General features: G+C 49.5%; 94 protein-coding genes, 2 tRNA genes, 1 other RNA gene, 1 pseudogene and 1 CRISPR repeat array (1 of these 99 running past the window's edge). Of the genes and pseudogenes, 48 read left to right on the forward strand and 50 right to left on the reverse strand.

Annotation, left to right across the window (positions count from 1 at the left end; translation table 11 throughout):
- Nucleotides 1-41: 41 nt before the first annotated feature.
- From E5354_RS14220 to E5354_RS10655, 5 genes are read right to left on the reverse strand one after another with little or no spacing between them, the layout of a single operon-like run.
- Nucleotides 42-212, reverse strand: a complete 171-nt coding sequence (locus E5354_RS14220; protein WP_168353886.1) for a hypothetical protein — start codon at nucleotides 210-212, stop codon at nucleotides 42-44.
- Nucleotides 206-1630, reverse strand: coding sequence for a DUF935 family protein (locus E5354_RS10640; protein WP_016273834.1), 1425 nt, complete (start codon nucleotides 1628-1630; stop codon nucleotides 206-208). The genes E5354_RS14220 and E5354_RS10640 overlap by 7 nt, the downstream gene beginning before the upstream one ends.
- A gap of 11 nt (nucleotides 1631-1641) precedes the next feature.
- Nucleotides 1642-2067 carry a phage protein Gp36 family protein gene (locus E5354_RS10645; RefSeq protein ID WP_016273833.1) on the reverse strand — a complete coding sequence of 142 codons (426 nt, stop codon included), beginning with the start codon at nucleotides 2065-2067 and terminating at the stop codon, nucleotides 1642-1644.
- A 16-nt stretch (nucleotides 2068-2083) separates the two neighbouring features.
- Nucleotides 2084-3616 (reverse strand): hypothetical protein, encoded by a 1533-nt coding sequence (locus E5354_RS10650; RefSeq protein ID WP_016273832.1) that lies wholly within the window; start codon nucleotides 3614-3616, stop codon nucleotides 2084-2086.
- Nucleotides 3613-4056, reverse strand: a complete 444-nt coding sequence (locus tag E5354_RS10655) for a helix-turn-helix domain-containing protein (protein WP_016273831.1) — start codon at nucleotides 4054-4056, stop codon at nucleotides 3613-3615. Before E5354_RS10655 ends, E5354_RS10650 begins: the two co-directional genes overlap by 4 nt.
- 190 nt (nucleotides 4057-4246) lie before the next feature.
- Here E5354_RS10655 and E5354_RS10660 point away from each other — a divergent pair, with 190 nt between their 5' ends.
- The 20 genes from E5354_RS10660 (at nucleotide 4247) to E5354_RS10750 (ending at nucleotide 26151) form a co-directional block, all read left to right on the forward strand.
- Complete coding sequence (locus E5354_RS10660) at nucleotides 4247-5281, forward strand: head maturation protease, ClpP-related (RefSeq protein ID WP_135947467.1); 1035 nt, start codon at nucleotides 4247-4249, stop codon at nucleotides 5279-5281.
- A 23-nt stretch (nucleotides 5282-5304) separates the two neighbouring features.
- Complete coding sequence (locus E5354_RS10665) at nucleotides 5305-6348, forward strand: hypothetical protein (protein WP_016273829.1); 1044 nt, start codon at nucleotides 5305-5307, stop codon at nucleotides 6346-6348.
- A complete protein-coding gene (locus E5354_RS10670; protein WP_016273828.1) occupies nucleotides 6332-6799 on the forward strand; it encodes an N-acetylmuramoyl-L-alanine amidase in 468 nt (155 codons plus the stop codon). The genes E5354_RS10665 and E5354_RS10670 overlap by 17 nt, the downstream gene beginning before the upstream one ends.
- Before the next feature lie 15 nt (nucleotides 6800-6814).
- Nucleotides 6815-7390: a cell division protein ZapB gene (locus E5354_RS10675; RefSeq protein WP_135947468.1), complete on the forward strand. Its 576-nt coding sequence runs from the start codon at nucleotides 6815-6817 to the stop codon at nucleotides 7388-7390.
- The gene (locus tag E5354_RS10680; RefSeq protein ID WP_016273826.1) at nucleotides 7368-7760 is read left to right on the forward strand and encodes a hypothetical protein; all 393 of its coding nucleotides are present in this window, start codon (nucleotides 7368-7370) and stop codon (nucleotides 7758-7760) included. The genes E5354_RS10675 and E5354_RS10680 overlap by 23 nt, the downstream gene beginning before the upstream one ends.
- A 3-nt stretch (nucleotides 7761-7763) precedes the next feature.
- Entirely contained in the window at nucleotides 7764-8492 is a 729-nt protein-coding gene (locus E5354_RS10685) for a BACON domain-containing protein (RefSeq protein WP_016273825.1), read from the forward strand.
- Nucleotides 8493-8495: 3 nt separating this feature from the next.
- Nucleotides 8496-8975: a hypothetical protein gene (locus E5354_RS10690; protein ID WP_016273824.1), complete on the forward strand. Its 480-nt coding sequence runs from the start codon at nucleotides 8496-8498 to the stop codon at nucleotides 8973-8975.
- Between the two features lie 83 nt (nucleotides 8976-9058).
- Nucleotides 9059-9214, forward strand: a complete 156-nt coding sequence (locus E5354_RS14225) for a hypothetical protein (protein WP_168353887.1) — start codon at nucleotides 9059-9061, stop codon at nucleotides 9212-9214.
- A gap of 6 nt (nucleotides 9215-9220) precedes the next feature.
- A complete protein-coding gene (locus E5354_RS10695; protein WP_210433143.1) occupies nucleotides 9221-12946 on the forward strand; it encodes a hypothetical protein in 3726 nt (1241 codons plus the stop codon).
- Entirely contained in the window at nucleotides 12943-13404 is a 462-nt protein-coding gene (locus E5354_RS10700) for a hypothetical protein (RefSeq protein WP_016273822.1), read from the forward strand. Before E5354_RS10695 ends, E5354_RS10700 begins: the two co-directional genes overlap by 4 nt.
- A 21-nt stretch (nucleotides 13405-13425) precedes the next feature.
- Nucleotides 13426-18237 (forward strand): hypothetical protein, encoded by a 4812-nt coding sequence (locus E5354_RS14295; RefSeq protein WP_210433144.1) that lies wholly within the window; start codon nucleotides 13426-13428, stop codon nucleotides 18235-18237.
- A 36-nt stretch (nucleotides 18238-18273) separates the two neighbouring features.
- On the forward strand, nucleotides 18274-18585 hold the full coding sequence (locus tag E5354_RS10710) for a hypothetical protein (protein WP_016273820.1): 312 nt from the start codon (nucleotides 18274-18276) through the stop codon (nucleotides 18583-18585).
- 20 nt (nucleotides 18586-18605) lie between these two features.
- A complete protein-coding gene (locus E5354_RS10715) occupies nucleotides 18606-18881 on the forward strand; it encodes a hypothetical protein (protein WP_016273819.1) in 276 nt (91 codons plus the stop codon).
- Between the two features lie 11 nt (nucleotides 18882-18892).
- Nucleotides 18893-19978, forward strand: coding sequence for a hypothetical protein (locus E5354_RS10720; protein WP_016273818.1), 1086 nt, complete (start codon nucleotides 18893-18895; stop codon nucleotides 19976-19978).
- 34 nt (nucleotides 19979-20012) lie between these two features.
- On the forward strand, nucleotides 20013-21488 hold the full coding sequence (locus E5354_RS10725) for a hypothetical protein (RefSeq protein ID WP_135947469.1): 1476 nt from the start codon (nucleotides 20013-20015) through the stop codon (nucleotides 21486-21488).
- Nucleotides 21489-22026: 538 nt separating this feature from the next.
- Nucleotides 22027-23667 carry a hypothetical protein gene (locus E5354_RS10730; protein WP_016273816.1) on the forward strand — a complete coding sequence of 547 codons (1641 nt, stop codon included), beginning with the start codon at nucleotides 22027-22029 and terminating at the stop codon, nucleotides 23665-23667.
- A gap of 2 nt (nucleotides 23668-23669) precedes the next feature.
- Entirely contained in the window at nucleotides 23670-24065 is a 396-nt protein-coding gene (locus E5354_RS10735; RefSeq protein WP_016273815.1) for a hypothetical protein, read from the forward strand.
- A 185-nt stretch (nucleotides 24066-24250) separates the two neighbouring features.
- Nucleotides 24251-24493 (forward strand): hypothetical protein, encoded by a 243-nt coding sequence (locus E5354_RS10740; RefSeq protein WP_016273814.1) that lies wholly within the window; start codon nucleotides 24251-24253, stop codon nucleotides 24491-24493.
- A 72-nt stretch (nucleotides 24494-24565) separates the two neighbouring features.
- Entirely contained in the window at nucleotides 24566-25204 is a 639-nt protein-coding gene (locus E5354_RS10745) for a thymidylate synthase (protein WP_016273813.1), read from the forward strand.
- Between the two features lie 116 nt (nucleotides 25205-25320).
- Nucleotides 25321-26151, forward strand: coding sequence for a DNA adenine methylase (locus E5354_RS10750; protein WP_016273812.1), 831 nt, complete (start codon nucleotides 25321-25323; stop codon nucleotides 26149-26151).
- A gap of 170 nt (nucleotides 26152-26321) precedes the next feature.
- Here E5354_RS10750 and E5354_RS10755 read toward each other — a convergent pair whose 3' ends face one another.
- From E5354_RS10755 to E5354_RS10800, 10 genes are all read right to left on the reverse strand, one after another.
- Nucleotides 26322-26759: an RNA-binding S4 domain-containing protein gene (locus tag E5354_RS10755; RefSeq protein ID WP_135947470.1), complete on the reverse strand. Its 438-nt coding sequence runs from the start codon at nucleotides 26757-26759 to the stop codon at nucleotides 26322-26324.
- A 5-nt stretch (nucleotides 26760-26764) separates the two neighbouring features.
- Nucleotides 26765-27328 (reverse strand): aminoacyl-tRNA hydrolase, encoded by a 564-nt coding sequence (gene pth, locus E5354_RS10760; protein ID WP_123396923.1) that lies wholly within the window; start codon nucleotides 27326-27328, stop codon nucleotides 26765-26767.
- Between the two features lie 24 nt (nucleotides 27329-27352).
- A complete protein-coding gene (locus E5354_RS10765; protein ID WP_135947471.1) occupies nucleotides 27353-27997 on the reverse strand; it encodes a 50S ribosomal protein L25/general stress protein Ctc in 645 nt (214 codons plus the stop codon).
- A 185-nt stretch (nucleotides 27998-28182) separates the two neighbouring features.
- Complete coding sequence (gene hutH / locus E5354_RS10770) at nucleotides 28183-29682, reverse strand: histidine ammonia-lyase (RefSeq protein WP_135947472.1); 1500 nt, start codon at nucleotides 29680-29682, stop codon at nucleotides 28183-28185.
- An 11-nt stretch (nucleotides 29683-29693) separates the two neighbouring features.
- Complete coding sequence (locus tag E5354_RS10775) at nucleotides 29694-30320, reverse strand: cyclodeaminase/cyclohydrolase family protein (RefSeq protein WP_135947473.1); 627 nt, start codon at nucleotides 30318-30320, stop codon at nucleotides 29694-29696.
- A 12-nt stretch (nucleotides 30321-30332) separates the two neighbouring features.
- Nucleotides 30333-31571 carry an imidazolonepropionase gene (gene hutI / locus E5354_RS10780; protein WP_135947474.1) on the reverse strand — a complete coding sequence of 413 codons (1239 nt, stop codon included), beginning with the start codon at nucleotides 31569-31571 and terminating at the stop codon, nucleotides 30333-30335.
- Between the two features lie 6 nt (nucleotides 31572-31577).
- Nucleotides 31578-32480, reverse strand: coding sequence for a glutamate formimidoyltransferase (gene ftcD / locus E5354_RS10785; RefSeq protein WP_123396928.1), 903 nt, complete (start codon nucleotides 32478-32480; stop codon nucleotides 31578-31580).
- On the reverse strand, nucleotides 32477-34483 hold the full coding sequence (locus E5354_RS10790) for a urocanate hydratase (RefSeq protein ID WP_135947475.1): 2007 nt from the start codon (nucleotides 34481-34483) through the stop codon (nucleotides 32477-32479). Before E5354_RS10790 ends, ftcD begins: the two co-directional genes overlap by 4 nt.
- Before the next feature lie 105 nt (nucleotides 34484-34588).
- Nucleotides 34589-34662 (reverse strand) — tRNA-Arg (locus E5354_RS10795).
- A 205-nt stretch (nucleotides 34663-34867) separates the two neighbouring features.
- Nucleotides 34868-38185 carry a beta-galactosidase gene (locus E5354_RS10800; RefSeq protein WP_135947476.1) on the reverse strand — a complete coding sequence of 1106 codons (3318 nt, stop codon included), beginning with the start codon at nucleotides 38183-38185 and terminating at the stop codon, nucleotides 34868-34870.
- 694 nt (nucleotides 38186-38879) lie between these two features.
- Here E5354_RS10800 and E5354_RS10805 point away from each other — a divergent pair.
- A pseudogene (locus E5354_RS10805) lies at nucleotides 38880-39447 on the forward strand (ORF6N domain-containing protein).
- Between the two features lie 49 nt (nucleotides 39448-39496).
- Here the strand turns inward: E5354_RS10805 and E5354_RS10810 are convergent.
- Nucleotides 39497-39568, reverse strand: a tRNA-Arg gene (locus E5354_RS10810).
- A gap of 77 nt (nucleotides 39569-39645) precedes the next feature.
- Between E5354_RS10810 and ung the strand changes: the two genes are divergently transcribed.
- Genes ung through E5354_RS10830 form a run of 4 tightly spaced genes read left to right on the forward strand, consistent with a single transcriptional unit; the run spans nucleotide 39646 to nucleotide 42609 of the window.
- Nucleotides 39646-40320, forward strand: a complete 675-nt coding sequence (gene ung, locus E5354_RS10815; RefSeq protein ID WP_123396933.1) for a uracil-DNA glycosylase — start codon at nucleotides 39646-39648, stop codon at nucleotides 40318-40320.
- On the forward strand, nucleotides 40317-40730 hold the full coding sequence (locus tag E5354_RS10820; protein WP_123396934.1) for a C-GCAxxG-C-C family protein: 414 nt from the start codon (nucleotides 40317-40319) through the stop codon (nucleotides 40728-40730). Before ung ends, E5354_RS10820 begins: the two co-directional genes overlap by 4 nt.
- Nucleotides 40727-41980, forward strand: a complete 1254-nt coding sequence (locus E5354_RS10825; RefSeq protein ID WP_135947477.1) for a DUF5103 domain-containing protein — start codon at nucleotides 40727-40729, stop codon at nucleotides 41978-41980. Before E5354_RS10820 ends, E5354_RS10825 begins: the two co-directional genes overlap by 4 nt.
- A 32-nt stretch (nucleotides 41981-42012) precedes the next feature.
- Nucleotides 42013-42609 (forward strand): DUF3109 family protein, encoded by a 597-nt coding sequence (locus tag E5354_RS10830; RefSeq protein ID WP_123396936.1) that lies wholly within the window; start codon nucleotides 42013-42015, stop codon nucleotides 42607-42609.
- Here E5354_RS10830 and E5354_RS10835 read toward each other — a convergent pair.
- From E5354_RS10835 to E5354_RS10855, 5 genes are read right to left on the reverse strand one after another with little or no spacing between them, the layout of a single operon-like run.
- Entirely contained in the window at nucleotides 42603-43904 is a 1302-nt protein-coding gene (locus E5354_RS10835) for a TolC family protein (RefSeq protein WP_168353888.1), read from the reverse strand. The two genes, E5354_RS10830 and E5354_RS10835, sit on opposite strands and share 7 nt — an antisense overlap.
- A gap of 22 nt (nucleotides 43905-43926) precedes the next feature.
- On the reverse strand, nucleotides 43927-45024 hold the full coding sequence (locus E5354_RS10840; protein WP_123396938.1) for an efflux RND transporter periplasmic adaptor subunit: 1098 nt from the start codon (nucleotides 45022-45024) through the stop codon (nucleotides 43927-43929).
- 23 nt (nucleotides 45025-45047) lie between these two features.
- A complete protein-coding gene (locus E5354_RS10845) occupies nucleotides 45048-46295 on the reverse strand; it encodes an ABC transporter permease (protein WP_135947479.1) in 1248 nt (415 codons plus the stop codon).
- An 18-nt stretch (nucleotides 46296-46313) separates the two neighbouring features.
- Nucleotides 46314-47531 carry an ABC transporter permease gene (locus E5354_RS10850; protein ID WP_123396940.1) on the reverse strand — a complete coding sequence of 406 codons (1218 nt, stop codon included), beginning with the start codon at nucleotides 47529-47531 and terminating at the stop codon, nucleotides 46314-46316.
- Nucleotides 47532-47546: 15 nt separating this feature from the next.
- On the reverse strand, nucleotides 47547-48206 hold the full coding sequence (locus E5354_RS10855) for an ABC transporter ATP-binding protein (RefSeq protein WP_123396941.1): 660 nt from the start codon (nucleotides 48204-48206) through the stop codon (nucleotides 47547-47549).
- A 451-nt stretch (nucleotides 48207-48657) separates the two neighbouring features.
- On the opposite strand from E5354_RS10855, the gene E5354_RS10860 reads away from it, so the two are divergent.
- Nucleotides 48658-49959 (forward strand): M18 family aminopeptidase, encoded by a 1302-nt coding sequence (locus E5354_RS10860; RefSeq protein ID WP_135947480.1) that lies wholly within the window; start codon nucleotides 48658-48660, stop codon nucleotides 49957-49959.
- 37 nt (nucleotides 49960-49996) lie between these two features.
- Here E5354_RS10860 and E5354_RS10865 read toward each other — a convergent pair whose 3' ends face one another.
- The 8 genes from E5354_RS10865 to E5354_RS10900 form a co-directional block, all read right to left on the reverse strand.
- On the reverse strand, nucleotides 49997-50683 hold the full coding sequence (locus E5354_RS10865) for an RluA family pseudouridine synthase (RefSeq protein ID WP_135947481.1): 687 nt from the start codon (nucleotides 50681-50683) through the stop codon (nucleotides 49997-49999).
- A 71-nt stretch (nucleotides 50684-50754) separates the two neighbouring features.
- Nucleotides 50755-52506, reverse strand: a complete 1752-nt coding sequence (locus E5354_RS10870) for a phospho-sugar mutase (RefSeq protein ID WP_135947482.1) — start codon at nucleotides 52504-52506, stop codon at nucleotides 50755-50757.
- A 113-nt stretch (nucleotides 52507-52619) separates the two neighbouring features.
- Entirely contained in the window at nucleotides 52620-54296 is a 1677-nt protein-coding gene (locus E5354_RS10875; RefSeq protein ID WP_135947483.1) for a M23 family metallopeptidase, read from the reverse strand.
- A gap of 112 nt (nucleotides 54297-54408) precedes the next feature.
- On the reverse strand, nucleotides 54409-54957 hold the full coding sequence (locus E5354_RS10880) for a DUF3332 domain-containing protein (protein ID WP_123396946.1): 549 nt from the start codon (nucleotides 54955-54957) through the stop codon (nucleotides 54409-54411).
- A gap of 54 nt (nucleotides 54958-55011) precedes the next feature.
- Nucleotides 55012-56400: a transglycosylase SLT domain-containing protein gene (locus E5354_RS10885; protein WP_246863796.1), complete on the reverse strand. Its 1389-nt coding sequence runs from the start codon at nucleotides 56398-56400 to the stop codon at nucleotides 55012-55014.
- Between the two features lie 23 nt (nucleotides 56401-56423).
- Complete coding sequence (locus E5354_RS10890) at nucleotides 56424-57590, reverse strand: AIR synthase related protein (RefSeq protein WP_123396948.1); 1167 nt, start codon at nucleotides 57588-57590, stop codon at nucleotides 56424-56426.
- Nucleotides 57591-57613: 23 nt separating this feature from the next.
- Nucleotides 57614-58435 (reverse strand): phosphatidate cytidylyltransferase, encoded by an 822-nt coding sequence (locus E5354_RS10895; protein WP_135947484.1) that lies wholly within the window; start codon nucleotides 58433-58435, stop codon nucleotides 57614-57616.
- Between the two features lie 170 nt (nucleotides 58436-58605).
- Entirely contained in the window at nucleotides 58606-59712 is a 1107-nt protein-coding gene (locus tag E5354_RS10900; RefSeq protein ID WP_135947485.1) for an alpha/beta hydrolase, read from the reverse strand.
- Between the two features lie 279 nt (nucleotides 59713-59991).
- Between E5354_RS10900 and E5354_RS10905 the strand changes: the two genes are divergently transcribed.
- Together E5354_RS10905 and E5354_RS10910 are read left to right on the forward strand one after the other, a co-directional pair.
- Nucleotides 59992-61491, forward strand: a complete 1500-nt coding sequence (locus E5354_RS10905; protein WP_123396951.1) for a sensor histidine kinase — start codon at nucleotides 59992-59994, stop codon at nucleotides 61489-61491.
- A 6-nt stretch (nucleotides 61492-61497) separates the two neighbouring features.
- On the forward strand, nucleotides 61498-62208 hold the full coding sequence (locus tag E5354_RS10910) for a response regulator transcription factor (protein ID WP_123396952.1): 711 nt from the start codon (nucleotides 61498-61500) through the stop codon (nucleotides 62206-62208).
- Between the two features lie 81 nt (nucleotides 62209-62289).
- Here E5354_RS10910 and E5354_RS10915 read toward each other — a convergent pair whose 3' ends face one another.
- The 10 genes from E5354_RS10915 to efp all read right to left on the reverse strand — a co-directional run bounded on the left by E5354_RS10915 (nucleotide 62290) and on the right by efp (nucleotide 73442).
- Nucleotides 62290-62691, reverse strand: coding sequence for a hypothetical protein (locus tag E5354_RS10915; protein ID WP_135947486.1), 402 nt, complete (start codon nucleotides 62689-62691; stop codon nucleotides 62290-62292).
- 107 nt (nucleotides 62692-62798) lie between these two features.
- Nucleotides 62799-64613, reverse strand: a complete 1815-nt coding sequence (locus E5354_RS10920; RefSeq protein WP_168353889.1) for an AAA family ATPase — start codon at nucleotides 64611-64613, stop codon at nucleotides 62799-62801.
- A 562-nt stretch (nucleotides 64614-65175) separates the two neighbouring features.
- Nucleotides 65176-66120, reverse strand: a complete 945-nt coding sequence (gene trxB, locus E5354_RS10925) for a thioredoxin-disulfide reductase (protein WP_135947488.1) — start codon at nucleotides 66118-66120, stop codon at nucleotides 65176-65178.
- A gap of 43 nt (nucleotides 66121-66163) precedes the next feature.
- Nucleotides 66164-66781 (reverse strand): LolA family protein, encoded by a 618-nt coding sequence (locus E5354_RS10930; RefSeq protein WP_135947489.1) that lies wholly within the window; start codon nucleotides 66779-66781, stop codon nucleotides 66164-66166.
- A gap of 14 nt (nucleotides 66782-66795) precedes the next feature.
- Complete coding sequence (locus tag E5354_RS10935) at nucleotides 66796-69366, reverse strand: FtsK/SpoIIIE family DNA translocase (RefSeq protein WP_135947490.1); 2571 nt, start codon at nucleotides 69364-69366, stop codon at nucleotides 66796-66798.
- 148 nt (nucleotides 69367-69514) lie between these two features.
- Entirely contained in the window at nucleotides 69515-70159 is a 645-nt protein-coding gene (rpe, locus tag E5354_RS10940) for a ribulose-phosphate 3-epimerase (RefSeq protein ID WP_123396962.1), read from the reverse strand.
- 19 nt (nucleotides 70160-70178) lie between these two features.
- Nucleotides 70179-70823, reverse strand: coding sequence for a DedA family protein (locus E5354_RS10945; RefSeq protein WP_123397018.1), 645 nt, complete (start codon nucleotides 70821-70823; stop codon nucleotides 70179-70181).
- Between the two features lie 147 nt (nucleotides 70824-70970).
- Nucleotides 70971-71552, reverse strand: coding sequence for a uracil-DNA glycosylase family protein (locus E5354_RS10950; protein ID WP_123397019.1), 582 nt, complete (start codon nucleotides 71550-71552; stop codon nucleotides 70971-70973).
- Nucleotides 71553-71562: 10 nt separating this feature from the next.
- Entirely contained in the window at nucleotides 71563-72756 is a 1194-nt protein-coding gene (locus tag E5354_RS10955; protein ID WP_135947491.1) for an FprA family A-type flavoprotein, read from the reverse strand.
- Between the two features lie 110 nt (nucleotides 72757-72866).
- Complete coding sequence (gene efp, locus E5354_RS10960; RefSeq protein ID WP_123396964.1) at nucleotides 72867-73442, reverse strand: elongation factor P; 576 nt, start codon at nucleotides 73440-73442, stop codon at nucleotides 72867-72869.
- Nucleotides 73443-73716: 274 nt separating this feature from the next.
- Here efp and E5354_RS10965 point away from each other — a divergent pair, with 274 nt between their 5' ends.
- From E5354_RS10965 to E5354_RS11000, 8 genes are all read left to right on the forward strand, one after another.
- The gene (locus tag E5354_RS10965) at nucleotides 73717-75918 is read left to right on the forward strand and encodes a sodium-translocating pyrophosphatase (protein ID WP_135947492.1); all 2202 of its coding nucleotides are present in this window, start codon (nucleotides 73717-73719) and stop codon (nucleotides 75916-75918) included.
- A gap of 155 nt (nucleotides 75919-76073) precedes the next feature.
- The gene (locus E5354_RS10970) at nucleotides 76074-79049 is read left to right on the forward strand and encodes a PEP/pyruvate-binding domain-containing protein (RefSeq protein WP_135947493.1); all 2976 of its coding nucleotides are present in this window, start codon (nucleotides 76074-76076) and stop codon (nucleotides 79047-79049) included.
- A gap of 27 nt (nucleotides 79050-79076) precedes the next feature.
- Nucleotides 79077-80606, forward strand: a complete 1530-nt coding sequence (locus E5354_RS10975) for a hypothetical protein (RefSeq protein ID WP_135947494.1) — start codon at nucleotides 79077-79079, stop codon at nucleotides 80604-80606.
- Nucleotides 80607-80638: 32 nt separating this feature from the next.
- Nucleotides 80639-82816, forward strand: coding sequence for a S9 family peptidase (locus tag E5354_RS10980; protein WP_135947495.1), 2178 nt, complete (start codon nucleotides 80639-80641; stop codon nucleotides 82814-82816).
- Between the two features lie 10 nt (nucleotides 82817-82826).
- Nucleotides 82827-84146 (forward strand): hypothetical protein, encoded by a 1320-nt coding sequence (locus tag E5354_RS10985; RefSeq protein ID WP_135947496.1) that lies wholly within the window; start codon nucleotides 82827-82829, stop codon nucleotides 84144-84146.
- Nucleotides 84124-85059, forward strand: coding sequence for a tRNA (adenosine(37)-N6)-dimethylallyltransferase MiaA (miaA, locus tag E5354_RS10990; RefSeq protein ID WP_123396970.1), 936 nt, complete (start codon nucleotides 84124-84126; stop codon nucleotides 85057-85059). The genes E5354_RS10985 and miaA overlap by 23 nt, the downstream gene beginning before the upstream one ends.
- Entirely contained in the window at nucleotides 85046-85630 is a 585-nt protein-coding gene (locus tag E5354_RS10995) for a sugar O-acetyltransferase (RefSeq protein ID WP_135947497.1), read from the forward strand. Before miaA ends, E5354_RS10995 begins: the two co-directional genes overlap by 14 nt.
- A 57-nt stretch (nucleotides 85631-85687) precedes the next feature.
- Complete coding sequence (locus E5354_RS11000) at nucleotides 85688-86653, forward strand: hypothetical protein (protein ID WP_135947498.1); 966 nt, start codon at nucleotides 85688-85690, stop codon at nucleotides 86651-86653.
- Between the two features lies 1 nt (nucleotide 86654).
- Here E5354_RS11000 and E5354_RS11005 read toward each other — a convergent pair whose 3' ends face one another.
- Together E5354_RS11005 and E5354_RS11010 are read right to left on the reverse strand one after the other, a co-directional pair.
- Entirely contained in the window at nucleotides 86655-87083 is a 429-nt protein-coding gene (locus E5354_RS11005; RefSeq protein ID WP_123396973.1) for a hypothetical protein, read from the reverse strand.
- Between the two features lie 236 nt (nucleotides 87084-87319).
- Nucleotides 87320-88765, reverse strand: coding sequence for a Na+/H+ antiporter NhaC family protein (locus E5354_RS11010; RefSeq protein ID WP_123396974.1), 1446 nt, complete (start codon nucleotides 88763-88765; stop codon nucleotides 87320-87322).
- Nucleotides 88766-88952: 187 nt separating this feature from the next.
- Between E5354_RS11010 and ssrA the strand changes: the two genes are divergently transcribed.
- The 3 genes from ssrA to E5354_RS11025 all read left to right on the forward strand — a co-directional run bounded on the left by ssrA (nucleotide 88953) and on the right by E5354_RS11025 (nucleotide 91184).
- Nucleotides 88953-89351, forward strand: a transfer-messenger RNA (tmRNA) gene (ssrA, locus tag E5354_RS11015).
- A gap of 179 nt (nucleotides 89352-89530) precedes the next feature.
- Nucleotides 89531-90286 carry a type IV toxin-antitoxin system AbiEi family antitoxin gene (locus E5354_RS11020; RefSeq protein WP_135947499.1) on the forward strand — a complete coding sequence of 252 codons (756 nt, stop codon included), beginning with the start codon at nucleotides 89531-89533 and terminating at the stop codon, nucleotides 90284-90286.
- Nucleotides 90279-91184, forward strand: coding sequence for a nucleotidyl transferase AbiEii/AbiGii toxin family protein (locus E5354_RS11025; protein ID WP_135947500.1), 906 nt, complete (start codon nucleotides 90279-90281; stop codon nucleotides 91182-91184). Before E5354_RS11020 ends, E5354_RS11025 begins: the two co-directional genes overlap by 8 nt.
- A gap of 431 nt (nucleotides 91185-91615) precedes the next feature.
- On the opposite strand, the gene E5354_RS11030 is transcribed toward E5354_RS11025, so the two are convergent.
- Nucleotides 91616-92392: a CPBP family intramembrane glutamic endopeptidase gene (locus tag E5354_RS11030; protein WP_135947501.1), complete on the reverse strand. Its 777-nt coding sequence runs from the start codon at nucleotides 92390-92392 to the stop codon at nucleotides 91616-91618.
- Between the two features lie 372 nt (nucleotides 92393-92764).
- On the opposite strand from E5354_RS11030, the gene E5354_RS11035 reads away from it, so the two are divergent.
- On the forward strand, nucleotides 92765-93499 hold the full coding sequence (locus E5354_RS11035) for an HAD family hydrolase (protein WP_135947502.1): 735 nt from the start codon (nucleotides 92765-92767) through the stop codon (nucleotides 93497-93499).
- A 174-nt stretch (nucleotides 93500-93673) separates the two neighbouring features.
- On the forward strand, nucleotides 93674-94129 hold the full coding sequence (locus tag E5354_RS11040) for a GNAT family N-acetyltransferase (RefSeq protein WP_123396979.1): 456 nt from the start codon (nucleotides 93674-93676) through the stop codon (nucleotides 94127-94129).
- A 23-nt stretch (nucleotides 94130-94152) separates the two neighbouring features.
- Here the strand turns inward: E5354_RS11040 and E5354_RS11045 are convergent, their stop codons facing one another.
- The 4 genes from E5354_RS11045 to E5354_RS11060 all read right to left on the reverse strand — a co-directional run bounded on the left by E5354_RS11045 (nucleotide 94153) and on the right by E5354_RS11060 (nucleotide 99133).
- Complete coding sequence (locus E5354_RS11045; RefSeq protein ID WP_135947503.1) at nucleotides 94153-95658, reverse strand: PH domain-containing protein; 1506 nt, start codon at nucleotides 95656-95658, stop codon at nucleotides 94153-94155.
- Nucleotides 95651-96160, reverse strand: a complete 510-nt coding sequence (locus E5354_RS11050) for a PH domain-containing protein (RefSeq protein ID WP_168353890.1) — start codon at nucleotides 96158-96160, stop codon at nucleotides 95651-95653. Before E5354_RS11050 ends, E5354_RS11045 begins: the two co-directional genes overlap by 8 nt.
- A gap of 120 nt (nucleotides 96161-96280) precedes the next feature.
- Nucleotides 96281-97909 (reverse strand): TlpA family protein disulfide reductase, encoded by a 1629-nt coding sequence (locus E5354_RS11055; protein ID WP_135947505.1) that lies wholly within the window; start codon nucleotides 97907-97909, stop codon nucleotides 96281-96283.
- 324 nt (nucleotides 97910-98233) lie between these two features.
- Nucleotides 98234-99133: a helix-turn-helix domain-containing protein gene (locus E5354_RS11060; protein ID WP_135947506.1), complete on the reverse strand. Its 900-nt coding sequence runs from the start codon at nucleotides 99131-99133 to the stop codon at nucleotides 98234-98236.
- Between the two features lie 327 nt (nucleotides 99134-99460).
- Here E5354_RS11060 and E5354_RS11065 point away from each other — a divergent pair, with 327 nt between their 5' ends.
- Nucleotides 99461-99889, forward strand: a complete 429-nt coding sequence (locus E5354_RS11065; RefSeq protein WP_123396984.1) for a GNAT family N-acetyltransferase — start codon at nucleotides 99461-99463, stop codon at nucleotides 99887-99889.
- Nucleotides 99890-99948: 59 nt separating this feature from the next.
- On the opposite strand, the gene E5354_RS11070 is transcribed toward E5354_RS11065, so the two are convergent.
- Nucleotides 99949-100488: a DUF6291 domain-containing protein gene (locus E5354_RS11070; RefSeq protein WP_135947507.1), complete on the reverse strand. Its 540-nt coding sequence runs from the start codon at nucleotides 100486-100488 to the stop codon at nucleotides 99949-99951.
- A 282-nt stretch (nucleotides 100489-100770) separates the two neighbouring features.
- Between E5354_RS11070 and cas9 the strand changes: the two genes are divergently transcribed.
- From cas9 to cas2, 3 genes are read left to right on the forward strand one after another with little or no spacing between them, the layout of a single operon-like run.
- A complete protein-coding gene (gene cas9, locus E5354_RS11075; RefSeq protein WP_135947508.1) occupies nucleotides 100771-104943 on the forward strand; it encodes a type II CRISPR RNA-guided endonuclease Cas9 in 4173 nt (1390 codons plus the stop codon).
- 19 nt (nucleotides 104944-104962) lie between these two features.
- Complete coding sequence (gene cas1 / locus E5354_RS11080; RefSeq protein WP_123396987.1) at nucleotides 104963-105880, forward strand: type II CRISPR-associated endonuclease Cas1; 918 nt, start codon at nucleotides 104963-104965, stop codon at nucleotides 105878-105880.
- An 8-nt stretch (nucleotides 105881-105888) separates the two neighbouring features.
- On the forward strand, nucleotides 105889-106224 hold the full coding sequence (gene cas2, locus E5354_RS11085) for a CRISPR-associated endonuclease Cas2 (RefSeq protein ID WP_238337357.1): 336 nt from the start codon (nucleotides 105889-105891) through the stop codon (nucleotides 106222-106224).
- Between the two features lie 114 nt (nucleotides 106225-106338).
- Nucleotides 106339-107386: a CRISPR direct-repeat array (repeat unit 47 nt; unit sequence GCTGTGAACTATACACAAAGATACAAAAAATGAAAGCAATTCACAAC).
- A gap of 980 nt (nucleotides 107387-108366) precedes the next feature.
- On the opposite strand, the gene E5354_RS11090 is transcribed toward cas2, so the two are convergent.
- Both E5354_RS11090 and E5354_RS11095 read right to left on the reverse strand, forming a co-directional pair.
- Nucleotides 108367-109044: a response regulator transcription factor gene (locus E5354_RS11090; protein WP_123396989.1), complete on the reverse strand. Its 678-nt coding sequence runs from the start codon at nucleotides 109042-109044 to the stop codon at nucleotides 108367-108369.
- The gene (locus E5354_RS11095; RefSeq protein WP_135947509.1) at nucleotides 109037-110449 is read right to left on the reverse strand and encodes a sensor histidine kinase; all 1413 of its coding nucleotides are present in this window, start codon (nucleotides 110447-110449) and stop codon (nucleotides 109037-109039) included. The genes E5354_RS11090 and E5354_RS11095 overlap by 8 nt, the downstream gene beginning before the upstream one ends.
- A gap of 185 nt (nucleotides 110450-110634) precedes the next feature.
- Between E5354_RS11095 and E5354_RS11100 the strand changes: the two genes are divergently transcribed.
- Entirely contained in the window at nucleotides 110635-111942 is a 1308-nt protein-coding gene (locus E5354_RS11100) for a hypothetical protein (RefSeq protein WP_123396991.1), read from the forward strand.
- 3 nt (nucleotides 111943-111945) lie between these two features.
- On the opposite strand, the gene E5354_RS11105 is transcribed toward E5354_RS11100, so the two are convergent.
- Nucleotides 111946-112167 carry a hypothetical protein gene (locus tag E5354_RS11105; protein ID WP_123396992.1) on the reverse strand — a complete coding sequence of 74 codons (222 nt, stop codon included), beginning with the start codon at nucleotides 112165-112167 and terminating at the stop codon, nucleotides 111946-111948.
- Nucleotides 112168-112293: 126 nt separating this feature from the next.
- Between E5354_RS11105 and E5354_RS11110 the strand changes: the two genes are divergently transcribed.
- Together E5354_RS11110 and E5354_RS11115 are read left to right on the forward strand one after the other, a co-directional pair.
- A complete protein-coding gene (locus E5354_RS11110; RefSeq protein WP_135947511.1) occupies nucleotides 112294-113304 on the forward strand; it encodes a hypothetical protein in 1011 nt (336 codons plus the stop codon).
- A gap of 120 nt (nucleotides 113305-113424) precedes the next feature.
- On the forward strand, nucleotides 113425-115343 hold the 5' portion of the coding sequence (locus E5354_RS11115) for a TonB-dependent receptor domain-containing protein (protein WP_168353891.1). Its footprint extends 160 nt past the window's final position; 1919 of the gene's 2079 nt are visible here — the first part of the coding sequence; the start codon lies at nucleotides 113425-113427; its stop codon lies off the right edge, out of view.

Below are 115343 nucleotides of genomic sequence, written 5' to 3' on the forward strand. Positions count from 1 at the left end.
CCTTAGTAACTACTTCCTATTTTTATTTTTGCCCAAAACGTTTAGGACAATATTGCCCATACCTCATTAAAAAGAGTGGTCTCGATGTCGGATGCCGGATGGAAGTCCTTTGAATAAATATTCAGCAGGGCACGGCGCAGCGCCTCGTCGGAAAAATCGAACGAGGATGACACATCGGAGCCCTTGCCGTAATACAGGCTGTCAACTACCATTCTAAAGCCGCCCCGGTGTTCCACGGGGCTTTGGCGAAAAAACTTTTCAGCCAGTTCTTGAAAGTCTTTTTTTGTTTTTCGTCAGGTTCCGGCAGGTCCTTGCCGTCACCCGGCTGTTCCTCTTCCGGATCGGTGGGTTTTTCCGGATCATCGTCTGTGCCACCGTCTTTCTGAGGTATTTGTTCTGCAGCCCGCTTTGCCTCCTCCGCTTCCCGGGCGCGTCGTTCCTCCTCGTCGCGTTTTATCTGCTCGTAGTCGGCCGGCTTGCTGATACCGAACTCCTCATACAGGTAATCATCATCAACGGGCAGGTTGAAGCCTGTGCGGAGCTGTGTGAGTATGTTGATTTTGGATGTCGGGTCGAGATCCTTTTTCTCCGGGAAACAGAACTCACCCCCTGCAGTATCGATCCCCATCCGGGCCAATATCTCTGCGGCCTCATAGTTCAGCACGTCGAGGACATACAGGCGGTCGGACTGGGTTATCTTGTCCTCGCCTTTCTTATGCACGGTTCCGAGCGCCTGAGTGCCGGTATCGGACGACTCGGTGGTAAGCGTGTTGCCGAGGAACAGCTTTGAGATCTCGTTGTTGCATCTCTCGCACAACCGCTCGTACACATCGGCGGAGCCGGTCTTGTTGCCCGCCTCTATGAGGTTGAGCGAGGTGTCCTTGCCGTGTACGAACGTGGCGAGGCTTCCCACGTTTGCGGCGTCGGATATGGCGCGCTCCCGGCTCCCTTCGTCGTCCGTGTCGTATGTGTACTCCTGAATGGGCATGCCGAATATCTCCGAGAACTGTGACCAGTCCCCGGTGGTGTTGCGCTTGTATATCACCCACGGGGCGGCTTTGGCAAGCAGCCCGAGGTCGTCGGGGCGCCCGACGAAAAGCAGGTCGGGATATTCGTCCCACGCGATGCCGGTGATGTCGGTCTGGTGGCGCAGTATGATGCGGCGCACCGGGTCCGCATGTTTGCGCGGGATCAGGTTATAGTCGATCCATTCGCCGTCCTTGAAGAACTGGCAGAGCGTGAAGCCCCAGAACCGGGAGTCGATAATGTCGCTCACGAGCCTTGAGAACCAAGGTGAGCGTATCTGCTCGTTAACCTTGTCGTCCGGCTTGCCGTCCCGCCGGAACTCGATGTCGGAGCACAGCACGGCATTGCGCCGTTTCTCTATGACACAGGACAGGTGCGAGTCCATGAGTATGTCGGCGTACATGTCATACAGTTTGTAACGGCGTGGGAAGTCCACATTCTCGGCAGTCCTGATTGCCGCCGTGTAGTCCGCTATGTCTATGCCGAACCGTCTCGGCTGGGTAAGCATGATGACGTTCGGGCGTGACTGTCCCGGACGCGGGATATTGCCTCCGGAGGTGATTATTCCCGGGCGGTTTCCCGGGTTCTTTTTTCGTTTGCTCATAATGGTGGTGGTTACATGTGACTGACTCGTTTAGGGTTGCTTCGTATGCGGAATGACGCGCCGGAGCTCCGTTCCTCCTCGGGCAGGAGGGGCGCTCCCTCTATCGAGATGTCCTCGCGCGCCACCGCCTTCATCCATTCCACCGCACGCTCGTAGCGGTCTTTTCGTATCTGCGACAGCTTCTGCGGGTTGTGTATGCAGAATATATGGTACACGGCAATATCAAGTACCATCATCAGTACCAGCTGGTGGCGGCCGTCGCCGGTGGCGGAGAAGATGCGGTCGCAGTCATAGCGTTTCGACAGGTAGCAGCGCATCTCGGCTATCGCCCTGTCCTCGCATATCTCCACCACCGTATCATCGTCACGCGTCAGCGCGTCGAGTATCTCACGGTGTATGGATGCGTCATAATCTGAAAGTTGAACAAATTGGCTCATATATGGAATTTATATGTTATAATCTTCGTTTGTTGCGCCGGCTTATTTCCGACCGGGAGCGGGTGACGGGCGTTTCCACCTTGCGCATGGTCTCGTCCAGTATGCGGTTGCCGCCCTCCACGGCATCGGGCCCGTCGGCGGGATAGCGCAATGTCAGGGTGAAAAGCCGGAACTGGTCCTCGAGCTCCTTCATGTGCGGGTTGTCGCGTTCGGCCTCGTTCAGTATCAGGTTCCCTTCCCGGTTCATCGGCTCAAGGTTCGCCTCGATACGGGTGGCCTTGTCCGTCTTTTTGCGTTCGTCAGGCCGGATATACAGTTGTATCCCCCTCTCTTTGCGGACCTTGGCTACAAGGGGCCGGAACACCTGCTGGAAAAACGGGTCCTGCAGCTTGTTGTTCTCCATGTAGCAATAGACCGGGGCGTCATCGCCGACATGCTCGAGGAGCTGCACGTACCAGTCTATGAACTCGGCATTGAGTGATTTTGCGAGGCGCGACTTTATCACATACAGTCTGCCGTCGAGTTTCCCGAGCAGCATCACCGCCTTGAATGACTTGCCCTTCTTCGCCTTGCTTTCGCCGGGGGACGGGTCCCCGTATGCAACAAGGAACTTGAATTTTTTAAGGGACGGCACCTTGCCATAAGTGACCGTCTCGAACACTTCCCCGGCAGATATCGGATTATTGAAATACTCCCCTTGGGCTGCTCTGGTGGTTATTTTAGAGAGGGTTCGGTCGATAGACTCTTCCGAGTTTTTCTCCGGCCAAGTGGAGTTTCCATCCTTGTCGCGTATGTTCACGATGTCCCAGTGGTCGGCCATGGCACCGGCGCGTACCACACAGCAGTCCTTTGCGATAATATTTCCACAGAAGACAATCAATGTGGGCGTGGAAATGGATCGGGTAGGGTAGAGGGCCTTTTCCCACCATTCCCACCGTTTCTGTATGATGTCCGGGTTCTTGCAGTCCTCGTCGGTGTCGAAATCATCCACGAGCAGCACATCCGGCCTTATCGCCTCATTTCGGGAGCCACGTGGCGACTGCCCGGCTCCAAGGGCGCGGAAGGCCACGCCCCTTTTGGTCAGGAACTCGTCCTCCGTCCATGCCCCCGGAGTCATTTGCGCGCCGTAATACGCGATAATGCGTCCGTTGGCCTCGAGCATGGCCCGGTATGGCGCGAGCAGCCTTGCGGCGTTATCCTTGGAGTTGGAAGTCAGGATGACGTTATGCTTGCGCCCGGTCAGTACCAGATACAGAATAATGCACATGGTGATGGTTGACTTCGCGAGCTCACGGCTCCATGACAGCACCTCGAACCACTCGTCGTTGGCTATGATGCGCCTGATGGCCCGTTTATGGAACCCGGCGAACTCGCTTTTCACATAGGGGGCGCAGAAGAACTTTATCCATTCAATGGGGTGGGCCTCGAGGTATATGCGGTGTTTCTCCCGTTCGGCATGTGTCATGCTCTTGTCAACCGGAGTCGAGCGCGCTATGTCCTCCTTGAATTTCTCCCAGTCCTGAAGGGCTATTTTGTCAACCTGTCTCATAGCTTGTCCTTTATGTAAGCGTCCGCAAACCGTGTGATCTCCTTCGCCTTCTCGAGGTCAAGCGGGCGCAGCCATTCGATAAATGATGTCAGCACGCTTATGGTGTCGGCTATGCCTATCTCCTGTTCCATTTTCGAGATGGCCGCCGCCAGTTTGCCGAGGATGTCGGCCTCCTTCGATGTCGCGAACCGCTCACCCTCGGGACGGTCGGCGATGGAGCGGTTTATTTCCGCCACCTGTCGGTAGAGGTTTCCTACCTGTTCCTGCCTTGTCAAGGTGATACCCACCTTCTGTTCCTCCCATTTGCCGGTTCGTACCCAGTTTGACACAGTGACGCGGGAGCATCCTACACGGTCGGCAATCTCCTGTTGGGTGAGGTTCTCACGGAGGTATAATGTTTTTGCCCATTCCTTTTTCTGGGCGTTCGTTAAATCTGCCATAATCCTGATTTTTATGATGCAAAATTGCTATAAAAAAGGGAGTTGGCGAAAGAGGCTCCGCATGATACAACTTTACGGCGTTATCATGCGGCCATAAAGCTGTATGATAAAACCACTGTTTTCATACCCCGTTGTTTTATAGCAATTTTGCACCATAAACCGCGGGAGGACCGCATCAAATCCAGTGATAATGAACAAATATTTAAATATACATACAGCCCCTGACGGCACCGTGACGATTTTTCTCTACGGGGAAATCGGGGATTACGGCGATGTCAAAAGCGGCAATGTCGTGTCGGAGCTGAAAGCCGCCGAGAATTCCGGTGCCCGGATTGATGTGCGCATCAACTCCATAGGGGGTGACGTCTACAGCGGAATAGCCTTGTACAATGCCTTGAAAGGGAGCCGGGCCGACATACATATATATATAGACGGCGTGGCGGCAAGCATGGCTGCTGTGCTTGCCTTGTGCGGGAAGCCTGTCACCATGAGCAAATATGCCCGGTTGATGCTCCACAGCGTCAGTGGCGGATGCTATGGCAACAAGACCGAGCTGCGCCGGTGCATAGATGAGATACAGGCACTCGAGGACAGTCTTGCCGATATGCTCGCCTCAAAGCTGAAAACGGACAAGGCGCAAATAAAATCCTCCTATTTTGATGACAACGACTATTGGCTGACCGCCGGGGAGGCATTATCGCTCGGACTTGTGGACGGTATCTATGATGCCGACCCGGTACCGGACGACAGCACCCCGGAGCAGATATACAGCATATTCAATAACCGGCTTGACAAGCCATCAAACGACAACCAGATGAATTTAGAAGAATTAAAAAAGCATCCGCGCTTCAAGGATTGCGCGGATGACGCCGCGGTTCTCAGGGAGATTGACTCCCTTGAGAAGGCGGCAGGCAAGGTTCCCGGACTGGAAAACGAGAACAGGGAACTCAAGGAGAAGGTCAAAGGCTTTGAGGACAAGGCGGCCGAGGCAGAGGAAACGGAGCGTGCTTCCCTTCTCGACGCGGCCGAGCAGGACGGCCGTATCAACGCCCGGACGCGCCCCACATTCGAGAACATATTGAAGCGTGATATGGAGGAAGGCAAGGCTGCTCTTGCGGCTCTCACCCCCAAGCGCAAGGTCATGGAGGACATAAACCGTCCGACCGACAGCGATGGGCCGTTCGCACGCCGCATGAAAGAGATAAAAGACCGGCTTAAGAAGTAAAACCAACCATAATAAAGGACACTATGGCAATAGTAGTAAAAAACACCAATTACAACGGTGAGGTACTGGAAACCATCCTTACCACCGCCTCCACCGGCAATGAGCTTGTGAGCAAGGGACTCATCATGGTCATTCCCGGAGTGGAGAAGAAAATCAGCATCCCCCGTCTAAAGACGGGCAAGATGCTCCAGAAGCAAAAAGTCAATCCTACCGTAGAGGACAGCAAGGGGAACTTCGATTACAGCGAGCACTCCCTTGACCCCAAGGATTTCATGGCGTTCACCACCTTCAATCCCCGCGCGTTCGAGCATATATGGCGCAAATGGCAGCCGAAAGGGAACCTCGTGTTCTCGCAGCTTCCCCCCGAAGCCCAGAACGCTCTCCTTGACGCCCTTTCAAAGCAGGTGCAGTTCGAACTCGGCTGGCACTATATCAACGGGGAATACGGCGATACCGACGAGGAGCTGATGGACGGCATCCTGACACAGGCCGCCAAGGACCCGGACTGCATCGTCGTCAATTCGGAAGGCACCACCATGCTTGGGGTACTGAAAGATATCCGTGCCTCCATCCCCAAGGCGATGCGCGCCAACCCGAACCTGCGCATCCTCATGAGCATCGACGATTTCGACCGCTACGATGACGAGCTTACCCAGCGCGAGCACAAGAACTCCGATGAAACCGAGATGAACCGTATGCGCTACAAGGGCATCACCATCGAAACGGTGGCCGCATGGCCCGACGGTGTCATTGTCGCGACCCTCTGCTCCCCGGATGCCGACGGCAATCTGTTTGTAGCGGTCAACCTTCAGGATGACGAGAGTGTGATCCAGATTGACAAGTACAGCAACGCCGGCGAACTCTACTTCTTCAAGCTGCTTATGAAGGCCGACACCAATATCGGTTTCGGAGAGGAGTTTGTGGTGTTTGACGGCCGCGAGAACCCGGCATTCAAAAATCCGGCCGGTGTGCCGGAGGGCGCTTCGGAAAAAGGAGTGTTCGGGTTGGAGAATGTGACGGACTTGTCGGATGACGAAATTCCGGAGGGCGATGGCGGGCAGGCTTAAATACCTCGTACTCCATTGCACCGCGACCCCGGAAGGGCGCGAGGTGACAGGTGCCGACATAAGGCGCATGCACCTCGGCCCGGTGTCGCAGGGCGGCAGGGGATGGAAACAGGTCGGCTATACCGACATTATCCACCTTGACGGCACGGTTGAGCGTCTGGTCGACAACAACGAGGATGCGAACGTGGACCCGTGGGAGATCACCAATGGAGCCAAGGGCTATAATTCGGTAAGCCGCCATGTAGTCTATGCCGGCGGCATGACAAAAGACATGTCCAAACCGAAGGACACCCGCACTCCGGCACAACTCAGGGCGATGGAAAACTATGTCAAGGATTTCCACAAGCGTTTTCCCTCGGTGCGCATCATAGGGCATAACGAGGTCGCAGCCAAGGCCTGTCCGAGTTTTGACGTGCGGAAGTGGCTGAAATCAATAGGTATCAATCAATAATCAATCAACGAAGCAATGGATATCCTGCTAAACTTTCTGATGTATTCCCTCCCGGGCGGTTTTCTCGGCAGCGTGTTCACATGGCTTGTCGGCCGCAGGGAGCATAACAACGACATGCTCTCCAAGTTGCAGGCTTCCATCAACATGCTGTCCGAGGAGAACCGCAAGATCCTTGCCGAGAACGTGCAGCTCAGGAAAGAGAATGCCGGTCTGCAAGCCAATCAGGAGGAGATACTGCAGAAGCAGCGCGCCCTTCTGAGGGAGGTGGATCTCCTTCGCGGCGAAATAATAAAACTGACAAAGAAAAACAATGAAACATCCAATCAGAGGGGCGACCCTGACAATAATGGCGGCCGTGGCGCTTATCACCGCGGGGTGCGGAACCACGAGGCGCGTGGAGAGAAGCGTGTCACGGGAGGCGTCAACGACAACCGGCTACGAATACCGCGACACGCTGGAGAGCGGCCGGTCGGGGATTGCGACAACGACGACCACGGACATGACGGAACACCGGACGACCCATGTCGTCACGGCGGAGGGGATAGCGGCGGAGTCGGCGAGTCTGGATGTGCCGATACAGAACCTCCGTGACCTTCCCGACGGTGCCGGGTATACCGCCAAGGAGGGACGCGCCGGAGTCGAGATCCGCAAGAGGGGCGACCGTATCGAAGTCACCGGACGCTGTGACTCCATCAACAGGCTCTATCAGTATTACCGTGACATGAGCATGGAGCAGCGCCGGGAGGTCGACAGCCTGCAGTGGGAGCTGTCATGGCTCAAGAACCGGCACAGCGCGCAGGCTTCCGAACTGGAGTCGCTGCGCGAGGAGTCGACAAAAGCGCGTGAGAAGCCTCCCGAAACCCGCCACTGGTGGGCGCTTGTGGGATTTGCGGCCGGGCTGTTGTGCACTTCGCCGGCAAGAAAACTTAAAAACGTAATAACAACATTTCTAAAAATATAAGTTATGGTATATGCAAACGACGGTTACATCATGCTGCTTGACGCGCTGGTGTTCAACAACAAGAAAATCGGTGTCATTTCGGATGACGGCATAGACTGGGGAGGCGACTCCGCGGAATATATCAAGCTGTGGGGCGCTCAGGTGCGCACCGCCCCGGTAAAGAAGATCAAGAAGAAGGACGGCACCAATATCCTTAAATTCACCCTTATCGAGCTTCTGCCCCAGAACTGCAAGGATGTCATGGGCGGCACTGTGACCGGTGAACGCTGGGATGCCCCGGCTGATACAGTGAGTCTTTCGGGCCCGTTAAAGATCATTGCCGGCACCGGGCAGACCATCGAGATAAAGAACATGACCCTCGACGGGCTTGTGCGCGGCAAGATCGGTGGCGACAGCGCCCTCGGCATAGAGTGCGAGCTGGAGATGGTCAAGCCGGCGGACGGCGGCTCTCCCTTCGCCATGTACCCGACAGTACCATTCATCACCGCCGTTCCGACACAGCTTTCTTTCAGCAAGGCCGGCGAGAGCAAGGTGGTCGAGATAGACGCTTCCGGCCCATTCACCGCCGGAGTGCTTCCGGCAGGCTTTTCCATGGAGATAGTCAACGGACGTATCACAGTGACAGCCTCGGCCAACACCGGAGCGGCCCGTAACGGCAGTGTGGAATTCACCCTCGCCTCCGATCCGGCAAAAAAGGTCACGGTCACCCTGTCCCAAGCCGGCAACGCCTAAGCCATGCGGAAGGAGATTGAAATAGAGGCGGCCGACGCCCTGCTTGATGTCGGGGTGTCGCTGCCACTGCTCCGGGTAAAGATACCGTTCCGGCGCAACCCCTTTCAAATCCGGCTCACCATGAAACGGCCGTGCCTCGGCAACCAGATACGCATCGCCAGACTTTATCTTGAAACAGGTGTCACCCATGAGGAGATGGCGCGTTTCAACAAGCATGAGGAGCTTGCCTACATGGCGCTTCACGGGGGCCGGGTCAGCAAGATGGTGGCGCTTACGATATGCAGGGGGAAACTGTCAGGATGGCTTCTCACCCCTGTTGTGGCATGGATGCTGCGGTGGCTGGTGGATGACCTTTGGGTGCAGGGCGCGAACATGCGCTTCATCACGCTGCTTGGCACCAAGTCTTTTATGGACATTATCGGATCGGTCGAGCGGGTGAACCCTCTGGCACCGAGGACGAGCCAAAAAAGGAAGGGGAGTTAACCACCGAGTATGTCGGGAGCCATAGCCCCTTCGGTATTGTCTGGCAGATAGCCGCCGCCACCGGCTGGAGCCGTGACCACATCATGTGGAAAGTGAATTACCAGACCCTGCGCATGATGCTTGCCGACGCCCCTCATTATGAGAGCCGGCGCAAAGGCAAAAGCGGTGGGCAGGGCAAGGGCGGGAAGCCTAAAAGCACCGCCGGATTTTTTCAAACAAGATTACAACAGAACCAGTAAGGACAGATGAAACCAGTCGAGATAGAATTCCTCATGCGTGACAAGCTGACTCCCGGACTTGACAAGGCCGGGCAGTCGGCCGAGTCCTTGGGCGACAAGGCAGAAAAGGTTGCCGAGGGCATCACCGAGCGCATCGCCGCCCAGAAGGAGCAGATCCGGTATGTGGAAAACTGTCTCAAGGAGCTTAAGAAACAGTATGACCGGCTGGGCCCCGGCAAGGCCCAGATGGAGATGCGCGCCGAGATAGAGGCCTGCACGAAGGCCCTTGCCGAGGACAAGCTTATCCTTGCCTCATTGGAAGAGGAACATCAAAAGACGGCCGCCTCCACCAAGCGCCTTTCCATGGAACTTCGCGAGCTTCTGGACGCCATGGCACGGATGCGTCTCGAGGGCAAGCAGAACACCCGTGAGTATCAGGAGATGGCTTCCGAGGCGGCCACCTTGTCTGACACAATCGGGGACCTCCGTACACAGACCAATATCCTTGCGCATGACGATGCCGGGCTGCAAGGCGTGATGAGCGGTGCCGACGGCCTTTCCGGGCTGCTTACCGTAGCCACCGGCATAATGGGGACCTTCGCCTCCGAGAACGAGGACCTGATAAAGATACAGACGCGGGTGCAGAGCGTCATGGCAATCACCATGGGGCTACAGCAGGTGTTCAACACGCTCAACAAGGACTCCGCTTTCCGGCTTGTCACAGTACGGAAAGCCAAGGATCTTTTGACCGCGGCCAATACAAGGCTCGCGGTGTCCCTCGGCATATCGAATGCGGCAGCCACCGCGCTTATGGCAACGCTTACATTGGGCTTGTCGCTTGTCGTGACCGGTCTTGTCGTAGCGTGGAACAAATACTCCGACGCGCAGGAGAAAGCGGCGGAGAAGGCCCGTGAACTTGTGGAGATAGAAAGTTCCGGCCGTGCCCGGATGGTCAAGACCCGGTTTGAGATTGACAGTACCGCCCGGACACTGAAGGAATTTACCGGCACCAAGGAGCAGGAGCGTGTGAAGGTAGAAGAGCTTAACCGCAAATACGGCGAGAGTTTCGGTTATTACAACACCATCGCTGAATGGTACGATGTCCTGATCCGGAAAGGGGAGGACTATGTGCAGATGCTTTTCCTGCAGGCCAAGGCGCAGGCGTTGGTCGACAAGGCTGTGAAAGCCGATGAGGAGGTAGCCGGCATAGAGGCTAACGGAGTGGAACATTACCGCCCTTTCTGGGGCGTGGGCGGCAAGGCCTATATGTTTTTCGGAGGCGGTAAAAAAGGGCATTACGGCAGCGACCCGGCAGAACTGGCATATAACAAGGCCCTAAAGGAAGCCACGGACAAACGGCGCGCGAGCCTTGCCGAGGCAGAGGAACTGCAGCGTCAGATGGAAGAATTACGTAAAAAATCGCATATCGGCGGGTTCGTGGCCCCCGAGGGACCCGGCGGTTCCACGGAAAACGCCAAGCCAAAGAACACCCTTGCCGAAATGGAGTTCGAGGCAGCCCGTAGGATTGAGGACCGCCGCATAGACATTATACGGGAAGGCTACGAGAAAGAACGCGCCGAGGCTCTTTTGAATTTCGAGCGGGAAAAAGAACGTATCACCACCGAGGAGCAGCAAAGGGTGGAACTATACCGGAAACTCAAGGAAGCCGGCGAGAAGGTGACACCCGAGCAGCTTGCCAATATCCATGCGCAGGCCGCCACCCAACGCACTCTTGCGGCGCAGATATATGACGCCACTACGGCAGAAATTACAGCCCGGGAAAACAAGGATGCTGCCGACAGACAGAAGAAGCGCGAGGATGAGCTGCAGGCACTGTTAGGCAAATATCAGGACTACGAGGCGCAACGCTCGGCTATCAAGCGTCAGGGCGATGCCGACATAGCGGCTCTTGAGGCGGCACGTACCGCAGAGAACGGCGATGAGATAGATCGGGCAATAGATGTCGCCCGGGAAAAAGTGCGTCAGGGCATTCAGGCGATAAATGACGAGGAAGCCCGGAGTATGGCGCAGGACAATGATTTTTTGCGCAATCTCTTCGGTGATTACTCAAGCATGAGCCTTGACGCCTTGCAGGGGCTTATCGCGCAGGCCCGGAAGCTCCGGGACTACCTGAACGGGAAAGGCACAGCGGATGGGCTTACCTTCATTAGCGATGAGCAGCTCAAGAATATTGAAGCAAGCCCGGCAGAACTTGACAAACTTAAAAAGGCGCTTGACAAACTGCTCGGAGGTGGCAAGGGCGCCACCAACAAATGGGAGCGGATATTCCAGACATTCAAAACCGGTATATCCGGATTGCGTGGAGCCGGAGGAGCCAAAGAGATAGCCGGGTCGATCGGTACCATAGCCAGTGCGGCGCAGGAAGCCGGAGCGGAACTGGGCGCCATGCTCGAGCAACTCGGCGAAAGTGAGATTTCCGATGCCGTGAATGGCGTTCAGCAGGTGATGGGTGCCGTATCAAACATAGGGCAGGGATTTGCGCAGGGTGGCATTGTCGGAGGCATAGGCGCAGCCGTAGGGGAGGGGATTAAGTTCCTGACCTCGGCGTTTGCTGCGGAAGCCCGCCACAGAGAAGCCCTGAAAGAGATAGAGCGTGCCAAGCTCGATTTCCAACGCCAGTATAATCTCCTGCTTCTGCAGCAGAACCTGTTGATGAAGGATGCCGAGAGTATTTTCGGTGAGAAGCAGGCGGCCAAGGCGGCCAATGCCATAGAGGTTTACCGTCAGGCATTGGCACAGTTCAAGGAGGAACTGCAGGGTGATGCTCCGAAGCAGAACTTCTGGGAGCGCCTGACAAATGATGCCGGGGGTACATTCCGCAAGCGTCTTGACGCATACAACGCGGGGTTCGGAGCCCTTTACAACGCCCAGATTGTCACCGGGCATAAAAAGACCGGCCTGTTCGGGTGGGGTAAAGGCAAGGACCTGTACAGTTCCATACTGAGCGTATACCCCGAACTTATCAAGGCCAACGGCGAGCTTGACACCGAGATGCTTCGCGTGATACTCGACACCCGGAAAATGAGCGATGAGACCCGCAGTTACCTTGAGAACCTCATAGAGCTTAAAGACGCGATGGACGAGGCCGAGGAGTCGCTTGAAAACTACCTGACCGAAACGTTCGGCAGTCTGGGCTCCGGGATCATGGACGCTGTCACCTCGGCGTTGCAAGGTAGCGGCACGGCTCTGGAAAACTTTGCGGCCAATGCCGCCGGAGTCCTCGAGAACCTCGGGGAGCAGATAGCCTATTCGCTGTTCTTTGCCGACAAGTTCGCGGATCTTCAGGAAAAACTGAAAAGCGTCTACGGTAGCGGCAAAAGCGAGGAGGCCATAGCCAACGATGCCATGGGCGTAATCGACAGCTTCTATGACAATATCGGCAAGAACGTGGATGCCGCACAGGCATGGATGGAGGCATGGAAGGAGAAAGCGGCCGCCATGGGCTTTGACCTATGGAAAAACGACGGTGACACCGCGGGAGGCTCCCAGAGCGCCCGGGCCGGCGTATATACCGCGATGAGTCAGGAGCAGGGCACCAAGCTTGAGGGCCTGTTCACGAGCGTCCAGATGCACGCAGCTTCCATCGATGAGACCCTTGACGGTTTCATGGACACGTTCGGGCAGTTGTGCGACACCATAGGCAAAATTCTGGAAAATGTCGAGTCGTTGCCGGAGATGGCCGAAGATATACATGAACTGCGTACGAACGGAATAAAACTGAGATCACTATGACCGATATAATGAACGGGCTGCTTTATATAAACGGGCGCGATGTCTGGAGTGACTTCGGCGCATGGCTCACGGAGGAGAAGGAGGGCGACACCAAGAATTACTCCGCCCTCCAGAAACCGCCGGCGACGAAAAGCCATGTCGCGGTCAGCTTCCGGGAGCAGGACGGCGAGAAGCTGACCGAAAAGCTCGTGCAGAAATGGGAACCCCGCGACATAGCGTTGAAGTTTGCGGTCGCGGCTGCCGACAAGGCGTCCTTCATCGCAAGGCGGGACGCATTCGTGTCATTCCTGAAAGAAGGCACCGACGGCTGGCTTGACATGAGAGTCCCGGAACTTGGCCGTACCTACCGTGTCTATTACAAGGACTGCTCGGACTACGAGCATCTGGAAGATATAGGCGGCGGCATGGTGGCGGCGCGTTTCACGGTCAAATTCCGTGAGCCGAACCCCGAATTCTGACTGCATTAAAACGATATTCTAATGGAACTTAAAATATATTCAAGCGACGGCAGGCTGAAGCTCACGGTGGAACCGAGGGACAACAGCACACAGGCGGAGGAGATACAGGCGGGCAATGTTCTGAATGTTTCCTTCATCCTTCCGGAACGTGTGTCGCTTGGCGTGAACGATTATGCTGACTTCATGTGGCGGCGCTACTGGCTGACCGAGAAATACCGTCCGGTACAGAAATCCACAGTCGAGTGGGAGTACTCGTTGAAGCTCTACGGGCTGGAGAACCTGATCTCCCGGTTCCTTGTCCTCAACACCACAGACGGGGGCAATGAGCCGGTGTTCACGCTGACAGCCCCGCCCCGGGAGCATGTGGCGCTCATCGTGAAATCCATCAATGCCGGTTTCGGGACCAATGACTGGAAGGTCGGTACCGTTGAAGCCGGCGACAATATCGTTGTGGACTACCACGGCAAATATTGCGACGAGGGGCTCAAGGCGGTGGCTGATGCAGCCGGCACTGAATACTGGATAGAGGGCACCACCGTCAACCTGTGCCGTTGTGAACATGGGGAACGCGTCACTCTCGGCTACCGGAACGGTCTGACGAAGATACAGCCCGATGTGGCAGACAACGCAAAGGTCTATACGCGCCTGTTCCCCACAGGATCGTCGAAAAACATAGATCCGGCGAAATACGGTCACAGTCGGCTGCAGTTGCCCGGAGGAGCGCAGTATGTGGATGTCAACACCGACAAGTATGGCATTATCCATCATTACGAGGAGAACGCCTTTGCAGGCATATTCCCGCGCTATACCGGAACGGTAAGCAGCGTACGCAGCGAAGAACGCACCAATGATGACGGCGACAAATTCACGGTATATTATTTCATAGACAATAATCTGCCTTTCGATCCCAATAATTATGACCTCGGCACATTGGTAAAACGTGTGACATTCCAAGAGGGTAGTGAGCTTGCCGGACTGGGAAGCGATGACAACGGCACCCACTATTTTGAAATCAATTTTGACAGTGATACCCGGGAGTTCGAGATAATCACCCAGTTTACCGGCTCCGGACAGTTGCCGGGCGGTGTGCTTGTTCCCAAGCCGGGAGACCGTTACATACCATGGAACATGCGTATGCCGGATGAGTATTACGCGCTTGCCGAGGCCGAATACCTTGATGCCGTGCATGAGTACAATCGCCGGCACTGTGTCGATGTGTCCTGTTTCAAGGCCCCGACGGACTATATAGAGATTGAGCGGCGCAAGCTCGAGCTTCATGTGGGGCAGCGTGTCCGGCTTGAGAGTTCCGATTATTTCCCGGAGACCGGTTACAAGGACAGCCGCATAACGAAGATAACCCGCAAGATCAACCTTCCGTCGCAGATGGACCTCGAGATCAGCGACGCGCTTTCCACCGGTGCTCTTGACAAGATAAAGGGCAATATCGACGAGGTGAAGGCCTACGTGCAACTGTCACGGGGCAATTTGCCGGATATAGTCAAAACCGGGGACGGCACGCCTTTGACCGATAACAACCTCATGAGCGCTTTGCGCACGATAAAGGAGATAGCCAAGCGGGCACTGTCACGGCTTCACGACGACGAGGCGGCGGGTCTGATCAAGTTCCTTGCCGGACTCGAAGTAGGCACCTACAAGGAGGGATTGAGCGGCGCGAAAGTCGATGCCGACGGCAACGCTGTGTTCGGTGAGCTGCTCACCCGGCTCAAGGCCACCCTTGCGCAGTTGCAGGTCAACGGTGCGTCTGAATTCCGGGGGCAGCTGTCAAGCGAGGACTTCATCTCCGGCTTCATAGGAGGCAAGGGGTGGGCGATATTCAAGCGCGAAGTCCTGAACGTCCTCGGCGTGCCCGAAACGAAATATACCGGCGAGTTCGATGACATAGTGATACGCGGCACCCTCCGTGTTTTTACCATGGTGATATCACAGCTGTTGGGAGAGAACGACAACCGTATCTTTACCGGCATGATGGAGGTGGACCATTACGACCCGGCTACCGGGCGCGTCTATCTCAATACCCGTGACGGCAAGTTTTACAACCCTTTCCGTGCGGACGACTATATCATGGTGCAACAATACAATGGCATGCCCTCGCAAGAGAACGGCCATTATATCACCAAGCATTACGAGCTGATCATAACCGATGCCGGCTGCGGAAGCCGGTCGGACGGAGAGAACCGCCTTGACTGGGTGGAGTTCAAAAACTTTGTATCGGCAGACGGCAGACCGGCAGTCGATGTCATATCCAAAGGCGACACATTCACCCGTGTTGACAATGCCACCGATGCGGACAGAAAGGGACTGATCCAGATTATCACGGTAGGCACCGCCACCCCGTACATGGATATCGTGTACGGCATGAAAACCGACCCCGACAACTATCTGAAGGGTAGGCTCGGCAACCTGAAAGGTATACACCATCACCTTTTCGGATGGCTTGACGGTTTCGGCGAACTGTTGACCAACCTGTATGCCGTGGGCGACTTCCGGTTGCGCCGTACTGGGGAGAGCATCGACGCGAAGATAGAGATGCTCAAGGCGATGTTCGCAACGCGATACAGCAACCTGCGTTATGAACTTACCGAGGATGACAACTACCTGCGTAACGCCACATTTGACGAAACCATGGACGGCTGGACCGTGCAGGATGACGGCAAGGTCATAACCTCCAACGGCGAGGCGTTGCTTATGAACGGCAACACCTATATAGCCGACGGAAGGATCGCCGGCATAGAGCATCTGGACGGTCGCAATGTATTGCATCTGAAAAAGAGCTCAATCCGTCAGGCGAACGCATTGATCCGCAAGCCCGGCACCCACAAGGAGTATGTACCGCCCACGCACAACGACATGACCGACCAATGGGTCGATGTCAAGGACACCCTGTATATGGGCATCCGTTTCCTTGCCCGAACCGATGGTACCCTGACCGTCGGCATGAGCGGCGCGACCTCGGAACCCGGTTCCCTCCCGGTTCCGGCGGCAGTGCCCGTTACCGCATCGATGGAATGGCAGGATCTTCAATGGCAGGGCACATGGGACGGTAAGGGTGACTTTGTGCTACAGTACACCGGCGATATGTACGTGTCGATATTATCCGTGACCGACAAGCCCCTTGATGACTTCAAAAAAGAGGTATCAACGCAGATAATCCAAACCGCCGGCAATATCCGTCTGCTCGGCACCAACATCAACAACCTAAAGGGCACAGTGACGCAGCTCGGTATTGACCTTGACGCAGCCGAGGAGCAGATAAGGATATATGCCGACAAATACGACAAGCTCAACGGCACGGTCACCAACCTCGGCATAAGGCTTGATGCCGCCGAGGGCAGCATCACCAACTACGCCACCCGGATAAGTGCCAATGAGAGTGCCATATCGGCATTGCGCATCAAGACGGACTCCATCAGTTCGGTAGTCGCCGGAGTGCAGGGCGACCTCGACACCGCCAAAGCGAGGATAGAGGCGGTTGCCGCCATAGCCAACAGTGCGGGTGACGCCAAGGTGTACAATCAGGCGAATAATCCTTGGAATTCGTGGCCATCCGGTCAGGAGCATAAGAATGTGGGTGCCACATGGCACAACACCTCCGATGGCCATACCTACCGTTATATCGGATATGACAACATTAACAAGTGGGAGGACATAACCGACCAGCAGGACGCCGCAAGCTACATACTGCAGAACAAGGACAAGATCAGCACGGTGGTGGGAAGCTTTGACTCTTCCGGCAGGCTTACCAATACGAGCGGGCTTGTGACGACAGCCTATGCCAGTCAGATATACGCCACCAAAACGACCGTGGACGCCCTTACCGGACGTGTCAACACGGCAGAGGCGAGCATCAACGTGCACTCCACCCAGATAGCCATGCGTGTTGAAAAGGACGGGGTCATTTCGGCGATCAACCAAAGCGCCGAGTCTGTCACTATCAGCGCCTCGAAAATTAACTTCAACGGCATGGTGACGATGAACAACTCCTTCCGTGTGGAGGTCAACGGCACCACGCACATTGGAGGTTTTGTCGTAGGCGGCAACGGTCTGACCAACCGCAATGATGACGGTACATTCACGAATGATGCTTATATCATCTTCCGCAACAACCCCCACAAGTGTTTTGCCGGGATAGGTGGCAACATCCTCCCGGGTTCTTCCGGCGCGCGGGGCGTGGCTCGTTTTGAGAACTATGACGAGTCGGACTGGTGGGGTCTCGGCCATAATTATGCGCTTCTTGTCGGTGCCCGCGGAGCCGCCGACAACAGCGCCATCGCCATAAGCGGCGGATATGTTTCCGGTCTCGCCTTGAAAACCGAGGTGATAGGACACGACAGTATCACCCAGCCCACCGTCCCCACGGTCATGAGCGTGACTATCGGCCGTGACGTCAACAGCGTATATGTCTCCACGCATTTCAACTGGCGCGCCAAGGCAACGGAAACGAACGGCACCGCAGTCGCCTACCAAAGCAAGACCCGGGAAGTGAAGCTGACACTGCCTGACATGCAGCCCTACGATAACGGTCATGTACTCTTTATCAAGCGCGGTACTAATAACGGCAACTATGTCCGTGTGATACCGGGGGGGAGCTACCGTCGTGAATTTAACTCCTCGACGCTCAAATGGGAGGTCAAATCCGGGCGTAGCTATATCATTTATGACAACGAGAGCTATGCAACGCCCTCCAGCCCTTTGACATTGAACAGCTGCGGCGACGCGATGTGCCTGATATACCACCGTGAGATACGTGTGACAATAAACAACGTGACCTATTACGGTGCATGGGTCCAGCATAAGTTCCCGAGGGAATGGTAATTGAATTAATGAACAACCTAAAAACAATTAAGAATCATGAAAGTGAATTTTGACAAGACCTTCAAGGACTGCTTCGGCAACGAGGTGGTCAACGACAAGACCGGCAAGGCGACCAATATAGCCGAGTCCCTGTGCATGGTGATCTTCAACCTCAACAGCATGGGGGGCGTACCGCTGCCACCCGACAAGAAGTACGCGTTGCACAAAATCTGTCAGAAAATAGCGGGTAGCCCCGGTGAAGTGGAACTGACCACCGAAGAGGGCACGCTTCTGAAAGAGATTGCTGCAGAGTCATACTCGTGCGGTGCCTACGGTCAAGTGGCCGACATAATCGAGAACAACGTCTAACCATTAAAAAATAATGAAACATGGAAAAGAAAGCAGAAAACTCAACCACCAACTACGCGCCTGAAAAAGTGACCGATGGCGTAGAAATCAACTTCACAAAGATTGTGACCGGCGGCAACACCACCATCAGCGGCACGATAAAAAAGGACAGCACCGATGTCGGCAGTGTCAGCTTTGAGACTACCGGCAACTACCTCATCACCTCCATCAAGCCCTATACCGGGCTTACCGACGGGGAAGTGGTGGCAGTGTACAATGCGGTCCCCGGCTGCATCACCGAGATGCTCAACGACTAATACGCGGGGCCATGGGACAGATACAGACCCCGCAGATGGAGCTTGAGGCGTTCTGTGCCCAGCTTGCGCCGGTGTTTTTGGAATACCTGCGCACTCATGGAACGGCGGTGGACCGCATCGAGGTGGCCACGAGCCTTGAAGGCATCACCGCGCTTCCTGCCCGCTATTCCTTGGGCGGAGTAGAAAAGAACGTCCTCGCCCCTTTGAAACTGCTTACAAAGGATGTCGATGTGAAAATTGCCGCTTGCCAGCAGGCCACGGCCAAAGCGAATACAGCCGCCGACAACGCCAATGCCGCCGCCAACCGTGTTACCACCGCCATCACGGACATAAGCGCCGAGAAAGCGGCGGCACAGGCGGCCACGGCCAAAGCCAACGCTGCCGCCACGAATGCCGACAACAAGCGCAAGGAACTTGAGCAGAACGAGGCCGCCCGTCAAGCCAACGAGCAGACCCGTCAAAATCAGGAGTCGGCCCGTCAGACCGCCGAAGCGGCCCGCAAGACTCAGGAGGCCACCCGCCAGAGCAACGAGACGAAGCGTCAGACCGATGTCGCGGCCAAAATTGCCGAGTTGAACACCGCCAAGGGCAATGCCGAGGCGGCCACGCTCGCGGCGAACCGTGCCGCCACCAATGCCAATACGGAGGCGCAGAACCTCTCCACCCTCAAAAGCGAGACCCAGAACGCCGGTGCCTCGGCCAACGCTGCAGCACAGACAGCAGGGGAGAAGATTGTCGAGCTCGAGGCGTTGATGAAAGCCATATCCGGTGAGTCGGCGGCCGCCCCGGCGATACTCAATGTGTCAGCCCCGGCCACGATCTCCACCAAAAACAAAAAGGCGCAGCGCATCGATGCCCGGTTGTTTCCGGGGTATGTCATGCAGAACATCCTTTATCAAAGGGAGGAGGGGAACAGCCTCAAGGTTGACCCGTCCGGCAAGCTGACAGTCACCGGCACCGGCACTACCATGTTCTACGTGATACCGCCGGGTAATACGGACTTATGGAAAGAGGTGAGCGTCACGGTACGACCTCCGAGGATGCGGTTGACAAGTTCCGGGAAGATTCGGCGCTCAATGAGAATGAGAACAGTATAAAACATAATTAGGACACCATTAAAACGGAATTAAAATGGCATTAACAGCACAACAGGAAGCAGACCTTCTGAGTATGCTTGACGCATATAAGAACGGTGAGCAGATAGACGACCTGCCGGCAGCGTCTATGGACGCAACCGACAAGAAGATAGAGGTATTCGACACCAAGAGCGGCGCCAGCCAGTGCATGGACCTGACAGCGGCGGTCGATATGGCCAACGCCCCGTGGTGCGGCCGTGTATGGCGCACGGATCTCGCTACACCCACGGCCGCCACCTATTGCGGCAGCCTTGAGATGCTCAAGAACTTCAAAGACATATTGGAACTTGGCGGCTACCTTGTCAAGAACGACCACAGCCGGCGCAAGCTCGATCCCACGAACCACTACCGCTTCGCCAACGGTGAGACCGCCAAACTTGACGGCTCAATGGGCCATTACCAATGGGGCTGGGGCAAACCCTTCTATTTCGCCCGGTGGACGCAGGGCAACCTCGAATACGAGGCGGTCAGCCTGTACCCGATCAAAGGGCAGTACAACTACCGCATCCCGGTAGGCTCTATATGCGCTACCGGCCTTGCGGCACTTGACCGTACCACTGATACCCTTGTCAGTTATATCAATGATGATGTGCGCTATCGTGGTGGAAATAACAACGCAAACTATGACGGCAAATACAATTCTCTGTTGGGGCATTGCGCCACTAACCGCACTACCGCCCAGTTTGCCGCTGCGGCCCACAAGAACGGCACCGGCTGGCTTGCGGGAACCATGCGTGGCGCGGCAGTGGTGAAGATTTTGATTGAAATCATTATGGGCACTCGCAATGTACAGGCAGCGCTCAACAACAAGGATGCCAACGGACTTTATCAGGGAGGTTTCGGCACCGGTGTGACCAACTGGGATTGGACCAGCTGGAGCAACCACAACGGTAACAATCCTATCCTGCACATGAGCGCAGGTGTCGATATGGCAGACGGTCTCGGGGTGAAAGAGATCCCGGTGGTCAAGGCCGATGGCACGACCGCATTTACCGCCAAAGTCCCGGTCTTTTTCGGGCTTAAAAACTTTTTCGGTTACATTTGGCGCATCAGCGAGGATGAGCTTGCCGAAGCCAACGCCGACAAGACCATGAAGCATTGGGTCACACCGAGCATCTACGGCACCTATACCTACGGTTCCACTGCCGGCATGGTGTTGAAGTCCACCGCCCCGACCTATTCCGGCGGCTGGATCAAGCGCATGAGCTATGACGGTTTAGAGATGTGGCCCACTGAGGTGGGAGGTAGCGAGTCTACTTACCAGTGTGACCATTATTGGAATGGCAGTAATATCGTTTCGGGCTTCCGTGCTGTCTTCCGTGGTGCCGCTGCGTACCATGGTGGCCCTGCGGGCTGTGGTGCGGTCTATGTGCACTACGCTGTCACGGCTGCCTATGCGGACCTCGGCTCTCCCCTCTGCGAATTCGCAGAGGAGTTCCCTTTGGTGCCGGAGTATTACGCGGTGGTCTGAGGTGGTCAGGAGGCCCAAGGGTCCGGAGTTTTCGGCGGGTACGGAGTGATCCCGGCACACGCCGAAGGCAAAGTACCCGGCGACCGTAGGGAGCCCCGTGTCGGACGCAGGCCGACACCCGTAGTCCGGGGCAAAGCGTACTTTGACATATTTCCATGTTATATCGGGTCTTATAAGCAAAAAAATCATTAAATTTGCGGCGATTTATTCAGGGCTGCCAGTCGCTCATGAGCCGTTTCGGGCTTCCGTGCTGTCTTCCGTGGTGCCAATACGAACAATGGTGGCCCTGCGGGCTGTGGTGCGGTCAATGTGAACAACGCTGTCACGAATGCCAATGCGAACATCGGCTCTCCCCTCAACAATGTAAGATGAAGCGGAGCGACGGGGCCTCACCCCACGGTGAAAAACAAACGACAGGCGGGCAGTGCCGGTAGACGGGTTTATCCCGGCCGACAGCAACGAAGCCGGAAGAATTGCAGACCAAGCCCTGCAATACACCAAAGACACAATCAGACACCAATGACACAGGGACACCCACATGAAACGAAGAGGATATATATCTCCTCGGATCGAGACCATCGAGAACTATGAGGCGGCATTCCGGGGATTTGCCGATAACAAGGAACACCGCGATAACGTGCGGCGTTTCGCGGCAGACCTCGAAGCCAACCTCATGGAACTTCTGGCCGAATACCGGGACGGCACCGGGCACACCTCCGACTATCAGGACGAGGTGATATACGAGCCCAAGCGCAGGATAGTTAGCAAACTTCCTGTGAGGGACCATGTCCGGCAGTGGGCACCGTTACTCCAGACCGAGAATCTGTTTACCGATACCTTCATACGCCGTTCATGCTCATGCGTCAAAGGGAGGGGGACGCATGACTTCATCAACCTTTTAAGGAGGGAGCTTTATGCAGACCCTTATGGCACTTGGTATTTCGTTCAGCTTGACGCCCACCACTTTTTCCCGAACATAGCCCATTTTTTGATGAAAGACCGGGTAAGGAGTAAAATCAAAGACCCTAAACTGCTCCGACACTTGGACGAGTTTATCGACAGTTTCCGGCAGGGTCTGCCGCTTGGTCTGAAAATATCCCAGATACTCGCCAACTTCTTTTTAGCCAAGTTCGACCATGATGCGGTCGGGGTGTTCGGCATAGCCGGAGATCCCGAAAAACTCGCCTACTGGCGCGAGCGCTACGTCACCGACAGCCTTATGACATGCCGGACACAGGCGCAGGCAGAGGAGCTGGGCAGGGGAGTGGCTTACATGGCAGGCAAGTTTGACCGCTATGTAAGGGAGCCGGTAAAATACTTTCGTTTTGCTGACAATATTGTGATGTTGCACCGTGACAAGGTGTTCCTTCATCTCGTCACTGAAATGTGCATCATGGTATTAGCCCGGGACTATCTGATACAGGTAAACAAGGGCTGGAATGTTCGCCCTGTATGGAGCGGCGGTATCGACGTGTGCGGCTATGTGTCGTTCCACACGCACCGCGCCCTGCGCAAGCGCAACAAGAAAGCCCTTTGCCGTCAGGTGGCCAAATGCAAGAAGAAGGGGCTGACCCCGGAGGAAACCCGGCTGCAGTGCGCCAGCCGGATAGGGTTCGCCACCCACGCCAATGCGAACAACTTATTAAGAAAACTCGATATAAACATGGAAAAACGACTTGGAAAGGTCATAAAGAACCGTCGTGCCAACATACCGTTCAAAGGTATGAGATACGATCAGAAGCGCCCGTTCGTGGATATTGTCTGTAAAGATCCGGCGCAGGAAGATAACTTCAAGATAATGCTGCTCGACTATGCCATAGAGGACAGCAAGGTGGAAACCGAAGATTACTTTGCCGAAGTCACCGGCAGTGACGGGGTTGTGAGACAAGAGCGCAAAACACGCCCCAAGAAGTGCCTTGTAATCCGTTACAAGCGCATTCTGCAAACCGCCGTTCAAACGGCGGTGGACGGCGAGGAGCAGGAGAGCTACACCTTTGAGAAGGAGAAAGACAAGGACGGCAATCCCACTGGGAAAGATGCCGAATACTACTCCTACACGGGCTCCGCAATCATGATCGACCAAGCCGACAAGGATTTTAGCAAGGAGGATCTGCCATGCCCCACTGTGGTGATGGAGCAGGTCAACAAGATGAACAAGAAATTTTATAAATTCACGTGACAATGAAAAGAGCAATCTATACAGAGCGCAAGACGCTCGTCAAATATGATGACAACCGGTATATGGCTTACCTCAATGAGGAGGTCATAGACGGTTATGTGCCGGAGGTCAGGGACGGGGAGGAAGCTCCGGAACCCGTAACCGGCTACGCCTACACAGGTACCGAACCCGACGGTGGCACATTGATAGCGGCCACCGACATGAGCCGTGACAGCCTTATAAACGGGATAATCCGCAGCCGTTACAGCCAGACGGAGGAGGATGCCATAAAGACCCACCAGATAGAGGTTCTAAGGGATGCGGGAATAACCAAGTCCGCAGACTACGAGGCTGAATGGAAGGCTTTCAGTGCGTTCCGTACCGCTGCAATTGCCACGGTTGACCGCTGGCTGGAGTAGGGGAGTAGTGCCTTTGTTCGGGGGCGGGCATAATAAAAGCCCCCGGCCTGTTAGTAGTCCTCTTACCTACATACTAACAAAATGCGACGTACCGCACAGCCGGGGGCAAGATACCCTCTGCTGCGGTACGTCGTTTTTTTGTTATGTAGGTAAGAGTGCTGCAAAATTACAAATAATTGCGTAAAATGAAGATATTTGAGATATTAAATTTCCATAGAGAGCTGTTAAACCGGCTCTATGCCTCCGGGGTGAGGCTTGAGGATACCCGTTATATCGACTTGTATGCCGATTATTCCCGTATGCTTGCCGATGGCGAGAAGGTGTCTTATATAGTTGTGCTGCTTGCCGAGAAGTATGCCGTAAGCGAGCGCAAGGTCTATTCGTTGATTAAACGCTTCCAGAACGACTGCATACCCCGTGCAGTATAGATGATGCCCGGACCGGTATAATACGCGCTCAGACGTGGTATATTTGCGCCATAACCCATAATGTCACAGGCTATGAACAAATATCATCACATTCTGAACAGGATTCTCACTGACGGCAGACGTCAGGAGAACCGGAAGGGCGGTATCATCTACCTGCTCAACGAGAGGCTTTCGCTTTTGCCGGGTGACCTGCTCGATATATTCGAGGGGCACGGCATAGCCCGTAAGAAACTGAAAACGGAACTGTCGCTCTTCATGAGCGGCGAGCGTTCGGTGGAGCGTTACCGGGAGGCGGGCATAAACTGGTGGGACTATTGCGGCCAGACCCTTGTCAACAGTTACCCCACTTATTTTGAGAAACTGCCCCCGCTTATCGCCAAGATCAACAGGGAGAAGCGCAACAGCAAGAACTATGTGCTGTTCCTCGGTTCCACGGATGCAGAGAGCAATCAGGCTCCGTGCCTCAGTCTGGTGCAGTTCCAGATAGAAGGCGGTGAGCTGGTTATGACAGCGTACCAGCGGAGTTCCGACGCCAATCTGGGTCTCCCTGCCGACCTGTACCACTTATACCTTATGTCACGTCAGATTGACTTGCCCCTGAAGTCTATCACCCTTAATTTGGGTAATGTTCATATATACGAAAACAACGAGGAACGCACCCGCCGTCTGCTTGCCGGTGAAGAGGGTGTAAAGTTCGATTTGAACGTGTGACGAACAGCGTTATAACACTGTTCCAATGCAGCGGATTTGCAGTACCTTGACTGTGGACCCGCTGCTTTGTTATCCTGATTATTGCGATCTTTGCAACCGAAAAAACAAGAAACAAGATGAAAAAGGAATATTTATCTGCGCCCCTGCCGTTCGTCGGCCAAAAGCGCATGTTCGCCAAAGAATATATCAAGGTTCTTGGCGAGGTTAAGGATGCGAAGGTGTTTGTGGACCTGTTCGGCGGTTCCGGGCTGCTGTCCCATATAACCAAACGACAATGCCCGGACGCTACCGTGGTATATAACGATTTTGACAATTACCGACGCCGGATTGAAAACATACCGCGTACCAATGCCCTTCTGGTGGATCTGCGGAATATTGTACGAGGAGTTCCAAAACACGGTTGTATAAAAGGAACAATGCGTGACGAAGTATTCGTCAGGTTAGAACAGGAGGAACGAACACACGGGTACATAGACTTCATTACTATATCTTCGGCGATCATGTTCTCCATGAAATACAAACTTAGTATTCCGGAGATGAAGAAGGAGGCTCTTTATAACAATATCCGACAGTCTGACTATCCTGCTGCTTCAGATTATCTTGAAGGGCTCACGATTGTTTCATGCGATTACAAGGTGCTGTTTGAGAAGTACCGTGACCGGGATGATGTGGTGTTCCTTGTTGACCCGCCGTATCTCAGCACCGATGTCGGAACGTATAACATGTACTGGAAACTGTCTGACTACCTTGATGTGCTCAAGGTTCTTGTCGGTCACAGATATGTATATTTCACCTCCAACAAGTCATCGATCATTGAATTATGCGACTGGCTCGACAAGAATAAAGAAATCGGCAATCCCTTCATCGGAGCCACACGGAAGGAATTCAACGCATCAATGAACTATAATTCCCATTACACGGACATAATGCTTTATAATGTTGCGTGATCTATATGCAAAAAAAGAGCATCGGATTTGCTTGCTTCCGATGCTCTTTTTTATCATTCCGATGTTGCGCGATTTATATTTCAATAACCGCTTGGAATTGTGATTTCTCCGGATTTTTGCCGGATTTTGAACCTTTCGTTTTGGTTTCTCCGGATTTTTGGATTTGCGGATTATACGTCTTCGTCGTCATCATCGAAGTCGAAGTCAAAGTCCCAGCCGTCGTTGAGTGCGTCTTCCTTGAAGCGCGACAGCTCACGGCCCTCTCTCTTGGTGGGACGGCCGAGGCCCTTGCGACGGTCTATGAATCCGCTTATCTTAACTACCTCAAGCAGGTCAAGTTCCGATTGAGGAGTTATGTTCTCAAGATAGTCGGGCACGAGCTTCGCGCCAAGTCGGTTCTCGGTGAGAGCCTTTACAAGGAATGAATAAGTGACCGGAGGTTTCCTCACCTTTATCACATCGCCGGGTTTTATAGTGCGTGACGGTTTTACAGTTGTATCACCTACCATAACTCGTCCTTTCTTGCATGCATCGGTCGATATGGTGCGGGTCTTGAAAATACGTGTGGCCCACATCCACTTGTCAATGCGTTCTTCACTCTTTGCCATCTCGCCTATTTGTTATTGAAGTTACACATTGCGAAATCTATTCCCGAGAGGCAGAAAGCCTTTATGGCCTCGCAAGCCACATCCACTCGGGCCGGAAGCTGCTGGCGCTGGTCGAGGGTGAAGTGTCCGAGTACATAGTCTACCTGACAACCGCGCGGGAAGTCGTTGCCTATGCCGAATCTCAGTCGAGGATAGGCGGGTGTGCCGAGCATCTGGGCTATGTTTTTTAGGCCGTTGTGGCCTGCGTCGCTTCCGTTGGGCTTTATGCGTATGGCTCCGAAAGGCAATGCGATGTCGTCGACAAGAACCAATATGTGGCTTATGTCGATGTTCTCTTTTTCTTTCCAGTAGCGCACGGCGTTTCCGCTGAGGTTCATGTAGGTCGAAGGCTTGAGCAGGGTGAGCTGCTTGTTTTTAAGCCTCATGTGAGCCACATCGCCGTAACGCTCGGTGGAAAAAGAAATATTGGATGCCTCGGCAAAGGCATCCAATATTCTAAAACCTATATTGTGGCGGGTTCCACGGTATTCGTCACCGATGTTTCCCAAGCCAACAATCAAGTACTTCATTCAATCAATTTAATAGGTTGTGGGTTATGCCTTAGCCTGTGCACCACGAGCGGCACGGGTGAGCTGAACGGCACAAACAACGGCGTTCTTTGCATTCATCAGTTCGAGGCCCTCGAAGTGGAGGTCGCCAATCTGAAGAGTCTTGCCAAGACCGAGGTTGTCGATGTTGATTACAACGCGCTCGGGAATTGCAGTGTAGAGAGCCTTAACCTTGATTTTCTTCATAGAGAGGTTGAGCTTACCACCGGCCTTAACACCTTCGGCGTGGCCTTCGAGCTGTACGGGAACTTCAACTACAACGGGCTTCTTGTCGTTAACCTCAAGAAGGTCGATGTGGAGGATTGAATCCTTTACAGGGTGGAACTGGATTTCGCGGAGAACTGCATTGCGCTTTTCGCCGTTGATGTCGAGCTCGATTGCGTAGATGTCGGGAGTGTATATGAGCTTGCGCATATCCTCGTTGCTTACTGTGAGGTCGGTAGTTACAAGGCCTCTGCCGCGACCGATTTCTACAATCTTCTCACCGGGCTTGAGAGCTGCGGTGTAGGGAAGTTCTACGATTTCACCACCGTTAAGAACTACGGGGATTTTGTTTTCGGCACGGAGTGCCTTGGCTGCCTTCTTACCCAAATCGGTACGGGGCTCGGCTGATAACTGATAAGTTTTCATTTCGTTGAAATAGTTTAGTTGTGTTACTCAAAATTAAGTGATACTTGTAATGCTCCTTAATTTCCCATCACACGGGATGCTAAAAAGCGGTGCAAAGGTATTGATTTTTGCGCACATTACAAAGTAAAACTGCAGGAAATGTTAAAAATAACACTCCTGCAGTCATTATTTTGTCAATATTCAGCTTAAAAATCGCATTTCCAGCGTTTAAGGAACGCCTGCGACTTGTGAATCTCCTTGTACATGACGATGTCCTCACGAATGAAGGGCACTTCGTTACGGTAGGCTTTCAGAAACTTTTCGATGTAGGGCGACGACTTGAGCGGACGACGGAATTCGATGCCCTGAGCCGCATTCATCAGCTCTATCGACAATATCAGCTCAAGATTGTCCATGACCTTGTAAAGCTTGGTGGCTGCATTGGCTCCCATGCTCACATGGTCCTCCTGTCCGTTGCTCGACACTATCGAGTCGCTTGATGCAGCGTAGCAGTACATCTTGTTCTGGCTTACCATCGAGGCTGCGGCATATTGCGGAATCATGAATCCGGAGTTGAGTCCCGGTTCGGCTACAAGGAATTCGGGAAGACCTCGGAGCCCCATTATCAATTGAGCCACACGACGCTCCGATATGTTGCCGAGTTCGGCCATGGCTATTGCAAGATAGTCATAGACCAGTGCAAGGGGCTGGCCGTGGAAGTTGCCTCCCGAAATGATGAGGTCTTCGTCGGGGAATATGGTCGGGTTGTCGGTCACTGAGTTGATTTCAGTCAGCAGCACCGATGCGGCGTGCCTTATTGCATCCTTGGTTGCGCCATGTACCTGAGGTATGCAACGGAAGGAGTAGGGGTCCTGTACGTGTTTCTTGGGGCGGTTTATTATTTCGCTTCCTTCAAGGAGATGCCTGAAGTTGTTGCCGGTTTCTATCTGGCCCTTATGGGGACGCATCTGCTGTATGCAGTCCATGAAGGGAGCCAGCAGGCCGTCGTAGGCTTCAAGCGAAATGGCGGCGATGAGGTCGGCTTTCTTGGACAGGCGCATGGCTTTCAGCAGCGCGTAAACGCCGTTTGCGCTCATGAACTGAGTGCCGTTCAGCAAGGCAAGGCCCTCTTTGCTTTTAAGTTTTATGGGCTCCCATCCGAATTCGTCGAGCACGCTTATGGCCTCGCAGCGTTTTCCTTTGTAATATACATCGCCTACGCCGATAAGAGGGAGAAACAGATTGGCGAGAGGGGCGAGGTCGCCCGATGCGCCGAGTGAGCCTCGGTCGTAGACAATGGGCATAACATCGTTGTTGAAGAAGTCGATGATGCGCTGCACTGTTATCAGCTGCACACCGCTATGACCCAATGAAAGCGCATGAGCTTTCAGAAGGAACATGAGCTTCACTATTACATGAGGGATTTCGTTGCCTACACTGCAGGCATGGCTCTTTACGAGGTTTTCCTGGAGAGTGTTGAGCTCGTCAAGGGAGATGTTTTTAGTGCACAGCGACCCGAATCCTGTTGTAATGCCGTAAAGCGGTTCGGTCGATTCTTCGATTTTGCGGTCGAGATAGTTGCGACACTTCTCAATTCTTTCTTTGGCCGCAGGCGAGAGTTCAAGTTTGAGATTCTCGTTGATTATGTGTTCAATGTCCTCAAATGTGAGGTCGCCGTTGCCTATCTGAAATATGTTTTTGCTCATTGGTGATTTGTTTATTGGAGATTTTCATTAAGATAGTCAAGCACTCGCTTCTCGATGGCCACAGCTTGGTCATGTAGTGAGGATGCTTCGAGTGCCATAGTTTTTACGTAATCTTCATCCTTGATCGATGAAAGGTTGATGCGCACGTTCATCAATGCTCCAAGAACGGCTGTGCGTGCGCACATGGTCGCTACGCATGCATCAGTGACAGCGTTCTGGTTGCCGGTGCGTGCTATCACTTCAAGTTTGGGCATGATGGAGATTACGCGGCGGGCAACCTGCATCGGCACTTCGGCGGCATATCTCGTAGCCGATTGTATTGCGGCGCTTCTTGTCGATTTTTCTTCGTCGGTGTCCTTGGGTAGCTTGAATGCGTCAAACACGAGGTTGTAAGCATCACTGTCGCGGTCAATGTCGGTTTCGAGTTCGTTACGCACAGGTTCGATTTCGGCAAGCAATGTTGTCATTTCGGCTTCACGGTAGGCATATTTCTTTCGGCCTATCGTGAGGCGGGTCACCATTTCGCCGAGTGCTGCGGCTATGGCTCCGTTAAGGGCCGAGATGCTGCCTCCGCCGGGTACGGGGTCGTTGCCTGCGGTCTTGTTTAGAAAATCTTTTACTGATAGATCGGTCAACATGGTTTATTCAGGTTAATTGTTGTTATATGAAACAATCCGGCCGCGTTTTACAGTCATGATTACTGAGTTCATGCCGGTGTAATAGGGTAGTGTGTAGTGGGTGTCGGAGTCGAGCATCACGAGGTCGCCGAGTTTGCCCGGTTCAAGTGAGCCTATGTATTCGGCTCGGCCTATTGCCGCAGCTCCGTTGAGAGTCAGTGCGGTTATGGCCTCTTCAACCGAGAAGTTCATGTAGATGCATGCGAGGGCGAATGTCAACGGTATTGAGCCGCTGCAGCAGCTTCCGGGGTTAAGGTCGGTGGCCAATGCCACGGCACATCCGGCGTCGATCATTTCGCGTCCGCGGGCGTAGGGCTCGCGCAGCGTGAATGCCGTCAACGGCAGCAGGGTCGCCACCACATCGCTGTGGGCCATCGCCTTTATTCCTTCATCCGATGCGTGAAGCAGGTGATCGGCCGACAATGCGTTCAGCTTGGCCGACAGTTCGGCACCTCCTGTGGTCACTATCTCGTCGGCATGGATTTTTATGCCGTAGCCCATGTCGGCTGCTGCCTTGAGCAGTCGGCGTGACTGTTCCACGGTGAAGACTCCGCGTTCGCAGAATATGTCGCAATTTTCGGCGAGATTTTGCTTCTTGACTTCGGGCAGCATCTCACGTATTATGAAATCGATATATTCGTCATGTCGACCGGCATACTCGGGCGGCAGGGCATGTGCGCCGAGATAGGTTGTGGCTATGTCGACGTTGCGTTCGGGATCATCGTTGATTTCGGCCATTACGCGCAGCTGTTTCAACTCGGCTTCGCGGTCGAGTCCGTAACCGCTCTTTGCCTCGACTGTCGTGACACCCATGCGGCTCATTATGTCGATGAAGTGACGCGTCTTTTCCACGAGCTGTTCAGTCGATGCCTCGCGGGTTGATTTCATCGTGTTGACTATGCCTCCTCCACGCTCCATTATCGACATGTAACTGTCACCGCGCATTCGCCACATGAACTCTTCAGGACGGAAGCCACCGAACACCAAATGGGTGTGTGAGTCGACAAATCCGGGCAGAACCACTCGACCTTGCGCGTCGATTGCGGTGATGTCGACGTTTTCGCGCACGGGGCCCACATAGTCTATAGTCCCGTCGACTATCGTTATTTCACCGTCGGGTATATGATGGAGCTCGTTCATCGCTTTGCCGTGAAGGGCCTTGCGACCCTTCGGCGTAAGGATGTTGGCGTGGATTATTCGTAATGTCGACATGGGCGTTTATTCCATTATGCGTGCTTCAAGCACCTGTTGCATGGAGAAGTTTTCGAGTCCGAGGTAGTAGGCCGATGTGTCGATGAGTGCAGCCATGGGCACGAGGCCTATTATTTCGCTGCCTACTACGTTTACTCCGTAGCGGCGAGCCTCGAAGCGCACCATCTCCATGGCCTGGTAGAGTGCGGTCTTTGTGTAGTCGGTCATGTTGATCGACACTTGGGTTATGCCGCGCTCCTTAAGTTCCACTCCCATTGCTTTGCAGTAACGCAGACCACCGCCTATGAAGCGTATCTTTTTGGCTATGCCGTGGGCTATCTCAAGGCTCGGAGTATCGAGGTTTATATTGTAGGCTACGAGAGGCATGCGTGCTCCTATGGCTACCGCTCCGGCTGTCGGATGGCGTTCGGCCGGTCCGAAGTCGGGATGCCATTCGGGGAGTTTTATCTTTTCGGCCATGCCTTCAAACTCACCCTTGCGCACTGCCGCAAGATTTTCACGGTGAGGTGCCGAAGCCGATTTCTCATACAGAAATACGGGAAGATTGTAACGCTCGGCAACTGTTGCGCCTACTTCACGTGACAATGCAATTGCATCGTCCATTGTGCAGCCTTTTATGGGAATGAAAGGCACTACATCGGCAGCTCCCATGCGCGGATGCTGGCCTTGGTGATGATTGAGGTCTATAAGCTCGACGGCTATGCCTATGGCTTCGATTACAGCCTCTTTAAGAGCTTCGGGTTGTCCTACTACGGTGACAACGAGTCGGTTGTGGTCAATGTCGTTGCTATAGTCGAGCAGTTTTACCCCTTCTTTGCCACGAAACGGGTTTACAATTTTATCTATCTTTTCAAGGTCGCGTCCTTCGCTGAAGTTGGGCACGCACTCCATTATTTTAGTCCAGCTCATTTTGTGTTTTTGTTTAAATAGTTGTTTACTGTGTTGGTTATCAATTCGTCATCGGCTATGTTCGGGATGGTTATGTGGTAATAGTCGCCGTTTTTGTCGTTGAACTCTTTCGATGTGGCCATGGCGTTGGGGTTTCGTACCCATGAACGGCGGGCAACGCCTCCCATTACATCCCACAGCATTGACGAGCGCAGTATCTCATCGACGCGCTCCGAGCCGTCGCACACCATTCCGAATCCGCCGTTGATGGCTTTGCCTATTCCTACGCCGCCTCCGTTGTGCAGTGCTACAAGACTCATTCCTCGGGCGCAGTTTCCGGCAAAGCACTGTACGGCCATGTCGGCCATTACATTGCTGCCATCCTTGATGTTGGAAGTTTCGCGGAAGGGTGAGTCGGTTCCGCTTACATCGTGGTGGTCGCGTCCAAGCATGATGGGGCCGACTTCGCCGTTGCGTACCATCTCGTTGAATCGAAGCGCTATTTTCATGCGTCCTTCGGCATCCTGGTAAAGGATGCGCGCCTGGGTTCCCACAACAAGCGCATTGCGCTCGGCGTCACGAATCCATATCCAGTTGTCCATGTCCTGTCCGCGGCGATTGGGGTCAATGCACTCCATTGCGGCGTGGTCGGTCTTTATGAGGTCGCTGTGTTTTCCGCTAAGGCATACCCAGCGGAACGGGCCGTAACCGTAGTCAAATAGTTCGGGACCCATTATGTCCTCAACGTAGGAGGGCCATATAAAACCGTCTTTCTCGTCGATGCCGTTACGTGATATTTCCTTTACTCCGGCGTCGTATATGGCTTTCATGAATGAATTGCCGTAATCGAAGAAGTAGGTGCCGTGCTCTACGAGCTGCTTTATGATGTTGAAGTGACGGTGCAATGAGGCGTTGACAAGACGCTCAAATTCATTGCGGTCGTCACGCAGTAAACGTGTACGCTCCTCAAATGTCACACCTGCCGGACAATATCCGCCTTCGTATACGGCGTGACATGATGTCTGGTCGCTCAGAAGCTCGATGTGAATGTTGTTGTCGAGCGCATATTGCAACAGGTCCACTACATTGCCGTGATAGGCGATTGAGCGCGGCTCCTTTGCTTTCATTGATTCATCGGCAAGGCGATAGGCTTCGGCAAGGTCGTCGGTTACATATTGAACCCATCCCTGATCGTGACGGGTCTTGATGCGCGATGCATCGACTTCGGCGATTATAGCGGTGGCTCCGGCAATTTCGGCTGCTTTGGGCTGTGCGCCGCTCATGCCGCCGAGTCCCGATGATACAAACAGATGTCCGCGCAGGTTGCCGTCCTGAGGCACACCGAGTTTCATGCGGCCTGCATTCAGCAGGGTGTTGAATGTCCCGTGTACGATGCCTTGCGGGCCTATGTACATCCATCCGCCGGCAGTCATCTGGCCATAGTTGGCAACTCCCATCTGGGCTGCGACTTCCCAATCCTTTATGTTGTCGAAAAGTCCCACCATCATGGAGTTGGTTATGATTACGCGAGGTGCTTCGGGCTTCGACTTGAAGAGGCCGAGAGGGTGCCCCGACTCGATTACGAGTGTCTGGTCCTGAGTGAGTTCCTCAAGATATTGCTTTATGAGCCGATATTGCATCCAGTTTTGGCACACCTGACCGGTTTCGCCGTAAGTGACGAGCTCGTAAGGATAAAGAGCGATGTCGAAACACAAATTGTTGTCGATCATCACCTGAAATGCCTTGCCTTCGATGCATTTCCCTTTGTACTCATCAATCGGTTTTGCTTTAAGGTCGCCTTGAGGACGGTAACGGTAGCCGTATATCTTGCCTCGGGTAAGAAGCTCTTCCATGAACTCGGGAGCGAGTTGTTGGTGGAGCGATTCAGGAATGTAACGTAACGCGTTCTTTAAGGCTGTTTCGGTTTGCGCTTTTGTAAGTCTGTAGCCTCGGTCGGGTGCTCTTCTTATGCCCGGAACAAATTCGGGATATTCAGGGAGCTGGTCGGATAGTGAAAATTTCATGGGATGATATGGTTAATCTTATAATGCAAACTTACAAATTAATTTTAACACGACCAATAGGGGGATAAAAAAAGAGGTCGTTACGATGTGTAACAACCTCTTGAGTGACTCCTACAGGATTCAAACCTGTAACCTTCTGATCCGTAGTCAGATGCTCTATTCAGTTGAGCTAAGGAGCCTTCCTTGGTTTGCGGTTGCAAAGGTAAGCAACATTTCTGTAATCTCCAAAACTTTTGGGATAAAAATGTGTTGCAGCTTATAAAGTTTTTTGTCCTTACATGGATTCTACCACTACAATGCACTATCAATCAAAACAATGACGGATGACATGGTTTTTAACCGCATCATCCGTCATTGAACTGTAGTTTATGTTAATGCCGTCAGTTAGTATTTAAACGGAGTGTTCTTTACATAGATTTTGAAATCCTTGATTGCCCCGGGAACATCGCTCTCCATTCGCGGGAGATACTGGAATCCTTCGATGCTGTGGGTCGCTCCGAGGTCAATCACTATGGCGTGGGGGAACGGTATTCCGGGAACCGTGCTCCAGTAGGTCGATTCCTGAAGGTCGAATGTCTTGTCGCCCGAGCGGTTCATTCTTGCCACATCCTCGCTGTCGGCATAGTTTACAATCCACGGCTCGCGTGACAGACGCTCGCCTTTGTCGTCCAATACATACATCTCGGCTATGGCGGCGACATCCTTTCCATTGATTGAATTAAGTGCCTCAAGGCAGATGTAGCGACCGGTCACGGGCTTGTCAAATTTCACCTCCTGCCATCCGTTGCCGGGAGCGAAGCTGCCGGTGTAGACCGGAGTTTCCGATGAAAGCACGAGATTCTGTCCCTCTTCGCGGTGGGTGAGAGGTTTCTGGACAAGTAGCTGGTCGAGGAGCGGTTCACGCAATCCTTCCGACTTTGCTTCCTTCGGGCCTATAATGTCGAATACAAGTATTTCATTTTCGCCTTTCTTGAGCCAGCATCCGGGCATATACAAAGTCTGTTGCGGACCTATCTCCCAAATGCGTCCCATGGGATGTCCGTTTACATAGACAAGACCTTTGCCCCATGTTTCAAAATTCAGGAACGTGTCCGACGGTTTCTTGACATTGAATGTTCCGCGATATACACCGCGAGGCAGGCGTCCGTTTTCGTCGGGGGTGAAGGTTTCGATAGGATAGAATTCACCAATCGAGGTATAGGTGTCGTAGGTGTCCTCTATATTATATACCTTCCAGTTCTTGAGGTCGCACACAAATCGGTGTCCTTCATTGTCTACGGTTACGGTGACATTGCCGGTTATACCCTTGAAGTCCTTTATTGCGCGGCCGAAGTTGATGCGGCCCATGGCTTCGATTAGTATGTCGAGAGTCGCACCTTTCTTGCATGCCGGAATTGTGAGGGCTTTCTCGCCGTTGCGACGATCGAGCTTGCCGATGAATTTTCCATCGACAAATACCTGAGCGTAGTCATGAGGATCGTTAACGGTAAGAAGTGCCGGTTGCTTGAGTTCGGGAAGTGTAGTGCGGTAAAGGATGCTGCCGAATCCCTGGTCATACTCTTCCATAGTGCGTATCTCGGCATCGCTCTTGGGTTCGGGCAGATTTGAGAATAGCGGTGCTACTTCGGTGAAAGTGAACGACGGTATGGCGATGGGCTTGATGAGCGAGGGCACATAGGCCTGCTTCTTGCCGTCCATGTATTTGGCAAGTGTCTTGCGGAGTTCCCAATATTTGGGAGTAGTCTGTCCCGACTCGCTGATGGGTGCATCGTAGTCGTAGGATGTGACATCGGGAGCGAATCCGGGAGAGTTAGCTCCGGCCCAGTGTCCCCAATTGGTTCCGCCGTGGGTCATGTAGAGGCTGAAGGATATGCCCTTTGAAAGCATCTCGTCGATGCCGGCTATCATGTCGGCGGCAGGGCGTGTTTCGTGGTTGGCTCCCCACTTGTCAAACCATCCGCTCCAGAACTCGGAACACATCAACGGACTATTAGGGCGTACCTCTTTAAGCTTGGCAAACTGCTGGTCGATGTTGGCTCCGGTGCCGAAGTTCATTGTCCATATAAGGTCGTTAAGTCCGTTGTTCAGGAAGTTGGACGACCAGTCACACTGAAACAGGGTGACTTCATTGCCGAAGTTCTTGCGCAACATGTCACGTATTTCCGAAACATATTGTTTGTCGATGCCGTAGGAACCGTATTCGTTCTCAACCTGAACCATGATTATGGGGCCTCCGTTGGCAATGGTGAGGTCGAATACCTGATCGGCTACGGCCTTCTGGAATTTGTCGACACGTTCAAGGAAATAGGGATCGGATTCGCGAAGGCGTATGTCTTTCTTCTTCAGAAGCCACCAGGGAAGACCGCCCATTTCCCATTCGGCGCATACGTATGGGCCGGGACGCAATATGACCTTCATGTCATTTTGCTCGCAAAGTTTTACGAATTCACGGAGGTCATTTTGTCCGGTAAAGTCAAATTGGTCGGGTTTGGGCTCGTGAGAGTTCCAGAATACATAGAGGCACACTGCATTCATGCCGAGGGCCTTGCACATCTTGATGCGCTGATCCCAGTAGGGCTTTGGTATGCGCGGATAGTGAAGCTCGGCTGCTTTCACTACAAATGGTTCTCCATTGAGCAGGAATGTGCCGTCGCCGGCCTCGAAACGCGGTTGGTCGGCATAGTCGTTCATGCTCCATTGCTCTTTCCATGGAATTGTTATCTTGCCGTTTTCCATCGATAACGGCAGCCACACGTAACGCGAATTTTCAAGGTCGGTCTTGTTCCAACGGTCAAACATGGCTACGTATAAGTCCTTTTTTCCGTAGACGGGCTGAACATAGGTGCTCTGTGAGTAAAATGTCTTGTCGGCGTCGGATCCTGTACATGGATTGCCTAATACTTTCCACTGTCCCATTATGGAGTCGGCAACAGCAAGTTCGGCTTGATTGGGGTCCCATCCGGTGCAGCCCGATGAAAGCATGTAGTATTTTCCGTCGTGCTTGAAAACGGCAGGAGCTTCGCGGCTTGCTCCGATGAAGTTGCGTGTGAATCGTCCCGAGGGGCGTAGATAGTCGTCGGTCAGTTCACTGATGTATAGCGTAGCGTTGTTTTCGGATGAATATAGCTGGTAGGCTCGTCCGTCATCGTCGACAAACAGTGTCTGGTCGCGGCTCATCGCATTGTTGGGGCGGAAACTGCCAAGGTATTTGAATGGGCCGGTAGGGGAATCGCTGACGGCAACACCTGCTGCGGCCTTGCTGTAGTCGGCGCTTTCGACATGAGCCCACATTACGAATTTGCCCGTCTTTGCGTTGTAGATTACCTTGGGACGCTCAAGGACTTTGCTCGGGTGCAGATCGCTGCTTGCATCTTCCTCGGCAGGAAGAACTATCCCCTCAAAGGTCCAGTTTACCATGTCGGGTGACGAATAGCAGCTCACACCTGTCACATCGGTGCGGTAACATTCCCATGTCGCCCAGTCGGGCAATACGGTTTTGCCTTTCTTGTATTCACCATACCAGTAATATTTGCCGTTATGATAAAGAATACCACCGCCATGAGCATTGATTGGATTTCCGTCGGTGTCGTTCCACACTTCACCCGGGACAATGACATTGTTTTCTATCGGCTTGGCTTCAGTGGCTGATGCACCTAACAGCAGGCTTGCTATTATAGCCAAGTTGCAAAAGAACTTTTTCATGCTTAGAGGTTATTTAATGTTTGGTAAATAAATTATCTTGACATCATGTACACAACGTGACAACGATTGCGTTTATGGATTCGCAAAGATAATAATAAATTTGAAAATCACCGAATTGACTTGACTGCAAAATATTGGGAATCCATATAAAAAGGGACTGTCCGACGATTGTCGGACAGTCCTTACAGGCATAATTAACTAATTGGTAATTAGTCCAAAAGATGAGAAACCATTTATCACAAACAATCAATCACCGATTTATCATTTTAAGTAAATCTGCCGTTTGTCGTAAATTATTAGTTGTGTAGTATAAGGATATGTAATATAATTTTGAGGTACTATCTCTTAGCAAGAGATTTTTTCATTACAAAAATAATGCATTTAATCAAGATTAGCAAATTAATATGTAATTATATCGTGGGAAATGTTTACAAATATGAGTGATTGTTTCTCAATTTATAACTTTTTGCCGACTAAACGCACTAAGTACTAATCAATTGTATGATATCAAAATCTCTTGCTAAGAGATGCATATTTTTTATTTGAAAATCACACACTTTACATTTTCCATGATTGCATTCCTTTTTCTGCTGACATAAATATAGAAATAAATTGTAAAGATTTCTAATATATTACTATATTTGCAATTAGTCTTTGTCGACATCAGATTAATAATCAATATAGAATCTAAGCCATGAATGAATTGCAGATTATACAAAGCAAGATTTACGAGATAAGAGGTCAAAAGGTGATGCTCGATTTTGACCTTGCTGCAATATGGTGTTGAAACATCTCAACTTAAAAGGTCGATACGACGAAACATTAGTCGGTTTGAAGGTGGCGACTCTATGTTTGAACTAACCAAAGATGATCTTTCAAGATGCCAAATTGGCACCTTGAAGAGTGGACGTGGTAGCAATTTTAAATATATGCCTTTCGCTTTTACGGAATTAGGAGTGGCAATGCTTTCAAGTGTCTTGCGTAGTGAAACAGCTATCGAAATCAATTGCGGCATTATGCGTGCATTCGTCACTATAAGACAGATGATAGCCGATAACTCGCCGCTTAACCGTCTTTCAACGCTTGAAAAGAACCTCAATGAGCTTAAGCAGGATTTGGAAGAGATTTTTGCCGATTATAACGACATCAATGAAGATACGAGAGCATCGATTGATGCAATAAACACTTCCCTTGCTGAACTGCAATCGAAGTCCGTAAATACGCCGCGTCGTCCGGTAGGTTTTATAAATCCCGATGAATAGCAAAGAAATCGCAACCGTTTTGTGATAAAGCGATTGCGATCGAGCTGCGTATTCCCATGGGGAGTCGAACCCCAATCGACGGAACCGGAATCCGTTATTCTATCCATTGAACTATGGGAACATTTTGAATGGATTTCATGTGCAAAAGTACGAAAGTTTTTGTAGTTTTGCAAATTAGATAAAACACTTATTTCAATCATGAATGTAAGAATCGACCCCTCTTGGAATAAAGAACTTCAGGATGAGTGGGATAAGCCCTATTTTGCGGAATTGACCGATTTTGTGCGTCAGCAATATCAAGATTCCCGACAGATTGTATATCCCCCTGCTTCAAGAATTTTTGCGGCTTTTGATGAATGTCCTTTTGACAAAGTAAAAGTTGTCATTCTCGGTCAGGATCCTTATCACGGTCCAGGACAGGCCAACGGATTGTGTTTCTCGGTGGGTAACGGTGTTGCGCTGCCTCCATCGCTCGTCAATATATTTAAGGAGGTACAGGACGATCTTAAGCTTCCGGTGCCGTCGACCGATGGAGATTTGTCGCGGTGGGCACGACAGGGTGTGCTGTTGCTCAACTCGACTCTTACCGTGGAGGCTCATCGACCTACTTCGCATCAGGGTAAAGGTTGGGAAACATTTACCGATGAAGTGATAATGCGTCTTAACCGCGACCGGGAGCATCTGGTGTTTATTCTGTGGGGCTCCTATGCTATAAAGAAAGGTGCTTTCATTGATCGAAACCGTCATCTTGTGCTGACATCGCCTCATCCGTCGCCGTTGTCGGCTTATCGTGGATTCTTCGGTTCGCATCCTTTCAGTCGTGCAAATCAATATCTTGTCCAACATAACGAAACTCCTATAAACTGGCAATGAATAGTGACATACCTACATTGGATGAGCGCATTGAACGCGCTCGCGCACTACGCGCCGAGGGTTATAATTGCTCTCAATGCGTATTCATGGTATTTGACGACATTCACTCAATGTCGCCCGATGATGCTGCACGCATGACAGCCGGTCTTGGAGGAGGCGTGGGTGGACAGCATCAGGTGTGTGGAACGGTTTCCGCCATGTCGATGCTAATCGGAGCGTCACGTTTCGGTAATCCAAAGGATAAGCTTGCGGTTTACGGAAAAGTGAAGGAGTGCTGCAATAGTTTTAGTGAGCGTAACGGGTCAATAGTGTGTGCCGAGCTGCTTGCCGACCGAGCTAACCGCAAGCCGTGTTCGCAATACATTGAGGATTCGATAACGATTCTTCATGAAAAACTGAGTGAAGCGTGACGCATCGTTTGTTGTTGCTCCTGTCGGTGATTTTGTCGATGTCACACGCTATGGCGGTCGATACCGGCAATATGGTCACGCCTCGATTCCGTTCCCTTCAGGTTACGGTTGACGGCAATGAACTTGCGCCGCCGGTAATAACGCTGAACTCTGACGACAAGCTTACGATAGCCTTTGATGAATTGGCCGAGGATCGCAGTTACCTGCGTTACTCACTGGTGCATTGCGATGCTTCATGGCAGCCGTCGGGACTTGTGGAGAGTGAGTATCTCGACGGGTTCAATCAGGCCGATGTCGAGGATTATTCCTTTTCGAGATCGACGACTGTGCATTATGTGCATTACAGCGTGACGCTTCCCAATCGGCACATGACGATGACGCTTTCGGGCAACTACATGATGCGTGTCTACTCGGAGGATGACCCTGAAGTGAATCTGTTGCAGGCGCGTTTCTCGGTAAGCGAATCCAAAGTGAGGATAAACGGTGAGGCATCGTCACGCACCGATACCGGAAGTGACAACGGAAATCAGCAGCTGAGCTTTACTGTTGATGCCTCAGGTGTCGATGTGAAGAATATGTTGTCAGACTTAAAGGTCGTAGTGTCACGTAACGGTCGCACCGATGATGTCGTCATGCTTGAATCTCCGCAACGCATCAACGGACGAATAGCCTATTACGAGCATTTGCGCAATCTGATTTTCCCCGGAGGCAATGAGTACAGGCGGTTTGAGAACACATCGGTCGATTTCCCGACGATGGGTGTGGAGAGCATCGATTACGAATATCCCTACTATCATGTGACGCTATTTCGCGATGCCCCGAGAGTGGGGGAGCAATACCGTTACGACAGCACGCAGCACGGCCGTTTCAAGGTGCGTGAATATAACTCTGACGACAGCAATGTGGAGGCCGACTATACAATAACGCACTTTACTCTCGACATGCCCGAGCTCTATGATTACGACATATATATAGACGGCGACATGACCTGTCGCAGATTCTCGCCTGAAAGCATGATGCGTTACGATGCTGAATCCAGCTCTTATCGCGGTGCTTTGCTGCTCAAGCAGGGTGCCTATAACTATCAGTATCTTGCTGTGCCGAAGGGTGGAAAGCGTGGCGTGACATCGGTAATTGAAGGCGACTGTCATCCGACGGTTAACGAATATCTTGTAAGCGTGTACTATAGGGAACCCGGTGCGCGATACGATCGGCTTTTGGGTTCCACCGTGATATATTCAGGATATTAAATAATTGATAAATGGAAGAAGAGCAACAAATTATGCTGCAGATTAAAGATACATTGGTAACGCTCGACCTTGCCGAGCAATATTTTTGTTGCGACCTCGACAAGTGTCTTGGCGAGTGCTGCATAGAGGGTGACGCAGGCGCACCCATAACGCAAGAGGAGTATAAGAAGTTGGAGGAGATACTTCCGGTGATACATGACGACCTCACTCCTGCGGCGCAGCGTGAGATAGCCGAGCGTGGGGTGGGCTATGTCGATGAAGAGGGCGACCTTGTCACTACAATTGTCGACGGACGCAACTGCGTGTTTACATGTTACGGCCCCGGTGGGATGTGTCAATGCGCCATTGAAAAGGCTTACCGTGAGGGACGCATAAGCGATTTCCGCAAGCCTGCGTCATGTTATCTTTATCCCGTGAGAATTACCAAATATCCCTCATTTACGGCCGTGAATTATCATCGCTGGAAAATATGCCGTTGCGCCGAAGTGCTTGGCAAGAAGGAGGGAATCAGGCTCTATAAATTTTTAAAAGAGCCGTTGACAAGCTACTTCGGTCGTGAATGGTACGAAGAGCTTGCAACGGCTTGTGAGGCGTATCTTGAGCAATACGGCAGCGGTGACAATCAATAGCGTCCCGTGTCGTAGAAATTCAGGATGCGGGTGCGCAGTATGAGTTCATAATGAGCTTGTATGCGCTCGGCTGTGGTGCGCAGTGCCTTGTTCTTGGCCTGCTCATACTCGCTCGGCGTGGCTCGTCCCAAGTTATACTTTTCGCGCATCGCTTCAAAGGCTTTGTTGGCGGCATCTTCGGCGATGAGGCATGACTTTGAGCGTTCCTGTGCGCTTACTGCCTGATAATAGGCTTGCTGAATGGTCTTGTACAGGCGGTTTTCGGCATCCTGATACTGCAACTTTGAGGCAACGTGCTGTACGCGTGCGCGCTTTACCGAGTTGCGTGTCGAAAGTCCGTCAAATATGGGTATGCTCAACGAGAATCCGAAGTAGGTGTTGAAGTTGTCCTTCATCTGTCGGCTGAACGACGGATGCTCCATTCCCGTTACCGTATAGTAGCTGCTGCCTATTCCGGCGTTGAATGACAGGCGGGGTATGTAGTCGCTTTGAGCAACCGAGATGTTGCGCTCCGCAGCCGCTATTTCACCTCGCGCAGCCTTCAGGGTGTGATTGATGTTCAACGCATTGTTGTAGACCGATTCGGCAGGAAGGATGGGCTGTTCCTCACCATCGAGAGTCGTTATGTCGAAGTTGTCGATGTCGTCGAGTTCAAGCAACTGAGCAAGGTCGACAAGCGCGAGGCGAGTGTCGTTGGCTGTGGTAGTTGCCTGCAGCTTGTCCTGTGCGAGCTGCGACTCGGCTTCAAGCAGGTCGACTTCGGGTATCTTTCCCGCTTCGAGCAGTGCTCTCTGGCGCGTCAGCTCGTAGGTCGACAGTTCAACCTGGTTCAAGGCTACTTCATGAAGCTCCCTGTTGTACAGAACCTGCAGGTAGGCTGTGATTACATTCAGCGTTATGTCGTCCTTTGCGGCGGCATACTGCTCAATCACAGTGGAAAGATTGGCCTTGGCGAGTTGTATCTGACGCACGGTCGACAATCCGTTGAACACCGGGAGGGTGAACGATGCGCCCCACTGTGTATTGGAGGTGTTTCGGTTGGCATAGGTGTTTTCGGCGGTAAGTCCTCGTCCTATGCTCCAGGATTGTCCTGCGCTTGCCGATACGTTGGGAAGCAGTTGCGATTTGGCCGATGTCACGCTCAGTTTCGATGATTCGATGTCGTTTTGACGCGTCTTTACGGTCAGATTGTGCTCAACGGCGTAATTTATGCAGCTGTCGAGGCTCCATGTGTCGGCCCACATCGTGACGGTGGAGGCCGTGGCGATTGTCAACATCGCTATGATACGTTTCATGACTTTCGTTGTTGTGATGGCGTTAATCTTTCTTTTCATTACCACGGAGCTTGACATCCTTGTCGATGCCCGATTTCACCTCGATATTGATGCCGTTGGAAAGTCCGGTGGTTACTGCGCGGCGTTCAAACTGCTGCACGGGTTCTTCGGATGTGAGGCAATACACAAATGTGCTGTCGCCTACCCATTCGATCACTCCTTCAGGCACTGTGAGCACATTGGAAACTCCGCTCAGGTTAATGGTGGCGTTTGCGCTGTAGCCGGCGCGTAGCTGTACTGAATCGGGTACTGTTATGGCCGCCTTGAGCTCAAATGTGTTGGACCCGTTTTCTTCGGTGCTTTTAGGAGCGATGTATTCTATCACGGCATCGGGTGTTACATCGGGAATGGCGCCGATTGAAATCTTTGTGTTCATGCCGGTCTTTATCTGGCCCACTTCGGTTTCGTCGACTTTTCCTATGAAGAGGAGGTCATTCATGTTGGCGATCTTGGCAACCGTGGTACCGTCGTTCATTGTATTGGCCTGGATTACCGATGTACCCACCTTCACGGGCACTTCAAGGATGAGGCCGTCGATTGTTGCACGCACAAGTGTGTTGCTCTGTTGAGCATTGGCTGTCGATATACCGTCACGCACGATCGAGAGTGCGTCGATGGCCGACTCAAGCTCCTGCTGCGACTTGCGGTAGTCGGTCAGGGCCTGCTCATACTCTTCGCGGCTCACAAACTTCTTGTCGTACAATGTCTTTGTGCGTTCATACACCAGTTTTGACTGCTCGAGCGATATCTTAGCCACATCGACGCGGTTTTGGGCCGATGACAGCTGCGACTCTTCGGGGATGACCTTGATTTTAGCGATTATGTCGCCCTCCTTTACAATGTCGCCGGGCTCTACATTTATCTCCGATATTATACCGGAAATCTGCGGCTTGATTTCGATTTCGTCACGCGGCTCTATCTTGCCGGTGAGCACTGTCGTGCGTTCGATATTGCCTATTTCGGGCGTAACAATTTCATAAATCGTATCTTTCTTCTTGGAGTTGTAGAAAAGATAGACAAACGTGCCTACGAATATCACTGCGATAATCGTCCAAAGCAAAATTCGGAAAAACTTTTTCATTTTAAGTTATGATGTTATTTGTTTTATTTATCGTTAAGTGCCTCGATGGGTTTTATGCGCATCGCCTTTATGGCGGGTATTGTTCCGGCTGCCGTTCCGAGCGTCAGGAACACTACCAGGATTATTATAGCCGAATAGAATGTAAGCTGGAAGGGTAGAGGCTCTTCGTTGATGGGCGGTGTTATCATTTCGGCTATTGCGAGTATTCCCGAGGCGAAGCATATCCCGGCTATTCCGGCAATGACGGTCAGCACGATGCTTTCCGACAGAACCTGCATGATTATGTCACGCGGCTTTGCTCCGATTGCTCGGCGTATTCCTATCTCCTGGGTGCGTTCCTTGACGATGATCCACATGATGTTGCCCACGCCTATGATTCCGGCAAGGAGCGATCCGAATCCAACGAACAGCACCAGCACATCGACACCGGTAAACATCTTGTCGATCATGTCAAACTCCTCCGAGATGTCCATATACATGATTGCTCGCTTGTCATCGGGATGTATCGGATGTGACAGTCGTATTATGCGTTCGATTTGTGGTTGCAGTTCGGCAGGAGTGTGACCGCTTTTTACATCTATCAGAGCCATGTCGACACGTGTACCGAGGTTGTAGGCTTTGCGCATCGTCGACAGCGGTATTGTGATCATGTTGTCGACATCACCGTTAATCTGCACTTCCGATTCCTGTCCGACGACTCCCACAACGCGGTAGTAAATGTTGTTTACCTCGATGAATTTGCCGAGGGGATCGGTGCTGCCGAAGAGTTCTCCGGCCACGCGCTTGCCTATGCAGCACACTTTCTTGCTGTCGCGCTCGTCAGCTTCGTTTATGAAGCGTCCGCTATATATTACAGGAGTGAATATTTCAGGGAATGCGCTTTCGACTCCTTGCACCGATGCTTCGTAACTCTTTGTGCCGTAATGCAGCGAGGCCGATCGATTGGACACTGCGCTCATTGCTTTTATATCGCTTACACTGTGGCGTATGTTGTCGATGTCGGTCTGTGTCAGTGACCAGTACATGCCCTTTTTATATCCTTTGTAAGGCATGCTTGTGCGGTTGGATGCAATTATTGCCGAGTTTGTCGCGAAGCCTTCAAATTGTCCGCGTAACATGCGCTGCATTCCTTGGGCTCCTCCCCACAGCATTGCAAGCATTGCAGTGCCCCAGAAGATTCCGAATGCGGTGAGGAATGTGCGTATCTTGTTGCGGGCAAGAGTGGCGGTTATCTCCTTCCAGTTGTCTATGTCGAATATAGGATTTTTCATTGTTGTCGTTTGAATGGTTTATTCAGTTCTCAATGCTTCGACAGGGCGTATCTTCAAGGCTCGCATCGCCGGGAATATTCCTGCAAGAGCTCCCGACACGATGAGCACCACCGTTACTTCAATGGCGAGTGACAGGTCGACCCTCGGGTCCTTTATGAAATCTCCGTCGGCAAATACCTGCGCCATTATTTCATTGCCTATCGTGCCGAGCAGTATTCCTATATAACCGAACAGGGTCGTCATTGCCACGCTTTCGATTATCACCTGAAGCAATATGTTGTGGGGGCGGGCTCCAATGGCGCGTCGTATGCCTATTTCATGAGTGCGTTCGCGAACCGATACAAACATGATGTTGCTGACTCCCACTATGCCGGTTATAAGCGTAAGCAAACCGATCACCCACATGGCTGTGTTGAGAACGCCTGCCGCTTCCTGGCTGTTGAGATAGGATGAAAAGCGATTCCACATCCACACCGCGCTCTCATCATCGGGGTCAAACTGATTGTATTTGGCCAACGTGGATTTGATGTTGCGTTCTACGCGCTCGGCATCTTCCATGTTTTTAACCCCTTTTATGTCGACTTGGATGGAGTAGACTTTGTCGTCAAATCCCGATAACGCGCGAGCGGTCGTATAGGGAATGAAGGTGCCGCTGCGCCATTCATGTTCGTATATTCCTACCAAGGTGAATGCTATTCCGTTGACATCGACAGTCTTGCCTATTGATGAACCGATGTTTTTGAAAAGCGTTTCGGCATCCTTCTTGTTGAGCACGATTACCTTGCGCATGTCATTGAGGTCCTTTTCGTTGATGAAGCGTCCGTATATCATGGGCAGCTGCAACATTTTTTCGGTTCCGGGAAATACACCTGAATAGCTTGTGGTAATGTAGTCGAGCGGAGTCGATATTGTGCCGCTTTGATTCATTTCGGCCGTTGCCGAAGCTACATCGTTGGGATTGTCGTTTTTGATTTCATCCAGATTCCGGTCACGCAGCTGTATGTATCGTCCCTCCTTTAATCCTTTGTAAGGCATTGATGTATTGCCGGGATATACGTTGATCTTGTTGGGATTCTGGGCAAGTGACGATGACTGAAATGAGGTGAGCACCCCTTTGGATATTCCAAGCAATATGATAAGCATGAATATACCCCAGGCAACGGCAAGTCCGGTAAGTGCGGTGCGCAGTTTGTTGGTGCGCATCGTTTGCCATATTTCGTTGATAAGGTCAAACATTTTGTGTTGTCGGGGTTATTGGGTTATTATTCCGTCGGAAATTCGTATGATTCGGTTGGTCTGTGCTCCCACATTGGGGTCGTGGGTTACGATTACGATTGTCATGCCTTCGGAGTTCAGTTGCCGGAACACCTGCATCACATCGACCGAAGTTTTGCTGTCGAGTGCTCCGGTGGGCTCATCGGCAAGAATTATTGCCGGGTTGGTTATAAGTGCACGGGCTATGGCCACGCGCTGTTTCTGTCCGCCCGACAGCTCTCCGGGAAGATGGTGAGCCCAGTCGGCAAGTCCCATGCGGTCGAGCTGCTCAAGTGCGAGTGCGTTGCGCTTGCGGCGTGACACGCCTTGGTAAAACAGCGGCAGGGCTACATTTTCAACCGCATTCTTGTAGTTAATGAGGTTGAATGACTGGAACACAAATCCGATTAGCTTATTGCGAAGCTCGGCGGCCCGGTTTTCACTGAGGTTTTTTATCAGCGTACCGTCGAGGATGTACTCTCCGGTATCGTAGTTGTCGAGAATGCCCAGGATGTTGAGCAGAGTTGACTTTCCGGAACCCGATGCTCCCATGATTGAAACGAGTTCGCCACGTGCGATGTCGAGGTTGATTCCTTTCAGAACATGCAGGGGCACAGCGCCGGGATAAGTTTTATTGATATCTTCTAAATGTATCATTGCACTGTTATGTGGATGAATTTTGCTTTTTAGACGCAACAAGCTGATTAAAGGTTGCAGCAAATTTGAAAAAAATATTGTTTGTGCGACAAAGTTATACAAAAATATCGTTTTATCCCCCCCTATTGTTAAAATAATGTTAAAATATAATAGATTCATTCTAATTATGACCTTATTTTTAACTGTGAATGCCGATAATTAACATATATTGCACAACTTAACGAAACAAACGTAAAGATTTGTACCCCGTTATCGATGCTTAGAGCCGGTACGACAATAAATGTTAACGGCTCTTACGCTCGCCAAAATCAAAATTTATTCGTATCTTTGACTATAGTCTTAGATACTCACGCTTGGCAATGCTCAAATACATTTGGCATTGCACTCGACTTATTCGTATCTTTGATTACAGTATCTTTTTAATTTAAAGTTAACCCTTAAAATAAGTGATATGGAGAAATACAACGCCTCTATCGAGGGGCTTATGGAATTTATGGATGCCGGTGTGTGCAACTTTTTGGCCGTTGACACTCTTGCATCGATGCTTGACTCTCATGGATTCAAGAAGCTTGACCCGCGTGACGCATGGTCGTTGAAGCCGGGTGGGAAATACTATACGATAAAGAATCACTCGGCGCTCTTTGCATTTATTGTGGGTGAATGTGACGCTTCATCGGGATTCAAGATTATATCGGCTCACAGCGACTCTCCCGGATTCCGCATCAAGCCCCGTCCCGAAATGATGAGCGACGGAGGTGTCATGAAACTGAATACCGAGGTCTACGGAGGCCCTATACTATACACGTGGTTTGACCGCCCGCTGTCGATTGCCGGGCGCGTGTTGTTGCGCAGCAACGACCCCTTTAATCCTGAAACACGGCTGTTGCGCGTCAATCGTCCTATCATGACCATACCGCATCTGGCTATTCACTTCAACCGTCAGGTCAACGAAGGCAATCCGCTGTCCAAGCAGAAGGATATGCTCCCGGTTTTGGGCATCATCAAGCAGCAGGCCGAGCGTGACGGTTTCCTTCATCGTTTTGTAGTCGAAGAACTCGGAGTGGCGTCAAATGACATAATCGACTTTGACTTGTCGCTCTATGACACCACTAAGGCTTGCATGGTGGGAGTTAACAATGAGTTCATCACTTCAGGCCGTCTTGACGATTTGTCGATGGTACACGCTGCCGTTTCGGCTCTGCTTGCTTCATCGGAGATGTGCAGGATGACGCGTGTCATGGCTATATTTGACAACGAGGAAACCGGTTCGGGCACGAAGCAGGGTGCAGCGTCACCGGTATTGGAGCATATATGTCGCAGAATAACCATGTCGCTTGGCGGAAACGAGGAGGATTATCTGAGAGCTGTGTCAAATTCATTCATGGTGTCGGCCGACAATGCTCATGCTCTGCATCCCAACTATGCGGAGAAGCATGATCCCACCAATCATCCGGTAGTGGGCGGCGGTCCCGTAATCAAGATAAATGCCAATTGCAAGTATATGACCGATGCCGATTCGGCGGCGGTGTTCAAGACTATATGCGACGAGGCCGGAGTGCCGTGTCAATACTTCGTCAACCACTCCGATGTGGCCGGAGGCTCGACACTCGGCAATATACTCACTTCGCAAATCGACCTCCGGGGCGTCGACATGGGTGCGGCTTTGTGGGCCATGCATTCGGTAAGGGAAACTGCATCGGTCGACGACCACCTCTACACGATAAAGGCGTTTACCAAATTCTATGATCTGTAGATACCCGACAACCGGTTTTAAAATAAAAAAGGAGGATTCAATCCTCCTTTTTTATTGACTCATCAAGCGCTCGCCACAGATTGTCGTCGGGAACGGGTGCCGTTACATCGATTTTGTTGCCGCTGACCGGATGTGTGAACTCAATGCGATGTGACATCAACGATATGCTTCCGTCGGGATTGCTGCGTTTGTCACCGTATTTCAAGTCACCTTTTATGGGACATCCTATGGCCGACAGCTGCACTCTTATCTGATGCTTGCGGCCTGTGAGCAGATTCACTTCAAGCAGATGGTAGCGGTCAGTCGATGCGATGTGACGGTATTTGAGCACCGCTTTCTGCGAGCCTTTCTTCTCGGTCAACGAGGCATAGGACTTGTTGTTTCGCTCGGTGGTGGTTATGTAGTGGGTGAGCGTGTCCTCCTCTTTAGGGGGAAGGTTGCGTGTTATGGCCCAATAGGTTTTGTTTACCTCACCGTTGCGAAACATTTCGTTGAGTCGCGACAGGGCCTTTGATGTCTTGGCGAATATGACAAGGCCGCCCACCGGCCTGTCAAGACGGTGTACGACTCCGCAGAATACGTTGCCTGGTTTGGCATACTTCTCCTTCAACCATAATTTGAGCGTTTCGACAAGCGGTGTGTCGCCGGTCTTGTCGCCTTGCACTATTTCACCGGGAGCCTTGTTGACTACAAGCAGGTGATTGTCCTCGTAAACGACTTCCATAGCTATGATTTAAAAATGCGGGCGCTTGTTGGGGCGCCCGCTTATTTATGATGACGATAATATAGTCTTGATTAATCGATGCCAAGATCTTTCTTGACGGCTTCAATCTTAGCGTCGGCCTTGTTGTTGGCGTCGGCATAGTCGGCGTTGGTCTTCATCGAGCCTTTGACTTCGACATAGAACTTAATCTTGGGCTCGGTACCTGACGGGCGTATGGAAATCTTTGTGCCGTCCTCGGTGAAGTACTGGAGTACATTGCTTGTTGTGGGCATGTCCATCTTGGTGACTTCGCCGGTCTTGAGGTTCTTCATGTTCAGATCGGCATAATCCTTGACGATGACTACATCGCTGCCTGCAATCTGCTTGGGAGGATTGGCGCGGAACTCCTTCATGATGGCGATAATCTCTTCGGCGCCCGATTTGCCCTTGCGCACGAGTGAAACACCTGCTTCGCGAGAGTATCCGTACTTGATGTATATGTCCTGAAGCATCTGGAGGAAGTTCATGCCCTTGGTCTTGGCCCATGCAAGAGCTTCGGCCATGAGTGATATAGCCGATACGGCGTCCTTGTCGCGGCAGAAGTCCTCAGCGAGGAATCCGTAGCTCTCTTCACCGCCGCCGAGGTAGCGTCCTACGCCCTCATTGTCGCGGATTACGGCTGCGATCCATTTGAAGCCGGTGTAGCAGTCATACATCTTGAAGCCGTTCTGGTCGGCGATTGACTTTATTGTTTCGGTTGTCACGATGGTCTTTACGATGTACTCCTTGCCTGTGATGCGGCCGAGCTCCTTATTGCGGGTCATGATGTAGTTGAGAAGTATCATGACAATCTGGTTGCCGTTGATGAGCACATACTCGCCGTTGTCGTCACGAAGCACACAGCCGATACGGTCGGCATCGGGGTCCGATGCGAGGATGAGGTCGGCTTCCACTTCCTTAGCCTTTGCGATGGCCATTGCCATAGCCGAGGGAACTTCGGGGTTGGGCGACTCAACGGTGGGGAAGTCACCGCTGGGCACATCCTGTTCGGGAACGTTGATGATGTTGGTGAATCCGTAGTTGCGCAGTGATGCGGGGATCAGCTTCACGCCTGTTCCGTGGATAGGGGTGTAGACGAGCTTGAGGTCGTGATATTGAGCCACGGCTTCGGGGCTGAGCTGAAGGCCCTTGATTGCGGTGAGGAACTTCTGGTCCATTTCATCGCCGATGATGACGATCTTGGACTTGTCGCCCTCAAACTTGATTTCGCTTACGCTCTTGATTTTGTTTACATTGTCAATGATGTTGACATCATGGGGAGCGATAATCTGAGCGCCGTCTGACCAATAGGCCTTATAGCCGTTATACTCCTTGGGGTTGTGTGAAGCTGTGATGTTGACACCGCTTTGGCAGCCGAGTTCGCGGATTGCGAATGAAAGTTCGGGAGTGGGGCGGAAGCTGTCAAACAGATACACCTTGATGCCGTTGGCCGAGAAGATGTCGGCAACGATTTCAGCATATTCACGGCTGTTGTTGCGCACGTCGTGACCAACTACAACTGCTATTTCGGGCAGTTCGGCAAAAGCCTCCTTAAGATAGTTGGCAAGGCCCTGGGTTGCTGCACCTACGGTGTATTTGTTCATGCGGTTGCTGCCTGCACCCATGATGCCGCGCAATCCACCGGTTCCGAATTCGAGGTCACGATAGAATGAATCAATGAGTTCGGTCTTATCTTCAGCATTTAGCATGCGTCGTACTTCAGCTTTGGTGGCTTCGTCATAGCCGTCACCAAGCCACAGATTGGCTTTTTCGGTTACGACCTTCATAAGTTCGTCATTTTCCATATCGAATTTTTTTGGTATTTAGAAATATATTTATAAGGCAAAGATAGTGTTTTGGGTTATCTAAAGCAAATCTATTGTTAAAATAGTTACTCCAATTTTATTAAATAAAGTTACTACCATCGGAAATTGGATTTATGCTCCGAAGTGTTGCCGCATCGGTCGGTTACTTTAAGCACAACCTGATGGTTGATGTTTCGGTTAAAGCGTGACGGATCCATGGTAAACGAGAGTCGTCCCGTTTTTCCGTCGAGTTCAAACATCGCCCATTTCCCGTCGATTTCACCACGATATTCGGTGATTCCGCTGAGATTGTCCGAGATTATATAACTAACTCGTCCACGCTTTCCCCAGTTGGCCCGCGCTTCGGGCTTTATGACCGGAGGACGCGTGTCGGTAGTTACGGCAAATGACCCTAATCGGTTGGGGGTTCCTTGCATCTTGCCGTCGACATATTTTGCGTCGACAGCTGAGCGGCGCTTCCCGTCGATGCGCACGAGGCAATATTTGTTTTTGTCGGGTACGGTGTCACGGTCAATGTCGATTTCGATTGTGTATTCGCCGCTTATGGGGATTGTGGGGTCGCCTACGGTGAATCGGTCGGTCACGTAGCCGACAATCGGTTCGGAAGTCACTTTCAGGTATATGTCGTCGTAGAATGTACCGGCAGGGAATGACGCTTTTATGCCGTTGCCCGAGTAAACGTTGTGGCCTTTCCACGACAGCATGTCACCTTTATGGACAGCCTCGGGTATGTCGTGACGCACTCCCGTTATGGTGAACGGTACGCGGCGGGTGTTGCCGTGTTCATCCTCAAGAATCCACAAGCACTTGTAGTCACGCTCCTCGTTGATGTCGAGTACGCCGTTGTCGACGGCTTCAATCATGTCGCCGAGCGGACGGGCGGCGGCAACACGCGATGTCATCATCCATGAGTTGTTGCGCACTACGCCGGCATAGTCGACGATTGTGTTGACTCCGCGAGTGTTGTCGAAACTGAATCGGTCGATGACACGCTTGTAGACCGGATTGCCGTCGACGGTGAGTGTGAGATACTTAACGCCGTAGATATTGGAGGTGCCCGACATCTTGTCGTAGGCTTTTATGGCCGGTGTCACTTTGCCCCAAGCCTTGAAAGGTTCCGATGTCTGCTGGGGCGAGTGGGTTACGGGTGATGAGCCGCCGTTGACCACGCCTTCGCCGTTGACAGGGTATAGCGCCAGTGAGCGCAGTTCGGGAGCCACCTTGTCGGTGATGTATTGCTTAAAGTAGGGCATTGGATCGAGGGCCTCCTCGGTCTTGGTGTCACGCACATCCATGTGGAGATGCGGGCCGCCCGACGATCCCGAGTTTCCACTCAAGGCTATCTGCTCGCCGCGTTTTACCGGAATTTCATCGGGCGCAAACTCAAGGTCGACGGCAAATGACTCTTTTTCATATTGGCGCTTTCGCACCGGATTGTCTATTTTAGGTGAGAACGAACTCAGGTGACCGTAGACGGTGGTGAGCCCCGTAGACGGATGGGTGATGTAGATAGCGCGTCCGAATCCCCAAGGTGACACGACTATGCGTGACACATATCCGTCGTCGGCACTGTGTACGGGGATGCCGGTGCGTCCCTGGGTCTTGAAGTCGAGTCCCGAATGGAAGTGGTTGCTGCGTAACTCGCCGAAGTTTCCGCTCAAGTATAGCGGAATGTTAAGAGGCTTGGCGAGTTGAACCTCGGTGCTTTGCGCTGAAGCGGGAAGCGTTATTGCTGCTGCGGTCAATAGTGAAAATATCTTGCAAATCATAGTTGATGTCGTTATTTCTATTCAAAGTTACGACATATAGGCTTAATGTAAAAATAGTGGCCGTGTCACATAACGCGGCACGGCCATTATTTATGTTTTTTTATAAAATCGATTATTTCATTGCGAATGCTGCCTGAGTAGCTGTCTGCTGGTAAGCCCAAACTCCACTCTGTGACAGTTCGACAACCTGCATTGATCCGTCGGGGGTGATCATCTTTACATGAGAGTCGTCGATGAATGTCATGAGCTTGTAGCTTTCGCCCTCGTTAACTCTTACACTCCATGAATCGTCGGCTGCATCGAAGTCAAGGCGTACGACGCTGTTGTCGTTTTCGCTTGTGATGGTGTAACCCTTGCCGTCGCACTCAACGAGGTAGCGGCCGTCCTGTCCGTCTATTACTTTCTTACCGCAAGCCACGGGGTTGTTACCGCTCCAGAACTCGATTGTGTTGAACACGAGTACATCAGCCAGTGCTGAAACTTCGTATACCGGGATAATCCAGAATGCGAAGAATACGAGTTCGTTCACAAACTTGTTGCTGATAGTCTTGTTCCATGCCAATAGTTTGTTGGTAAGAGCAAAGTTACCAATACAGGATGTTGTCAACATCGAACCGGCTAAAGCGATTACGAGAGCAACACTCAGATACTTTTTTTTCATAATAGATAGTTGATTAAATTATAATGTGATTATGCTAATAGTATGAAACATAATTCAAACAGGCACGTTTTTACGAGCCCGGTTGTACATATCAAACACTTTTATCACGTAATTTGTTGTTTCCTTGCCACGAAAATATCCGTATTTACACACAGGGTCGTTGTAATAGTCGGGATTTGCTTTCATCAGCAGTGCTTCGGCCACGTTTCCACTCCACACTTGCGGGTTTTTGCCGTATTTTCGAGCCAACGCTATTGCATCGTATATGTGTGCAATGCCCGAGTTGTAGGCTGCGACTACAAACTTTTTCCGCTCCTCGGGGTCGGGAACGTAACGTGACAGCGACTTGTCGAGGTCGCGTATTATCGCCGTAGCTGTGCTTATGCTCGCTTCGGGATTGGAGATGCGGTTCATCGACAGTCCGTAGGCACGTGCCGTGCGGGGCATGATCTGCATGAGTCCGCGTGCTCCGGCCCATGACACAACCGTGGTGTCAAACCTGCTTTCGGCATATCCTTGTGAGGCAAGCATTCGCCAGTCCCAACCAATATCTTTGGCATATTTCTTGAAAAGGTTGTCGTAGGGCGACATTCGGCCTTTCGACAGGTCGAGCGACAGCGACGGGCTGTTTTTGCTCAGCTCGAAGTAACGCTTCAGCAACTTTTCCTGAGCCTGTCGCGGCTCACTGCTGTCTATCCATGCGTTTATGCTGTCGGCCAGCCATGCTTTGTCAATAGGCACTCCCCATGACGAACGTTGAGGGAAACTCACTTCAAGCGACACATCGAGGGAATTATAGTAGGTTTTATTCAGTCGGGCAATGTCGCTGTCTACAATAGTCAATGGAATTTTGCCTGATGACACCATTTCTATAAGGTCCTCGGTAATCAATGTGTCCTGGTCGACAACGTGCATCATTATGCCTCCACCCAGTTCATCGTTGAGATTGGCAAGGCGATGCTGGTACTTGGAATCCTTCTCTACGTAGACTTCACGCCCTACAAGCTGCGTTACATCGGTGATGAGTGAGTCGGGATTGCCTTTGGGTTGCACGAGCACCTGATGCGTTATGTTTTCAACACCGCAGGGAATCACCCTGTCGCGGTTGGCGGCTATTATTGGGATTTCGTAAGCGGCAAGGTCCACTTTGCCCGAGTCGAGCATTTCAAGCAGCGAGGAGATGCTTGGAGCCACGACAAGGTCGATATAAACTCCTTTGTCGACACCAAACTGCTTTATAAGGTCGTAGTCGTAGCCCATCTGTTCCTCACGGTAGATGAAGTAGGAGAGGGGACTATAGAGAGTTCCCACTCTTAACGTGTCGGGGATGCTGTGTATGGAATCGGCGGCCTCGGCTGATTCGGAGGTTGAGCCGCCTCGGCATGAATATGCCAGGGTGCACACCAGCAACACCGATAGTAACATTGTTGCAAGACTACGCATGATGTCGCGCTTTTAGAAGCCTGTTAATACTTGAATGTGCCCTTATCCGAGATGATGGTGAGCATATTGGTCGGAGCATCTTCCACGCGTCCGATGATGCGGGCCGGGATGCCCATTGATTCGGAAATCTCGATGACGCGGGCAGCATCCTCGGGTGATACGTATATCTCCATGCGGTGACCCATGTTGAACACCTTGTACATCTCTTTCCAGTCGGTTCCCGATTCGCGCTGAATCAGGTCAAACAGAGGAGGAACGGGGAATAGGTTGTCCTTTATCACATGCTTGTCGGTGACAAAGTGCATCACCTTTGTCTGGGCTCCGCCCGAGCAGTGTACCATTCCGTCAATCTTGTCACGCATCTCGTCGAGAAGCTTCTTGATAACGGGGGCGTAGGTGCGGGTGGGCGACAGAACGAGCTTACCGGCGTTGACAGGCGCGTTGTCGACGGCGTCGGTGAGGCCCATCGAACCTGAATATACCAGCTCTACAGGCACTGCTGCATCATAGCTTTCGGGATACTTGACAGCGAGGTCGTGCTTAAACACATCGTGACGCGCCGAAGTCAATCCGTTGGAACCCATTCCGCCGTTATACTCTTTTTCATAAGCGGCCTGGCCGTAGCTGGCAAGTCCCACGATCACATCACCGCCCTTTATGTTGGCGTTGTCGATTACATCGCTGCGACGCATGCGGCATGTTACCGTGCTGTCGACGATTATCGTGCGAACGAGGTCGCCTACATCGGCTGTTTCACCTCCGGTGCTGTATATCGACACTCCCATTCCGCGAAGCTCTTCAAGCAGCTCTTCGGTGCCGTTGATTATGGCGGCTATTACTTCGCCAGGAATCAGCATCTTGTTGCGCCCGATTGTCGAGCTTACGAGTATGTTGTCGGTCGCGCCTACACAGAGCAGGTCGTCGATGTTCATTATAAGGGCATCCTGTGCTATGCCTTTCCACACGCTCAGGTCGCCGGTTTCTTTCCAATATATATAGGCTAATGATGATTTGGTTCCGGCTCCGTCGGCGTGCATTATGTTGCAGTACTCCGAATCATTGCCGAGGTAGTCGGGAATGATTTTACAGAAAGCTTTTGGGTAAAGACCTTTGTCAACATTCTTGATTGCATTGTGGACATCCTCCTTTGAGGCCGATACTCCACGCATGTCATATCGCTGATCGCTCATAGTTTATATTGAAGTTTATGATGTTACAGATACAGAATCAATAGCAGGTAGCACAGCACCGCGGGTGAAACGCACAGCAGCGAGTCGATGCGGTCGAGTATGCCTCCGTGACCGGGCATTATGGTGCCTGAATCCTTTACGTGCAGGGTGCGCTTTATCATCGATTCGACGAGATCGCCCCATGTGGCGAATATCGACACGACAACCGACATGGCCACCATAAGCGATAGCTTCACGGGTGCGAATGTCGCAGGCCACAGGTTCATGATGAGCAGTGCGGTGGCGATGCAGAACACCAATCCGCCCCAGAATCCCTCCCATGACTTCTTGGGTGATATGCGCGGGAACAACGGGTGACGGCCTATAGAGCTGCCTACGATGAAGGCTCCGGTGTCGTTGAGCCATATAAAAATGAACATCGCCAATACGAGGTAGGGCGATATGGCATATATGCACGACATCATCGCCAGGGGGAAGCCGATGTAGAGTTGACCCATCATGGAGTAGGCAAGATTGACCAGCGGAGATTTGTCCTGGACGTACAGCTGCATGATGAAGCGTACAAGGAAATAGCCCAGATAGGCGGCAAACGGTGTGTATATATTGAATGACACGACACACCATGTCGAGGTGATAAGTGCGATTGCTCCCAAAATGTCGACTATGCATGTAGCCGTACTCTTTTTGGCGGTGCTTACATGACTTAATTTGAAAAATTCAATAAGCGCCAATATTGCAAACAACAGACATAACGCGAGGAATGTCCATCGGTTTATGAGTATGGCCGCCACGATTAGAGCCACATATATGGCTCCCGAAAGGCTTCGCAACAATAAATTCTTCATTTACTCGGTCAATAATTTAAATTGAGCTTCAAAAGTACGTAAAAAAAGTGATATTGGGAAATATTAGATAATATATGACTTAAAAAAAGCTTTCGACAATCATTGAGGTGACGGTCGAAAGCTTATTGTGGGTTGGCTCTTATTGTTGTGACGGAGTCAATGAACTCTTATTATTTGAACAACATCGGTGCGAGTTGATAGAGGCTGCGGCGCCAGGTGAGGAATTCATGGGCTGTGCCGGGCGAAACGTAGGACACGGCATTGTAGCCTGCATCCTTCAAGGCTTTGGCGGCGGCTGTAACGCCTTCGGGGTTCTCCTTGCTTCCGCAGCTGATGAAGGCGAGTTTCACACCGCTGTCCTTCAAGTCCTCGGGAGCGTAGGTTCCGCCGCTGAGCAGTCCGTAGTAACCGAATACCTCGGGACGACGGGTGGTGATGAGCTTGGTTTCAACACCTCCCATCGAAAGTCCGGCCATTGCGCGATGATCTTTGTCGGGAATTGTGTTGAAATTGGCGTCGATATAGGGTATGAGCTCGTCGATAAGCAGCTTCTCAAACTCCTTTGCGTCAAACTTGTCGATGGTTCCGAACTTAATGTTGTTGGTCAGTCCGTAGGTCATCACGATGATAAACGGATCGATTTTGCCTTCGGCGATGAGGTTATCCATGATAAGGTTGGCGTGACCTTGGCTTGACCATGCGGTTTCGTTCTCGCCCCATCCGTGCTGAAGATAGAGTACGGGGTATTTTTTGTTGCTCTTTCCATACTCCGGGGGAGTGTAAACGAATGCGCGCTGATGGGTGCCTGTGCTCGGTGAGTTGAACAGTACTTGCTGTACATTGCCGTGGGGAACATCCTTTAGAGCATAGAAGTCACGGTCATGGGCGGGAATCTCGATACCGCTTTCCCAACGACATGAGCCGAAGTAGTTAAGTGTGCCTGGGTCGTTAAACGTTCCGTCGTCGACAATCAGGTGATAGTAGTGGAAACCTTCGTCCATAGGTCCTGCGGTTGTTCCCATCCAGGAGCCGTCGGCCTGCTTTTCGAGTTTTGTGCCTCCGCTGCCACCCAGACCCAATGTCACGGTTACCGATTTTGCTTCGGGAGCGTCAACTTTGAAGCGTGCATAACCTTGAGAGTTTACCATGGGATACTCCTTACCGGGGTGATTCTTGGTTGAAGGAACGAAGTCCTCCTTTACCTGGCCTTGAGCCATGAACGATGTGCTTAGCAACAGAGTCACCGCACAAGCTGAAATTTGTAATAACTGGTTCATGATGTTTTTTGATTATTGGTTATTACAAAATTAGTCACTATTTAATGCCTTGGATGTTACTTATGTTTCAAAAATCTTTGATTATGAAACGTTACATTGGAAAAGTTTTGAAAAAATAGATAAAATATTTTGGTTGGAATATTAATTATGTTAATTTTGCATTTAAGTGTTAATTGTGATGAATATAAGTGCATGTGCTTAAAAACAATTAACGATTAAGATTGTTAACGTTATATAATATAAATGGAAACCTCATGTAGGTTCTACATTAATTAAAATATGAAGAAAGCGACTATCTGGTTTTTGACAATAATAATGGCGCTGACCTTTTGCGGGTTGTTGTACCTTCAGATTATGTATATGAAAAACATAATCAGGATGCGTGACGACCAATTCTCGGAAGGTGTGCGCCGTAGCCTGTATAGCGTTTCCACTACGCTTGAACAGGATGAAACCCGGCATTTCCTTGAGGAGGATGCCGCTGCGATAGAGCAGTCGATATATTCCCAGCTTGACGCATCGTTGCCCGGCAAGGATGCGCTGAAGTATTCATTCCCGAAGGCCGACAACCTTGATGTCAAGCCGTTGACTGAACGAAGCGGCAGTAAGGTCAACAAAGACCGATACCGCAACATGCAGGAGAATATACGTGGACAGTATCTCTATCAGAAAGGATTGCTGAATGAGGTGATACTAAATATCCTGAGTCAGTCGAGCAACCGTCCTATCGTGGAGCGTGCCGACTCGGCCACGGTTGCGGGCTATCTGCACTCCGAGTTTGAGAACAACGGATTGAACCTGCCGTTTGAGTTTGCCGTCGTCAATCGTTCGGGACGCGTCATCTACAGCTCTTCGGGTTATGAGGCCAACCATGCCGGCAAGAACAACATGTTTGTGCAGACTCTGTTCCCCAACGATCCTGTGAGTAAGATGAATTATATAAAGGTGTATTTCCCCACCAAGAAGGACTACATCTTTTCGTCGGTCAAGTTTATGATACCGTCGTTTATCTTCACCTTCATTCTGCTTGTGATATTTCTCTACACCATCATCATAGCGTTTAAGCAGAAACGCCTTACCGAGATGAAGAATGACTTCATCAACAACATGACGCATGAGTTTAAGACACCCATTTCGTCAATATCTCTTGCCGCGCAGATGCTAAACGATGACTCGGTGCGCAAGTCGCCCACCATGATGCAGCACATAGCCACGGTGATAAATGATGAAACGAAGCGACTGCGTTTTCAGGTGGAGAAGGTGTTGCAGATGTCGATGTTTGACCGTCAGAAGGCGACTTTGCGCCTCCAGGAGATAGACGCTAACAAGGCAATCGCCAACATTGTGTCGACATTCAAGCTCAAGGTCGAGAGCTACGGAGGCAAGATTGAAAGCGACCTTGCAGCTTATGACGCTATAGTCGAGGTGGATGAAATGCATTTTACCAATGTCATTTTCAACCTTCTCGACAATGCTGTTAAATATCGTCGTGAGGATGAGCCGCTGATGCTTAAGGTGGCTACAGCCGACATCTCGGGCAACCGCTTTGAGATAAGGATATCCGACAACGGAATAGGCATAAAGCGTGACGATCTCAAAAAGATATTTGAAAAATTCTATCGCGTATCTACGGGCAACCGCCATGATGTGAAGGGTTTCGGTCTTGGACTCGCTTATGTCCACAAGATGGTTACCGAGTTGAAAGGCGACATTCGCGTAGAGAGCGAACTTGGAATAGGAACAACATTTATAATTATATTACCACTTACTAAAAATTAAACTATTATGGAAGAGCGTTTGCGTATATTACTATGCGAGGATGACGAGAATCTTGGCATGTTGCTGCGAGAATATCTTCAGGCAAAGGGATTCAATGCCGACTTGTTTCCTGACGGAGAAGCCGGTTATAAGGCATTCCTTAAGGGAAAATACGATTTATGTGTCCTGGATGTGATGATGCCTAAGAAGGACGGATTTGCATTGGCACAGGAAATTCGCACTGTCAATTCAGAGGTTCCTATCATTTTCCTCACCGCCAAGTCTTTGAAGGAAGATATACTTGAGGGCTTCAAAATCGGAGCCGACGACTATATCACCAAACCTTTCTCAATGGAGGAACTCGTGTTCCGTATCGAAGCCATATTGCGTCGTGTAAAGGGAAAGAAGGGTAAGGAGATTACCATGTACAAGATCGGACGCTTTACTTTTGACACCCAGAAGCAAGTGCTGATGATCGACGACAAGGTGACTAAGCTTACCACCAAGGAGTCGGAGCTGTTGAGCCTTCTCTGTGCCCATGTCAATGAGATTCTTGAACGTAACTTCGCGCTTAAGACCATCTGGATCGACGACAACTACTTCAATGCACGTTCGATGGATGTTTACATCACCAAGCTGCGTAAGCACTTGAAGGATGATCCTTCGATTGAAATCATTAACATCCACGGCAAGGGCTATAAGCTCATCGCCCCCGAAGTTGAATCGAAGACAAAGTAAACACCCTTCATTGAATACACCGAAACATCGCAGGCGACCCTCCCCACCGAGGGCCGCCTGTCATGTTAAGGAGTGGGGGTGTCAGCAGCAGATGTAGTCGTTGGGGCCGTGGGTGCGTTTTATGCGGAAGCGGCAGCCTTCGTCGAGTAGACATTCGGTGATTTCCTTGAAGCAATCCCTCACATTATTGAGGCCGGGATTTATGATATCCCGCCATTCAGACATACATTCGGTAATAAAGCGTGGAAGCTGTGAGTAGGCAATGTTGTGCCTGCGGGCCATTATGCGGGCATCGTCGGTATTGACAATTGCTGCGGTCGAACAGTTGTAGGCCGGCTCTTCGTAGTCGAAGAAGTCGATGACAATGACGAGCTCGTCGGAAAAATTGAAACCGACAAGCAGGTCCATTACTATTGGCTGGTCCTCGTCGGAACTCATTATGTGGCCGACTCGGTATAGTGTATCGCTGATATGTTTGCTCATATAGATTAAATGTTAAAATCCCGGAATCGGTTTGGATTCCGGGATGGTGATTAATAGGGATGGTGATTAATAGGGATGGTGATGAATAGAGTGTGGATGGTTGATGATCAGATTGTGAAGCCGATGCGCTGACGGGATTCGGAGTGTCTGGCAGGTGTTGTGTCGCGACTTGGTATGTCGCAAGGCAGTATCTCGGTTAAAGTTTTACAATCGAAAGTTTCAGCTGAGGTCACTCTCCGGGCCATTGCAGGCAGAATGTCGGTCTGTATCATGTTGATTATGTAACGTGCATTGCCGAAGTTCTTGTCACGATGGAGGTGATCGATGTTGACTCGCTTGGCCAGTGCCGAACGTGCTTCGTCAGACAGGCTGTAATGATTGCTCGTCAAGTAGTTTTCGGCAATCTCCATCAACTCCTGCTCGGTGTAGTCGTCAAATACATAGATGTTGGAGTCGGGGATTCGTGACTTGAATCCCGGGTTCATGTTCAGCATTTTCATCATATTGTCGGGATAACCGGCAAGTATGAGCATCCAGTCACGGTTTGATTCGTCGGCGAGTGCTGTCATCAATGTTTCGATTACAAATTTTCCAGGGTCGCGGGGATCGTCGCCCTGATAGAGCTGATATGCCTCATCGATGAACAGAATGCCGCCTTGGGCCTCTTCGAGGGCTTTAAGTGTCTTTTCCGACTCGGAGTTGTAGTTTTGTCCAAGGAGCGTGGCACGTTCTTTTATCACGACATGTCCCCGGCTTAGCACTCCGGCGCGTCGCAGCATCTTGCCCATCAATTTGGCTACGGTGGTTTTTCCTGTACCGGGTGAGCCTAAAAACATGGCGTGAAGCGGAGCCTTTACATAAGGCAATCCGTTGTCGGCTCGCATCTTGTTAAAGCGGACAACGCGTTCATATAGCGCCAGTTTCTCTTTTACCGATTTTATGCCGGTGAGATGGTCGAGCGATACGAGCGGTTCCGATTTTTCTTCGTTTGTCGTGGTATCTTCGTTGTCATATTCGATGCTTTCTTCTACATCATCGGTTGAATTTTCAAGTTCTGAAGCAATGAATTTGTCGAGAACTTTATCAAAATCATCGTCATCAAATTCCGATTCTGGTTCATTTCGGTGGGGAAGATAATTGTCGATTCGCTTTATGGCAGCTTCGGGCGAATATTCATCCAATGGGATGATATACTCAGGGTCACATTTCCCTTTTATGTCGGTGCCGCTCATAGTGTCAAATACGAAACCGGCAATAGGTAGATTCATACATAAGAGTTCGGCATAGAAAACACCGTTAAAATCACCGAAAGTGGTAAAAGGGAACTCAACGCTCCAAATGTCATTGTTAAAATTCTCAAGTCCAAAGCAGCGCGGCTCCTTGAAGAATGTCTTAACATATTTGCCGTCAGGGTAGTGGAGCCTTAGTTCCAGCTCGGGCATGATTGTCGGGTGTATTGAGGGCGTTTTGGTGGTGAGATTGAATCTCAAATAGTAGTCGTGGTCGTCAATTGTGTTGAGCGACTTGTAGAGGTTGTCCTCCCATGCGGGATGCACGCCGCAGTCACATACATTGTAATACTGTCGTAATGGATAGTCATAAACATGGATGAACTCTTCGGCGAGTGTTTGCGATACATTTTCATCGCTTACCACGAGTTTATATGTGTGGCCTCCCTTTAGACCTGAGGATTCAGCGGGAAAATGAACAAAATCTTCTTTGAAGTCCTCTTTTGCTAAGTTGATTCTCTTCCGTAGGATGGCAGCTTGGCAGCGTGAGGTCATGTCTATCAATCTGAAAGAAACTTCACGGCGAGCACCTTTGTCGTAGCGGATGTTGCTGATTTCCACTTTCACGGCAATGCCTGCAAGGAATTCATGATTGATGAAATCGCGGCGATCGTCGTAATGGAATTTGTCCATGGATGACAAATCATTTACTTGATCCAAATAGTAATCACAAAATTGAATTTTATCTACTGATATAGGGGATTTTTTTGTCATATTTATACAGTTTTATAGGGAGAGCCGTTAAGCCCTCCGGGTTAATATTTCATTTTACTAATCTCAGCCGGAGGCCTTCCTCCGGATTTGTTACCAACATGTCAATGTACTCCCTGCTCCGAGCTGCTGAATAGGGATGCGTAAAGACACACCACAGGCTGTCGGGGCATTTCTGCGGTTGTAAAATGTTGGTGGGAAATAACTATGCACACCTCATCTCACTCCCCGGGGGGAGCGGCACCGCCGAACTTCTTGTTGTTGAGATGTAGATGCTTCATAGTTGAAAATGAAGTTATTAAACTGTAAGAATATGAGCTTATACCACAATGGGCTATTACCCAATTTGCTGCAAAAATAATGACGATTTTCCGATTATGCAACTTTTTAAGCAAAAAATGCAATTGGAGAAATATAAAAAATCCATGACTTCCTGATGGGGAGGTCATGGACTTTGCCGATATTTATTGATTGTTTTAGGTTGCTAAGATTGCGATTCCATTATGAAGCGCTCGGCATCGAGTGCGGCGCGACATCCGGTTCCGGCTGCCGATATTGCCTGCTGATAGTGCGGGTCGGCGACATCGCCGGCTGCAAATACTCCGGGCACGCTCGTTGCTGTTGAGCCGCCTGAGACCACTACATAACCTTGTGCATCGAGGTCGACCTGACCTTTGAATATCTCGGTGTTGGGATTGTGGCCGATTGCAAGGAAGAAACCGTCGATGTTTATGTCAAATTTACGCTCCTTGTCGGTGCCTACATGTTCTACCAGATGCGCTCCTTCGAGGAATTCCGAGCCAAACAGTCCCAATGTGTTGGTGTTAAAGAGAATTGTGATGTTGTCCTTATCCATCACTCGCTTCTGCATAACCTTTGATGCACGCAGATAGTCCTTACGCACAATCAGATATACCTTTTGAGCGAGATTGCTGAGATAGTAGGCTTCCTCACAGGCTGTATCGCCTCCGCCTACAACAGCCACAGTGCGTCCGCGATAGAAGAAGCCGTCGCATGTGGCACAGGCTGAAACGCCAAGACCTGAATAGCGTTGCTCGTCGGGCAGACCAAGATAACGAGCCGACGCTCCGGTTGCGATTATGACCGTGTCGGCAACTATAGTAGTGTTATCATCGGCGACAGCGGTGAATGGACGCTTGCTGAAGTCGACCTTGGTTATTATTCCCGGGCGAATGTCGGCTCCGAATCGTTCGGCTTGCTTGCGCAGGTCGTCCATGAGCTGTGCTCCCATTACACCTTCGGGATAGCCGGGAAAGTTCTCCACTTCCGATGTGGTGGTGAGCTGTCCGCCGGGCATTATTCCTTCATACAATATGGGAGAGATATTAGCTCGCGAGGCATAGATGGCGGCGGTGTATCCTGCCGGCCCCGAACCGATGATGAGGCATTTTGTTGACTCGTTACTCATGATTTAAATTGATTATGCGTTGTTAACTTTAATGTTCTGTGTCCTATCGGAGATCTATAATCTCGGCATCGGGATATTTGCTCTTGTCATACACAAATGTCGATGCCGGATAACTGATACCGGTTTTTACCGTCCCGACCTTTATCGATACCTGCGCTCCATTGTCGAGTGTCAATGCAATGTCGACCGGCATGTGGGTCGAGGCGTTGAACGTTATCGTGGCTTTCAGAATCTGTGTTCCCCGGCTGTTGACAGGCGTGAACTCGATTTTGCACGATGATGAGGTCGACGAAATCATTCTCGCCTTATAGCTGCTGCGGAATGAGTTGATTATTGCAAACGGGTTGATTTGCTGCAGCTCCTCGGCTGTCGGCTCGGTTACGTTTACTTCGCCGGTCGATGAGGAATAGGTCCATTGAGTGCGTCCGTCATACCATATCGACATTCCCGGAGTGGTTATCCTGAATTTGTCGCCGCTTATAACCGCTTCGCCTTTCACCGTATTTCCGTCCATTGTCATGCTGTAGGGTGCGGTTACCGATTTGGCATTCTTAAAGCTTTTAGCCGCCGAGGCTATTACCTCCTCGGGCGATGTTACGGGAACCGCCGCATTCAGTGAAACGGCTAAAATGAGGAGTATTGCAGTTATGAGTCGTGACATTGTAAAATTACGTTTTAAGCAGTTATTTCAAGCATTCTCTCGAGCTGCAATGAATCGACAAGAACCTGACGGGGCTTGGCTCCCGAAGCGGGGCCTACTATGCCGGCGGCCTCGAGCTGATCCATGATTTTGCCTGCTCGATTGTATCCTATAGAATAACGCCTTTGAAGCGAAGATGTTGAGGCGGTGCTTGAAGTAACGATAAATCTTGCCGCCTCTTCAAAAAGCGGATCGCGGTCGTTGACTGCTCCGAGGCTTGCTGAACCGTCGCTTTCAGGAACATAGTCGGGCAGGGGATAGGCGTTGGGATATCCTACCTGTTCGTCTATCGCATCGCATATAGCCTCCACCTCCTCGGTGCTGATGAACGCGCACTGCACACGCTCCATCTCGCCGTTGTGCGAGAATAGCATGTCGCCCTTTCCTATCAGCTGATTAGCTCCCGTGCGGTCGAGAATCGTGCGGCTGTCGACCATCTGCGAAACCCTGAACGCGATTCGTCCCGGGAAGTTGGCCTTGATGATACCAGTGATTACATTGGTCGACGGACGCTGTGTGGCAAGAATCATGTGCATACCCACGGCACGTGCTTTCTGGGCTATACGTGCTATAGGAGTTTCAACTTCCTTTCCTGCCATCATTATCAAGTCGCCAAACTCGTCGACCACGATAACGATGTAGGGGAGGTAGCGGTGTCCCTTCTCGGGGTTAAGGCGACGCTGGATGAACTTGTTGTTATACTCCTTTATTGTGCGCACGTTGGCATCCTTGAGCAATGCGTAACGATTGTCCATCTCCACACACAGGGAGTTGAGCGTGGCTACGACCTTCATCGGGTCGGTAATGATAGCTTCATTCTCGTCGGGGAGCTTGGCAAGATAGTGGCGCTCAAGCTTGCTGTAAAGGCTGAACTCGACCATTTTGGGGTCGACAAGCACAAATTTCAGCTCGGCCGGATGCTTCTTGTAAAGCAGCGATGCTATTATGGTGTTGAGGCCCACCGATTTTCCCTGTCCGGTGGCACCGGCTACAAGTACGTGTGGCATTTTGGTGAGGTCGGCTATGAATACATCCTTGGAGATTGTGGAGCCCATTGCCATTGGCAGCTCATAGTTGCACTCCTGGAACTTGCGTGATGATATTATCGAGCGTATAGGCACCATCTGAGGCTCCTTGTTGGGCACTTCGATACCTATTGTTCCCTTGCCCGGGATAGGTGCGATAATGCGTATTCCCAACGCGGCAAGGCTCAAGGCTATGTCGTCCTCAAGTCGCTTTATCTTGGCAATTCTTACACCCTCGGCAGGTACTATTTCATAAAGTGTAACGGTAGGCCCCACCGTAGCTTCGATATGCGAAATTGGTATGCTGTAGTTGGAAAGCGTTGAAGTGATGCGTTCCTTGTTCTCCTCCATTTCCTGCTGGTCGACACTGTTGGCTTTGACTTGAATGTTGTTGAGCAGCTCTATTGACGGGAAATGGTAGCGCGACAGTTCGGCCGTGGGGTCGTAGGTGTCGGTCGTTATCTCGTCGGCTTCTTCGATTTCGCCCTCATTTATGGTCATGCTCACATCTTCGTTGTTGTCGATAACCTTAGACTCGTCTTGAATGTCGTTTTTAGTTTCGTCGTCCAATGTGTCGTAGATGTCATCGTCGATTTCGGACTCGGTCATGTCGGTGTCGACGTGGTTGTCATCCACATTGTTATCGTTGGCATAATCCTCAAAGTCAAGTGTCTTGTTCTCAAGCTGTACCGATGATTCGCGCTGAGCCTCATTTCGGGAATTGTCGACTATCTCGGCCGACTCTTTCAGCGATTCTTCAACCTTTCGGCGTGATTCTTCAGCGGCGGCGCGTTCGGCTTCTACGCGTTTGCGGTGTTCGTCCACGCGCTTGCGATAGGCAACATAGAGGAGCCTCAGCTCATTAAGGTATATTGATGCGACAAGAGCCACAAGCAGGATGCTTACAAGTATTGCTCCGGTTACGCCTATGTGCGACATCAGGAATGTGTTGACCTCATAGCCGTGTATACCGCCCCAGAACACCCATGAATGCGCTTTATAGGTTACAAGTCCTGTGACGATTGAAACGGTAATCGCAACAATGAGCGATTTCATAGTCAGCGACCAGAATCCCACTTTGCCCTTATGCAGCAATCCCCATCCGAGGGCAAGGAAATAGTATATGATTACAAGTGCGCCTATTCCTATGCCATTGGATATTGCGCTTTGCGACAGGAATGCTCCTATGGGGCCTCCCGCATTGTTGATTTCATCGCCGCGTTGCGCCATTTCCGATATCGACAGATTAATTGTCGCGCTTTGGTCGTCGGCTCCGTGGGTGAAGTAGGAGAGAGTGACGATTATCAGGTAGGCGGCCCAGCATATTAGTGCTATGCCCACAAACAAGCGTGTACGCTTGTCATGGATAAATCGCGATATGGCGCCCGGTTTGGATTCCTTTTTAGCTGCGGCCTGGCGCGTCGTGTTGCGCTTGCGCGGTGCGGGTTGTGACGGCTCCTTGTACTCGCGGTCGAGTACATCGGGGTCGAAGTTGTCGGATAATATATTGTCTGATCTCATAAGTGCTTAATAACTAATAGTGAAGCTCTATAGCAAATAAAATTTTAAGCCGATGTTGTTAGTACAAAGTTACAACAACCTCGGCTCAAAAACAAAAAAACATGGAATGTGTTGCTTGAAAAATTTCAAATCGCAAGCCAGCAATATCTTAGAGGCTTTTCAATGTGTCGATGGCTTTCATCGGGTCGGGAGCCTTGAACACATAGCTGCCGGCGACGAGAATGTCGGCTCCCGCTTTCGACAGAGCGGCTCCTGTCATTTCGTTGACACCTCCGTCGACCTCTATCAGTGCATGCGAGCCGCTTGCCTCGATAAGTCGGCGCAGACGGCCGACCTTGTTCAGCGAGTTTTCGATGAATGCCTGTCCGCCGAATCCCGGATTGACCGACATAATGAGCACGAGGTCGAGTTCCGAAATGATGTCCTCAAGCATGAAAACAGGGGTGGCGGGATTTAATGTCACTCCGGCTTTCATTCCTGCCTCCTTGATTTCGTGCACCACGCGGTTGAGATGGGTGCAGGCCTCAAAGTGTACGTTCATGATTTCGGCTCCGCAGTCACGCACTTGCGATATGTACTTCTGCGGTTCTACGATCATCATGTGCACATCGAGCGGTTTTCGGGCGAGCCGTTGAATGGCTTTTATAACCGGGAAGCCTATAGAGATGTTAGGCACAAATACTCCGTCCATTACATCCACATGCAGATAATCGGCATTGCTTGAGTTAAGCATTTCAAAATCGGCTTGCAGATTGGCGAAATTGGCTGATAATAATGATGGTGCTACGAGCATGGCTTTAGATATTGATTGCTTACAATTGTTGGTCGTTGCTTCGTGGATGAGGCTTGAATGCGTTCCACAGGATGAAGAGCACGCACACAACTCCTATGCCGAGGCCTATGTAGGTGAGGTATTCGTTGTACTCCTCTACTTTGGCATATAGCTGTTCTTGCGGTACTATCTTGCCGAGCCAATAACCGAGCGCGGCAAGGATGCAGTTCCACACAAGGGCTCCGAGTCCGGTGAATATCACGAATTTGCCGATGTTCATTCGGGCAAGTCCGGCCGGAATTGATATCAACTGTCTGACAGCGGGTATCAGTCGGCCTATGAATGTCGACACAGCTCCGTGATTGTCGAAATACTCTTCGGCGTGACGCACTTTCTCCTCGTTGATGAGGCATGCGTGACCAAATCGGCTATTTGCGAATTTGTACACTATCGGGCGTCCTATCCACAATGAAAGATAGTAGTTGATCAACGCTCCCACTATGGCTCCCGCTGTGGCTAGCAGTATCACCGAGATGAGGTTTACATCGCCTTTGGTGCAGGCGAGATATGCTGCCGGCGGAACAATTACTTCCGAGGGGAAGGGAATGAAGGAGCTTTCGATGACCATGAATGCGAACACAAGAAGGTACACAGTCATTGCATCGGCCGTGAGAAATTTCATCATTATCTCGGCCGGGTCAAAAAGCGCAAAAAGTGGAATCAGGTCAAGCATATATATATATATATCAAGTTATACTTTATCAGGTGTATTGAAACAAAGTTCAAAATTAGTAAATAAATCAATTAAACAGCCGGGATTGGCGATAAAACATCACAAAATCCCTATTTCGCGAAACATGTCGGCATAATAGGCCGCTTTCTTCTCGATGGCGAGCGGATAGGCCCTTGATGTCGACGGCATCCTGAATATCTTCACTTCGCGTCCGTCGCCAAGTGTTGCTGTTACATATTCTCCGATTTTCGGCGACACGGTGCCGGTAATCGAAGCAAGAGTTTCGCCTGCTTTCTCGCCTGTGGTGGCGAGGGCATGGCAATGGGGCATACGCGTCAGCAGCTCCATCAGCGGCACCGGCTCCACTATCTCCAGATACTTGTCGGAGGCATTGTCCTTAAGACGGCGCACCTTATGCCCGGTGTCGTTCAGGGCTATGCCCTTTGCGTTGAGGAACTTTTTTATCAGTCCGAGCCTGAAAGTGCGCGCCGCCGCGTCGTAGAAGTATTCCTTGTCGTCATGGAATATTAGTCCCATGATTCGCCAAAAGTCGTTGATGCGGTTAGGGTAGTAGAACTCCATCGACCATCTTTCGCTTTTGGGCGGGAAGGTGCCCATTATCAGCAGGCGTGCGTCATCGGGCACGTAGGGCTCAAACGGATGAATTTCGACCGGTATCATCGTCATTGCGTTACGACAACAGCTGTGATGCCACGCTGTCGGCAAGGGCGGCACAGTCGGCCAATGTTTTGGCGCTCGGAGCTTGCTTGGCTTCTACCGATACCATGTCGGGGGTGAGCATCTTAGCCTCTTCAAGCACGCTGTTTATGCGCTTTACTGCCTGCGGAGCCCATGTGTAGGAGCCGAATGTGGCTACGACGCGGTTCTTTAGTTCGCGTGTCTTGATCGCCTGCATCACGCTTTCTATCGGCGGATAGAGAGTGTTGGAATAGGTGGGTGCTCCTATTATGAGTCCTTTGTAGCGGAATATGTCGCTCAATATGTAGGAGAGGTGGGAGTAGGATGCGTTGTGGACGCGTATGTTCTTGATGCCCTTTTCGGCAAGGCGCGACGCTATCGCTTCGGCCATCTCCTCGGTGTTGCCGTACATTGAGCCGTAAACTATCACTACGCCTGTTTCGGCTTCATATCGGCTCAGCTTATCGTAAATGCCGCCAATTCTCTTCACTTCATCGTGCCACACGGGGCCGTGGGTCGAGCAGATGTAGTCGATTTTCAAGTCCTTGAGCTTGGCAAGTGCTTTTTGCACAAACACTCCGTATTTGCCCACGATGTTGGAGTAATAGCGGTACATTTCAGGGATGTAGTACTCAACATCGGTTTCGCTGTCGATTACACCGCCGTTGATTGCGCCGAAACATCCGAATCCATCGCCTGAAAAGAGCACGTTGCGCTCGTTTACGTAGGTCATCATGGTTTCGGGCCAGTGCACCATGGGGGTGAGTTTGAATGTCAGTGTCAATCCGCCAAGGTCGATTGTGTCATTGTCGGCCACCTTGAGCAGATTGTCCTCGATGCCGTAAAAACCTTTCACCATTTCAAGGGTCTTTGCATTGCCCACTATGGTCATTTCAGGGAAGAAGCTGCGCAGCACTTTTATGGAGCCTGAGTGGTCGGGTTCCATGTGGTTGATCACCAGATAGTCGGGTGTTTCGGTGCCGGCTATCTCCCTGATGTTGGTGAGAAGTTTGTCGCATTCGCTTATCTCCACACCGTCGATGAGGGCCGTTTTTGACGAGCCTTTTACTATGTAAGAGTTATAGCTCACTCCTGCAGGAAGGGGCCAAAGGGCTTCAAATCGGTGGGTGGTTCGGTCGTTTACCCCAACGTATGATATGCCGTCGGTTATGTTTCTGATGTTCATGAATTGTTTTGATGTGTTAAATGTTAATATTAGCAGATATGAGCAAAGCCGCTTTATCCTGTTATTGGATTAGGCGGCTTGAAATGTGATAAGGTTGGTTGGTGATTCGTTTATGATTTTGCGCGTTCTACACGTTCTACGTATGAACCGTCGCGAGTGTCGATGCGCACTTTGTCGCCGGTTTCACAGAACAGGGGCACGCGTACTTCGGCGCCGGTTTCCACTGTTGCGGGCTTAAGCGTGTTGGTTGCTGTGTCACCCTTTATTCCGGGCTCGGTATAGGTGATTTCAAGCACTACGCTGGTGGGCATCTCGCAAGTGAGGATTGTGTCGGAAGCAGCATGAACCATGGCCTCGCATATATCACCTTCTTTAAGGAACTGAACACCGTCGATGCTTTCGCCGGGGATTGCTACTTGTTCAAATGTTTCGGTGTGCATGAAGTTGTAGCCCATGTCATCCTTATATAGATATTGGTAGGGACGACGCTCGATGCGTACTTCATCAACCTTTACGCCCGAGTTCCAAGTCTTGTCAAGGATGCGGCCGGTCTTGACATTCTTGAGCTTGGTGCGCACGAAAGCCGGACCCTTGCCGGGTTTTACATGAAGAAACTCTACGATGAAGAAGTAGTTGCCGTCGATGTCGAGGCACATTCCGTTTTTAAAATCTGCAGTTGTTGCCATAAAGTGATTTATATCGATATTTTTGATTGTTAAAATTTTGCTTGGATTTCAAGCCTTTAGCGAGTCATCCGCGAATTTTGCTGCAAAGATACTAAAAGTAAGGGCATTATACCCAATATTTCTTGAATTTTTTTACGATTGTCGGCTTAAAAATGGAAGAAACGGCGTGTTTTGTGTAGTTTTTTCTCAATATTTTCCGATTCTACATTTAGTTTTGCGTCACATTTATTATTAACTTTGTAACTCACATTTCTTAACCAAAAATTTAGTAACAATGGAACAAGTATTATTTTGGATTGTGCCGATTTCGTCGTTGCTTGCTTTGCTTCTTGCATGGCACTTCTACCGTCAGATGATGGGAGAGAGCGAAGGCACTCCTTTGATGCAGAAAATTGCATCCCATGTGCGTAAGGGTGCGATGTCTTATCTTAAACAACAGTACAAGATTGTGGGCATGGTGTTCCTGTGCCTTGTTATCCTGTTCTCAATTATGGCCTATGGATTCAACTTGCAGAATCAATGGGTGCCGGTGGCATTCCTTACCGGAGGTTTCTTCTCGGGACTTTCGGGATTCCTGGGAATGAAGACGGCTACTCAGGCTTCGGCCCGCACTGCCAATGCCGCTCGCAATTCATTGAACAGCGGATTGCGTGTCGCTTTCCGAAGCGGAGCTGTGATGGGACTTGTTGTCGTGGGTCTTGGATTGCTCGACATTTCGTTCTGGTATCTCGTTCTTGACTATTTCGTGCCTAACGACCCGGCGACTCCTACCGCCAAGCTGTGCATGATTACCACCACGATGCTTACCTTCGGAATGGGTGCCAGCACGCAGGCGCTGTTTGCTCGTGTGGGCGGAGGTATATACACAAAGGCTGCCGATGTCGGTGCCGACCTTGTGGGCAAGGTTGAGGCAGGAATTCCCGAAGACGACCCCCGAAATCCCGCTACTATTGCCGACAATGTGGGTGACAATGTGGGAGATGTGGCCGGTATGGGCGCTGACCTTTATGAGTCATATTGCGGCTCGATTCTTGCAACCGCCGCTCTCGGTGCCGCCGCTTATATGACTTCGGGCGATGTCGACATGCAGTTTAAGGCCGTGGTAGCCCCCATGTTGATTGCCGCAGTGGGCATCATCTTGTCAATCATCGGTATATTCTCGGTTAAGACCAAGGAAAACGCCAAGATGAAGGACTTGCTCAACTCGCTCTCATTCGGAACCAACCTCAGCTCGGTGCTCATTGTCGGCGCTACATTCTTGATTCTGTGGCTTCTCCAGATTGACAACTGGCTTAATATCGCCATTGCTGTTTTGATCGGTCTGCTGGTGGGTATAGTTATTGGCCGTTCCACCGAATACTATACATCGCAGTCCTATGCTCCCACTCGCCGTTTGTCGGAGAGTGGAACTACCGGTCCGGCCACCGTTATTATATCGGGTATCGGTCTTGGTATGGTCTCAACAGCAGTTCCTGTGTTGGCAGTGGTTGTAGGTATTATCCTTTCTTACTGGCTCGCATCGGGATATGACCTGACAAATGTGAGCATGGGCCTTTACGGTATCGGCATCGCCGCTGTGGGAATGCTCTCGACTCTCGGTATAACTCTTGCCACTGACGCTTACGGTCCTATTGCCGACAATGCCGGAGGTAACGCCGAAATGAGCGGTCTTGGTGAAGAGGTTCGCCGTCGCACCGATGCTCTCGACTCGCTCGGCAACACCACCGCAGCTACAGGAAAGGGCTTCGCGATCGGTTCGGCAGCTCTTACCGGTCTTGCTCTCTTGGCCTCATATATAGAGGAAATCCGCATCGGATTGTCACGACTCGGACAGACAGCTCTTAATCTCGGCGACTTGACAAAGCCCATCCATGAGGCTTCGTTTACCGACTTCATGAACTATTACGATGTAAACCTCATGAATCCTAAGGTGCTTTCAGGTATGTTTATCGGCAGCATGATGGCATTCCTCTTCTGCGGTCTTACGATGAATGCCGTGGGACGCGCCGCCGCTCACATGGTTGAGGAGGTTCGCCGTCAGTTCCGTGAAATAAAGGGTATACTTACAGGTGACGCAGAACCCGACTACGCTCGTTGCGTACAGATTTCGACCAAGGGTGCGCAGCGTGAGATGGTGTTCCCGTCGTTGCTTGCGATTATTGCTCCCATCGTAACCGGTATAATCTTCGGAGTCCCCGGTGTTATCGGTCTGCTTGTCGGCGGTCTGTCGTCGGGATTCGTACTCGCTATATTCATGGCCAACGCAGGCGGTGCCTGGGATAACGCCAAGAAGTATGTCGAGGAAGGCAACTTCGGAGGAAAGGGTAGCGAGGTACACAAGGCCACTGTAGTGGGTGACACTGTCGGTGACCCCTTTAAGGATACATCCGGTCCCAGCCTTAATATCCTTATCAAGCTCATGTCGATGGTGGCTATCGTGATGGCCGGATTGACTGTCAGCTGGAGCCTCTTATGATGATGTTTCAAGCTAATTGATATGTGGGTCGGCAGCCTTTGGTTGCCGACTCTTTTTTGTTCGCTGTTTTTGTCAACGATGATTAAAAAATGTGGGCTTAAATTACTTAATATTATTATTTATTGCTAAATTTGTTATTCAAAATCTTGCAATAAATGAATGAGGAAAGTGTAAGCCAATTATATCTGAAAGATACTGCATTTCAGGACCTTATGCAGAGGCGCATATTCAACGTACTTCTTGTTGCTTCGCCTTACGACGCTTTCATGATGGAAGAGGACGGGCGTGTTGAGGAACAACTCTATTTTGAATACGTGGCGCTAAACCTTAGCTCGCCTCCGCGAGTCACTCGTGTATCTCGCCCGTCGGAAGCTCTCGACCTCCTTGCCGTAAAGCGATTCGACTTGATAATAATGATGCCTGGAATCGACCTTAGTGAAACTTTTGTCGGAGCCAAGGATATCAAGTCACGCTATCCCGATGTCCCTATAATCGTTCTCACGCCATTCTCCAAGGAGGTGTCGCGGCGACTTGCCAAAGAGGATTTGACGGCTGTCGACTATGTGTTCAGCTGGCTGGGAAATGTCGACCTGCTGCTTGCCATAATCAAGCTGCTTGAGGACAAGATGAATGCCGACAACGATATAAACGAAGTGGGAGTGCAGCTCATCTTGCTTGTCGAGGACTCGGTCAGGTTCTATTCGTCGGTATTGCCCACGCTTTATAAGTTCCTGCTTAAGCAGTCGCTTATATTCTCCACCGAGGCGCTCAATGAGCATGAGCAGATGCTGCGCATGCGCGGCCGTCCAAAAGTTATGCTTGCGCGTGACTACGAGGAGGCCGTGGCTCTCTATGAGCGCTACGGCAAGAATATGCTCGGTGTCATATCCGATGTGTCGTTCAAGCGTGAAGGCGTTAAGGATTCAAAGGCCGGTATCAAGCTCGCCAAATATCTGCGTGAGCGTGACCCTTATCTGCCCATAATAATGGAATCGTCGGAGGAGGAAAACGCACCTCTGGTAAAGGAATTCGGCGGCGCTTTCATTGACAAGAATTCCAAGAAATTCCCTGTCGACCTGGGAAATACCATAATGAAGGACTTCGGATTCGGTGACTTCATAATCCGTGACCCTGAAACGGGCGAGGAGTTGCTGCGCATCCATGACCTGAAGGACCTTCAGCGGCACATCTTTGACATTCCGGCCAAGTCGTTGCTGTATCATGCTTCGTTCAACGACATTTCACGATGGCTTTATTCGCGTGCCATGTTTCCCATAGCCGAGGTGATTAAGAATCATCGGTTCCGTAACATCGAGGAGGCTCCGGCTGTGCGTCAGCTCTTCTTTGACTTGATTGTCAAGTATAGAAAGATGAAGAATCGTGGAGTTGTGGCTGTGTTCCGCAAGGATCGTTTTGACCACTATTCCAACTTTGCGAGAATAGGGCAGGGGTCGCTTGGAGGAAAGGGCCGCGGCCTTGCCTTCATCGACTCGATAATAAAGAAGAATCCTATATGTGACAACTATGACGGCGTTACGTTGACAATTCCGCGCACTGTCGTGATATGTACCGACATATTCGATGAGTTCATGGAAACCAACAACCTCTATCCTGTAGCGTTGTCCGACATTCCTGACGAGAAGATTCTTAAATACTTCCTTCAGGCTCGTCTGCCCGAGCGTCTGATAGAGGATTTCTTCGCTCTGTTTGAGGTTGTCGACAAGCCTCTTGCCATTCGTAGCTCGAGTTTGCTTGAGGACTCTCATTACCAGCCGTTTGCCGGAATATATTCAACCTACATGATTCCTCATGTCGACGACCGTTACGAGATGCTCGCCATGCTCGGCGATGCAATAAAGAGCGTCTACGCATCGGTGTTCTATGCCGACAGCAAAGCCTATATGACGGCGACAAGCAATGTCATCGACCAGGAGAAAATGGCCGTTATCATACAGGAGGTCGTTGGAAAGCAGGTGGGCGACTATTATTTCCCCTCGTTCTCGGGAGTAGGACGCTCGCTTAACTACTATCCGATTAACGATGAAATTCCCGAGGACGGCGTTACGGAAGTGGCCGTGGGACTCGGTAAATATATAGTCGACGGTGGGTTGAGCCTCAGGTTTTCACCACGTCACGCCGACAAGGTGTTGCAAACATCGACGCTCGATCTTGCGTTACGTGACACACAGACCAAGTTCTACGCTCTTGACATGAAGCGTGGCGTCGAGGCTGACTTCAAGGTCGACGACGGGTTCAATATCGCAAAGCTGCGCATACAGGATGTAGCTCAGACGGGAGCCCTTCGTTACATGGTGTCAACTTACGATTTCCGTGATCAGGTGATTCGTGACAGCGATTTCGGTGAGGGCCGTCGTGTGGTGACATTCGCCAACATCCTTCAGCACAAGGTGTTCCCCCTTGCCGAGATAGTCGATTTCATGCTTACTAAGGGCCAGGAAGAGATGGGGCGCCCTGTTGAGATTGAATTTGCCGGAGTGTTGGATGTCGATGCTCGTGGCAAGGGCTCGCTGTATTGGCTTCAGATAAGGCCTATCGTTGAGCGTAAGGACATCGTGGATGAGAGCATTCTCGGGCTTCCCGATGAGAAAGTTTTGCTTAGAAGCAACACGGCATTGGGTCACGGCAACATCGACAATGTGGATACGGTGGTGTATGTAAGACCCGAAAACTTCTCATCGTCAAATAATTCTCTGATAGCGCGTGAAATTGAAAAAATAAATCGTAACTTTACGGAGCGTAACGAAGGCTATGTCCTCATTGGTCCCGGACGATGGGGTTCAAGCGACACTGCGCTCGGCATACCGGTTAAATGGCCTCACATTTCATCGGCGCGTCTTATTGTTGAGTCATCGCTTAAGAACTATCGCATAGAACCGAGCCAGGGAACTCATTTCTTCCAAAACCTGACATCGTTTGGTGTCGGATACTTTACGATCGACCCGTCGTCTAACGACGGTATATATGATGTCGATTTCCTCAACGGTTGTGATGCCGTTTATGAAAGCGACTTCATCAGGATAGTGAAGTTCCCGGCTCTGCTTACAATCGGCATTAATGGCCGTAAAGGCTCCGGAGTTGTTGTGAAGCCTGAAGTTAACACTTCGATATAGTACTAATTTTTATAGCAATATTGCGTTATGTCCTTTTTTAAGACATTGAAAAGAGCTTTCGGTTTCGGCAGCGACGACGAATACGAGGAGTATGAAGTCGATGATGTTGCCGTAGACAACAATTATAATTCAAGTGACGAGCCTGAAACATTGTCGCCTCAGCCACCTGCCAAAGCGGATGTCGATGTGGAGAATATCGACTTCCCGCTTACTGTTTTTGACAGCCTTCTGGAGGTATTCAACAATGCACAGCCCGACTTCATCAAGAATTGTATTGACATAGAGGCTCAGCGTAAGTATCTGTATGATTCGCTCGACGGATCATTCAAGGAGTATATCGAAGGAATCAAGTCACGCCTTCGTCAGGAGGGTGACTCGCGCATAGCTCAAGACCGCGAAACGTTGCAGGCCGAAATCGGTAAATTGCAGTCACGTTGTGCTGCCGTTGAAGGAAAGGAAGAGCAATGGACGCAACAGCGGTTGAGTGCCGACCGACAGAAGCGTGCATTGGCCGACAAGGTACAGGAGCTTGAACGCCGCATCCTTGAGTTGCAAGCCGAGAACGAGCAGTATCAGCTTGAAAACAAAAGCCTTGTCAATAAAGTGAAGGCTTCGGGCGTGCGCGATAATGACCTTGTCGAGATGCGGGGGCAGATGGACGCAATGCGTCAGCAGCTTGAAAAGTCAAAGTCGGAAAACTCAAATACCGAATTGCAGGAAGAGAACACAAGGTTGATTTCAGCCCTTGAACGCGTCGAGGCCGAGTTGAAGGAAAAGCAGAACGACATCCAGGACTTGAATCGCCGCATAACATCGATGAATGTTTCGAGCGCAATGCGTGAAGCCGAAGTCGCCTCACTTAAAAAGGAGGTCGAGAAGGAGGTGAAGGAGCGTGAATCGAAGGAGGAGTTGTTCAAGACCCGTATGTCGATGTCCGACAACATGATTAACGACCTTCGCAACCGGTTGGCCCAGTCACGCCATGAAATGGAGGAGCATGTAAATGCCAATAACGAAATCAACGAGCGTTATCGTTCAACTCTCGAAGAGCTTGAAGCCTGTCGTGAGGAGTTGAAAGAGGCCAACGACAATCTTGAGATTGCAGCCGATGTCCAGGACAAGATTGAGCAGTGTGAGGCAATCATAAACAAGCGTAACGAGCGCATAAGCGCGCTTAAGGCTGAAAAGGAGTCGATGACCGACCAAATAGCCCGATTGGAGAAGGAAAATGAAACCCTGAAAACGACAATCGAGCGAAATCTCCACGACAGAGCCGCTTCCGAAACTGAGTTGCGTAATGAGATAGAAGCTCTCAAGCGTGTATCGGAGGAGGCTGCTGCAACAACTCCGGTTAACGACAAGACGCGACGCCGTAAGAAGGCTCCCAAAATATCGGCGATAGATGAAAGCCTTAATGATACTGAATGGTTGATTGCAACGCCCCCCGAGGGTGTAGTCGCAAAGGCTACGGGCGTAAGCTCCGACTCCGACTTCGGTTATCAGGAACCGCAACGCAAGTCGGCTCCCGACAATTCGGCGCAGATGTCGCTGTTTTAAGATGTTTATTTCGATAGTAAAGTTTCAATATTATGAAGTTTAGATACTTATTGCTGTTTCCCCTGTTGATTCCGTCGGCGGCTTATGCCGTGACTGCCGATGACATAGCTCCCTATGTATATCCAGCCAATGCCGCAAAAGCGCCTTCCACCGTCACATATCTTGCCGATGGTAAAAACTGCCTCGCACTTGCCGATGACAATACCAAAATTGTAAAGTATGACATAAAGTCGGGAAAGGAGATTGAAGTTGTGCTCGATGCCGCAAATACGCGTGACAACCAAGTGAAGCGCATCGCGGCTTATGAACTGAGCCCCGACGAGTCCAAAATATTGATTTATGAAAAGTCGACTCCCGTTTATCGTCGTTCATTCAAGGCCGAGTATTACATATATGAGATACGACATAACGTATTGTCGCCCTTGAGCACCGAGCATCGCACACAGCAGTCGCCGATTTGGTCGCCCGACGGCCGCATGGTGGCTTTTGTGAGCGACAATAACATCTACTTGCGCAAGCTCGATTATAACACCGAAGTGGCCGTTACCACCGACGGACGCGTTAACGAGGTTATAAACGGTGTTCCCGACTGGACCTATGAGGAGGAATTTTCCACCAATTGCTCCATGACATGGGCTCCCGACAATCTCACGCTTTGTTATCTGAAATACAATGAGAGCAATGTCCCGCTCTATTCGTTTCCGCTTTATCAGGGTACTTGCGATCCAATGAATCAATATGCACTCTACCCTGGAGCATATACCTATAAATATCCTGTCGCTGGAGAGCCAAACTCGATCGTAACGCTTCACAGTTATGATGTGGAAACGCGCAAGACCAAGAACATCGAGCTTTCCGACAGCCGCATCGAGTACATTCCTCGCATAAGCTATGCGCTCACTCCCGAGCGTCTTGTTGTGACTACCCTGAACCGTGCCCAGAATCGACTGGAAATGTACTTGATCAATCCTAAGTCCACCGTGAGCAAGTCGCTCTATGTCGATGAGGTGGCCGACGGATGGGTCGATGAATCAGCGTGGGAGATTACCCGTTATTATCCCGACTTTTTTGTAGTATCGTCGGAGCGTTCAGGCTACAATCATCTCTATCAGTACAGCTATTCCGGAGCGATGATGCGCCAGATAACTTCAGGCGACTATGATGTCACGGCATACTATGGTTACGATAATGTTCAGGGCGCCCACTATTTTCAGTCGACGATTAACGGTGCCATAAATCGCACCGTAAGCCGACTCGACGCTAAGGGCAAACTCACCACGATAGGGGAGGCCGAAGGAAGTTCGTCGGCAATCTTCTCTCCCGACATGGCCTTCTATACGATGTCCTACAGCAACATAACGACTCCTCCCGTTTACACGCTCAACAGCTCTAAAGGAGGCATGCTGAGAGTGCTTGAGGATAATTCCGACTACTTGTCACGTTATCCCGCGTTGCCGCAGCGTGAGTTTTTTACAATGAATTCCGACGGCAATACGTTGAACGGAATGATCTTGAAACCCGTTGATTTCACTCCGTCACGCAAATATCCGGTGATAATGTCACAGTACAGCGGTCCCGGTTCGCAGGAGGTCCTCAACAGGTGGCGAATGGATTGGGACTATTACTTTGTGTCGCAGGGTTACATTGTTATAAGTGTCGACGGACGCGGTACCGGAGGTCGAGGCAAGGCATTCAAGGATGTCGTGTATCGCAATCTCGGACATTATGAAACTATCGACCAGGTCAATGCGGCCCGTTATGCGGCTAATCTTCCCTATGTCGACGGTTCGCGCATAGGAATATATGGATGGAGTTATGGCGGATATGAAGCGCTTATGGCTGCTTCCGCATCCGATAATCCTTATAAGGCAGCTGTTGCTGTTGCTCCGGTAACCGACTGGCGCTACTATGACACTGTATATGCCGAGCGTTTTATGCTCACTCCGCGTGAAAACGAGGATGGCTATAATGAAAGCGCTCCGATAAATCGTGTAGGTGACATGAATTGCCGGCTTCTGCTCATGCACGGTACGGCTGATGACAATGTGCATCTGATGAACACTTTGCAGTATGTTTCGGCTTTGCAGTCCGAAGGCAAGATCTGTGACATGTTTCTCTTCCCTAACATGAACCATTCGATTTACGGATGTAATTCACGGAGTGTGGTCTATCTGAAAATGCTTGATTTCTTCAATAATAACTTAAAGTAGATAATTGATCATGCATAAACGCCGTAATCATGCCAACAACCGAGGAATATCGAGCCTGTGGAATCATTGGGCCATCTCGTTTGGCGCTATAAATTTTATAGTGTTTCTTTCGCCGATTGTATCCAAGGTGTGGCTGCCGGCGGTTGTGCTTATCCTTGAGCTCCTCTTTGTGGGCTTATTGAAAAACAAGGATGAAAAGGCGCCCGTGTGCAATCTGTTGCCCTTCCTTACTACCCGCATACTCTTCTTCACGGCTGTAATAATGGTGGGCATCAACATCTATTACATGGAGTTCATCGATCCGCAGGAGTATGTCATAGGACTCTCCAACCGTAAAATTCCCTATATTTCGGTTCTTGTCATTGCTCCTGTCACATTTGTGTTTTCTTTATGGATTTATCTGCGTCGTTCCCGATTGGCATTCTGTTTTCAGTGTCACATAAGGTACGGACTCCCTGCCGAGCGTGGATTTCTTGGGCGTATATTCAGTCATGAAAGCATCTATCAGATTAGATTGTTGATAATGTTGTCGGGTGCAATGACGCTATTCGGGTGGCTGTATTATTGGTTGTTCTATCATAATGTCAACTTGAATACGCCTGATCGATTCTTTTTTGTCTGGATTCCGGTGATATTATATGTGCTGTCGTTGATTTATCTGCGCTTGCGTTATATGGGCATTTATGCTTTCTATCGCAAGAATGTTGTGGGTGAGGACAACTACCGTGGCGATTCGACTCTGATTCGTTACATACTGTTGTGTGACGACAACATATTTCTGAAGGTGCCTGCCGATGAACTGTCTGACGAGAAGGTCGACACTCCGGCTAAAATGTATGTGCCTTATCGTGAGAAAGTGACCATGTATGATGCCGAACAGAATTTCAGAATGTTGTCGGGCCTGCATCGCAAGGTGGAAATAAAGTTCTTTTATGAGAATTTCAACTACTACTCCGACAGCAACATTTTCCACTACGCTTGCTTCTTCTCGGGGAAGTCGGAGCTTGATTCTTCGCGGTTGAAGGGCGTGTGGTGTACGCAGCATGAACTTCACGAAATGATGGCATCCAATAGACTTACTTCATTGATGAGGTCGGAAATGTTAAGGTTATATAACATCGTGGTTGCATGTAAGACATACAATCGTGACGGGTTTAGGTTATACGACATAAAGCACTATAAACCCACATTCCATCTTCACGACCTGAATAAGATGGATGTGAATTTCAATGACCCGGTGTGGCTTAGAGTTGTGAAGGACAATGCCGACAGCCATTTCTTCAAATTCAGAAAATTCTGGCGTAAATATGTTGAAGGATTTGAGGACTAAGCTGCTTGTCGTTACCGGTCCTACGGCATCGGGCAAGACTGCACGCGCCGTCGATCTTGCCCGTCATTTCGACGGGGAAATAATAAGTGCCGATTCCCGACAGATTTATCGCGGCATGGACTTGGGAACCGGAAAAGATTTGGACGAATACGGCACGGTGCCATATCATCTGATTGATATATGTCCGGCCGGCTATCGCTATAATCTCTACGAGTATCTGCGTGATTTCGATGCCGTGTACGACGACATTAAGAGTCGAGGAAAGCTGCCTATAATGTGCGGAGGCACGGGACTCTACGTGGAATCGGTGATAAGCGGAGTGAGGTTGCCTGAAGTGCCCGAAAACCGTGAACTGCGCGAATCGTTTGCCGGAAAGTCGCTGGATGAACTTACTGCAATATTAAGTGAGATAAAGGTTCTGCACAACACTACCGATGTCGACAGCTGCAAGCGGGCCATACGCGCGATTGAGATTCAGCACTACTATCGCGAGCATCCCGACGAGGCGGTGCTGACCGAGCCGCATCCCATGAGCGACGTGACGATTATAGGTGTCGACATTGACCGCAATTCGAGGCGCAAACGCATATCGGCTCGTCTTAAAGCCCGTCTTGACTCGGGAATGGTCGATGAGGTGCGCCGGTTGATTGAGCAGGGAGTAGCTCCCGACGACTTGATATACTACGGACTTGAGTACAAGTATCTGACCCGTTACGTGGTGGGCGATATGAGTTATGACGACATGGTGCGCGAGCTTGAAATCGCGATACATCAGTTTGCCAAACGCCAGATGACTTGGTTCCGAGGCATGGAGCGCCGAGGCTATCACATACATTGGCTTCCGTGGGATATGCCCGATGTTGATTTTGTCGAATCGATAGAGAAAATAATTTGCAATAATGGACAGTCTTGAATTGATGCGAAGCGGATGCTGGCACAACGGGTTTACTAATGAAATATTTGAGGCGCTGATAAGAGCCGAGGAACTATGTTTTCAATACAATTCATTGTCGCCTCGGCAGCGTGACAGCCGTCATGACATTATGCGCGGTCTTATCGGCAAGATTGAGGAGCCCTTCGACATCCACAGTCCGTTTCACTGCGATTTTGGAACAAATATCACCATAGGCCCGAATTTTGTAGGCAACTATAATCTCACAATACTCGACGAAGCTCAGGTCACGATAGGCAGTAACGTGTTCATCGGCCCCAATGTAGGCATATATACGGTAATTCACGCCCTTGATCATCATCAGCGTAACGAGGGCATAATGCGCTCCAAGCCGGTCACTATAGGCGACAACGTGTGGATTGGCGCAGGGGTTACGATTCTACCCGGAGTCACTATTGGAGAGCGTGCGGTTATAGGTGCCGGAAGTGTTGTCACTCACGACATTCCTGCAGGTGTGCTCGCTTTCGGCAATCCATGCAAGGTTGTGCGTGACATTTCCGACAGCGACACTGTCAGTGACATAAAAGAGTGAGTCGGAGGTTGCCGATCAACCGTCGATTCATCCTCATATCGTAAATATTACATCACCATGAAACATCTCTTCTCAATTATCCTGGCTATTGCCGTTGTGTTTTCATGCAATTCACAAAAGCGTGAATACTATGACCCGTTGTCGTGGGGCGACAACACCCCGGAATTCAATGTCGATACTTCAGGCGTGTTCATTGCCGTTGAAGCTAGCGGAGAGCTGAAGGGTGTGAAGGAACGGCGAGGTTCGTCCAAGGAATGGTGGGGAATAGCCTGGAACTATGTCGACGATGCAAATTGCTGCATGGCGAGAATCGGAGTCAGGAACACTGATTTTGGTGATTTGACCGACTCAAGAGTACTCGACCTGACGGTTGTAGAGAGGCATAACGGTGAGGAGGCGGTTAAGCATGTCACCACGCTGGAGCGCGGTGTGAGCCTTCAAAAAGGTGCCAATTCGCTTGCTGTGGAGTGGGAGAGTGGGCGGATGAAGCTGTTTATAGGCGCTAAGGAGCCGGAGCTTGTCATGGATGTTGAATGCCCTAAGCCGGTGGAGCCTCAATGTGCGATTCTATACAGCGGCCGATTTAAGCTATTGTCATTGGTTACTGAGTCGGAGGAAAATAAGCCCCGATTGTTGACGAGCACCTATTCAAGGACGGTGCTTGATGAACGATTTGCCTCAAGTGTCGATCCTCTTGAGGGTTATTGGAGCTATCTTGACCGGGAAACCGATGATTCTCGGGCTCGGTTGGGAGGCCGTTATGATCTGGCTATAGTGAAGGAGGGTGATGAATATGTGCTGTTGTATGTGGACGGTGCCGAGGTCAATTCATCCATGTGGAAACCCATGATGATAAAAGGTAGCATGAAGCCGACTCCCTTCAAGTCGCATTACGACCTTACGTGGTATGACAGCATGATGGAGCCTATGGACGACGATACGTTCTCGATGGTTGACGGTGACATGATATTGACGCTTAAATTCCCTGTATATCGCAGTCAATTGAGATTTTATAAGCGATAGCCTATTTCATCCTGATTTCGCTTATTTTTCCTGTTTCGTAAATGTAATCCACTGTACAGCCCTTGAGCGTTAGCATGCAGTTGCGTGCGTTGTTGGAGGCTACATATACATCGTCGAGCGCTTCAAGGCTTTCTATGTACTGATATAGAGCCGGCGGGAGTTGGTCGTATAGAAATACTTGTGGCAGCACTTCTCCGTTTCCGTTTATTAAGGTCCAATGGTAGTTGCTGTCAAATGTAAGTGACGCTCCGTTTTTTACCGTTACATAGTATTCTCCGTTATGCTCCGAGTAGCTGCTTATTGTTGATGACGGATAGTAGGTCGACAGAAATTCCGAGATGGGACCGGGTAATTCGTCCCATAGACTGCTGCTGCATGAAAGGAGTATTAATAGTCCAACGATGGTGAAAAGATATTTACGGTGTACCATAGGATGTAGTATTAATGTATGATTATACAATAATAACACATTCAAGCATAATTAGTTCTTAATAACCGATGTTAACGTTGCCGATTGGCGACTATATCGGCATAATGTATGAAAATAGTCTAAGTTACGTGAGTTCCTTGAGATAATGCTAAAAAAGTTAAATGTTAAAAAAGGAACAATCCAATGGCGATGGATTGTTCCCTCTCACGTGTTTCTGATAATAGATTATTCTATATTTATGCTATTGCCTTATATGCAGGTTTGCGTATGCGGAACCCTACCCATGCTATGGCAATTGTGATGAGCGGACTCATTATATTGAATATGCAATAGGGCAGGTAATGCAGTGTGGCGACTCCGAGAACCGACGACTGGGTGAGTCCGCATGAGTTCCACGGAATCAGCACTGATGTAACCGAGGTGGAGTCCTCGATTGAACGGCTCAAAAGCCTTGGCTCCAATCGGTTGCGGTGGTAAAGATTGCGGTACAGATTACCGTTAAGTATTATGGAAAGATACTGGTCGCCAGTGCAGGCATTCAGCATAAGTCCCGTTCCCACGGTGGCCGAAACGATGCTCTGGGAGCGTTTAAGGCGTTTGGTCACCGAATGTGTGATTGTCGAAACCATTCCGGTGCCTATCATTACACCTCCGAATATCATTGCACACAGTATAAGTAATATGGTTGAAAGCATTCCCTTCATGCCTCCTGTCGACACAAGCGAGTCAAGCAGCTCATGGCCGGTGGGGACTGATGTTTCCGATGCAAGTATGTTGAATACGGCCTTTGCATGGATAAGCAGCGACGGATTGTCGGTGCCTTCAATCGTCGATAACAGCGACGGCTGGAACAGGAATATGCCTATGACACCCAACAGCGTGCTGAGCGCAAGTGTTGTAGTGGTGCCGAGCTTCATAACAAGCAACAGTATTGTGGCACAGGGGATGAGGAGTGTCCACGGAGTTATGTTGAACGTGGCATGAAGATAGCGCATCATGTCCGACGACTGTTCCTGCGAGGTGGGTGGAGTCAATATGCCCACTAATGCAAATACTGCAAGTGCTATGGCTATTGCCGGTACTGTGGTGATCATCATGTAACGTATGTGGGGAAACAGCTTTACGCCACAGGTCGATGACGCAAGAACCGTAGTGTCGGACAACGGTGATATTTTGTCGCCGAAATAGGCTCCCGATATTATGGCTCCGGCTATCCATCCCGGACTGTAGCCCCACACGGTGCCTATGCCCATGAATGCAACGCCTATGGTTGCTATGGTGGTCCAGGAGCTTCCGCTCAAAACCGAAATCAATGCGCACACTGCACAGGTTGTGAACAAAAACATCTTGGGATTAAGTGCCACAAGTCCGTAGTCGATAAGCGTAGGCACAACTCCGCTAAGCATCCATGTGGCCGATACGGTTCCTATCATCAACAAAATCGGCACTGTGGGAAGTATCTGTGATGCACTTTTCATCAGGCCTATGCGGAATGCTTTCATCGGACGGCGATAAAACACTATCGCTATAAGCAATGCTATCAACGCTCCGGTAAGAAGGATAGGTTGGCTCATATTTTGCACTGCATCAGCTCCGCTTGTGACAATGACTGCTACCAATCCGGAAATAAGAGCAGCAATAGGAATGAGTGATGCAACCAGCGAAGGTTGATGCGATTTCATTTTTCTAACAGATCTATTCAACTCTCTATTTTTATTTTTGGGTGCAAAGGTACCAATTATACTCCGTAATATATACTACAAAACTTTAATTAATCCATTAATGTACTGTAAAAGTGTTAAAAACTCGACAATTGCTATATTATCACATATAAATTAGTAAATTTGCATCCAATTACACAAAATCTACGGGGCTGACTGGCTTTGACAGCGTGTAGAGGTGGTGTGTAAGCATGCAGAGCAATGATGGCTACGCTCTATAATATGGGACATCAAAATTTTAAATGGCGAAAACAACTACGCTCTTGCTGCTTAATCGAAGTACAGTAGATTAGCTTAATCTTTGCCACAGTGGCGAAGACAAGACATCACCCGATTGTCCTTTTTCCGAGACGGATCGATAAGGTGGTGCAGGTAAATCGGGAATAGGAAGCCAAGAGCCTTGCGCGGTTTCCGAAATTTTAAAGGCTAAGGCAACGATTGGCGGTCTTGAACCTGTCATTGCCCTACAACCAAGTCAAGACTAAGCATGTAGAAAGCTCATTAACTCCACGTTTGGACGAGGGTTCAATCCCCTCCAGCTCCACAATATAGGTTCTAACCTCAACATATCATAGGTTAGGACTTTTTTATTTGACTGATTTTCAATATAATTGGGGGCAAATAAAAATTACTACTTACAATTATTCGTTACCAATTCATTTTCTGAAGAATACATTTGGTGTGTATTTATTTTAGTGCTATATTTGTAGTGTTAATAATTGCATAATGGGAACTAAGATAAATAATATACGCAGGCAAACTCCTTCTGACGGAATTCTGCTTACATCATGGCTTGAGAAATCAGGATTAAGCAGAAGCGAAATTTCCGATTATACCGAATCGGGATGGCTTCAACGTGTCGCCACCGGAGTTTATACCTTTGTCGGTGATAATCCGACTGTTTACGGGATACTTGCTTCATATCAAAGTCAAGGTACTCTTTCGTATCATATAGGAGCTGCCTCGGCATTGGAATTAAAAGGATTCTCTCATTATGTCGCTATGGGAAAACCTGCTGCTGTCATCTTCTCCCTGATAAGGCCGCGGCTTCCTAAATGGCTGAATTCGGCAGAACTTGATATGCGCATAGTAGAGGTTTCAACCAAAATTTTCGGAGAAGTAGGTGTCGAACAAATGGAATATAACGGTCGGCAATTAACATTGGCCGCACCCGAAAGAGCAATAATGGAATGTCTGTTGTTGTCGCCAACCCAATATAATCTGATGGATGTCTACTATTTAATGGAGATGCTCACTTCGCTTAGATCCGGTTTGGTTCAGCAACTCCTAGAGAATTGCACATCTGTAAAAGTAAAAAGAATGTTTTTATATATGGCTGAGAAAGCGGGACATCGTTGGTTCGTAAAACTTGACTTATCAAAGATTTCTCTTGGCTCCGGGACGAGGAGTTATTCAAAAGGGGGCGTGAAGAATGCCAAATATGATATTGTAATACCTAAAGAACTTGCCGACTATGAATGATGTGTATAAGAAGAAGGTGGAGCTTCTCCTAAGAATATTGCCGTTTGTTACGGATGAGGAGTGTTTCGCCATACATGGAGGAACCGCAATAAATCTGTTCGTGAAAAATCTTAACCGCCTTTCGGTAGACATTGATGTGACATATTTACCGCTAGAGGATAGAGCGACTAGTCTGAAGTATATTAATGAGGCGTTGATGAGAATTGCCGACAAAACCAAGCGAAGTTTTAGTGATATTAGAGTCATATCCCGTCTTGATATTTGTAAAATCACATGTGAAAGACAGGGCTGTCAGGTAAAGATAGAGGTCAATCAAACAAAGAGAGGTTTGGTATGCGGCGAGGCCAGATTATACCCTTTATGCGAAAAAGCTCAGAGGCTGTTCGGCATGGAAGTGGATGCCCGTATCGTGTCGTTGTCGCAACTGTATGGCGGCAAAATACCTGCTGCTCTTTCACGGCAGCATCCTCGGGATTTATTCGATGTGAAGCAAATGGACATTCCTCTGTCAGAAGTCAAGGATGGAATTATATATTGTCTACTTGGCAGCGACAGACCCATTCACGAATCCTTCTCTCCAAATTTTATAGATCAGAGGGAGGCAATGGAGAACCAGTTTGTGGGGATGAGCGATATTCCGTTCAGCTATGAGGAATTCGAGATGACAAGAAACAAGCTTATAAAAGGAGTCAACGACATTATGACCGAGGCTGACAAGAGATTTCTTGTCAGCTATGAGGAACTGACTGTCAACCGAGAGGAAAGTCCGTATTCGATGTTCTTTGATTTTCCATCCGTCAAATGGAAGATTCAGAATCTACAAAAACTCAAGACGACCAATCCTCGGAAACTTAAGGCTGAAGCCAATAAGCTCAGGCTCATTTTGGGAATTGAGTGATGTTTAACACTAGGCATAAGAATCGTTAAAACGAACCTCAGATTTGTTTTATGGCTAAAATTCACTACCTTGGCATTATGTAAAAACGCCTCGTTATTGCATCACCAAGAGGACCGACAAGAATGACTGATTTTTCGTCACCATCTCTGTTCCCTATAATCATTGACGACTATCTAAATCATTGATATAGCTCCATTTGGAGTGTAAGGTTCAAGTTCCTCCAGCTCCACCAAAGTCTGGTGAAAGGCAATGAAAAATCCTGCAACTCATTTAATTGCAGGATTTTCTTATATGCAATAGAATGAACTAAAATGAACTGGAGGAAAAATTTCTTATTTGGTTGAAATTTTAATATTATAATATACTTTGAGTATATTTATAAAGTGTATTTTCAACTCTTCATTTTGTGTAGTCAAATATTTTAACGCAGTTTAGAGTTGCCAGACTGTATAGCTGAAAACTTTGGTTCCGTTCTTTCTCTTATACCATATCGTTAATCCGACAGCCAAAAGTATGCTAATGACACGAGCAATATTAGAAATCAGACCTCCGGCAGCATTCTCCGTACCCTCCATAGTAAAAATAAACCATGCGAGATTCATCAAAATATGTAATCCGATTGGAACCCAAAGATTGAAGTTCCAAGCAACGTACATCCAACTGAAATACACAGCTCCAATAAATGTGACACCAAATGCTGCAAGGCTTGAAATCATGTCATGCCCCTGATAGGTATGAGCAAGACCAAATAAAGCTGCAGGGAATAGTGTAGCCCAGAAAAAGCCTATTTTTGCATATCGGAAAAATAATCCAAACATAAAGGCACGGCATAAAAGTTCCTCTATGAATCCCGGTAGAAGGCTCTTCCTTACAAGCAACGAAAATGTTAAATCGGGATTTATTGTTCCAATAATAGGAAATACGATATATAGAGGTAATACCGAAATTATAGCTACCAAAAATCCTTTTGCAAAATTTGATTCAAGCCCGAGAAATAAACACTCCTTCTGGGGCTTAACAACAATAGAGAGAACTATAAAAACAGAAAGTGCCATTAGTAGATCCCGTATTGAAGAGTTGAGCACAGTTTGGCTTGGTATATCGAGAAGTGAAGTGATGCGCCATACATTTTGCCATGCAAGATTGACAACAAAAGAGGCAACCACAGCAAAAATAGCTTTAGAAATCTTGGAATTCAATGTTGCCATCTTATCATATTTGGTTTATTTCAGGTCGCAAAGTTAAATAAAATCTCACAAATGTGATATAGTCATCTGATTATTCAATAAATACGAAGGAATGATGCAGGAGAAGGAGTTGCTGTAAATATAACCTTATGACATCCGTGAAGGTTGAGGTACACCATAATCGATTTCATTATTTGATGTCGAACGCTTGAAGAATCAATATCGTGAAAAGTGGAAAAAATGAGCCGTCAAACACTGATTTTCATCTGTGGACGAGAAATTTTGCGGGATTTACACTACTTTTGTATTCGGATTGATAATAACTGTATCCAAGACCTACGGGAATAAAAATGTGTTCGATGTAACTCTTGTGAGTCATAATGGTAATAATACATGATATATAATAATTGCGATATAAAATGGCTGTGGTTTGATCTTGACGACACACTTATTGATTTTACAACAAATTCACGCATGGCACTCGTCAAGACATTTCACTATGCAAAACTTAACCGTTGGTTCTCTGATGAGTATTGCTGGATTAGATGCTACGAGAAGCACAACCACGCTCTTTGGGATGCGGCGGCACGCGGCGAAATAACATCGACATTTCTTAAAGCGGAGCGTTTCCGACGACCGCTTGTCGAAGCCGGGATGCCGAAACATGAAGCCTACATGATATCTGATGATCTAAGCCGGTTGTATCTTAATTTGCTTGCAAACGAAAAAGAACTTGTCCCGGGAGCGGTCGAGGCTCTTTCGGCAGTACGTAGGTCAGGAACGAAAGTCGGCATCCTGAGCAATGGGTTCAGTTGCGTTCAGGGACGCAAAATAGAACGCGCCGGACTTACGGGATATATCGATAGGGTTGTGCTAAGTGATGACATCGACATTATGAAACCCGATGTGCGACTTTACAAATACGCCATGGAAACCGTCGGTGTCCAAGACCCATCCCAACATATCATGATAGGCGATAATATCAATACCGACATAAAGGGAGCTTTGGAAGCCGGATGGACGGCATTCTTTCTTCAGCCAAGACATGGCAAGCCCCGTGTTGATGTACCTGATGGGGTTGTATCAGTCGACAGCCTTTTTCATGCGATTCGCCTACTCGGCATCTAAGATTCCTCCGCGTCTACAGCTGCGATGAAAAGAAGTAGCATCATAGGGGGCTCGTCTGGCTAAAATTTAGCCCGAAGTCCGTAGGAGCGTATACCTGTCATTCCTCATAGTGCACAGGATTATCTCGGTTGCCATGTAACACACCGTTTAAATTATAAAAAATAGGATGCTATCATGTCTGAAAACTTTAAAATAGTAGAAATCAAAAACGACAAAAAGCGGTTTATACAACTTTTACTCATCGGTGACGAATCGGAAGCGATGATTGACCGCTATCTTCAAAAAGGTAATCTATATGTGGGTATATCCAACGATATTTCCATTGCTGTATGCGTGACTTTGATTATTGATAACACAACGGTTGAGATTAAAAATCTTGCAGTTCGCCCCGATTTCCATCGTTGCGGTTTTGGCAGATTAATGCTTAAACATGTAGAATGTGAGAATCCTGATAAATCCATTATCCTCGGTACAGGTGAAACTCCATCAACTCTTCGCTTTTATGAAAAATGTGGTTATCGCTATTCTCACCGCATACCAAATTTTTTCACCGACAACTATTCCAATCCTATTATCGAAGAGGGGGTGATACTCCGCGATATGGTTTATTTGAGAAAAGATAACGCGTAATAATTATACTATTCGGTAAGGTGTCATACAACCGATTCTGACGCGCTTAAGCTGACTTTTCCGTCGAGAATATAGTTGCGTATGGCAAGAGCCTCGTTCATTGCCAGCGAGGACACCGTGGCGCAGCCGGCATTGGTTGACACATTAATCGACACTCGCCCGGTGTAAGGGGTAAACGGAGTGCTTGCAATGGCCACCGATTGAATGTCACGGTATCTTATATACTCGCGTATGCATGCAATGTTGCCTCGGTTTATCTTCATATACGACTCTTTCAATTCTATGCTGCTGTGCTTCCAGGCCATTGCCGCACGCACGGCTGCAATTGCGGCGTAGACCGCGCCGGCCATTACGGCGGCCAGTGCAAGCTTTGTGCTGATCATTATTATCGCAGCACCGCCGGCTGCCAATAGCAGATGCGGGATGAATCTGCGCATCATCAATCCTATGCCCGATGCGGCCGAGAGCAGGGTAGTGTCGTTCACGCTGCCGTTGTTGCCAAGCCACCATGCGAGCAGCTCGTCGCCGAGATTTGACCCGTAAATGCGTATGCCGCCTTCATTTTTACTGTCGGTAGCATTCTCGGCCTGCTGAAGTGAAATGGTTTGACATCCGGCAATCTTTTCAAGCGGATTCCGCTTTATCGTGAGCACGGTAGTCTTTTCACGAGCGAGTCGGCATGTAAACCGTGACACAAGGCCCGATTCAATCGTCAGCAGGTTATCGGTCATCCTCAATGTCATGTTGTCGTATCGCAAGGCTATTTTACCCGTCAACAGCGCCATCACTATTAGATATATGGCTACAAGGAGGCACAGGCACTGCCAGGCTGTGGGCATCACATCGCCGGCATGGGTCCCGATATACTCTATTATTCGGTCGGTGGCGTTGTCATCGATTTGGCTTATCTTGTCAAACAGAGCCAAGGTAACGGTGGCAAGTACGGCAAATCCCTTGAGATGATTTTGGCACAGTGCGCCTTTCAGTATGTTTAAATTGCTTATGCTTCGTGTGTCATCCTTTACGGGTGGCGGAAGCGCAACAGAATCGTCGGTTATATGGGCAAAATTCTCGCCCTTGCTGACGCGCTCCAGTAGCATCTGCCAGTCCCTCTCGTCGAGAATCAGCTCCACCTCCTGCTTGTCGCTTGCAAGAGTGTCGAAAGCGACACCGCGCATGGATAAAAGTCGGTAGACCAGCCCTCTTTTTGTGCGCAGTGTATGGATTCGTGAAAGCGGTATGCTTGTTGTTTGCTTTTCCGCGAGTCCACGGGTATATATCAGTTTGTCGCCCTCGATATGGAATTTTCTGAAATAATATCTCGTGAACGCCACTGCAAGGGAATAGGTGAGTATGATTCCTGCCGCCAAGGCAAATTTCCAGAATAGTCGTCCTCCTGAATCGTGGCTGTTGTAGAGCATATACACCAATGCAACGAATGCCGCCCCTACAATATCTTTGAACGATTTCAGAAACATTATCACGAATGCGCCGGGGCTCATTCGCCGGGGAGTGGAGAAGTCAGTCATTGTCGCAGTCGGCTTTATTGATGAGCAATGATTTAAGCCGCTCGGCGTTTTCAAGCGTCAGCCCGGGTATGGTGAGCCGGTTGGAGGCCGATTGCGAGCCGTTTACAACATCGACATAGTAGAGCTTGAAAATGCGGCTTACCAAATTCATGCGCAAGCTCACCTGCTGAATCTTGCTGAAAGGAATCGTGGTGACCGAAGTGAAAAATATCCCCGTGCGGTAGGATATGTCCCTTTCGCGAAGTGCATAACCCTTGAAATTATATATTTTGTGGGCCAATGCCACATTCACGACGAAGGCAACTGCCAAGACACAATCTACAATCAGCATGGGCAACCATTGTTCCCACATCAGCGGAATGAGCAACGCACACGCCATCAAAAGAATATATACGATAATTATGCGAATCACAACCACATTCATGTAGCTGCGCTCTACCGGTTCAAAGCAAAGATTCTCTATAGGCTGAATGTCATCGCACCACACTTGCCTGTTCGTCATTCTGTTCATACGGCAAAAATAGCAAAAATTCCCCGAAAATCTCCCCAAAGGATTCTTCTATTCATTGGCCTAAAGATGTTTCATGGAATGAATTGCCTTAGCGCTATCGGTCCAACGTAATTATTCGTTCAATAGATCTGTGAAGCTCTCAACATCGGTTCTCACTTTACCGGTTTTGTCGACAAGCAGATGAAATGGAATGCCACTAAAGTTGAACTTCTCCTGCATCTGACCCCATTCGGCATTGTTTATGAAAATATGCTCGCCCTTGATGTTGTTCTCGTCTAACCATGGATTGCACTTTTCCGGTGTATCGTAGGTGACATAGAGAAACTTCACAGGCTTATCTTTCAGATCCTCCACTTTCTCTCGGTCGTTGAGCATCCCTGCACGGCAAGGACCGCATGTCATCGACCAGAAATCAACAATAATCACATTTCCCTTATATGGCTCTATAATGCGCTGAAATATTGAATCGGCCTTAGTCAGTGGCTTTTCTTCTACAGCCTGCGCCTCATGCTCTTTTACGAAGTCGCGATAGGAGAGAGTCGTTATGCGTGCAAGGTCGGGATTGGTGATGTAAGGCAATATGTTGGCCAGAAGTTCGGCATAGCTCTCGTAGTCGTCATCATAGAATAGTTTCTTATCCATGGCATAGAATACCCAATTCATCAAGCATATCTGCAAGGTAAGATTGGCTGAACTTATATTAAGGTTATCGCTTATCTTTTTAATGCCGTCGGCCAATGACTTGCGCATTGTATAGAGCGAATCACCGTATAAGAAATCTTTCTCCTTATCATATTGATGAGGATATGATGACATCACTTTGGGTTGTATAGGCAAAAATGGCGCAAACTCCATGCGATTGAAATAGAAATGATCGGCACTTATCATCAGCAGAGGATTGTCGAGCAGATATTTTTCGCGTGGAGCGAGAAAATCAAAATAGTTACGCCAATATGCATCCCGGTCATAATCATCTTGCAGATAGTTGTCGTATGAGTCCAAGAGTATCATTGCATACCATGTCAAGATACTGGTGCGAATGATGTCAGAGGCCAGCGGGGAGCAGTCGGCGAGTTCCGGCAGTCCGGCATTCATCCTCATCACCATGCTGTCCAGGCGCGCCACCTGATTATTCTTCCACATCATGAGCGAGTCTATCTGGTCGGCCTTATTTATACTGTAGGATGCATAGTTCTCCCGAGTAAGATATTTGCTGTTGATATCTTTCATCGTTCGGTTTACTTCGCCGCTAAGACCCGTGCCATCGATGATAATGCCCTCTTCCTTCGATTTTGCTTCGATATTTATTATAATGTCAACGGTATCGCCGGGACTCATATATACATTGTCGAATGGCTTAACATACACAAACATTGGATATGGCACGTTGAATTTCTTTTCGATAGTGCAATCATCATTGAAATTCATGGCATGGACTGTTTCCCGGTTAATAAGGTAGTTGCGAAGATAAGCGGTTATAGCGCCGGTATTAAGCCTCTGCGCCAACTGCTTGAGAGCAATCTTCTGCTCTTCCTCCGAAGCCTTTTTTAATTCTTCAGGCATCAACACTTTTACCCTCATCAATACATCGCCACCGTGCATGCGGTATTCGCCGATTGTGGCACTTGGATAGTTCTGCATTTGTGGCACAACGGTTTTCTTGCTTTTTTTCTTTGCGTCGCTGTGCAAAGGACAGCATAGCATTACGAGTATGCTCAGAATTGTGATGATAATCTTCATTATGGTATATATTAAATCGTTTCTGTTTTGTCAGCTGAAAGGATGGTAATAAACTCATCTTTGTATTGCTTTTCAGGTCGGTTATTTTCAGGTTGCCTTTCCTTACGAAACAATAGCTGTTAAGCTCTATATATTATGAATTGCGTTATATGAGGCAATACTTTGTAAAAGTACAATATTTTTTTTAATTGCAAGTAGAAACTCAATAAATATGTTGATTAGCAAGCAGAGTTATTGCCGTAAGCACACAGGAGCATCTGAAGAGCCTCGACCCTTCCATCATGACTGCCAGAATCAGTAAGAGTCGTAAGATTGTCTTCATATTTAATTGTTTGAAATTGTCCTATATTCTTTAGGCGTGCGTCCGGTGCGACGTTTGAAAAAGCGTACGAAATGTTGAGGGTATTCAAAACCGAGCATATCGCCTACCTGTGTTATAGATAGCGTGAGGTCGTTAAGCAATTCTCGTGCCGAGCACACAAGCCGGTCGGCTATCATGTCTTTTGCAGTTGTTCCGGTGCTCGTCTTGACGAGTTCGCCGAAATAGCCCGGCGATAGATTAAGTTTATCGGCGAAATACGCCACGGTGGGCAAGCCGCGGTGCCTGATTTCATGAGTCACATATTCATCCAGCAGGGCGTTGAATTTTTCAATTATGGTGTTGTTGATTATTTCGCGTGAATAAAACTGTCGTTCATAAAAACGCAGACAGTAGTCAAGGAAAACCTCGATATGTGATATTATGATGGACCGGGTGTGACGGTCGATGTTATGCTTCATTTCTCTTTCAATCAACCCAAGGACGGCTCCAAGCAGTTCTACCTCTTCCTTTGAAAGATGCAAAGCTTCATTGCTGTTGTAGGAAAAGTAGCTATATGACGACATTTTACTGCCCAAAGCTGTACGGGCAAGAAAATCGGGATGAAAAGCAAGCAGTGTCCAGCGAGGTTGTGCCATTCCCTCGTCTACTACAACTGTTACTTTCTGGCCGGGAGCAAATGCGGTCACCGACATTTCGTCGAAGTCATATTTAGTAAGGCCGTAGTTCAGATCACAACCTTTGGTTTCTTTAATGTATATTGCATAAACGCCAAAATCGTATGTAGTGGTTCCGGGTTTCACCTCATCGTTGCAGTGCCCTACGGCAATCATTGGGTTAAGATGCTCGAAACCGTAATATTCGTTCAGGCGACCTATCGTGTCTAATTTTACTTCGTTTGTCATATTTATTTAATTGTTTAATGCAAAATTACTGATAAACTACAACTTACAAAAATCCTGTTTGGGGCTAACATGACCTATTTTTCGGAAATACCCGATAACCTTAAGAAATTGCAAATAGTATGCTGATATAACATAGCATTATCGGTTGTAATGTTATGTCAACAGGCTCACGATGTTAAAAGTTATATAATTCTAACATTTGCCGATTGGTAGATGCATATTTATGTTTATATTTATTGGCAAAATAGAATGTAAAATGTTAAACCGCATCATCATTTGCAATGGGATGAATAAAAAATTGGAAGTTGAAACAGCTCGTTTTACAAAATGAAGAAAATAGTACGATGCAATGAAAATGATTATTCATCGCTCTCGGAAATATGGGAGCGTTCGGTTCGTGCCACGCATGATTTCCTTACTGAAAAATCCATTGAAGAAATACGGTCGGCATTGATTCCTGAATATTTTCCCAATGTTGACCTGTATGCTGTCGATGATTCCGGCTCTCTGGCCGGCTTTATCGGATTGTCGGGAGAGATGATAGAGATGCTTTTTGTTGATGCCGATTGTCGGGGACTTGGCTATGGCTCCATGTTGCTGGATTTTGCAAAGGCAAACGGAGCTACACGGGTTGATGTAAACCAACAGAATCCTTCAGCCTTGCTATTTTATATATCTAAGGGATTCCATATAATCGGCCTGGATGATACGGATGAAGCCGGAAGACCCTATCCGATATTGCATCTCTCTTTATGATGGAGCATGGCCCTGCGTGTTGTCGATAATATTCCACGAATAAACCATTTAGTCATCAATCATCGGCGGACGGGTGTTTTTGTTCGGCGTGGCTTGTGTCGTAGGAGTTTATCAAGCGTGCTTTTGCCCGGCTTCCCTTTGGCGGGGGTGCTGTGCGGTTTTGCGAGAGTGGGGCGGTGCTCCTCCGACTGCCCGGGAGTGGGCATCGGTAGTTGTTGGCAAGTTTGTGCTGATGTTTCTTGAGGCTTCATGTTCTCCATGGCCGGTTTTTGCTTTGATTCCGGTAGGCGTGACGATGCCGCTTTTGCTGCCTTTTGTGCCTTAGCCGCCTTTGCGGCTGCTTTGCGCTCGCGGGCGAGGCGTTGTAGTTCACGTGCGCGGTATCGGCGGCGGATTGTAGGCATAATCAACATGAATATTGCACGTGGCACTCCCGCAGTCACTTCGATTACGGTCAGGTCGCGCTGATAGGCTTCGATTGCAGCGCATATCTCGTCACGGTAATGCTTCGGCAGCCTGTCGACGGCATCCTTCCACTCCTGATCAAATTTCAAACTTTTGCCTCTCTTGCTATGTGCGTTCATTACTGTATTTTCCATAATCATTGTTTTTTCAGCAAATATAGTACGCCGAAATCCCCGATTTCACCCCATAATGTCGCGAAGCGCATTTTCTCCTCTATTAGTCCGGTCCTTCACTGTTTCGGGGCATAAGAAAAGCGACCCGAAGGCCGCTTTAAATGTTTTCACAACGGAATAATCCTTATTGTGAATTGCTTCATTTTTTGTATTGCAAAAATATGATTTTTTTATTATTCCGGCAAGTTATTGTTAAGATTATTTACTACATTTGTAAATATTCAATCAATCACAGCAATAGGAATGAAAAATATATTCGGATTAGATCTCGGAACTACAAGTATAGGATGGGCTGTTGTCAATGAAGCCGAAAACGACAATGAGCAGTCAGCGCTTATTGCTCTTGGCGAGAGGGTAAATCCACTTAGTACGGATGAGCGAACCAATTTTGAAAAGGGAAAAAGCATAACCACCAATTCCGACCGCAACCTCAAGCACGGGGCGAGGCTGAATCTATTCCGATATAAAATGCGTCGCAACAACCTCATATCGCTGTTGCGCGACAATGGAATTATCGACGACTCTTCAATCCTCGCCGAAAACGGTGAGCATACAACCTTTGAAACCCACAAGCTGAGGGCTAAGGCTGCGACTGAACGCATTGAGCTGACGGAATTTGCACGCGTACTGCTCAGCATCAATAAGAAGCGAGGCTATAAGAGCAGCCGTAAGGCCGATAGTGCCGAGGATGGTAAGGCCATCGACGGAATGTCGATAGCCAAGGAGCTTTATGAAAATGACTTGACTCCGGGACAGTACGTTTATGCTCGCTTATTGCAGAATAAGAAGTATGTGCCCGATTTCTATCGCTCCGATTTGAATGCCGAGTTCAATCGAATATACGCCAGGCAATCGACCTATTATCCCGATGTGCTCACCCCCGAGCTCGCCGAGCGGTTGAACGGCAAGAACGAAAAGGCTACATGGGCCATTATTGCTGATGCATTCAATATTAAAGGGGCCAAGCGGGCAACCAAAGGCTTCGATAAAAAAGTCGAGGACTACAAGTGGCGTGTTGACGCACTTGTCGACAAGCTCGATCCTGAACAGATAGCAAGCGTATTGAGTAAAATCAATCGCGACATATCGGGGTCGAGCGGCTATCTCGGGGCGATAGGCGACCGCAGCAAGTCGCTCTACTTCTCGGGGTTGACCGTAGGGCAGTATCAATATGAGTGTCTTGCAAAGAATCCCCATCACAGCCTGAAAAATGAGGTGTTCTATCGCCAGGATTATCTTGATGAGTTTGAGCGAATATGGACAGTCCAGGCTTCTCACCACGATAAGCTGAACGAAAAGCTGAAGAGTGAAGTGCGCGACATCATCATCTTCTATCAGAGGCGGTTGAAATCACAGAAAGGCAATGTGGCTATATGTGAGCTTGTGCAATACAGTGTCGATGTGACAGTCGACGGCAAGACAAAGCGGAAGATTGTAGGCCCTAAAGTGTGTCCCAAGTCATCGCCCGTATTCCAGGAGGCAAAGATTCTACAGATTCTCAATAACGTAAAGGTGACTAATCGTAACGACGACACTGAAAGGCCGTTGTCGGGCGATGAAAAATCGGCTTTGTTACGTGAGCTTAATTGGTGTGACAAGATGTCGGCTACTGAAGCGTTGAAGCTCATTTCGCTCAATCCGCGCATTTATTCGATAAATTACAAGCAACTTGAGGGAAACACGACCAATGCATCATTGCTGAAGAGCTTCATGTCGGTTGTCGATGTTACCGGCCACGACTCGGAAGCCATTGAAGACCTGCCGGCATCTAAAAAGGCTGAAATTGTGGAAGGGATTTTCAAGTCACAAGGCTTCAATACCGACATATTCCATTTTGACAGCAGTGTTGAACGTCAGGCGATTGAAAATCAACCGGCCTACATGTTGTGGCACCTTATATACTCCTATGAAGGCGATGATTCTATTTCGGGCAACGAGGCGCTTATTAAAAAGCTGTGCGAGAAATTCAACTTCGACTCGGAGTCGGCTGCAATTATCGCAGGGGTTGTGTTTAAGGCCGATTACGGAAATCTGTCGACACGAGCCCTACGCAAGATATTGCCCTATCTGAAGCAGGGCATGGTCTATAGCGATGCCTGCGACAAGGTCGACTATCGGCATTCCAAGAGGTCGTTGACGCGTGAGGAGATCGACAACCGGGACTACAAGAGTCGCCTCGACCTGCTGCCTCGCAATTCATTGCGTAATCCGGTTGTGGAGAAGATTCTTAACCAGATGATAAATGTTGTCAACAGCCTTATTGAAACTTACGGCCGTCCCGATGAAATCAGAATCGAGCTTGCCCGAGAGCTGAAAAAATCAGCGAAAGAGCGTGCCGACCTTATCTCGTCGATCAACAAGGCGACTGCCGATAACGAAAAGATAAGGCAATTGCTTATCAATGAGTTCGGTATTCAACGGCCAAGCCGAAATGATATAATACGATATCGCCTATACGATGAGCTTAGCGCGGTAGGATACCAAACTTTATACTCAGATACTTATATACCCCGCGAGGAACTATTTTCCAAGCGGTTTGACATTGAGCACATAATACCTCAGTCACGATTGTTTGACGACTCTTTTGCCAATAAAACCATAGAGGCGCGTGACATAAACATTGAAAAGGGTAATGCTACGGCATTGGATTTCGTTGAAGCCAAGTATGGCTCGGAATATGTCAAGGAGTATCGCAATCGTGTGGATATATTGCTTAAGGAAGGGAAAATAGGTCGCGGTAAGTACAATAAGCTTCTCACCAAGGAGAATGACATTCCCGAGGATTTCATAAACCGCGATTTGCGCAACACCCAATACATATCGCGCAAGGCGTTGGAGATACTGTCGGAAGTCGCACCCGAGGTTACGGCGACATCAGGCTCGATTACCGAGCGCCTGCGTGAGGACTGGCAACTTATCGATGTGCTGCAGGAGCTTAACTGGGATAAGTATGACAGGCAGGGCCTTACAGAAATATTTGTCAACCGTGACGGTAACACCGTGAGGCGTATAAAGGATTGGACCAAGCGTAACGATCATCGTCACCATGCTGTCGACGCAGTAGCCATTGCCTTTACCAGGGCGGAATATGTGCATTATCTTAATAATCTTAATGCACAGAGCGACAAGGGTAAGGAGTTCTACACCATACGTGAACGCTATCTTGAGCGTGACAAGCACAATAATCTGCGATTCCGTTCGCCGATTCCCGTCAAGGAGTTCCGCGCGGTGGTGAAGGATATGCTTGAAAAGTCATTTGTTTCGCATAAGTCCAAAAACAAGGTCGTGACAAAGAATGTCAATGCCACAAAGTGCAGCGGCGGTGTCAATCGAAAGGTGCAGCTCACACCCCGCGGAGAGTTACATGAAGCAACAATATGCGGTCGCATAATGCAGCCTGTCGTGGATAAAGAGAAGATTGGTGTATCTTTTGACTACGACAAGATTGCCACTGTGGCATCGGCCGTTGAGCGAAAAGCGTTGACACGCAGGCTTGATATGTTTAACGGCGACCCCAAGAAGGCATTTACGGGCAAGAACAGTCCGACAAAGAATCCCATATATATCGACGACGATCGTAAGGTTGAATTAGGTACGAAGGTGAAAACCGTTACGATGAAGTGTGTCTATACTAAAAGGAAGGAGATTTCCGAAGACCTTAAGCTTGACAAGGTAATTGACAAAGGTGTTAAGCGCATACTGCAACAGCGGCTCGACGAGTACGGCGGTGACCCCAAGAAGGCATTCACCAATCTTGATGCCAATCCCATATACCTGAATAAGGAGAAGGGCATAACCATAAAGCGGGTGACCATAACCGGTCCTACCGAAGTGGAGCCGCTTCACTCCAAGAGGGATCATCTTGGCAATGAGATGCGTGATGCCGACGGACGCACTATACCCACCGACTTTATAAACACCGGCAACAACCATCACATAGCCATATACCGTGATGCTTCGGGAAATCTTCAGGAACGTGTCATGAGCTTCTTTGAAGCCACAGCTCGTGCATGTGCTCTGCCTCCGCTTCCGGTGATCGATAAGGATTATAGAAAGTGCGACGGATGGGAATTTCTGTTTACAATGAAGCGTAATGAGTACTTTGTGTTTCCGCGATATGAATCGGTCGTAGACAGCTCAACAGGTCAGGAAAAGTTGATAAAGACATTTGATCCCAAGGCCGTTGATTTGCTCGACAGAGATAATTACGCAAAGATTAGCCCGAATCTGTTCAGGGTGCAAAAACTTGCGTCTAAATATTATGTTTTCCGTCATCATCTGGAAACCAATGTCGAGGAAGTCAAGGAACTCCGTGATATTACCTGGAAACGAATACAGACCATTAAATTAATGGACGATGCGGTAAAGGTAAGAATTGACAATCTTGGACGGATTGTCGCTGTGGGCGAATCGTAATCGTTAATAAAATTATACCATGATAAAACGTACTTTATATTTCGGTAATCCGGCTTATTTGTCGACCGAAAACCGACAGCTGGTAATAAGATTGCCCGACAAATGCGGGTCGGGCAATGCTGTTACCAAAAGTATTCCCATAGAGGATATAGGTGTTGTTGTACTTGACAACCGGCAGATAACCATCACCCAAGCCGCCTTGGAATCGCTTAGCGAAAATGCATCGGCCGTCATTGTGTGTGACAGCACTCATCATCCGGTTTCGTTACAGCTACCGCTTGATGGCAACACATTGCAGAGCGAGAGATTTGCGGCACAGATAAGGGCCTCACTTCCGTTGAAGAAGCAGCTGTGGCAGCAAACGATTCAATGCAAGATACGCAATCAGGCTATGGTGTTGTCATCGATACGCAATTGCGAAACAGGCAACATGATTGCATGGTCGTCGCAGGTGAAGAGCGGCGACAGTGACAATCTTGAGGCTCGTGCTGCAGCATATTATTGGCGTAATATGTTTCCTTCGGTTCCCGACTTTACACGTGATCGTTACGGATGCCAGCCCAATAATCTTTTAAACTATGGTTATGCGATACTTCGGGCAGTTGTGGCAAGAGCCTTGGTGGTAAACGGACTATTGCCAACGCTTGGCATTCATCATCACAACCGATATAATGCCTATTGTCTTGCCGATGACATAATGGAACCTTATCGACCGTTTGTGGATGCTTTAGTAGTTGATATCTTCGATAATTCTGACGGATTTGTGGATTTGACGACATCGGTAAAATCACGTTTGTTGTCAATTCCCACGATTGATGTTGTGATTGACGGATGCCGGAGTCCGTTGATGAATGGAGTAGGACGCACTACCTATTCATTGTATAAATGTTTTAGCGGTGAATCGCGGAAATTGGTCTATCCATCTTTCAACATTTGAGTTATACGATGAACAGTCGCATCAGTGAATATAGGGTTATGTGGGTGTTTGTATTCTTTGACCTTCCTACCGAAACGAAGCATCAGCGCAAGCAAGCTGCAAAGTTCCGCAAGAATCTTATATGCGATGGCTTCACTATGTTTCAATTCTCTTTTTATATAAGGCACTGTCCGAGCAAGGAGAATGCCGATGTGCATATTAAGCGTGTAAAAAGCTTTATCCCTACTGATGGAGTTGTGGGCTTGTTGTGCGTTACCGATAAGCAATTCGGCGCAATGGAATTATTTCAGGGAAAATCCGAAAAAAATTTGCCTATAGGAAGTCAACAACTTGAGTTGTTCTGACTTTCGGAAATTAAATCTAATGAAAACAAAAAACTGTTGTCAATAAACGACAACAGTTTTTTATTTGAAATAATCTTTGTACTATGTTGTCAATCAGTAAATTGCGTACAATCTGCTGTGAACTATACACAAAGATACAAAAAATGAAAGCAATTCACAACCAGTCCGTTAAAAGTGATTGCGTTGATGCGGCTGTGAACTATACACAAAGATACAAAAAATGAAAGCAATTCACAACCCAAAGATGTTTACTAAGTTTGACTCTTTGGCTGTGAACTATACACAAAGATACAAAAAATGAAAGCAATTCACAACCTTCTCCATGCCGCTGACATGGCTTTTCTGGCTGTGAACTATACACAAAGATACAAAAAATGAAAGCAATTCACAACAAACAACTCCGCGTCAAATTTTCGACTCTCGCTGTGAACTATACACAAAGATACAAAAAATGAAAGCAATTCACAACTAAAAAGCTGAGCGAAAAAATCTCGGCATCGCTGTGAACTATACACAAAGATACAAAAAATGAAAGCAATTCACAACCGAGCCTCTGGAGGATTTAGAATCACAAATGCTGTGAACTATACACAAAGATACAAAAAATGAAAGCAATTCACAACAGCCTGCGCTCTTTTGCAAACCCATCTTTGGCTGTGAACTATACACAAAGATACAAAAAATGAAAGCAATTCACAACAATATCCTCCATGGTCGCGCTCTCGAGCGTGCTGTGAACTATACACAAAGATACAAAAAATGAAAGCAATTCACAACGAGGACAATTGGATTGATTACCTTAAAAAGGCTGTGAACTATACACAAAGATACAAAAAATGAAAGCAATTCACAACTGCAGAATGAGCACATATAACGGCAAAATAGCTGTGAACTATACACAAAGATACAAAAAATGAAAGCAATTCACAACTGTCCCTCGCGTGTACGTGTGGGCGCGGGCGCTGTGAACTATACACAAAGATACAAAAAATGAAAGCAATTCACAACACCTCGATTAAATTCGCCGTTCTCGGCTTTGCTGTGAACTATACACAAAGATACAAAAAATGAAAGCAATTCACAACAGTGCAGTCTAATTACCCCCGTTTCGAAACGCTGTGAACTATACACAAAGATACAAAAAATGAAAGCAATTCACAACAACTTGGCTGGCATTATGTCAACGGCGAATGCTGTGAACTATACACAAAGATACAATAATTAGATCAATTCACAACTGCGACAATTTGGTAAAATATGCGGCGATGCTGTTGGGTAATCGCTTCAGGTAATCATTAAAATGTTTGGGCGATATTGGGGATTGATTTTAAAGTGTTATATTTGTGGTGCTCGCGGCCGCTCTATAAGGTGAGGCAAACCTTTAGGTGGCGGTGTGGTATCCATAGAGCTCTAAGCATGCAACGGGGGGCCGCGAGAAACCTACTTTTTTATATATAAGGATTCTGTGCCTTATATCGTCGGGGCAATGTTACCCATCATTTTATGAGCGACATTTAGAAATTGTTTGATGTACATTTGGTTTGGTGTAAAAATCTCACTGCACTTGGCTTTTATGGTTTTGCGAAATATTTTATGTCCCTAAAATTAACATGATTAGAAAAATTTGTTATATTTGCAGTGCCAACTGAGGATTAAATGTCGTCGGGTGTCCGTAAGGGCACGCGGCTCCGAAGGGTAGCCACCATCAGGTGGCTTTTTTGTTATACATCATATTGTAAAAAGTAGGCTTCCTCGACCGACCGTTGCATGTTTAGAGCTCTATCGGTCGCCACCATTGCCTACGGGTATGAGGTCGCTTTATAGACCGGTCGAGGCAATTGCAAATATACGATTTTAAAGTCAAACGACAATGTGACCTGTTGAATTTAATGATTATCTCAAAAAAATTCTAATAACATTGCGTCAGAAATAATCGCCGAAACGGCGATTGATTTTTCACACGAAAAAATTTTGAGCTGTGGACTAAAAAATATAACAAAAAATGAAGCAATTCACAACTAATACAACCCTATTGATTCGGGAGGATTCATGTGAAATCGGTGCAAAGATACGAATAAGTTGAGAGCAATGCCAAATTTATTTGGACATTGCCGAGCGTGAGTATCTAAAAATATAGAGGCTTCATTTGATTGTGAGCATGTAACCAAATCCGCGCTGGTTGATGATGGCGATTGCCGGGTCGTGACGCAGGGCACGGCGCAGCTTGTGGATATAGCCGTGCAGCGAATTGCGGTTGCTGGGGTCGTCGCGCTGCCATACGGCAATCATCAATTCGGATGCATCTACCGTTTTGCCTATGTTGGAAGCAAGACGCTCAAGAATCATGGCCTCGAAATGCGACAATTCGACAACGTTATCGCCCATGGTCAGCATCTGGGTCGTCGTGTTGAATGTGTATCCTCCGATGGCAAACTTTGTGTCGTCGCTTCGGTTGTCGCCGTATCGGCGCAGCAATGCCTTGATTCTGATTATGAGCTCGCGCAGTTCAAAAGGCTTCTTGATGTAGTCGTTAGCTCCTATTTCAAATCCCTTCTCAACATCGTCGATGGCGCTTTTAGCGGTAAGGAAGAGTAGGGGGACCGCAGGTGACAAGCGCCGTATTTCCTTGGCCATCGAAAAGCCGTCCATGCGTGGCATCATCACATCGGCTACTACAATGTCGGCTCCGGCGGTCTTGAATTTGTCCAGTCCGTCGATTCCGTCAACGGCCTCGATCACCTCATAGCCCTGACTGCGCAGGGTATCGGCTACTATCAGGCTGAGGTCGGCCTCATCTTCTACAAGCAGGATTCTATTCATTGTCGTTGTTGAATTTAATAGTAAATGTTGAGCCCTCGCCCTCCTTGCTCTTGACATTGATGTGCCATCCCATCTTGTCGAGAATGCTCTTGACATAGTAGAGCCCGATGCCGTAGCCGCGCACATCCTGCCGGTTGCCGTGAGGCACGCGGTAGAACTTGTTAAACAGATAGGGAATCGATTTTGCCGGGATGCCTATGCCGTCGTCGGCTATCGACAGGCCGTCGGCATCGTATGTCATTACGATTCTCACCCGGTCGCCTGAGTATTTGATGGCGTTGTCGATGAGGTTGTTAAGCACGTTGGACAGATGCGTTTTGTCCGACTCCACCGAAACGTTGTCATCGCCTTTTATTTCGATAGTTATCGCCTTGTCGCCCCTCATTCGCTGGGCCGCTGCAATTTCCTCCAAGAGAGGACGCAGTTGCACGGCCTCTTTTTCCAGCTTCATGGTTTTGCGTCGCTCCATGCTCATTGCGAGAATGTTTTCCACAAGTTCACCGAGCCGCTTGAGCTGCTTGTTGGCAATAAGGAGGTAGGTTTCTTTCTTCGACGGATCGTTGCTCGTGTCGTAGTTGAGCAGTGCGTCATTTGCCGAATAGGCTATGGCTATGGGGGTCTTCAGCTCGTGGGTCATGTTGCTTACAAAATCGTCCTTCATCTCCTCGATAGTCCTGAGTCGTGACACTGTTCGGTAAAGATAGATGAAAGCGAGTGAGAATACAGCAGTAAGCAGGATGACAGTCACTATCACGCCCGACATTTCGGAAAATATATGGCGGGTCAACGGCGTGATGTAGGCGCGATAAGCCAATTCGGCATCGGGGTTGAAGCTGTAGGTTACTACATCATAGTCGTCGGCAATGTCACGAGAGTTGCGCTTGACCACATTACCCTGCAGGTCGATGACCTCGACGGCAACAAATTGAGGTCGAATGAAACGGTCGTTGAGGCGTTTGGTGAACACGCTGTCCATGATTTCCAGGTTTATATCGACATAGGGGTCCATGACCGAATGAAACTGCTTGCCCACGGTGTTGACAAACTTATTGGCAAACGAAATGTCCTTATCGGTCGAGATGCTGCTGGTTGCCACTGAGCCGTCGGGGTAGCGGGTGGCTGAGATCATGTTTCCTTCCGAGTCCTGTATGACTGATGTTTCCCCTCGGCGTTCGCTTCCCGGCTCCTGTTCGCCTGACGCAATCTTGGAGCGCGTTTCACGATTGGCTCTTTCGGCTCTAATCCACAGCTCGTCAAGGTCGGCATCGGCCAACGCGCTTTTCACATCCCTCTCGACGGTCGAGCGTATTGACTCATAAAGATTTACGAGATAACACACATTGCAGGCGAAAATCACTGCAATGATTATGATGAATGTAGTCGATATGGTTTTAAAGCGTTTCATTTATTGCACTTGTTTAATCACGATTGGAAACACAGCTAAGTTGTGCATCGCAAATTTAATAACAATCCGTTACATTAATGATTAAACTTATTGCGATTTAAGACTAAATAAGGGAACGTGTTGTGATTGCTGCTGATTTCAGTTATAAATTTGCGATGACAAACTTTATCGTGTCAACGACATCTATGTTTCGCTATGTTTCAACAATCATCGCCCTCGTTCTCTCGGCGTTGCTGACCGAGGGGCTGGCCCGGGATGTGGTAGTGGTCGATTCGGTTAACCGCAGTCCATTGCCCGGAGCGTCAATATTTGACCGCCAAGGTAACTCGATAGGCATAAGCAATTCAAAGGGCCGCACACCCTATATTGCCGATGAAAGCTATCCGATAACCGTGCGTTATCTCGGTTTCAAGGAGAGTGTCGTGACGGCGGCAAGCGACGACACGATAGCACTTCAGGAAATCGTGTCGGAATTGCCCGAGGTGGTGATTGAGTCACGGAGTCACAAGGTGATGCACATTCTGGCCTATGTGCGTGAATACTCGACATTGACAACCTACACCGACACCGTGTTCCTGTTCCGTGAAAAGATGGTCGACTATATGTTGACACCCGACAAAAAGTCGAAGTTCAAGGGATGGTCAAGTCCGAGGATTATGGCGTGCAAGTCCTACTACCGATTCAGCAACGCTGACGGGCTCGACAGTGTGAGCGATGCGAGCAACCATCATTTTTCGTGGTCGGACTGGATAGGCGTTGTGCCGGTTGCCGAGATGCCCTCGGCCTTGAGGGGAGTTGAATATGCTACCGATACGCTGCGCGGTAAATACAGTCCCACCGAAATATGGATTAGAAACAGCGACCGCGTCACCGTAAATGTCAATGTATTGGCCGATACGACAAGCCGGAAGTGGGTACCCAATCTGTCGGGATTCTTTCGCAGAAATCTTGATTTTGAGAATTTCAGGGTGAGGTTCAATTACGGCGATGTGGTGGGCGACACTATTTCGCCTATGGACTTGGCCGGATATTCATTCAATATAGAGTCAAGAGGACGCGGACATGAAATGTTTAGATTCAATCGTGTCGACGAGCCATGCTTTGTGAGCACCTATGCCGAAGTTTATATATTGGACAAGGAGTATATAACCGTAAAGGAGGCCAAGAAGTGGGACAAGCATAACTTCATGACCGATGAGATAGGAATTTACCGCCCCTTGGAGGCTCCTGAGCTGCAGCCGTCGATTTTGGATCTTATGGCCAGGGTTGACAATATCGACAAAGAGGGGGTGAGATTGGGACAGGAGCCTGACTCCCGAATGATAAGTCAACATCTAAACAACCAAAACTTCAAGCTTGGAAACCGATTGCTGTTTATGCTGAAACAATTGACGGGAATATCGCTCATCAAATCAAATAAAAACATGAATCGTCAATGGGGCGATTTCAAAAAGGGAAAGAAACGAAGCAGCAACAGGTTGAGCAAATTTTAGACTTCATTTGCCGTATTCGATTCCTGCTTTAACACGTTTATTGTAGGTTGCGAAACTGCTGTAGGCATTGTAGGTGATGACACATGCGCCAAAAATCTCAAACCATCCCTTGGCGTCGATGCTGCGGGCAAGTATCGGGGTGACTATCCAGGAAATGATTATGACGCATCCTAAAAGCGTGAGCAGGAACGAGATATTTCTTTTTATGCGGTTACTTACAGCCATATTGTCGTTATCATTTACGCTGCAAAGATATAAAAAAAGCACATACAGGCAAGTAAATGGATGGGTTGTGTGCCGGAATAGCGATATTTTGTTTATTTTTGCATCGGTAAAAATCACATTTCAACAATGCGCACGCTTCTTTGCATGGCTATACTGCTGGTAATCACCGGATGCAGTTGCTCAAGTCCCCGATTGAGGGAGCTTGACGAGGCTCAGCGCATGATTACCGAAGACCCTCGGGCCGCTCTCGACTGTCTGAATGTGATTGATGTTTCGGAGGTCGGCGACTCGGCCACAATGGCGCGATGGGCGTTGCTCTATTCCGAGGCGATGGTGGCCAACAATCTGTCGGCGCCTACCGACACCATAATCAACATCGCTGTCGACTACTATGAGCGTCACAACGAGCGGGCTGAATTTCAACAGGCTTGCAGGCTTAAGTCGCTGATTACCTCCGGCGATAAAAAGGACGCGCTTGCGTCGGCCCTATATCTGCAGAAGGAAAAGGAGTTCATGCTTTACAACGAAAGGGTGAAGCGCGAGCGATTGATGACATGGGGATTGCTAACCATAGTGTTGGCTGCGGGTGTCATCGTGTGGCAACGACAGCGACTTAAAATCAAGACTATCCAGAATGATGCTTTGATGGCTGAAGCATCGGGCCTGAAGTGCATGATTGATGTTAGGAACAGGGATGTCGACAAGCTTGAATCGACTTTGCATCGGTTGCTCGACGGCCGCTTCGCGCTCATCGACTCGCTGTGTCAGACCTATTACGAGTCGCAGGGCACAAAGAGCGAGCGAAAGACCATTGCCGATAAAGTGAAGAGCGAAATCGAGGCCGTGAGTTCCGATTCATTCGGCGACATGGAGCGAGCCGTAAACGACTGCTGCAATAATCTGCTTGTGGGGCTTAAGGAGATATGCCCCGACATAAAAGCCGACGACTACAAGCTTGCGGTGTTTCTTGCGAGCCGACTGTCGACACGCACGATCAGCCTGCTTTTAGGCGAGTCGGTCGATGTGGTCTATAAGCGTAAGTCACGACTTAAAATGCGCTTGAAGGCGATTGCCGACAATCCCTATCCTCAAATTTTGGAGATTTTTAGACCCGAATCAATGCCTGTCAGGAAATAAGTGAATGCGATTCGGTAAGTGGCTTGTATTTAGTGCCTTGTGGGCTGCGATGTCAGACTTTTATTTTGGCTTTACACATGATTCATGAGTAATTTTGTGCAAAAAAATTACATCACACTCATGAACATTAAAGTTTTAGTCACATTAGCTTCAATCATTGCAATGTCGACCGCCAATGCACAGAATCATGAATCGGCCGACAGTCTTAACCGGGAACTTCAGGAGATAGTGTTCACGGCCAAGCAACCGGCCACAAGACTTGAAGGCTCCACTCTCGTTTCAACTATCGCCGGGTCCAATCTCAGCAATCTCGGCAATGCTCTTGATGTGCTCGCGCAATTGCCCATGATAAAGGTTGACGACAGCACGGTGAGTGTAGTAGGGCGCAGCAACACGGAGATATACATCGACGGCCGTCCGATGCGTGACAACATGGAGTTGCAGCAGCTGTTGTCGGGCAACATAAAGCGGGTTGAACTGCTTATGGCTCCCGGGGCAAGGTACAGCAGCACTACCGATGCCGTGATAAAAATAACCACACGGCGTGACTTCCTGCAGGGGTTGTCGGTCACCGATCAATTCACGCTTAAGCGCAGGCGCAAATGGTCGCTGGTCGATTTGGCCGACTTGAACTATCGGGCGGGAGCTTACGACTTTTTCCTGTCGGGAGCGTTCAATCACGATAATACGGTTGTAAACGGGAGCACTGTCAACACATTGAAATATAACGGAGAAACTACTACGGTGGGCAGTTCGCAGAACAACCGCTATCCCACCAATACGGGAAGCGTAAAGAGCGGATTAAACTATTCAAAGGATGCCTTGTCGTTTGGGGCATATTACCGCTTCAGTCCCGAGCGAGGTAAGTTTTCCAACATCGGCACCGAATGGCTTAATGACCAATCGCCTGTTTCGCGAATCATCAATAGGGATATTCGGGGCCGAAGCCACTATGTGTCGATGTATTACGACAATACATTCTCTGACCGCTATCTGCTTCATTTCGACGGCGATTTCCGATCCTCGGCCGTCGACAACCAAGTCGCCGTCACATATCCGGCGACAACCGATGCCGCAGTAAATTCGGCCGACCATCGGCGCTCTACATTGTGGGCGGGTAAGCTGTGCCTTGACTTCCCGCTTGCCCACGGCGATTTTACTGTAGGCACCCAGGCTACCTACACACGCACCAAACTCGACTACATGATGCTGAATCAAGATGTGGAATCCTATATTCCGTCGTCGTTTACCGATGCACGGCAGGCATCGGCTGCGGCGTTTGCATCGTGGCGCAGGACATTCAATCGGTTAAGCATGTCGCTGGGATTGCGTTACGAGTATGGCGACTATGACTTCAGCGTCGACGGGAAGCGTGACAACGATGTGAGCCGACGCGACAACCTGCTCACACCCGACCTGTCGCTCAGTTACACGTTTAACGACCGCGCTCAGGTGAGTCTGAGCTATAAGATGGCTACAGTCAAGCCTTCGTATTCACAACTTACAGGGGCGCTAAATTATGTGGGACTTCATGAAATCGAGGGCGGAAATCCGGCTCTTCGCGATGAACGGATGCATGATGTGCAACTGTTTGCAATGTGCGGCGACTTCATGCTTCAGTCATCGTTGACGCGCAGCATCGACACCTATGCATTTGTCAAGCAGCTCTATCCGGCCCATAATCTGCAGTTGATGATGCATCCTGTCAACATCGATGTGTCGTCGGTCAGCCTTTACCTTATATGGAGTAGGGCGGTTAAGTTCTGGACTCCCAATGTCACGGCCGGCATCTACAAGCAGTGGCTCGACATTGACGGCACATGCTACAACAAGCCGATTATGTCCTACTACTTCGACAACACTTTCACCCTTCCTCACGGATGGTTGATCACCGCCAACATAAGCGGCCAGTCGCAGGGTGACATGCACACCAACCGATTTGCTTCATCGCCCTTCATGATGGATGCATCGATAGGCAAGACAATGCTTAACCGCTCGCTAACGCTGAAGCTGTCGGCAACCGACCTGTTCAATACGGC

It is taken from the genome of Muribaculum sp. NM65_B17 (assembly GCF_004793735.1).
In the GTDB taxonomy this organism is placed as follows: Bacteria; Bacteroidota; Bacteroidia; order Bacteroidales; family Muribaculaceae; genus Muribaculum; species Muribaculum gordoncarteri.

Excerpts from the sequence above, each read along its gene's own strand:
- E5354_RS14220 (WP_168353886.1), bottom strand. The coding sequence starts at position 212 with ATGGTAGTTGACAGCCTGTATTACGGCAAGGGCTCCGATGTGTCATCC.
- E5354_RS10640 (WP_016273834.1), bottom strand. The coding sequence starts at position 1,630 with ATGAGCAAACGAAAAAAGAACCCGGGAAACCGCCCGGGAATAATCACC.
- E5354_RS10645 (WP_016273833.1), bottom strand. The coding sequence starts at position 2,067 with ATGAGCCAATTTGTTCAACTTTCAGATTATGACGCATCCATACACCGT.
- E5354_RS10650 (WP_016273832.1), bottom strand. The coding sequence starts at position 3,616 with ATGAGACAGGTTGACAAAATAGCCCTTCAGGACTGGGAGAAATTCAAG.
- E5354_RS10655 (WP_016273831.1), bottom strand. The coding sequence starts at position 4,056 with ATGGCAGATTTAACGAACGCCCAGAAAAAGGAATGGGCAAAAACATTA.
- E5354_RS10660 (WP_135947467.1), top strand. The coding sequence starts at position 4,247 with ATGAACAAATATTTAAATATACATACAGCCCCTGACGGCACCGTGACG.
- E5354_RS10665 (WP_016273829.1), top strand. The coding sequence starts at position 5,305 with ATGGCAATAGTAGTAAAAAACACCAATTACAACGGTGAGGTACTGGAA.
- E5354_RS10670 (WP_016273828.1), top strand. The coding sequence starts at position 6,332 with ATGGCGGGCAGGCTTAAATACCTCGTACTCCATTGCACCGCGACCCCG.
- E5354_RS10675 (WP_135947468.1), top strand. The coding sequence starts at position 6,815 with ATGGATATCCTGCTAAACTTTCTGATGTATTCCCTCCCGGGCGGTTTT.
- E5354_RS10685 (WP_016273825.1), top strand. The coding sequence starts at position 7,764 with ATGGTATATGCAAACGACGGTTACATCATGCTGCTTGACGCGCTGGTG.
- E5354_RS10690 (WP_016273824.1), top strand. The coding sequence starts at position 8,496 with ATGCGGAAGGAGATTGAAATAGAGGCGGCCGACGCCCTGCTTGATGTC.
- E5354_RS14225 (WP_168353887.1), top strand. The coding sequence starts at position 9,059 with ATGTGGAAAGTGAATTACCAGACCCTGCGCATGATGCTTGCCGACGCC.
- E5354_RS10695 (WP_210433143.1), top strand. The coding sequence starts at position 9,221 with ATGAAACCAGTCGAGATAGAATTCCTCATGCGTGACAAGCTGACTCCC.
- E5354_RS10700 (WP_016273822.1), top strand. The coding sequence starts at position 12,943 with ATGACCGATATAATGAACGGGCTGCTTTATATAAACGGGCGCGATGTC.
- E5354_RS14295 (WP_210433144.1), top strand. The coding sequence starts at position 13,426 with ATGGAACTTAAAATATATTCAAGCGACGGCAGGCTGAAGCTCACGGTG.
- E5354_RS10710 (WP_016273820.1), top strand. The coding sequence starts at position 18,274 with ATGAAAGTGAATTTTGACAAGACCTTCAAGGACTGCTTCGGCAACGAG.
- E5354_RS10715 (WP_016273819.1), top strand. The coding sequence starts at position 18,606 with ATGGAAAAGAAAGCAGAAAACTCAACCACCAACTACGCGCCTGAAAAA.
- E5354_RS10720 (WP_016273818.1), top strand. The coding sequence starts at position 18,893 with ATGGGACAGATACAGACCCCGCAGATGGAGCTTGAGGCGTTCTGTGCC.
- E5354_RS10725 (WP_135947469.1), top strand. The coding sequence starts at position 20,013 with ATGGCATTAACAGCACAACAGGAAGCAGACCTTCTGAGTATGCTTGAC.
- E5354_RS10730 (WP_016273816.1), top strand. The coding sequence starts at position 22,027 with ATGAAACGAAGAGGATATATATCTCCTCGGATCGAGACCATCGAGAAC.
- E5354_RS10735 (WP_016273815.1), top strand. The coding sequence starts at position 23,670 with ATGAAAAGAGCAATCTATACAGAGCGCAAGACGCTCGTCAAATATGAT.
- E5354_RS10740 (WP_016273814.1), top strand. The coding sequence starts at position 24,251 with ATGAAGATATTTGAGATATTAAATTTCCATAGAGAGCTGTTAAACCGG.
- E5354_RS10745 (WP_016273813.1), top strand. The coding sequence starts at position 24,566 with ATGAACAAATATCATCACATTCTGAACAGGATTCTCACTGACGGCAGA.
- E5354_RS10750 (WP_016273812.1), top strand. The coding sequence starts at position 25,321 with ATGAAAAAGGAATATTTATCTGCGCCCCTGCCGTTCGTCGGCCAAAAG.
- E5354_RS10755 (WP_135947470.1), bottom strand. The coding sequence starts at position 26,759 with ATGGCAAAGAGTGAAGAACGCATTGACAAGTGGATGTGGGCCACACGT.
- pth (WP_123396923.1), bottom strand. The coding sequence starts at position 27,328 with ATGAAGTACTTGATTGTTGGCTTGGGAAACATCGGTGACGAATACCGT.
- E5354_RS10765 (WP_135947471.1), bottom strand. The coding sequence starts at position 27,997 with ATGAAAACTTATCAGTTATCAGCCGAGCCCCGTACCGATTTGGGTAAG.
- hutH (WP_135947472.1), bottom strand. The coding sequence starts at position 29,682 with ATGAGCAAAAACATATTTCAGATAGGCAACGGCGACCTCACATTTGAG.
- E5354_RS10775 (WP_135947473.1), bottom strand. The coding sequence starts at position 30,320 with ATGTTGACCGATCTATCAGTAAAAGATTTTCTAAACAAGACCGCAGGC.
- hutI (WP_135947474.1), bottom strand. The coding sequence starts at position 31,571 with ATGTCGACATTACGAATAATCCACGCCAACATCCTTACGCCGAAGGGT.
- ftcD (WP_123396928.1), bottom strand. The coding sequence starts at position 32,480 with ATGAGCTGGACTAAAATAATGGAGTGCGTGCCCAACTTCAGCGAAGGA.
- E5354_RS10790 (WP_135947475.1), bottom strand. The coding sequence starts at position 34,483 with ATGAAATTTTCACTATCCGACCAGCTCCCTGAATATCCCGAATTTGTT.
- E5354_RS10800 (WP_135947476.1), bottom strand. The coding sequence starts at position 38,185 with ATGAAAAAGTTCTTTTGCAACTTGGCTATAATAGCAAGCCTGCTGTTA.
- ung (WP_123396933.1), top strand. The coding sequence starts at position 39,646 with ATGAATGTAAGAATCGACCCCTCTTGGAATAAAGAACTTCAGGATGAG.
- E5354_RS10820 (WP_123396934.1), top strand. The coding sequence starts at position 40,317 with ATGAATAGTGACATACCTACATTGGATGAGCGCATTGAACGCGCTCGC.
- E5354_RS10830 (WP_123396936.1), top strand. The coding sequence starts at position 42,013 with ATGCTGCAGATTAAAGATACATTGGTAACGCTCGACCTTGCCGAGCAA.
- E5354_RS10835 (WP_168353888.1), bottom strand. The coding sequence starts at position 43,904 with ATGAAACGTATCATAGCGATGTTGACAATCGCCACGGCCTCCACCGTC.
- E5354_RS10840 (WP_123396938.1), bottom strand. The coding sequence starts at position 45,024 with ATGAAAAAGTTTTTCCGAATTTTGCTTTGGACGATTATCGCAGTGATA.
- E5354_RS10845 (WP_135947479.1), bottom strand. The coding sequence starts at position 46,295 with ATGAAAAATCCTATATTCGACATAGACAACTGGAAGGAGATAACCGCC.
- E5354_RS10850 (WP_123396940.1), bottom strand. The coding sequence starts at position 47,531 with ATGTTTGACCTTATCAACGAAATATGGCAAACGATGCGCACCAACAAA.
- E5354_RS10855 (WP_123396941.1), bottom strand. The coding sequence starts at position 48,206 with ATGATACATTTAGAAGATATCAATAAAACTTATCCCGGCGCTGTGCCC.
- E5354_RS10860 (WP_135947480.1), top strand. The coding sequence starts at position 48,658 with ATGGAGAAATACAACGCCTCTATCGAGGGGCTTATGGAATTTATGGAT.
- E5354_RS10865 (WP_135947481.1), bottom strand. The coding sequence starts at position 50,683 with ATGGAAGTCGTTTACGAGGACAATCACCTGCTTGTAGTCAACAAGGCT.
- E5354_RS10870 (WP_135947482.1), bottom strand. The coding sequence starts at position 52,506 with ATGGAAAATGACGAACTTATGAAGGTCGTAACCGAAAAAGCCAATCTG.
- E5354_RS10875 (WP_135947483.1), bottom strand. The coding sequence starts at position 54,296 with ATGATTTGCAAGATATTTTCACTATTGACCGCAGCAGCAATAACGCTT.
- E5354_RS10880 (WP_123396946.1), bottom strand. The coding sequence starts at position 54,957 with ATGAAAAAAAAGTATCTGAGTGTTGCTCTCGTAATCGCTTTAGCCGGT.
- E5354_RS10885 (WP_246863796.1), bottom strand. The coding sequence starts at position 56,400 with ATGCGTAGTCTTGCAACAATGTTACTATCGGTGTTGCTGGTGTGCACC.
- E5354_RS10890 (WP_123396948.1), bottom strand. The coding sequence starts at position 57,590 with ATGAGCGATCAGCGATATGACATGCGTGGAGTATCGGCCTCAAAGGAG.
- E5354_RS10895 (WP_135947484.1), bottom strand. The coding sequence starts at position 58,435 with ATGAAGAATTTATTGTTGCGAAGCCTTTCGGGAGCCATATATGTGGCT.
- E5354_RS10900 (WP_135947485.1), bottom strand. The coding sequence starts at position 59,712 with ATGAACCAGTTATTACAAATTTCAGCTTGTGCGGTGACTCTGTTGCTA.
- E5354_RS10905 (WP_123396951.1), top strand. The coding sequence starts at position 59,992 with ATGAAGAAAGCGACTATCTGGTTTTTGACAATAATAATGGCGCTGACC.
- E5354_RS10910 (WP_123396952.1), top strand. The coding sequence starts at position 61,498 with ATGGAAGAGCGTTTGCGTATATTACTATGCGAGGATGACGAGAATCTT.
- E5354_RS10915 (WP_135947486.1), bottom strand. The coding sequence starts at position 62,691 with ATGAGCAAACATATCAGCGATACACTATACCGAGTCGGCCACATAATG.
- E5354_RS10920 (WP_168353889.1), bottom strand. The coding sequence starts at position 64,613 with ATGGACAAATTCCATTACGACGATCGCCGCGATTTCATCAATCATGAA.
- trxB (WP_135947488.1), bottom strand. The coding sequence starts at position 66,120 with ATGAGTAACGAGTCAACAAAATGCCTCATCATCGGTTCGGGGCCGGCA.
- E5354_RS10930 (WP_135947489.1), bottom strand. The coding sequence starts at position 66,781 with ATGTCACGACTCATAACTGCAATACTCCTCATTTTAGCCGTTTCACTG.
- E5354_RS10935 (WP_135947490.1), bottom strand. The coding sequence starts at position 69,366 with ATGAGATCAGACAATATATTATCCGACAACTTCGACCCCGATGTACTC.
- rpe (WP_123396962.1), bottom strand. The coding sequence starts at position 70,159 with ATGCTCGTAGCACCATCATTATTATCAGCCAATTTCGCCAATCTGCAA.
- E5354_RS10945 (WP_123397018.1), bottom strand. The coding sequence starts at position 70,823 with ATGATGAAATTTCTCACGGCCGATGCAATGACTGTGTACCTTCTTGTG.
- E5354_RS10950 (WP_123397019.1), bottom strand. The coding sequence starts at position 71,552 with ATGATACCGGTCGAAATTCATCCGTTTGAGCCCTACGTGCCCGATGAC.
- E5354_RS10955 (WP_135947491.1), bottom strand. The coding sequence starts at position 72,756 with ATGAACATCAGAAACATAACCGACGGCATATCATACGTTGGGGTAAAC.
- efp (WP_123396964.1), bottom strand. The coding sequence starts at position 73,442 with ATGGCAACAACTGCAGATTTTAAAAACGGAATGTGCCTCGACATCGAC.
- E5354_RS10965 (WP_135947492.1), top strand. The coding sequence starts at position 73,717 with ATGGAACAAGTATTATTTTGGATTGTGCCGATTTCGTCGTTGCTTGCT.
- E5354_RS10970 (WP_135947493.1), top strand. The coding sequence starts at position 76,074 with ATGAATGAGGAAAGTGTAAGCCAATTATATCTGAAAGATACTGCATTT.
- E5354_RS10975 (WP_135947494.1), top strand. The coding sequence starts at position 79,077 with ATGTCCTTTTTTAAGACATTGAAAAGAGCTTTCGGTTTCGGCAGCGAC.
- E5354_RS10980 (WP_135947495.1), top strand. The coding sequence starts at position 80,639 with ATGAAGTTTAGATACTTATTGCTGTTTCCCCTGTTGATTCCGTCGGCG.
- E5354_RS10985 (WP_135947496.1), top strand. The coding sequence starts at position 82,827 with ATGCATAAACGCCGTAATCATGCCAACAACCGAGGAATATCGAGCCTG.
- miaA (WP_123396970.1), top strand. The coding sequence starts at position 84,124 with ATGTTGAAGGATTTGAGGACTAAGCTGCTTGTCGTTACCGGTCCTACG.
- E5354_RS10995 (WP_135947497.1), top strand. The coding sequence starts at position 85,046 with ATGGACAGTCTTGAATTGATGCGAAGCGGATGCTGGCACAACGGGTTT.
- E5354_RS11000 (WP_135947498.1), top strand. The coding sequence starts at position 85,688 with ATGAAACATCTCTTCTCAATTATCCTGGCTATTGCCGTTGTGTTTTCA.
- E5354_RS11005 (WP_123396973.1), bottom strand. The coding sequence starts at position 87,083 with ATGGTACACCGTAAATATCTTTTCACCATCGTTGGACTATTAATACTC.
- E5354_RS11010 (WP_123396974.1), bottom strand. The coding sequence starts at position 88,765 with ATGAAATCGCATCAACCTTCGCTGGTTGCATCACTCATTCCTATTGCT.
- E5354_RS11020 (WP_135947499.1), top strand. The coding sequence starts at position 89,531 with ATGGGAACTAAGATAAATAATATACGCAGGCAAACTCCTTCTGACGGA.
- E5354_RS11025 (WP_135947500.1), top strand. The coding sequence starts at position 90,279 with ATGAATGATGTGTATAAGAAGAAGGTGGAGCTTCTCCTAAGAATATTG.
- E5354_RS11030 (WP_135947501.1), bottom strand. The coding sequence starts at position 92,392 with ATGGCAACATTGAATTCCAAGATTTCTAAAGCTATTTTTGCTGTGGTT.
- E5354_RS11035 (WP_135947502.1), top strand. The coding sequence starts at position 92,765 with ATGATATATAATAATTGCGATATAAAATGGCTGTGGTTTGATCTTGAC.
- E5354_RS11040 (WP_123396979.1), top strand. The coding sequence starts at position 93,674 with ATGTCTGAAAACTTTAAAATAGTAGAAATCAAAAACGACAAAAAGCGG.
- E5354_RS11045 (WP_135947503.1), bottom strand. The coding sequence starts at position 95,658 with ATGACTGACTTCTCCACTCCCCGGCGAATGAGCCCCGGCGCATTCGTG.
- E5354_RS11050 (WP_168353890.1), bottom strand. The coding sequence starts at position 96,160 with ATGACGAACAGGCAAGTGTGGTGCGATGACATTCAGCCTATAGAGAAT.
- E5354_RS11055 (WP_135947505.1), bottom strand. The coding sequence starts at position 97,909 with ATGAAGATTATCATCACAATTCTGAGCATACTCGTAATGCTATGCTGT.
- E5354_RS11060 (WP_135947506.1), bottom strand. The coding sequence starts at position 99,133 with ATGACAAACGAAGTAAAATTAGACACGATAGGTCGCCTGAACGAATAT.
- E5354_RS11065 (WP_123396984.1), top strand. The coding sequence starts at position 99,461 with ATGAAGAAAATAGTACGATGCAATGAAAATGATTATTCATCGCTCTCG.
- E5354_RS11070 (WP_135947507.1), bottom strand. The coding sequence starts at position 100,488 with ATGGAAAATACAGTAATGAACGCACATAGCAAGAGAGGCAAAAGTTTG.
- cas9 (WP_135947508.1), top strand. The coding sequence starts at position 100,771 with ATGAAAAATATATTCGGATTAGATCTCGGAACTACAAGTATAGGATGG.
- cas1 (WP_123396987.1), top strand. The coding sequence starts at position 104,963 with ATGATAAAACGTACTTTATATTTCGGTAATCCGGCTTATTTGTCGACC.
- cas2 (WP_238337357.1), top strand. The coding sequence starts at position 105,889 with ATGAACAGTCGCATCAGTGAATATAGGGTTATGTGGGTGTTTGTATTC.
- E5354_RS11090 (WP_123396989.1), bottom strand. The coding sequence starts at position 109,044 with ATGAATAGAATCCTGCTTGTAGAAGATGAGGCCGACCTCAGCCTGATA.
- E5354_RS11095 (WP_135947509.1), bottom strand. The coding sequence starts at position 110,449 with ATGAAACGCTTTAAAACCATATCGACTACATTCATCATAATCATTGCA.
- E5354_RS11100 (WP_123396991.1), top strand. The coding sequence starts at position 110,635 with ATGTTTCGCTATGTTTCAACAATCATCGCCCTCGTTCTCTCGGCGTTG.
- E5354_RS11105 (WP_123396992.1), bottom strand. The coding sequence starts at position 112,167 with ATGGCTGTAAGTAACCGCATAAAAAGAAATATCTCGTTCCTGCTCACG.
- E5354_RS11110 (WP_135947511.1), top strand. The coding sequence starts at position 112,294 with ATGCGCACGCTTCTTTGCATGGCTATACTGCTGGTAATCACCGGATGC.